The organism is Allohahella marinimesophila, assembly GCF_039538005.1.
GTDB lineage: Bacteria > Pseudomonadota > Gammaproteobacteria > Pseudomonadales > Oleiphilaceae > Allohahella > Allohahella marinimesophila.
In genome coordinates this window covers 457,338-544,779 of the sequence record NZ_BAABBO010000009.1, presented here as the reverse complement: position 1 = coordinate 544,779, position 87,442 = coordinate 457,338, and the positions used below count along the sequence as shown (strand labels likewise).

The 87,442-nt window shown below is 57.0% G+C and carries 77 protein-coding genes (1 of these 77 running past the window's edge); 34 read left to right on the top strand and 43 right to left on the bottom strand.

Annotated elements, in window-relative coordinates:
• Positions 1-120: 120 nt before the first annotated feature.
• The 9 genes from ABD735_RS11140 to gshB all read right to left on the bottom strand — a co-directional run bounded on the left by ABD735_RS11140 (position 121) and on the right by gshB (position 9,212).
• The gene (locus ABD735_RS11140; protein WP_344806329.1) at positions 121-2,250 is read right to left on the bottom strand and encodes a TRAP transporter large permease subunit; all 2,130 of its coding nucleotides are present in this window, start codon (positions 2,248-2,250) and stop codon (positions 121-123) included.
• Positions 2,251-2,274: 24 nt separating this feature from the next.
• Positions 2,275-3,315: a hypothetical protein gene (locus ABD735_RS11135; RefSeq protein WP_344806327.1), complete on the bottom strand. Its 1,041-nt coding sequence runs from the start codon at positions 3,313-3,315 to the stop codon at positions 2,275-2,277.
• Positions 3,316-3,459: 144 nt separating this feature from the next.
• Positions 3,460-3,846, bottom strand: coding sequence for a ComEA family DNA-binding protein (locus ABD735_RS11130; RefSeq protein ID WP_344806325.1), 387 nt, complete (start codon positions 3,844-3,846; stop codon positions 3,460-3,462).
• A gap of 82 nt (positions 3,847-3,928) precedes the next feature.
• The gene (locus ABD735_RS11125; RefSeq protein ID WP_344806323.1) at positions 3,929-5,266 is read right to left on the bottom strand and encodes a dihydroorotase; all 1,338 of its coding nucleotides are present in this window, start codon (positions 5,264-5,266) and stop codon (positions 3,929-3,931) included.
• Positions 5,259-6,266, bottom strand: coding sequence for an aspartate carbamoyltransferase catalytic subunit (locus tag ABD735_RS11120; protein WP_344806321.1), 1,008 nt, complete (start codon positions 6,264-6,266; stop codon positions 5,259-5,261). Before ABD735_RS11120 ends, ABD735_RS11125 begins: the two co-directional genes overlap by 8 nt.
• Positions 6,267-6,280: 14 nt before the next feature.
• Positions 6,281-6,889 carry a bifunctional pyr operon transcriptional regulator/uracil phosphoribosyltransferase PyrR gene (gene pyrR / locus ABD735_RS11115; RefSeq protein WP_344806319.1) on the bottom strand — a complete coding sequence of 203 codons (609 nt, stop codon included), beginning with the start codon at positions 6,887-6,889 and terminating at the stop codon, positions 6,281-6,283.
• Positions 6,890-6,921: 32 nt separating this feature from the next.
• Positions 6,922-7,332 carry a Holliday junction resolvase RuvX gene (gene ruvX, locus ABD735_RS11110; RefSeq protein WP_344806317.1) on the bottom strand — a complete coding sequence of 137 codons (411 nt, stop codon included), beginning with the start codon at positions 7,330-7,332 and terminating at the stop codon, positions 6,922-6,924.
• The gene (locus ABD735_RS11105) at positions 7,329-8,204 is read right to left on the bottom strand and encodes a TonB family protein (RefSeq protein ID WP_344806315.1); all 876 of its coding nucleotides are present in this window, start codon (positions 8,202-8,204) and stop codon (positions 7,329-7,331) included. The genes ruvX and ABD735_RS11105 overlap by 4 nt, the downstream gene beginning before the upstream one ends.
• 48 nt (positions 8,205-8,252) lie before the next feature.
• Positions 8,253-9,212 (bottom strand): glutathione synthase, encoded by a 960-nt coding sequence (gene gshB / locus ABD735_RS11100; protein ID WP_344806313.1) that lies wholly within the window; start codon positions 9,210-9,212, stop codon positions 8,253-8,255.
• Positions 9,213-9,658: 446 nt separating this feature from the next.
• Here gshB and pilG point away from each other — a divergent pair, with 446 nt between their 5' ends.
• The 10 genes from pilG to ABD735_RS11050 all read left to right on the top strand — a co-directional run bounded on the left by pilG (position 9,659) and on the right by ABD735_RS11050 (position 25,751).
• Positions 9,659-10,042, top strand: a complete 384-nt coding sequence (gene pilG / locus ABD735_RS11095; protein ID WP_344806311.1) for a twitching motility response regulator PilG — start codon at positions 9,659-9,661, stop codon at positions 10,040-10,042.
• An 85-nt stretch (positions 10,043-10,127) separates the two neighbouring features.
• A complete protein-coding gene (gene pilH / locus ABD735_RS11090) occupies positions 10,128-10,490 on the top strand; it encodes a twitching motility response regulator PilH (protein ID WP_344806309.1) in 363 nt (120 codons plus the stop codon).
• Positions 10,491-10,502: 12 nt separating this feature from the next.
• The gene (locus ABD735_RS11085; RefSeq protein ID WP_344806307.1) at positions 10,503-11,054 is read left to right on the top strand and encodes a chemotaxis protein CheW; all 552 of its coding nucleotides are present in this window, start codon (positions 10,503-10,505) and stop codon (positions 11,052-11,054) included.
• Positions 11,055-11,149: 95 nt separating this feature from the next.
• On the top strand, positions 11,150-13,258 hold the full coding sequence (locus tag ABD735_RS11080; RefSeq protein WP_344806305.1) for a methyl-accepting chemotaxis protein: 2,109 nt from the start codon (positions 11,150-11,152) through the stop codon (positions 13,256-13,258).
• Positions 13,259-13,326: 68 nt separating this feature from the next.
• On the top strand, positions 13,327-14,223 hold the full coding sequence (locus ABD735_RS11075; RefSeq protein ID WP_344806303.1) for a CheR family methyltransferase: 897 nt from the start codon (positions 13,327-13,329) through the stop codon (positions 14,221-14,223).
• Between the two features lie 18 nt (positions 14,224-14,241).
• Complete coding sequence (locus ABD735_RS11070; RefSeq protein ID WP_344806301.1) at positions 14,242-22,629, top strand: Hpt domain-containing protein; 8,388 nt, start codon at positions 14,242-14,244, stop codon at positions 22,627-22,629.
• A complete protein-coding gene (locus ABD735_RS11065) occupies positions 22,629-23,738 on the top strand; it encodes a chemotaxis protein CheB (RefSeq protein ID WP_344806299.1) in 1,110 nt (369 codons plus the stop codon). The genes ABD735_RS11070 and ABD735_RS11065 overlap by 1 nt, the downstream gene beginning before the upstream one ends.
• Positions 23,725-24,213 carry a chemotaxis protein CheW gene (locus ABD735_RS11060; RefSeq protein WP_344806297.1) on the top strand — a complete coding sequence of 163 codons (489 nt, stop codon included), beginning with the start codon at positions 23,725-23,727 and terminating at the stop codon, positions 24,211-24,213. Before ABD735_RS11065 ends, ABD735_RS11060 begins: the two co-directional genes overlap by 14 nt.
• Positions 24,214-24,975 carry an ATP-binding cassette domain-containing protein gene (locus ABD735_RS11055; RefSeq protein ID WP_344806295.1) on the top strand — a complete coding sequence of 254 codons (762 nt, stop codon included), beginning with the start codon at positions 24,214-24,216 and terminating at the stop codon, positions 24,973-24,975. It abuts the gene before it with no gap.
• Between the two features lie 8 nt (positions 24,976-24,983).
• Entirely contained in the window at positions 24,984-25,751 is a 768-nt protein-coding gene (locus ABD735_RS11050) for an iron chelate uptake ABC transporter family permease subunit (protein WP_344806293.1), read from the top strand.
• A gap of 2 nt (positions 25,752-25,753) precedes the next feature.
• On the opposite strand, the gene ABD735_RS11045 is transcribed toward ABD735_RS11050, so the two are convergent.
• Positions 25,754-26,818, bottom strand: coding sequence for an AraC family transcriptional regulator (locus ABD735_RS11045; RefSeq protein ID WP_344806291.1), 1,065 nt, complete (start codon positions 26,816-26,818; stop codon positions 25,754-25,756).
• A 144-nt stretch (positions 26,819-26,962) separates the two neighbouring features.
• On the opposite strand from ABD735_RS11045, the gene ABD735_RS11040 reads away from it, so the two are divergent.
• Positions 26,963-27,142, top strand: coding sequence for a hypothetical protein (locus ABD735_RS11040; RefSeq protein WP_344806289.1), 180 nt, complete (start codon positions 26,963-26,965; stop codon positions 27,140-27,142).
• 60 nt (positions 27,143-27,202) lie between these two features.
• On the opposite strand, the gene folE is transcribed toward ABD735_RS11040, so the two are convergent.
• From folE to ABD735_RS11000, 8 genes are all read right to left on the bottom strand, one after another.
• Entirely contained in the window at positions 27,203-27,763 is a 561-nt protein-coding gene (gene folE, locus ABD735_RS11035) for a GTP cyclohydrolase I FolE (protein WP_344806287.1), read from the bottom strand.
• Positions 27,764-27,839: 76 nt separating this feature from the next.
• Entirely contained in the window at positions 27,840-28,565 is a 726-nt protein-coding gene (gene folM / locus ABD735_RS11030; protein WP_344806285.1) for a dihydromonapterin reductase, read from the bottom strand.
• A gap of 10 nt (positions 28,566-28,575) precedes the next feature.
• The gene (locus tag ABD735_RS11025; protein ID WP_344806283.1) at positions 28,576-29,442 is read right to left on the bottom strand and encodes a 23S rRNA (adenine(2030)-N(6))-methyltransferase RlmJ; all 867 of its coding nucleotides are present in this window, start codon (positions 29,440-29,442) and stop codon (positions 28,576-28,578) included.
• On the bottom strand, positions 29,436-30,506 hold the full coding sequence (trhO, locus tag ABD735_RS11020) for an oxygen-dependent tRNA uridine(34) hydroxylase TrhO (protein WP_344806281.1): 1,071 nt from the start codon (positions 30,504-30,506) through the stop codon (positions 29,436-29,438). Before trhO ends, ABD735_RS11025 begins: the two co-directional genes overlap by 7 nt.
• 76 nt (positions 30,507-30,582) lie before the next feature.
• A complete protein-coding gene (locus ABD735_RS11015; protein ID WP_344806279.1) occupies positions 30,583-32,376 on the bottom strand; it encodes an ABCB family ABC transporter ATP-binding protein/permease in 1,794 nt (597 codons plus the stop codon).
• Between the two features lie 30 nt (positions 32,377-32,406).
• On the bottom strand, positions 32,407-33,261 hold the full coding sequence (locus ABD735_RS11010) for an SPFH domain-containing protein (protein WP_344806277.1): 855 nt from the start codon (positions 33,259-33,261) through the stop codon (positions 32,407-32,409).
• Positions 33,262-33,328: 67 nt separating this feature from the next.
• Positions 33,329-33,784 carry an NfeD family protein gene (locus ABD735_RS11005; RefSeq protein ID WP_344806275.1) on the bottom strand — a complete coding sequence of 152 codons (456 nt, stop codon included), beginning with the start codon at positions 33,782-33,784 and terminating at the stop codon, positions 33,329-33,331.
• Between the two features lie 16 nt (positions 33,785-33,800).
• Entirely contained in the window at positions 33,801-34,916 is a 1,116-nt protein-coding gene (locus ABD735_RS11000) for a GGDEF domain-containing protein (protein WP_344806273.1), read from the bottom strand.
• A 239-nt stretch (positions 34,917-35,155) separates the two neighbouring features.
• Here ABD735_RS11000 and xdp1 point away from each other — a divergent pair, with 239 nt between their 5' ends.
• The 4 genes from xdp1 (at position 35,156) to ABD735_RS10980 (ending at position 41,366) form a co-directional block, all read left to right on the top strand.
• Positions 35,156-35,935 carry an exosortase-dependent surface protein XDP1 gene (gene xdp1, locus ABD735_RS10995; RefSeq protein ID WP_344806271.1) on the top strand — a complete coding sequence of 260 codons (780 nt, stop codon included), beginning with the start codon at positions 35,156-35,158 and terminating at the stop codon, positions 35,933-35,935.
• Between the two features lie 119 nt (positions 35,936-36,054).
• Positions 36,055-36,948, top strand: a complete 894-nt coding sequence (locus ABD735_RS10990) for a methyl-accepting chemotaxis protein (RefSeq protein ID WP_344806270.1) — start codon at positions 36,055-36,057, stop codon at positions 36,946-36,948.
• A gap of 780 nt (positions 36,949-37,728) precedes the next feature.
• Positions 37,729-38,838 (top strand): 2-dehydropantoate 2-reductase, encoded by a 1,110-nt coding sequence (locus ABD735_RS10985; RefSeq protein ID WP_344806268.1) that lies wholly within the window; start codon positions 37,729-37,731, stop codon positions 38,836-38,838.
• Positions 38,839-38,873: 35 nt separating this feature from the next.
• Positions 38,874-41,366 carry an EAL domain-containing protein gene (locus ABD735_RS10980; RefSeq protein ID WP_344806266.1) on the top strand — a complete coding sequence of 831 codons (2,493 nt, stop codon included), beginning with the start codon at positions 38,874-38,876 and terminating at the stop codon, positions 41,364-41,366.
• Here the strand turns inward: ABD735_RS10980 and ABD735_RS10975 are convergent.
• Positions 41,289-43,661, bottom strand: coding sequence for an efflux RND transporter permease subunit (locus tag ABD735_RS10975; protein ID WP_344806264.1), 2,373 nt, complete (start codon positions 43,659-43,661; stop codon positions 41,289-41,291). The genes ABD735_RS10980 and ABD735_RS10975 overlap by 78 nt on opposite strands.
• Before the next feature lie 51 nt (positions 43,662-43,712).
• On the bottom strand, positions 43,713-44,183 hold the full coding sequence (locus ABD735_RS10970; protein WP_344806263.1) for a CC0125/CC1285 family lipoprotein: 471 nt from the start codon (positions 44,181-44,183) through the stop codon (positions 43,713-43,715).
• Between the two features lie 194 nt (positions 44,184-44,377).
• On the opposite strand from ABD735_RS10970, the gene ABD735_RS10965 reads away from it, so the two are divergent.
• Positions 44,378-44,767 carry a hypothetical protein gene (locus ABD735_RS10965; protein WP_344806261.1) on the top strand — a complete coding sequence of 130 codons (390 nt, stop codon included), beginning with the start codon at positions 44,378-44,380 and terminating at the stop codon, positions 44,765-44,767.
• 29 nt (positions 44,768-44,796) lie between these two features.
• Here the strand turns inward: ABD735_RS10965 and pgl are convergent, their stop codons facing one another.
• On the bottom strand, positions 44,797-45,537 hold the full coding sequence (gene pgl, locus ABD735_RS10960; RefSeq protein WP_344806259.1) for a 6-phosphogluconolactonase: 741 nt from the start codon (positions 45,535-45,537) through the stop codon (positions 44,797-44,799).
• A gap of 2 nt (positions 45,538-45,539) precedes the next feature.
• Positions 45,540-47,060, bottom strand: a complete 1,521-nt coding sequence (gene zwf / locus ABD735_RS10955) for a glucose-6-phosphate dehydrogenase (protein ID WP_344806257.1) — start codon at positions 47,058-47,060, stop codon at positions 45,540-45,542.
• Positions 47,061-47,256: 196 nt separating this feature from the next.
• Here zwf and ABD735_RS10950 point away from each other — a divergent pair, with 196 nt between their 5' ends.
• Positions 47,257-47,970, top strand: coding sequence for a response regulator transcription factor (locus ABD735_RS10950; protein WP_344806255.1), 714 nt, complete (start codon positions 47,257-47,259; stop codon positions 47,968-47,970).
• Here the strand turns inward: ABD735_RS10950 and ABD735_RS10945 are convergent, their stop codons facing one another.
• The 7 genes from ABD735_RS10945 to ABD735_RS10915 are packed head-to-tail and all read right to left on the bottom strand — an operon-like array spanning position 47,971 to position 55,664.
• On the bottom strand, positions 47,971-49,407 hold the full coding sequence (locus ABD735_RS10945; RefSeq protein WP_344806253.1) for a sensor histidine kinase: 1,437 nt from the start codon (positions 49,405-49,407) through the stop codon (positions 47,971-47,973).
• 9 nt (positions 49,408-49,416) lie between these two features.
• Positions 49,417-50,448, bottom strand: coding sequence for an SAM-dependent methyltransferase (locus ABD735_RS10940; RefSeq protein WP_344806251.1), 1,032 nt, complete (start codon positions 50,446-50,448; stop codon positions 49,417-49,419).
• Entirely contained in the window at positions 50,445-51,233 is a 789-nt protein-coding gene (locus tag ABD735_RS10935; protein WP_344806249.1) for a DUF1295 domain-containing protein, read from the bottom strand. Before ABD735_RS10935 ends, ABD735_RS10940 begins: the two co-directional genes overlap by 4 nt.
• Positions 51,230-52,489 (bottom strand): class I SAM-dependent methyltransferase, encoded by a 1,260-nt coding sequence (locus ABD735_RS10930; protein ID WP_344806247.1) that lies wholly within the window; start codon positions 52,487-52,489, stop codon positions 51,230-51,232. The genes ABD735_RS10935 and ABD735_RS10930 overlap by 4 nt, the downstream gene beginning before the upstream one ends.
• Complete coding sequence (locus ABD735_RS10925) at positions 52,482-53,384, bottom strand: DUF1365 domain-containing protein (RefSeq protein ID WP_344806245.1); 903 nt, start codon at positions 53,382-53,384, stop codon at positions 52,482-52,484. Before ABD735_RS10925 ends, ABD735_RS10930 begins: the two co-directional genes overlap by 8 nt.
• Positions 53,374-54,729: an NAD(P)/FAD-dependent oxidoreductase gene (locus ABD735_RS10920; protein ID WP_344806243.1), complete on the bottom strand. Its 1,356-nt coding sequence runs from the start codon at positions 54,727-54,729 to the stop codon at positions 53,374-53,376. The genes ABD735_RS10925 and ABD735_RS10920 overlap by 11 nt, the downstream gene beginning before the upstream one ends.
• Positions 54,726-55,664, bottom strand: a complete 939-nt coding sequence (locus tag ABD735_RS10915; protein WP_344806241.1) for an acyl-CoA desaturase — start codon at positions 55,662-55,664, stop codon at positions 54,726-54,728. The genes ABD735_RS10920 and ABD735_RS10915 overlap by 4 nt, the downstream gene beginning before the upstream one ends.
• A 214-nt stretch (positions 55,665-55,878) precedes the next feature.
• Here ABD735_RS10915 and ABD735_RS10910 point away from each other — a divergent pair, with 214 nt between their 5' ends.
• The 6 genes from ABD735_RS10910 (at position 55,879) to ABD735_RS10885 (ending at position 61,599) form a co-directional block, all read left to right on the top strand.
• Positions 55,879-56,421, top strand: a complete 543-nt coding sequence (locus ABD735_RS10910; protein ID WP_344806239.1) for a nuclear transport factor 2 family protein — start codon at positions 55,879-55,881, stop codon at positions 56,419-56,421.
• Between the two features lie 2 nt (positions 56,422-56,423).
• Positions 56,424-57,005: a chalcone isomerase family protein gene (locus ABD735_RS10905; protein WP_344806237.1), complete on the top strand. Its 582-nt coding sequence runs from the start codon at positions 56,424-56,426 to the stop codon at positions 57,003-57,005.
• Positions 57,006-57,108: 103 nt separating this feature from the next.
• Positions 57,109-58,890: a putative bifunctional diguanylate cyclase/phosphodiesterase gene (locus ABD735_RS10900; protein WP_344806235.1), complete on the top strand. Its 1,782-nt coding sequence runs from the start codon at positions 57,109-57,111 to the stop codon at positions 58,888-58,890.
• A gap of 45 nt (positions 58,891-58,935) precedes the next feature.
• The gene (locus ABD735_RS10895; RefSeq protein ID WP_344806233.1) at positions 58,936-59,961 is read left to right on the top strand and encodes a calcium/sodium antiporter; all 1,026 of its coding nucleotides are present in this window, start codon (positions 58,936-58,938) and stop codon (positions 59,959-59,961) included.
• A gap of 84 nt (positions 59,962-60,045) precedes the next feature.
• The gene (locus tag ABD735_RS10890; RefSeq protein WP_344806231.1) at positions 60,046-60,642 is read left to right on the top strand and encodes a hypothetical protein; all 597 of its coding nucleotides are present in this window, start codon (positions 60,046-60,048) and stop codon (positions 60,640-60,642) included.
• A 63-nt stretch (positions 60,643-60,705) separates the two neighbouring features.
• Positions 60,706-61,599 (top strand): haloalkane dehalogenase, encoded by an 894-nt coding sequence (locus ABD735_RS10885; protein ID WP_344806229.1) that lies wholly within the window; start codon positions 60,706-60,708, stop codon positions 61,597-61,599.
• Here the strand turns inward: ABD735_RS10885 and ABD735_RS10880 are convergent.
• On the bottom strand, positions 61,596-62,459 hold the full coding sequence (locus ABD735_RS10880) for a DUF2971 domain-containing protein (protein ID WP_344806227.1): 864 nt from the start codon (positions 62,457-62,459) through the stop codon (positions 61,596-61,598). The two genes, ABD735_RS10885 and ABD735_RS10880, sit on opposite strands and share 4 nt — an antisense overlap.
• A 30-nt stretch (positions 62,460-62,489) precedes the next feature.
• Between ABD735_RS10880 and ABD735_RS10875 the strand changes: the two genes are divergently transcribed.
• Positions 62,490-62,942: a tellurite resistance TerB family protein gene (locus ABD735_RS10875; protein WP_344806225.1), complete on the top strand. Its 453-nt coding sequence runs from the start codon at positions 62,490-62,492 to the stop codon at positions 62,940-62,942.
• A gap of 1 nt (position 62,943) precedes the next feature.
• Here the strand turns inward: ABD735_RS10875 and ggt are convergent, their stop codons facing one another.
• On the bottom strand, positions 62,944-64,671 hold the full coding sequence (gene ggt, locus ABD735_RS10870) for a gamma-glutamyltransferase (RefSeq protein WP_344806359.1): 1,728 nt from the start codon (positions 64,669-64,671) through the stop codon (positions 62,944-62,946).
• Between the two features lie 311 nt (positions 64,672-64,982).
• Between ggt and cobT the strand changes: the two genes are divergently transcribed.
• From cobT to cobC, 3 genes are read left to right on the top strand one after another with little or no spacing between them, the layout of a single operon-like run.
• Positions 64,983-66,110, top strand: a complete 1,128-nt coding sequence (cobT, locus tag ABD735_RS10865; protein ID WP_344806223.1) for a nicotinate-nucleotide--dimethylbenzimidazole phosphoribosyltransferase — start codon at positions 64,983-64,985, stop codon at positions 66,108-66,110.
• On the top strand, positions 66,107-66,925 hold the full coding sequence (locus ABD735_RS10860) for an adenosylcobinamide-GDP ribazoletransferase (RefSeq protein ID WP_344806221.1): 819 nt from the start codon (positions 66,107-66,109) through the stop codon (positions 66,923-66,925). The genes cobT and ABD735_RS10860 overlap by 4 nt, the downstream gene beginning before the upstream one ends.
• The gene (cobC, locus tag ABD735_RS10855) at positions 66,922-67,539 is read left to right on the top strand and encodes an alpha-ribazole phosphatase family protein (protein ID WP_344806219.1); all 618 of its coding nucleotides are present in this window, start codon (positions 66,922-66,924) and stop codon (positions 67,537-67,539) included. The genes ABD735_RS10860 and cobC overlap by 4 nt, the downstream gene beginning before the upstream one ends.
• Positions 67,540-67,543: 4 nt before the next feature.
• On the opposite strand, the gene ABD735_RS10850 is transcribed toward cobC, so the two are convergent.
• Entirely contained in the window at positions 67,544-68,563 is a 1,020-nt protein-coding gene (locus ABD735_RS10850; protein ID WP_344806217.1) for a putative solute-binding protein, read from the bottom strand.
• Positions 68,564-68,804: 241 nt separating this feature from the next.
• Between ABD735_RS10850 and ABD735_RS10845 the strand changes: the two genes are divergently transcribed.
• Entirely contained in the window at positions 68,805-70,943 is a 2,139-nt protein-coding gene (locus ABD735_RS10845) for an RNB domain-containing ribonuclease (RefSeq protein WP_344806215.1), read from the top strand.
• A gap of 20 nt (positions 70,944-70,963) precedes the next feature.
• Here the strand turns inward: ABD735_RS10845 and ABD735_RS10840 are convergent, their stop codons facing one another.
• Complete coding sequence (locus tag ABD735_RS10840) at positions 70,964-72,853, bottom strand: protein kinase domain-containing protein (RefSeq protein WP_344806213.1); 1,890 nt, start codon at positions 72,851-72,853, stop codon at positions 70,964-70,966.
• Positions 72,853-73,620, bottom strand: coding sequence for a PP2C family protein-serine/threonine phosphatase (locus ABD735_RS10835; protein ID WP_344806211.1), 768 nt, complete (start codon positions 73,618-73,620; stop codon positions 72,853-72,855). The genes ABD735_RS10840 and ABD735_RS10835 overlap by 1 nt, the downstream gene beginning before the upstream one ends.
• Before the next feature lie 129 nt (positions 73,621-73,749).
• Here ABD735_RS10835 and ABD735_RS10830 point away from each other — a divergent pair, with 129 nt between their 5' ends.
• The gene (locus ABD735_RS10830; RefSeq protein ID WP_344806209.1) at positions 73,750-74,817 is read left to right on the top strand and encodes an FHA domain-containing protein; all 1,068 of its coding nucleotides are present in this window, start codon (positions 73,750-73,752) and stop codon (positions 74,815-74,817) included.
• Here the strand turns inward: ABD735_RS10830 and ABD735_RS10825 are convergent.
• Together ABD735_RS10825 and ABD735_RS10820 are read right to left on the bottom strand one after the other, a co-directional pair.
• Positions 74,754-75,464 (bottom strand): flavin reductase family protein, encoded by a 711-nt coding sequence (locus ABD735_RS10825; RefSeq protein ID WP_344806207.1) that lies wholly within the window; start codon positions 75,462-75,464, stop codon positions 74,754-74,756. The genes ABD735_RS10830 and ABD735_RS10825 overlap by 64 nt on opposite strands.
• Positions 75,465-75,484: 20 nt before the next feature.
• Positions 75,485-76,249 (bottom strand): glutathione S-transferase N-terminal domain-containing protein, encoded by a 765-nt coding sequence (locus ABD735_RS10820; RefSeq protein WP_344806205.1) that lies wholly within the window; start codon positions 76,247-76,249, stop codon positions 75,485-75,487.
• Between the two features lie 23 nt (positions 76,250-76,272).
• Between ABD735_RS10820 and ABD735_RS10815 the strand changes: the two genes are divergently transcribed.
• On the top strand, positions 76,273-76,920 hold the full coding sequence (locus ABD735_RS10815; protein WP_344806203.1) for a glutathione peroxidase: 648 nt from the start codon (positions 76,273-76,275) through the stop codon (positions 76,918-76,920).
• Here the strand turns inward: ABD735_RS10815 and ABD735_RS10810 are convergent.
• On the bottom strand, positions 76,909-78,033 hold the full coding sequence (locus ABD735_RS10810; protein ID WP_344806201.1) for a succinylglutamate desuccinylase/aspartoacylase family protein: 1,125 nt from the start codon (positions 78,031-78,033) through the stop codon (positions 76,909-76,911). The genes ABD735_RS10815 and ABD735_RS10810 overlap by 12 nt on opposite strands.
• A gap of 251 nt (positions 78,034-78,284) precedes the next feature.
• Between ABD735_RS10810 and ABD735_RS10805 the strand changes: the two genes are divergently transcribed.
• Positions 78,285-80,576 (top strand): hypothetical protein, encoded by a 2,292-nt coding sequence (locus tag ABD735_RS10805; RefSeq protein ID WP_344806199.1) that lies wholly within the window; start codon positions 78,285-78,287, stop codon positions 80,574-80,576.
• Between the two features lie 21 nt (positions 80,577-80,597).
• Here the strand turns inward: ABD735_RS10805 and ABD735_RS10800 are convergent, their stop codons facing one another.
• Positions 80,598-80,810, bottom strand: a complete 213-nt coding sequence (locus ABD735_RS10800; protein WP_344806197.1) for a hypothetical protein — start codon at positions 80,808-80,810, stop codon at positions 80,598-80,600.
• Between the two features lie 72 nt (positions 80,811-80,882).
• Here ABD735_RS10800 and ABD735_RS10795 point away from each other — a divergent pair, with 72 nt between their 5' ends.
• Entirely contained in the window at positions 80,883-81,971 is a 1,089-nt protein-coding gene (locus ABD735_RS10795) for an SMP-30/gluconolactonase/LRE family protein (protein WP_344806194.1), read from the top strand.
• Between the two features lie 78 nt (positions 81,972-82,049).
• A complete protein-coding gene (locus ABD735_RS10790) occupies positions 82,050-82,406 on the top strand; it encodes a hypothetical protein (RefSeq protein ID WP_344806192.1) in 357 nt (118 codons plus the stop codon).
• Positions 82,407-82,438: 32 nt separating this feature from the next.
• On the opposite strand, the gene ABD735_RS10785 is transcribed toward ABD735_RS10790, so the two are convergent.
• From ABD735_RS10785 to ABD735_RS10765, 5 genes are read right to left on the bottom strand one after another with little or no spacing between them, the layout of a single operon-like run.
• Positions 82,439-83,782 carry a serine hydrolase domain-containing protein gene (locus ABD735_RS10785; RefSeq protein ID WP_344806190.1) on the bottom strand — a complete coding sequence of 448 codons (1,344 nt, stop codon included), beginning with the start codon at positions 83,780-83,782 and terminating at the stop codon, positions 82,439-82,441.
• Positions 83,766-84,716, bottom strand: coding sequence for a heme o synthase (gene cyoE, locus ABD735_RS10780; protein WP_344806188.1), 951 nt, complete (start codon positions 84,714-84,716; stop codon positions 83,766-83,768). The genes ABD735_RS10785 and cyoE overlap by 17 nt, the downstream gene beginning before the upstream one ends.
• Complete coding sequence (locus ABD735_RS10775) at positions 84,713-85,810, bottom strand: COX15/CtaA family protein (protein WP_344806186.1); 1,098 nt, start codon at positions 85,808-85,810, stop codon at positions 84,713-84,715. Before ABD735_RS10775 ends, cyoE begins: the two co-directional genes overlap by 4 nt.
• Positions 85,811-85,845: 35 nt before the next feature.
• Complete coding sequence (locus ABD735_RS10770; protein ID WP_344806184.1) at positions 85,846-86,517, bottom strand: hypothetical protein; 672 nt, start codon at positions 86,515-86,517, stop codon at positions 85,846-85,848.
• A complete protein-coding gene (locus tag ABD735_RS10765; protein ID WP_344806182.1) occupies positions 86,507-87,319 on the bottom strand; it encodes an SURF1 family protein in 813 nt (270 codons plus the stop codon). The genes ABD735_RS10770 and ABD735_RS10765 overlap by 11 nt, the downstream gene beginning before the upstream one ends.
• Positions 87,320-87,436: 117 nt before the next feature.
• Here ABD735_RS10765 and ABD735_RS10760 point away from each other — a divergent pair, with 117 nt between their 5' ends.
• On the top strand, positions 87,437-87,442 hold the beginning of the coding sequence (locus ABD735_RS10760) for a DUF2909 domain-containing protein (protein ID WP_344806180.1). 195 nt of this gene lie beyond the right edge of the window; 6 of the gene's 201 nt are visible here — the first part of the coding sequence; it begins with the start codon at positions 87,437-87,439; its stop codon lies off the right edge, out of view.

Sequence of the window (87,442 nt, the reverse complement as noted above, 5' to 3'; positions counted from 1 at the left end):
TGGGCTTAACTGACTGGCATTAGATCTGATGATCGGCTTTTTTTTGGCTGGTAGAACCAGAAGAGCTTGAACCGTGGCCATCAGCCTGCCATCTGTCTCAATGGCAGGCTGATGACTGCGCTAGTAGTAGTCGAACACCAACGGTCCGAAGGCTACGATAATCAGCGCCGTTCCCATCACCACCAGCGGCATGAGGATTCGCTCATGCCGCTGGTAGAAGGTATGGCCTTCCTGCGACGCCAGGCGGACCTCAGCCTCACCGACCACCTGCCTCGTCAACAGGTGGTTCAAGGCCACAGGCGGACTCAGATAGCCGAGCTCGAAGGCCACCAGCGTCACCATCCAGAAGTGAATCGGGTCGATGCCATTCTGGTAGGCAACATTGGAGATTGTCACACTCACGAGAATGACAGCACCGTACGGATCCATCACCATGCCGATGATGACCAGTATACCGACCAGCAGAAGCATGACTGTCCATGGGCTGGCGAAATCAGTCGGGAACATGTCCATCAGATGCGACCGCTCGATCACACCACCGATACTCACCGACAGGCCCATCAGGAACAGCAGGGCACCAATGTGCACCGTCGTCTCGTTGGTTGCCCAGCGAAGTGAACGTTCGAACCCGGGTTTGTTCCTTTCCTCATAGGAGGACAGACCTGCAGGATGTGCAGCTGCCATCTCACGTCGCTCGCGTCTCGCCACGGTAAAGTGCTCGTAGACCAGGATGGCCAACATCATGACCGGCAATATTCTTGGCGCCGAGAACTCATCCAGCTGAACATCCAGTACCAGTGCGTAGAAATAGACCGTACCAACGACCAACAAGGCGTAAGGAATTATTGGCTTCAGATTACGCATCATCGCAGGGAAGGCTTTGCGAGGTGACTCGATGCTCAGTTTGCTTTGACGATTGAGTGTCAGTGACGCCAGGGCAAACAGCACCAGCGTGAGGAAGAAGACTTTCACGCCCTCGCCAAACAACTGGTCAGTCGTCACCTCACGGTTGAGGTAGGCAATGATGACCACCAGCAGACATGGCCTCAGTACCACACCGAGGCTGCCCGACATGGCGGTGGCTGCAAGCGCCAGTTGCCGTCTTGCACCCGCTTTCCGCAACTCCAGGTAGATGACCGAACCGGCTGCGATGACGAAGATACCAGACGCACCGGTATAGGCAGTCGGGATCGCGGCAACACCGATGGCCACGACAGCCAGCAGCTCGGGAGGCATCTTCCACGGATGAAACACGTTGAAGACCAGTGCCGCCAGCTTGGTTTCCTTCAGCATCATACCGATCCAGACGTACAGACCGACGTTGAGGAACATATCGGACAGATCCATCATCTTGTCGAGATAGATACCGACACCAGCCGCATGACCACCCAGAAGGAAGTACGTGCCCGAAATCAGACACATCGTGGTGTACAGCGGCACCGACAGCATGGCATGACCAAAATTTCCGCCAGGCTCAGCATCTGCAGGTATACGGAAGATCTGAATACCACTGATGACTACCAGAACGGCGAAACCAATGATCCACGTGAGGTGGATGATCTCCTTCGCCATCGCCACGTTCGCATTGTTGCCATGGACGAGATCGCGGAAAGACCAGGCAGACAACAGCAGCATGCAGTTGGCTGCAAACTGGAGTATCGAAGATACCCGATGATCCAGTCGCGACTCCATGGGACGCATCGAAATGTGATGCCGTCTGAAGGTCGCTGTAGCCGCACAGATCACCACCAGAAAGGCGAGGATGAAGCGCTGGGACGTCAATCCAAAGGCAATGAGATCGCCAATGAAGAGCTCCACAGAGCGGAAGGCTCTCACACCAGGGGTGATGCGATCTTTGGTCGCTTCGTAGCGCTCATGCTTGAATTGACAGGCCTCTACCGAGTTGACGACAGAGGCGCGGATAACTTCCGGATCGACAGGCTCGGCTTCGAAGAGCACCAGATCGTCCGCGTCATCTATCGCCCGCTCGGCAACAATACGATCGACTTCCGCATCGATATCCCGGTCAACACTACAGGTTGGCGCTACGGGATCCGAGCGCAACTCGTAGTAACCGTCCCAGGTACTTTGACCAATTCGAAGGATCTGATTATGAATGTCACTACTGGTCGTGAAGATCACGACCAGCAACAACATCAGGCAGGCCGGCAGTGACGAGATCCACTCAGTGGGGCTGCGATGCGCGATCTGCGGTGAGGTACCACTCAGGGTACTGCTTGACTCATTCATCTTGATTGCAATCCGTTGCTAAAGCTAAAGAATGTCATCGAGGTTGATGACTTCACCGGCCGGTTCGGCTTTCTCGTCCCAGAAGGTTCCCAGTCCACCAATCGGTGTGCGGTGACCCGTCGCCTGAGTCCAGAGCTTGTCAGACAGCGCTGTCAGCATGGTCGTGGAGAGTTCGTCAAGGAACAGATACTGTTCATTCGACTCGCGACGCTCTTTCGATTTCACATGCTGCTTGATGACTTCACGCACGAGCTCATCCTTGCCCTTGCCGTAAGCCGCAGTCGCCTGGAGAACGTGTGCAACGCGAACGCCGCCTTTCTCACCTTTCTTCACCGCGATTTCAAGCCGCTTGAACGCATCCTCGCCTTCCGGCTGTGCGCCAGGCAGCAGTGCCCAGACAGTTGCCTGCAGTGCCGATGGAATGCCGAACCACTTGTCATCGTCCAGACAGGTGGCCGAGCGGCCGACCTTGGCTGCAATATTCTTGGGAATACCGAGACCTGAGGTAGAAGCGATCTCGTTATTGAGCGACAGCAGACCTGCCAACAGACCATTCATGTAAACGATCTCGTCGATCTCGTTGTCGAGATCAGGACATTCCCCACCGGTCTCACCGTATTCTTTGACCAGATACTGGTAAGCCAGATAGCTTCGCTTTGCGGCAACGATATTCAGACGCTTCTGGGTGATCATGGCGTCTTCGGCTTCCATGGCGTTCTGGTTCTTGATCGCCCGGATATAACGAAGCTCCTGATCAAGCGCTGCGCCTTCGGCACAAACACCGGCAGCACCGTAGACCATGACCGCCATCTTGTTTGGCTCGTCCCGCACACGACCGAAAGAGAGCAGTAGCGGCGCCAGCGCTTCGGATGAGGCGCAGTTCATGCCAACGTCGTCAGTACCGAGGATAAACGGAACCTGATGCTCTTCGGCGAAATTCACCATGACATCGCCAGTGGTTTTATACATGGCATTACGGACGACGCCGCAGCCAATCATTGAAACAGCCAGTATGGCGAGCACGCCGATACGAACTGCTGAGCACAGGTATTGTGAAGTACCCACGGTAGATCCCCCTAAGGTCGTTGCATATGTTTTTTATGGCGATTCTTATTGTTTGAGACGTCGTGACGACGCCCCGCGGACGATGCCGCCGCACAGTATGCAGTAAACAGTTACCCTAGGCTGAGATCAGGAGCACAAAAGCACTCAGACTGTGATGCGCCCCCCAAGTTCGGCAAGAAGTTCACCAGTGATGCCTGGCACTCTTGTCAGCTCCGAGGTGGACGCGTAGGGGCGCATCTCCAGAATTTTCTGCGCTGTAGCCTTGCCCACCTTGGGCAGCGATCGTAGCTCTTCTATTGTGGAACTATTGAGATTGATCACCGAGTCGTGGCTGGCGGCTACGTTCGATGGAATGGCCCGCTCTGGCTGTGCAGCCTGCAGCAGTGACGACAGGTCGTCGAGGCGCTTTTCTATGGCCACGATTTCATATTGCAGCGCCGTCTGCTTGTCCAGTGCATCGGTCGTGTTTCTGCAGATGTTCCAGAGCAGCCAGGTAATGATTGCCAGAAGTATGAAGCTGAAAAATCCCACGGTTGTTTCTCCAAGAGTGAATGATATTAAAAATGTCAGAATTAAGGTGGCAGTATTGTCGGGTCACGTTGGTAACAGGCGTTCAGACACCGTCAAGCTGATACAGGATACGGCCATCGACGATGGTGGCGATGACCCGACCAGACAGGGCCTGGCCGAGCCAGGGGCAGTTCTTTCCCTTCGAATATAGTTCGCCAGCCTGCGGTCTCCATTCTGCATCAGTATCCACCAATACGAGGTCAGGCGGAACGGCGGCATTCGTCGACGCATCGCCGAGCACACGGCGGGGACCACTGCTGAGGGCTGCTATCCACGTCTCGGGTCGTAATTCGCCTGCAGCGCTCAGCCCCATCAGGAGCGGAACGGCCACCTCCAGCAGTGACATTCCAGGCTGGGCCTCGGCGAAGGGGGCCAGCTTGGAAGCCTCGTCGACTGGCTCGTGATGCGTAGTGATCGCGTCGATAACACCGTCTTCCAGGCCCTTGAGTAAAGCAAGACGATCGGCTTCCGACCGCAGCGGCGGCTGCACGCGAAACACCGGGTTGAAGCTGGCGACACAGCGGTCGTTGAGCAGAAGATTGGCCAGCGCCACGTCTGCGGTGACGGCCAATCCGCGCTGCTTCGCGGCGGCGATCATCTCGACCGAACGGCCACAGGAAATCTGGCTCAGGTGCAGGCGGACACCGGTATCCTCGGCGAGAATGAGCAGGCTGGAGACAGCGAGAGTCTCTGCCACTTCAGGTACACCGGGCAAACCGATCTTGCTACTGAGATCGCTTTCGCTGGCCACGCCATAGGCGCCCAGCGCTGCATCTTCCGGCACGGCCAACACACAGATGTCGTGAGAGCGGGCGTATTCGAAACAACGGCGGAGTACCAGACTGTTCTTCACCGGCGCCCGCAGATTCGTCACGGCCACGCAGCCGGCCTGCTTGAGTGCGCACATGTCAGCGAGCACATCGCCGCCAAGCCCTGCAGTCATGGCGGCTATCGGCAGCACCTTGATGAGGCCCGCCAGTCCTGCCTGTTCGAGAATGAGCCTGGTCACGGCCGGGCTGTCATTGACCGGATCCGTACTCGGCGGACAACACACCGTAGTGAAGCCACCTGCCAGCGCCGCTCGACTTTCGCTGTCAATCGTCCCCTGGTGCTCGAAACCAGGCTCACGAAAGGCAGAACTGAGATCAATCAGGCCCGGCAGTAGCCAGTATTCATGCTGGCTGTCTTCTGTCAGTCCGAACGCAGGCGCTTCGAGCAGTTCCGGTACATGCAGTGACGCGATTTCGGCCAGATGATCATCGTGCCAGACCCTGACACGCTGCAGCTGCAGCCCGGTCTCGATGCTCGCTGCTCTGATGCTGTCCGGGGCCGAACGAACTACGGCATCGCTGCCACGCTTTCTGAAAATTGCCTTATTCACCGGATGCCACTCTCCTCGCGTTGATCTGCCCACTCATGACCATCGACAGGACCGCCATTCGTACGGCAATGCCGTTGGTCACCTGCTCGAGTATCACCGAGCGGCTAGAGTCCGCCACGGCAGACTCGATCTCGACGCCACGGTTGATAGGGCCAGGATGCATGATGATCGCGTCGTCTTTCGCAGTCTCCAGCTTGTCCGTCGTGAGGCCATACAGCGAATAGAATTCGTGCTCGCTCGGCAGCAAAGAGCCAGACATTCGTTCTTTCTGAAGCCGAAGCGTGATGATGACATCGGCGCCGTCGAGGCCTTCTGACATTCTATTGCAGCGTCTGACGCCAAACGATTCGACCGCCATGGGCAGCAGTGTGTCGGGCCCTACCACACGAATATCTTTCACACCCAGTGCCTTGAGCGCTGCTATCTCGGAGCGCGCCACGCGTGAGTGAAGAATGTCGCCGATGATCGCTACAGACAGTGAAGGAAAATCCGGTTTGTACTGACGAATGGTCAGCATGTCGAGCAGTGCCTGTGTTGGATGGGCATGCTGACCATCGCCTGCATTGACGATCGCGACTTCGGGCGTGACTTCTCGCGCTATAAAATGGGCCGCGCCACTGCTGGCATGCCGCACCACGAACATATCGATAGCCATCGCTTCGAGATTGCGCAGCATGTCGCTGAGTGATTCACCCTTACTGGTGGCTGAACTGCTGATATTGATATTGAGCACGTCCGCCGAAAGCCGCTTGGCAGCGAGTTCGAACGTCGTTCGGGTTCTGGTGCTGGGCTCGAAGAACAAGGTGGCTACTGTCTTGCCGCGCAGAAGCGGTACTTTCTTGATCGAACGTGATCCCACTTCTATAAAGCTTTCGGCAGTATCGAGCACCTGGCTGATCAGTTCGCCGCTCAAACCATCCAGCGTCAGAAGATGCTTGAGTTCGCCAGCATCATTCAGCTGCAGGCGCTCGTAATGGGCAGCTTCGGCTTCTGCAAACAAGGGCGGTCTCCTGACTATTTGTTTCGGGACGGGGCGGTCTCTGTAGCACTGTCGGAATGTGGACCGACAATTTCGAGACGCAGATTCGGGTCTTTTCGCAGCTTGACCCGACGGCTGTCTGGAAGCTGCACACGCATCGCGGCGAGATCCGGCTGCACCGGTAATTCCCGCTGACCAGCGTCGCACAAGCATACCAGCGTTATACTGGCCGGTCTGCCGAAATCGAACAGCTCGTTCATCGCTGCGCGAATCGTTCTGCCACTGCGAATGACGTCGTCGACGAGTAGTATGTGGCGCTCATCGATCGAAAAGGACAGCGAGGAAGGCGAGACCTTCGGGTGCAGGCCAATGCGCGTGAAATCGTCGCGGTAGAAGGCTATGTTCAGTGCGCCGATGGCGGCATCGGCCAGTTCGGAACTGAGTCTCCCCTGAGCCCCCAGCGCTTCGGCCACCCATAGGCCACCGGTGCGAATGCCGACCAGCAGCGTGTCGGCCAGTGCGATATTTCTGTCAGCCAGCAGCTGGCGTACGCCAGCATCCAGTCTGCTGATGCCGTCCGCAACATCGTAGCTGGCAACGTGGTCCGGCTCGATAAAGACCGGCTCTGGAATCCTTTGGCTCATGGCAGTCGCTTCTAGTGGAAGTGGCTGCCATATTAATGGCTCGCGACCTGCGCTGCCAGCCAGTTTTCGATCAGGAGAGCAGCAACAGCAGAATCAACGAGCTCACTGCGGCCAGCACCAGCAGACTGACGCACATCGAAGCTGGACAATCGCTCGTCCACCATGTGCACGGGGAGATTGAATCTGTGCTGAATTCTCCGGGCGAACTTACGCGCGCGAAGGCACATTTCGCTGACGCTGCCATCCATATTCAGGGGGTCGCCGACTACGATCACATCAGGCTGCCACTCTTCGATCAGCTTCGTGACAAGATTCCAGTCGGGGATTCCATCACGGGCCGCCAGTTCAGGCAGAGCCTGCGCCTGGCCAGTGACGCTCTGGCCGCTTGCCACGCCGATATGCCGGGTACCGAAATCAAAACCGATTACCCTGAGCTGGCTCAACTCGAACTGATCTCTTCCCGGAAGTCGAAGGTCCGGATGATTTCCAGGATGTCAGTTTCCTGTCGCATGGCTTCACTGAATGGCGCAAAGGGCGACGCCATCTTCACGATGCGCAGAACTGTATCGTCCAGCACCTTGTGCCCTGAAGATTCGAGAATTTCCACGGCGAGCAGTTCGCCATCAGCCTGTATCGATGTCAGTACACGCACCCTGCCCTCGAGATTGCGACGCCGCGCTTCGGCCGGATAGTTCAGATTGCCGAGGCGCTCCAGCTTCCGCCGCCAGGCGTCCATATAAAAGGCGCTCGGACTCTGGCGCGTGGAAGCAGAGGTAATCCGGGTGACCCTCGGACGCTTCGCATAGGCATTCTGCTGCTCTGCCAACTTGGCTTCGAGACTGGCTATTTCACGGCTGCGCCGGAGCAGGTCGCTCGTATTCAGCCGCGGCTCAGGCTCAGCTTCAGTTTGCTCTGGCTCTTCGGGCACTGGTGGTGCCGGAGTATCGGACCGGGTGCTGGTGACCAGCTGTGTAGTCTCCACTGCTGGCTGCGTCTCTTCGGCGGGGGGCTGCGCCGCGACATCGACCTCACGCAGCTCTTCGGCGCGAACCTCTGGTGGCCTGGTCGTGGTCAGTTCGCGCTTTTCCTCGAGCGTTCCGCTCCCCTGCTGATTGGCCTGTGCGAGAAAATCGGCTTCCTCCGGGGGCGTGGCACTGTCGTCGAACTGAGCCAGCGTGACTTCAACCGTCTTCGGGATTGGCAGGCGCTTGTGTGCATCGAAGGAGACCAGCAGAACCACAGCGGCATGCAGGATCACGACGATGAACAGACAGAAGCTCAGTCTGTCCGCCGGTTTTACATTTCCGTTTCGCAAAGCCTTGTCTGCTCCTCATAACCGGCCACTACAGCGTGGCAGGCTACTCTAGCTGCCGGTGCCTCGCAGGCACCCCAGCAGAAATTCAATATAGTCACCTGCGATATCAGAACCCGTTGCCCGGTCGATTTCTCGAACACAGGTTGGGCTCGTCACGTTTATTTCGGTCAATGACTCGCCGATGACGTCGATACCCACGAAGTGTAGTTGCTTTTCCTTCAACGTTGGCCCTACTCGACGACAGATCTCCAGATCACGCTCGGTGAGCGGCCTGACTTCACCCGAGCCGCCCGCAGCCAGATTGCCACGATGTTCACCTTTTACCGGAATTCTGGCCAGTCCATGCGCGACGGGTTCGCCGTTGATCAGCAGGATTCGCTTGTCACCCTGGGCGATCTCAGGAAGATAACGCTGGGCCATGACGGCCGTCTGCCCCTGCGCCGTCATGAGCTCCAGTATCACGCCGATGTTCTCGCCATCCTTGCGTACCCGGAAAATCGACCGCCCACCCATGCCATCGAGCGGCTTGATGATAATGTCGTGATGTTCGGCATGAAAGCTTCGGATCTGCTCAGCCGAACTCGATACCAGCGTGGGCGGGCAGAGATCCGGAAACTCGACGGCAAACAGTTTCTCGTTACAATCGCGCACACTCTGTTGCCGATTCGATACAAGAACACCCTGCTGCTCTGCAAGACTCAGGAGATGGCTTGCTGTAAGGTAGCCGACGTCTACAGGGGGGTCGATCCGGTTGAGAATGAGGTCGAAATGCGAAGCCTCGTTAGACTCGATTTCGCCCAGATCGTACCAGTGCCGCGCGTCATCGTATACTGTGACCGGCCGGCTGCTGATGAGAGGCTTGCCCGAGTCGACCGACAGGTCCTGCTGCCGAATATAGTGAACCTGCAGGCCGCGCTTCTGGGCAGCGAGCATCATGGCCAGGGTCGTATCCTTGGCCGGCTTGATCCCTTGGATGGGATCCATGAGAACACCTAGACGAATTGTCATTTCTATTGCCACCACGCCTTATCAGGTTTTGTACTATGCTTTCAGGCACAGGCTCCAGGAGAGCGGAGGACTTTGCCGGAAGATGGCAGAATCCTGCTGCGGAGTCAGGGCTGCCAGAGTACAACCAAACAGCCCCCGGTGCCATGCGAAAACGACGGCTGCCTCCTGATGCAGGAGACAGTCGAGACGCCGCAAACACGTGATCGGCTTCACAAGGCAGCATCGGTTTACAGGCTAGGGTGTTATATCTGGTCTTGCCAGATAACGTGGTCTATAACTAGTAGCGACGGGGTTTTACGGCGTTACCTTGAGTTACCATTGTAATCGCATGTTACAAAACACTATTATCGGTTCAAGTAGGCGTATACCGGGCCTGCTTGGCAGCGCATCCGGATGGCCCGGCTTGGCGCAGCAATTCGTTCGGCTAACAGCACAGGCTGATTAAGATGGAAGACAATTTCGAGAATCTTAAAATCATGGTCATTGATGACAGCAAGACCATTCGCAGGACAGCCGAAACCCTGCTGAAGAAGGTGGGCTGCGAAGTCATTACTGCCATCGACGGATTCGATGCACTGGCCAAGATTGCCGACACCAAGCCTGACATCATTTTTGTGGACATCATGATGCCACGCCTCGATGGGTACCAGACCTGCGCGCTTATAAAGAACAACAGCGCTTTCAAGTCGACGCCTGTCATCATGCTGTCGAGCAAGGATGGTCTCTTTGATAAAGCAAAGGGCCGTATCGTCGGTTCCGACCAGTACCTCACAAAGCCATTCAGTAAAGACGAATTGCTCGGCACCATTCGCGAATATGTCAAGGCCTGATCGGATGGTTCAACCCCTCCGAATAGAACACTTTATTTTTCTTCAGCTCATCAGCTGGAATTGATTGCCTCACAAGGGGGAAAGCATGGCTCGCATTCTGATCGTAGATGATTCTCCAACCGAAGTCCGCAAGATTTCAAGCATTCTGGAGCGTCATAATCATCAGGTATTGAAAGCAGACAACGGCGCCGAAGGCGTGGCAGTTGCACGGGCCGAAAAGCCAGACCTGGTACTGATGGATGTCGTCATGCCCGGACTCAACGGTTTCCAGGCAACACGGCAACTGACACGAGGTGACGAAACCAAGAATATTCCAGTGGTTATCGTAACGACCAAAGACCAGGAAACAGACCGCGTCTGGGGCACCAGACAGGGCGCCCGTGGTTATCTCGTCAAGCCGGTGAATGAGGATGACCTCATCAATACCATCAACCAGTTGATCAAGTAGCGATTGCTGGCGATGACTACCATGGACACCATTGCGCCATTCGAGCTGCTTCGGAAGCTCGAATCCCGCAGCAAGCAGACCGCCATTGGTCTACCCGAACAGGCCGAGGCCGTTCAACTCTGGAACGGCGTCGGCTTTTCGCTGGCAGGCCTGCGTTTCGTGGTGGCCATGGGCGAAGTGGTCGAGATACTTCATTTGCCCAAGGCGACCCAGGTTCCCGGTGTAAAAAGCTGGATGCATGGTGTGGCCAACGTTCGCGGACGTCTTCTGCCCGTCATGGACCTGGGACAATTCTTCAAGCTACCCGCTCAATCGCGGGCGATGCGGGAGAAGCGGGTACTGATCATCGAGCAGGACGACTTTTTCAGTGGCCTGATCGTCGACGGTGTACTCGGCATGCAGTACTTTCCGGTGACGAGCCATACCACTGCAACATCCGGACTCACCGATAGCGTGCAGCGTTGTGTTTCGGGCAGCTATGTCCGCGACGACACGCACTGGCACGTTTTCGAAACTTCCGCTCTGCTCGCTGACTCATCCTTCGTCGAGATCGCTTCTGGCTAGACAGATGCGGAAGCGCTCTTTGATTACAGACAGTTTTGAACATCGATTACACACACTGATATTACACACTGAACAGGCACGGCTGGGGAACTGACATGATTGCAATCGCCGGAAAGACAACGGGGCAAGGCTCCAATCCATTGCTTTTGCTGATGTACGGCGTGGTCATCGCAGCCGTTATCGCACTGGTATACGTTCTGATCACGCTCAACAAGAACGCGGTCAACGACAAGACCTATATCGCCTACGCGTCGGAGTTGCGGGTACTGTCGCAGGAGATTGCGAAAAACGCCTCTGAAGCAGCGGACGGCAAGGCGGAAGCCTTCCAGTTGCTCGGCCGCTCACGTGACGATTTCCAGCAACTCTGGGACTACCTGGTCCAGGGCAATCCTGAAATTGAACTGCCTCCGGTTGATGATGAGCAGATGAATCAGGTGGGTCAGCTGTGGACCAGCGTTCGTAACGACGCCGACGTCATTCTGGCATCGGAAGAAGTCGTTCTGCTGCTGCACAATGTTGCACTCACGCTGAACGACACTATCCCCCAGCTGCAGGTTGAATACGACGACGTCGTTCAGATCCTGCTCGAGACTGATGCACCTGCCGAGCAGATCGCCGTGGCCACGCGCCAGTCCTTGCTGGCAGAGCGTATCGTGCGAAGCGTCAACCGAGTACTTGAAGGTGGTGTCGACGCTGTCACGGCTGCGGACCGCTTCGGGCGCGACGTGAACCTCTTCGGTCGTGTACTGAACGGCATGGTTGAAGGCAACCCGATCATGGGTATCACGGCGGTAGAAGACGAAGATGCCATCTTCGGTCTTGAAGCCATCGCCGAGCTCTTCGAGTTCGTCAACGAGAACGTTGATACCATCCTCGAAACCTCACCTGAATTGTTCCGCGTTCGTGAAGCTGCCAACAACATCTTCCAGAACTCACAGGCATTGCTGAACGAAACATCTGAGCTGAACCAGGTGTTCCAGACCCAGGCTGATACCCGCTTCATCAGTGACGAGCTCGGCTACATCCTGCTGCTCGCCATCATCGGTGCGATGTTCGTTATCTTCTACATCGGTAACCAGGAGAACAAACGACGCTATGACAAAGAGTTCCGTCAGAACGAACAGAACCAGAATGCGATCATGCGACTGCTGGACGAACTGGCTGACCTCGCTGACGGTGACCTGACCACAGAGGCGACGGTAACCGAGGACTTCACGGGTGCGATCGCCGACTCCATCAACTTCGCGATCGACCAGATGCGCCAGCTGGTAGCGGCCATCAACGAAACAGCGGTTCGGGTTGCCGGTGCTGCCGAAGAGACACAGTCTACTGCGATGCACCTGGCCGACGCTTCCGAGCACCAGGCACAGGAAATCGCCGGTGCGTCTGCTGCGATCAACGAGATGGCGGTGTCCATCGACCAGGTATCTTCGAACGCTGCTGAATCAGCTGCGGTTGCGGAGCGGTCGGTTGCGATCGCCAAGAAGGGTGCTGAAATCGTACAGTCGACGATCCGCGGCATGGATAACATCCGTGAGCAGATCCAGGAGACTTCAAAGCGTATCAAGCGCCTGGGTGAATCATCACAGGAAATCGGTGACATCGTATCGCTGATCAACGACATCGCGGACCAGACCAACATCCTCTCGTTGAACGCTGCCATCCAGGCCTCCATGGCCGGTGACGCAGGACGAGGCTTCGCGGTTGTTGCGGACGAAGTACAGCGACTGGCCGAGCGTTCATCTGCGGCAACAAAGCAGATCGAAGCCCTGGTAAAGACAATCCAGAGCGACACCAACGAAGCCGTTATCTCGATGGAAACCACGACTTCGGAAGTGGTACGAGGCGCGCGCTTCGCACAGGACGCCGGTGTGGCACTGGAAGAGATCGAGAACGTATCGAAGTCGCTCTCCGACCTCATCCAGAACATCTCCAACGCGGCCCGTCAGCAGTCTTCATCTGCAGGCCACATCTCCAACACGATGAACGTTATCCAGGAGATCACCTCGCAGACATCTGCCGGTACCAACGCAACAGCCAAGTCGATCGGCAAGCTGGCCGAACTGGCCAACCAGCTGCGGAATTCGGTTGCGGGCTTCAAGCTGCCTGATCAGATTGGTGGTGGCGATCTCATGCCCGGTAGCGATATCGAGCTCGACGACGAGTCGGACGAACGTATGGACGAAACCGGCTCGTTTGCCTGATAGGCAAGGGTCTGCCCGCTCCGGCGGGCAGCACTGGAACCGATTGACGCATGTGCGGTTATCAAGCTGTGACTGAAAAGAAAAAAGACCAGCCGCCACGCATCGTCGAGAGCTGGAGCCTGGCCTCACTACCCCCTGTTTCGGAAACGATGCTGCAGCAATGGCGGCAGCTTATCGAAGCCAGAACAGGCATGGTGGTAGAGCCGAACAGGACAACATTTCTGCAGACCAACCTGGCCTCGCGCATGCGCGAGCTGGGGCTGAGCGATTACGCTGCCTATTACAGGCGTATTACCGAAGCACCTGACTGGATGGTCGAATGGAGCGTTCTTGTAGACAGGCTTACGGTCCAGGAGACCCGGTTCTTCCGCGATATTGATGCGCTGAGGACCGTGGAACAGTACATAGCGGAGCTGCCGCGACAGCAGTTGAGTCAGACGCCGCTAGAGGCCTGGAGCGTTGGCTGTGCCACCGGCGAAGAGGTGTACACATTGTGCATCCTCATCAACGAAGCATTGACCCAGCGTGGGCTCAAGCCGAAGTTCGGCGTGACCGGCACTGATATCAGCACACCGGCGCTGAACAAGGCGCGAACTGGCATTTATCCGGAACGACGACTGGTCGAAGTCAGGCCTGAGATACAGCAGCGCTATTTCGAACTGGTCAGACCGGGCCAATATCAGTTTGATCGGGCACTGATGAAGAAGGCGTGTTTTGTCAGGGAGAACCTGGCGGAACTGCAGAATGCCCTGCATTTCAGGATGCAGATCATTTACTGCCAGAATGTACTGATCTATTTCAAGAAGTGGCGCAGACGGGAAATACTCAGGCATCTGACTGAGCGTCTTGCACCGGGCGGCCTGCTGGTACTGGGGCTGGGTGAGCTGACCAATTGGCAGCACCCGGACCTGGAGCGGCTGTCAACAGAACACACTTTGGCTTACCGCAAGAAAAGCGGAGCCTGATGAGTATGCGGAGATCGTATGGCTGGTAACCACGATTATGTGGCACTGGATTGGGTTAAAGGCGAAATAGAAGCGACCCTGCAACAGGCTCAGCAAATGCTTGAGGACTATGTTGCGAATCCGGAAGATACGACATCCTTGCGTTTCTGCGTGAACTACATCCATCAGGTGCACGGCACCCTGCAGATGGTTGAGTTCTACGGTGCAGCACTGCTTGCCGAAGAAATGGAAAAACTGGGTGAAGCACTGCAGGAAGGCAAGGTCAGCCAGGGCGACGATGCACTAGAAGCGCTCTCGAAGGCCATTCTTCAGCTGCCAAATTATCTCGAGCGACTGCAGCGCAGCAAGCGGGATCTGCCGCTCGTGCTGATGCCCCTGCTCAACGATTTGCGCGCGGCCAGAGGCGAGCGCCTGTTGAGTGATACTGCGCTGTTCAGTCCGGATCTGTCGATGCTGAAAAAGCCTAACGACAGTAATGTCGTGGCACAGCTGCAGGATCCCCGCTCCACCGCACAACTGCGCAAACTGCGTCAGATGTATCAGTTCACCCTGGTCAGCATCGTTCGCGAAAGCGAGCTCGACGCCAATCTGGCCTATCTCCACAAGGTGTTGTCCAAGCTCCGGCAGATGTGCCGCGGCACGACACATGCCGAATTGTGGCGTCTGGGCTGTGGCCTGGTTGAAGCCATGCAGTACGGTGGTCTGGAGCTGTCTTCAGCCGTAAAGACCCTGCTGCGCCTGCTCGATGGCCGAATCAAGCGGCTAGTAGAGCAACCTGCCCAGGCGCTTGACGAAAAACTGCCGGAAGACCTCTTCAAGCACCTGCTCTTCTACTGTGCTCAGTCCACTGCAGACACCAAGCTGACCAAACAAATCAAGGTCGATTACTCGCTGGACCTGGCGCTGCCAGGCAATGAGGAGCTTGACCGTGAACGCCAGCAGGTCGAGGGCCCGAACAGAAGCACTCTGAGCTCGGTAGCCGCTGTCTTGTGCGAAGAGCTGAGCAATCTGAAAGATCAGCTCGACCTGTTTGTCCGGGGCGAGTTCAAATCAGCCAGCGAGCTGGGCGATCTGCTGCCCGGTCTGCATCAGGTCTCCAATACGATGGCGGTGCTTGGCCTTGGCCTGCCCCGAAAGGTTATCGATGAGCAGATTCAGCGTATCGAAACCATGGCAGAAGGTCTCAAGCGTCCGGATGACGACGAACTGCTCGATATTGCTGGCGCCCTGCTGTATGTCGAAGCCTCCCTCGGCAGCATGGTCGACCAGGGCACTAATGCACCGGATACGGCTGCGCCGGTGACCGGTATCGTGCCGCGTGAGCACGTCGATAGCGCACACAAGGCGCTGATCACCGAGTCCAGAAACTCACTTGAAACGGCCAAGACAGCCATTTCAGAATACGTGACCAGTGACTGGCAGCGTACCGAACTGAATCATGCGCCTCGTCTTCTGCGGGAAGTCGCCGGCAGCCTGAGCATCATACCGCTCAGTGAAGCGAGTGCCCTGCTGCAGCGCTGCGCCCGCTATATTGAATCCGAACTACTCAGTAGCGACAGCAAGCCAGACTGGACCAAGCTCGAAGCGCTGGCCGATGCGATCACCAGCATCGACTACTACCTTGAGCGCATTGCCGAGCGCTCGGGCCAGTACGAAAAAATCCTGCTCGTCGCCGCTCAAAGCCTAGAGAAGCTCGATGGCACACCTGCTCCACAACTTGAATCTGCCGAGCACAGAGCCATTGAAAGCCCTGGCTCCGATGTTCCGGTTCTCGACCAGCCAGTAGAGGAGCAGCCCGGCGCTGCGCCGGTCATGGCCGCCGACAAGGTGGCAGATGTCGAGATTATCGATGACGAGATCCGTGAGGTTTTCGCCGAAGAAGTCGCCGACGTGATTGAGACCATTCGTCAGTACCGGCCAGTCTTCCAGGACTCTCCTCAGGACAAGCATGCGCTTTCTGAGCTGCGACGTGCCTATCACACACTCAAGGGCAGTGGCCGCCTGGTTGGTGCCAAGACTCTGGCTGAACTGGCCTGGAGCATCGAGGGCCTGCTGAACCGCACACTCGAAAATCTGGTCACGCCATCATTAGCACTATTTGAATTGTTGAAAGACGTCGAAGACCAGCTGCCCACTCTGACAGCCGCCTTCGCCGCCGCCACCGACAACAGCCTGGACATCCTGAATACCACCACCGGCCTGATTCATCGTGCTGATGAGATTCTACTGGATGCCCGGGCTTCGCGTGCCGCGACCGCCCAGGAAGAACAGGAACACGCCGAAGCGCAGCGTCAGGCTGAGGAAGCCACGGCTGCCGAAGCCCTGTCTGCGGAAGACGATACCGACGAAGCCGACAGCGATAGCCAACTCGCCGATGATGACGATCTCGTCGAAGCAGAGCCTGCTGACGCCGTCTCTCCTGCAGGGGCAGACGAGGCCATCGAGCTCAGCGATGCCGACATGATCGACGATGAAATCATCGAAATCTTCGCCGAGGAAGCCGAAGAAGTTCTCGAGACGATCAATACCTATCTGCCGAAATTTACCGCGAACTACGCTAATACCGAAGCGCGCACAGAGCTTCGCCGTGCCTTCCACACCCTCAAGGGCAGTGGGCGTCTGGTCGGCGCCATGAGAAGCGGCGAGCTGGCATGGTCGGTCGAAAATCTCATGAACCGCATCATCGAAGGCGCGATTGCCATGTCGCCAGAGATCGAGCGTCTCATCATCAAGGTGGTCGAGCTGCTACCCACGATGGTCAGTGATTTCACCGAGCGCAGGCCACCATCATTCAATGTCGATGCTCTGCAAGCCTACGCTCATGAGCTGGCCGCGGGTAAAACGCCGGAAGACGTGCCGGCCATGCTTGGTGGTAAACCACCTGTAGCAATACCCGCCGCTGAACCAAAGCCTGACAAGTCTGTCCGGCAGGAGGAAGGTGCCTCAGGCATCGACCCGGTTTTGCTGGATATCTTCCTCAGCGAAACCCGCGGGCACTTGCAAACGATCGAAGATTTCGTCGAGCATCAGAATCGCCTGGCGGATCCATCGCCACTGTCAGATGACATCTCGCGTGCACTGCATACGCTGAAGGGCAGTGCCAACACGGCTGGCAGCAAGCGGATCGCGAGTATCGTGATTCCGCTCGAGCGCTTCTACAAGGAACTCAACGTCCGCGCCATCCCGGCTACAAGACCGATCACCGACGCTCTGAGTCAGGCTGTCGATCTCATCAATGCCGAACTACTGGCTATCGAAGACAGCCCTGAAGATGGCCTGAGTCCAGCAGCTTCCGTCACCTCTGCCGAAATTCAGGCTTTTGCCGATGAGCTTGAAGCCGTCGTTGAAGAAGTGATCGAACACCGGGCGATGCCGGATATCAATCCTGCCTCGGTCAATCACAGTGAAGTGCTGGATATATTCCTGCGCGACAGCATCGACATCCTGCTGGATGCCGAACGCATCATCAACGACTGGAGCACGGCCCCAGACAACCGTGATGAACTCGAAGCGCTGGTGGAAGAGCTCACCACACTGGCCACTGGTGCAAAGGCAGCTGGACTGCCGGCGATGCATGAACTGTGCGCCTCGCTGGAGTTGCTGTACGAAACTGTCGAAGCCGGCTTCGATGGGCTCGATCGAGAATTTTTCAACGCGGCCAAGCGTGGTCATGATGTCCTGATCGGCATGATGGATCAGCTCGCTGCAGGCCTTTCACCACAGGCTGACGAAATGGTACTTGTCGCCATCCGTGGGGCAAGAGAGCGGCTTCTGGCCGAAAACTTTGACGCCAGCGACGCGGATGTCGAAGCGGTGCCCCTTCTGGGCGATGTTCCGCAGGATGAAGAGCTTATGGAAGAGATACCCGAAGGGTCTGGTGCTGCAGATCCCGCCCAGGATAGTCATCTCGATCCGGAGATGATCGAGATATTCCTCGAAGAAGCCACCGAGCTTCTCGAAAGTTCAGGACAAAGCCTGCGGGACTGGCAGATTGACCCGTCAAACCAGAGCCTCGTGCAGTCCCTGCAGCGAGACGCCCACACCCTGAAGGGTGGTGCGCGCATGGCGGAACTGACGGCTGTTGGCGATCTGTGTCATGAACTCGAAAATCTGTTTGAGCGCATCGCTGAAAATCGTATGTCGGTCACTCCACAGGCGATTCAGCTGAGTCTCGCGGCGCACGATGCACTGGCAGGTATGATTGAAGCCACTGCACAGGGCCGCGTGCCACAGCCAGCTGATCGACTGCAACAGCAACTGGTGAGCCTGCTCTCTGGAGAAACGCCCGAGGCTTTCGAGCCTCTGGACGGTATACCCGTGCTGGAAGCCGAGCCTGAGCTGGGCGACGCGTCCATCGACGACAGCAAGGAGCAGTCGCTGGCTGATCCTTACGACGCGCTGACTTCAAGTGACGACTCGAGAGTGCTCGAGCAGGCAGCCCATGAGCTGGCCAGTGAAGGTCATTCCGAAGAAGAGACACTTGAAGCGCAGGTACCGCTCGAAGCGGCTGCCGAATATGCTCATCAGGCTGATGATCTCCCAGCCTCTGTAGAAGCAGACTACGCGGAAGGTGCTGGTGTGCTCGACCCTGAAATGGCTGCGATCTTCCTTGAAGAAGCCCAGGACATCATTCTCAGCACCTCGGACACCATACATCATTGGAGCCTTGCGCCAACTGAACATGCCCTCGTCGCGCATCTGCAGCGTGATCTGCATACGCTGAAGGGCGGCGCACGCATGGCCGAAATTCCGGCCATTGGTGATCTTGCGCACGAACTTGAAACCCTGTTCGAAGCCATGGCAGAGCGCGGTCATCGACCGGCGCCTGAAGACGAGCGTAAGCTGATTTCACTGGTCGAAGCCTGCCACGATCGATTGTCTGTGATGGTCGACGAAGTGGCCGAGTCGCGCCCTGTTCGCCCAGCGCCAGAACTGATCAGGGACATGCAGCGTTTCATAGACGCCGTCGCAGGTGACGAAACGGCGACTGCCGAAGATATTGACGGTGTCGACGTCAATATGGTCGGACTTGAGGAAGACCATGTCGACGAGGCGGTGAGCGAAGCATTTGATCTGGCGCCGAACACTGCAACGCCAGCGGTTCGCACCGTATCTCCCGAACTCCGTCAGGGTGTGCCTGTCGACTTTACCCATCTCGACGAAGAAATCATTGACCTCTTCCTCGAGGAAGCGCGCGAACTCGTGGATGAAACCGGCGAGAACCTGCGTCGTTGGCTCGATGATCATTCATTGATGACCGAACTGCATACGCTGCAGCGAACCATGCATACGCTCAAGGGTGGTGCCCGCCTGGCTGAAGTCAGCGCCATTGGCGACCTCGCCCATGAGTTCGAAACACTGGTGGAAGGCATCGTCGAAGATACGCTGCATATCGATCCATCACTGAACGACTTACTGCTGAGCGTCCACGACCGTCTGTCTTCAATGGTTGATGCACTGGCGGCACGTGAAACCTTCCGTTCGGCTCCGGAGCTGATCAAGGCCGTGCGACAGTACGCAGCCGACCACAGCCTTGGCGACGATCCACTGCGTGCAATTGCCCTCGAACAGGCCCAGTTGCTCGAATCCGGTGCCACCCAGGATGAATTGCGCGCCGTGTTCGTGGACGAGTCGGACGAAATGTTGCAGGTCGCGCTGGATGCCATGGACTCCTGGAAGCAGCATCCTGAAGCCTTCCAGCACCTTCCGGACATTTTCCGCCGTCTGCGCGCGCTGGCGGCTGGTGCCGGTCTCGCGGGCCTGACACCTGTTCAGAGCCTGGCAGACACCCATGCGCTCATGCTCGAAACCATCAACGAGCGCGTCTCGGCAGATAGCTTCCCCTTGCAGGACGAAGTCATCGAGCTCAGCGATCGGGCACTGCATATGCTGGCGGAACAGATTCGTCATGTGGTCAGCCAGACCCAGGCAAATCCCGGTCAGGCCATCGAGCTTGATCAGAACAGCATGCAGGGTGTTTCAGTGGAACTGAGTTCCCTGCAGCGCAGGCTCATGAGTGGCGGCGATAGTGCCACCAGTCCGCTGCCGAAAGAGAAGGCGGCGCTGGCAGGACTGGATCCGGAAATCATCGAGATCTTCATAGAGGAAGCGGCCGAACTGGAGCGCAACTTCAAGCAGTACCTGAGCGACTGGAAACGTGAGCCTGCCGAAGCGAATCATGCCCGACAGATTCAGAATGCCCTGCACACCCTCAAGGGCGGCGCCCGTCTTGCCGGACTGGCCGCGGTTGGCGATCTCGCGCAATCGATCGAAGACAAGATTGGGCGTTGCGTCAGAGCCGACAGTTCGCTCGACGACCAGCTGATCCAGCAGATCGATACCGAAGCCAAGTGGCTGAGTACTGCCATCGAAGGCGTACGTGAGCAGTTCAGACGGATGGGCGCTGCAGATGCCGCGGCTGGCAACCGGGTACAGGCTGATCGCAGCCCGCGCTCGTTGAGCGATGCAGACTCCCGCGCAGAGCAGCTGGTGCAAATGCAACGCAGCCAGCAGAGTGGTGGTGCCGCTGCACCTAAAGCGGCGCCTCGCAAGGCGGCAGAAACAGCCAAGCAACAGCAGGCGGCAGAGACCATCCGTGTCAGCGCGCAACTGCTCGACAACCTGGTCAACCTGGCCGGCGAAACGAGTATTACCCGTGGCCGTCTCGAGACGCAGATCTCCGACTTCTCGCACACGCTTGAAGAAATGCAGGCGACCATTGACCGCTTGCGTGAACAGCTCAGACGTATGGATATCGAAACCGAGGCCCAGGTCCTGTTCCGCATGGAAAAGGAAGGCGGCGGACCGGTATACGAAGATTTCGACCCGCTCGAGATGGACCGCTACTCTTCCATTCAACAGCTGTCGCGAGCACTCAATGAGTCTGCCAGTGACCTGACCGACCTGCGCGAAACCTTGCTGGACAAGGCCAAGGATGCCGAGACGCTGCTGCTGCAACAGTCGCGCATCAATACCGAACTGCAGGAAGGCCTGATGGAGACGCGGATGATTCCGTTCACCTCCATCGTACCGAGGCTGCGTCGAATCGTTCGCCAGGTCACCGGCGAGCTCGGCAAGAAAGCAGATTTCGAGGTATACAATCCGGAAGGCGAGCTGGACCGCAACGTACTCGACCGTATGGTGGCGCCACTCGAACACATGCTGCGTAACGCCCTCGATCACGGTGTTGAAATGCCCGACGTGAGGGCGAAAGCGGGCAAACCTGAAACTGGCCGGATTACGCTCTCGGTTGGGCGTGAGGGCAGCGATGTCGTACTGACGCTGCAAGACGATGGCAACGGTATCAACACCGAAGCCGTGCGCAAGAAAGCGATCAAGCAGGGCCTGCTGTCGAAATCAACCGACATCGCCGATAGCGAAATATTGCAGTTCATCTTCCACGCTGGTTTCAGTACCGCCGAGAAGGTAACGCAGCTGTCAGGTCGAGGGGTTGGTATGGATGTCGTTTCCAGTGAGATCAAGCAACTGGGCGGCCGGGTCACCATCGAGTCGGAAAGCGGCAAGGGAACAACCTTCACGATCCGACTGCCGTTCACAGTGTCGGTGAACCGCGCCTTGATGGTGTCTACAGGCGACGATTACTATGCCATCCCGCTCAATACCATCGAAGGTATCGTTCGGGTCAGCACCTTCGAGCTGGAAGAATACTATCAACCAGATGCGCCGCTGTATGAATACGCTGGCCAAAAGTATCAGCTGCAGTACCTGGGCAACCTGCTTCGCAGTGAACATCAACCTAAGCTGCAGGGTCAGCCGCTGCCGCTGCCGGTCATCCTGGTACGTGGTGGCGATCATCCATTGGCGCTGCAGGTAGACAGTCTGCTGGGCTCACGGGAAATCGTGGTCAAGGGTCTCGGCCCGCAGTTCACCGGCGTTCGTGGCGTCTCGGGTGGCACGATACTGGGTGACGGCAGCGTCGTTGTCATTCTGGACCTGCCTGCCCTCATGCGTAGCGACCTGGCCAGAGCCATGGCGCACGACCTGAGCATGGAGGAGAAAGAGGTTGCGCCGAAGCATAGCGGGCCGGCTACCATCATGGTCGTCGACGACTCGGTCACGGTACGAAAGGTCACCAGTCGTCTGCTCGAGCGGCAGGGCATGCGCGTCATCACCGCAAAGGATGGTGTGGATGCGATAGCCATCCTGCAGGATCAGAAGCCCGATGTGATGCTGCTCGACATCGAGATGCCTCGCATGGATGGCTTTGAAGTCGCGAGCTTTGTGCGCCACGACGAGCGCCTGCGTGATGTGCCGATCATCATGATTACCTCCCGGACCGGTCAGAAACACCGGGATCGAGCCCTGTCGATTGGCGTCAACGAATACCTTGGCAAGCCTTTCCAAGAGTCGATCCTGCTTGAAACGATCGAACGACTGCTTGGTTGATGGCAGCGCGTCCTGTGACCAGCGACGGATCGGTGCCGCTCATCGGGGTCGTATCGGACACACCGCTGCAACGTCACCTCATCGAGCATGCCCTGCGTAATAAGGGCTACTCGATTGCCGTCAATATTGACAGTAACAAGCTGTCGCAGGATCGGCTGAAGAACTACCAGCATGTCGCAGCCTGGGTGGTCATCATCGAAGATGAGACCCAAGGCGATCCGCTGCTCGAACAGATGATGGATACATTCGATGCGCCGGTACTGTATGGTCTGGACGCTGCACCATCCCGCCAGCATGAGGAATATCCCCGCTGGGAAAGACGGCTGCTGCAAAAGCTTCATGATGCTGTAGGCCCCCTGCCCACCGTTCCGGAAGTAGCACCATCGCAAGTGGCCACATTGGCGGGCAGTCGCTTTACTATTGGCACAGAAGGTCGTCCGGCGGCTAACAGCAGCAGTATTCCGCTGTCGCATCATGTTCCGCCGGCTGCACCAGGCGACCCTCTCACCAGGATTTATCTGCTGGTGGCCTCCCTTGGGGGCCCTGACGCGGTCAAGCGCTTTCTGGACCTGTTGCCGGCTGCTTTGCCAGTGGCCTTTCTGTATGCCCAGCACATCGATCCCGAGGCGGCAGAAGTACTCCTGCGGGTATTGGGCCGACACGCTCGACTGCCACTGAAACGCGCGCAAGTGGGTGCGCGACTGCAGCACGGCGAAGTCATTTTTGTCCCGCCGGATCAGGAACTGGACTTCGACGATGATGGCGCCATCACCTTGTCTGGCAAACCCTGGCCTGGACCATATGGGCCGTCCATCGATAGAGTGATGATGAATACGGCGAATAGATTTCAGGATGCTGTCAACGTGATAGTATTCAGCGGCATGGGCTGCGACGGCGCAGTGGCTGCACCAATTTTGAAAGCTTATGGCAGTCATGTCTGGGCCCAGGACTCAGCCGGTTGTGCCAGTAGCGCCATGCCAGATGCCATTGCCGAACGTGGCGTGGTGAGCTTTAGGGGCTCGCCGGAGGCACTGGCGAAGAAGCTACTGCAGACCATAGAGCTTGAGGAAATTACCAAACGGAGAACGCAAAACCATGCGCAGCCATGACAGCTCGAGCGCACAGATATCCTGCCTGCTGCTACCGATGAAGCATACTGATTTTCTGCTTCCGAATACCAGCGTTGCAGAAATCATCGAATTTACCGAGCCGAACCCAGTCCCCGACTCGCCAGTCTGGCTAGCCGGTCATATACAGTGGCGCGGGCAGCAGGTACCTCTGGTTCAGGCAGAAGCCATGGATGGAAACGAGAATAACCTCATTCGTGAGGGCGGCCGAATTGCGGTCACCAACGGTGTCAGCGAACATCATCAGTCGCAGCCCTTCATCGCCTTCGTGACGCGTGGACTGCCGCGTCTGGTCAAGGTGAAGAGCGAGGAGATCACGCCTTCTGACAGCGCAGGAGAAGACAAGCCAGGCGATCCGGTGATCAGCATGTACGTCACATTCAGCGGCGAAGAAGTCATCATTCCCGATCTGGATTATATGGAGCAGCGCGTCTTCGAGGCTGTCAAGACCACTTAAATGCTGCTTTCGATGGACGATGTCAACGTCAGGATCGGCGGACAGACTATTCTGAGCAACATCAGCCTGACCCTGGAGGCCGACCGGATTACCACCGTGATCGGGCCCAACGGCGCCGGCAAGACCACCCTGTGCAAGGTCGCGCTTGGCATTCTTCAGCCGACGTCCGGGCGCGTCCAGAAGGCACCCGGCCTGCGCATCAGCTATGTACCGCAGCGCTTTCATATCGACTCATCGATGCCGCTGACCGTGAGGGATTTCCTCTCGGTCTCACTGCCCTTCGCGCGCAAGCGCCGGCTGCTTGGCATAGCAGAAGCCCTCGAGCTCACCGAAGTCGAGCACTGCATCGACAAGAATCTGCATCAACTCAGTGGCGGCGAAACGCAACGCGTGCTGCTGGCCAGGGCCATCACCCAGCAGGCGGACCTCATCGTGCTGGACGAGCCGGCACAGGGCGTGGACGTCAATGGCCAGGAGTTACTCTACAAGCTCATCAGCCGTATCAGGGACATCCGCCACTGCGGGATCCTCCTCATCTCACACGATCTGCACCTCGTCATGGCCGACACCGACAATGTGCTCTGTCTGAACGGTCATATCTGCTGCGCCGGCCATCCCGAAAGCATTTCCAACGACCCGGCTTTCGTGAGTCTCTTCGGCCGCCGGGCCGCTGATACGCTGGCCATTTACCATCACCACCACGACCATCATCATCATGCGGATGGTACTGTCGCGGAGGGCGACCACTGCTCGAACTCCTAGCTGCTCCGATGCTCGCCGGTATAGCCCTTGCGCTGATCACCGGTCCGCTCGGCTGTTTCATCGTCTGGCGCAGAATGGCGTATTTCGGCGATACCCTGGCGCATGCTGCCCTGCTTGGTATCGCCCTCGGCATTCTGCTCGATATTCCGAATGGTTTTGCGGTAATTGCTGCCTGCCTGCTCGTTGGTCTCCTCATGCTCGTGCTGCAGCGGCAACAGCACTTCGCCAGCGACACCGTGCTCGGCATTCTCGCCCACAGCTCCCTCTCGGTTGGCTTGATAGCCATCGCGCTGCTGGACTCGCCCTCGGTCGATCTGATGGGCTATCTCTTTGGTGATATTCTCACCACAGGCTGGTCTGAGACCGGTTTCATTGCCGTGCTCACCGTGGTGTCGCTACTTGTACTCATTTTCTACTGGCGACGCCTCATTCTGATTACATTGCATGAGGACCTCGCCAGAGTGGAAGGCGTCAATCCAATGCTCTCCCAGATCGTGCTGATCAGCATCATCGCCTTCGTCATCGCCATGGCTATGAAGGTTGTCGGGCTGCTGTTGGTGACGTCCATGCTGATCATACCGGCAGCTGCCGCACGGCCCCTGTCCCGGTCACCGGGGATGATGGCTATCCTGGCGGGCATCATCGGTGCCGTATCGGTGATTGCTGGCCTGTTCGGGGCCTGGTGGATCGACGCACCCTCAGGCCCATCTATCGTACTGGCCTCCTTCCTCTGCTTCCTTGCCACCTTCATCGGCGGACGCTTCATCAGCAGATAATTTCAGTGCTTGGCGGGGCCTGAGCCATTGCTGCGCCGGTAACTGGCAGGGCTCTGTCCTGTCCAGCGCTTGAACGCCCGGCTGAATGCGCTCAGCTCGGAGAATCCCAGAAGAAAGGCGATTTCACTCAGCGCATATTTGTTCTTTCGCAAGTAGGCCACGGCCTTGTCACGCCTGGCACTCTCAATGATATCGTGAAAGGAGTTGCCCTCGGCCTTCAGGCGGCGATATAGAGTGTGGCGAGATATGCAGAGTTCACTGGCGATAGCCTCGGCATCGAAATCGCCCTGGCTTAGCCGACCGCTGATGAGATGACGCACTCGGGCACTCAGGCTGCGATGCTGACGCAGACGACCCAACAGACTTTCTACCTGGCGAGACAGGGCCTGATGCAAGTAGGGATTGCGCTGCGGCAGCTCAAAATCCAGAAACTTGTGATCAAAGGCTATGTACGAGCGCGGCTCAGAGAAATTCAGGGGACAGTCGAAATATTCATCGTAGGGCAATCGGCTTGCTGGCTCCTCGTGGTGAAAGCCGACCCTGGTCATAAAGACCTGCTCACTGACGTATTTCTTGGCACGGGCCACTGTCTGCACCAGCATTCTGTCGATATTGACTGCGTGATACAGCGCCGGCTGTATATATTCGAAGGACACTATGGCTTCGCCATCGTCCACTTCCAGCTCGATGGCCAGACCCTCGTTGACCAGTGCAGCGAGACGAACATACTGAGTAAGCGCCTCTCCGAGCGTTCGGTTGTTGAAGAGAATATGGCCGATGACCCCCATGCTCGAGGTGCTGATCTCAGCACCGATCAGCAAACCGACACAGGGATTTTTCGTCACGGACACCGCGTAATCGAGCACATCATGCAGCACAGTGAGCTGAAAACGGCCATCTGGCGCCATGACTTCTTCACGCGAGAGGCCATGACTGGCTCGCCACTCATCAAGACTGTAGTTTTGCGACTCCAGATAGACGCAAACGCTCTGGATAGACGCCGCTGCTACCGAGGGTACAGCGCGCTTTGAGCTGACCGGTTTCTGTCGAGACCCTTTATCTGTCACCTGTTACTGTCACGCTCCTGTTCTGCCATCACCTAGTTCTCGTAATCTGCATCTTGCAACAAATTGTCAAAACACAGCAACCGTTCGTCAAGCCGATACCGCAAAGACCGCATAGTATGGAGACTCAATTAATGGAGGTGCTTTATGGCTAGTACACATACACAGCAGGCGTCACTGCCGTCAGATAAGCGTAAAGCGCGCATGGACAGTGGCAGCAAACGCCAGGGCAACCAGAAGGGTGGAGTCTGCGTCCCACAATGCCCGGATGACCAGAAAAACATTGCCGAGTTGGTGAACTACCTCGGAAGCATGTATTACCGCTAGTGTTCAGGTCAAAACCAGTCAAACAGGTGTTAGGGCGCTCAGCGCCCTTTTTTTCGCCTGCTATTTGTTCATCTTTACCAATGTCAGAAATTCGGTTCTCGTGGCTGGATTGGTTCGAATCGAGCCAAGCATGACCGACGACATCATGGAACTGTTCTGTTTCTCGACACCGCGAGCCATCATGCACAGATGCTTTGCCTCGATAATGACCCCTACGCCGTACGCACCTGTGACCTGCTCAACCGCTTCAGCGATCTCCTTGGTCAGATTTTCCTGTATCTGTGCCCGTCGCGCGAACATGTCGACTATCCTGGCGAACTTCGACAGGCCGAGCACCTTGCCGTTAGGAATGTAGGCAATATGACAGCGTCCGATGAATGGCAGCAGATGGTGCTCGCACAGCGAATACAGCTCGATGTCCTTCACTACCACCATTTCTTCGGTATCCGACTCGAAGATCGCGTTGTTGACGATCTCAGCCAGGCTGTCGCCGTAACCCTTGCAGAGGTACTGCATGGCCTTCGCTGCTCTTGCAGGCGTGTCGCGCAGGCCTTCACGTGAGGTGTCCTCACCGATGAGTTCGAGAATACTCTTGTAATGTCCTGCAAGCGTGTCGCTCATTCTAGGCTCCTGGTTCAGGTCACTGCCTATGCAGCGGGTAGTGTACTAATGATGCATCGCGGCCGGAAAGCCGGGCTCAGCGTATGTTTCGACCGCCGTCGAGTGCGATCACCCGGCCTGTCATGTAATCGTTGTTCAACAAGAAAAGCAGGGCATCGACTACGACCTGAGGCCCAGGCTCTACGCCCAGCGCCGATTTGGCCAGCGTCTTTCTCCGGTACTCCAGATCATCATCGGCCTGGAACATAAGCAGTGATGGCGCGATGCTGTTGACCTTGATGTGCGGTGCGAAGCGCTTGGCAAAACTTCTGGTCATGCCGTCCAGCGCAGCCTTGCTGGCCGCGTAGGCAATGTGGTGGTCGCTGCCTTTCTCAATGACATAATCGGTGATATGCACGATATCGCTGAGCGGGTTGCCGCCAAGTCGCAAACGCTCTGCGGCAGCCATATTCATCAGATAGGGCGCCTCGCAGTGAATCCGGTTCATTCTACGGATCGTGGTCTGGAAATCGGTCGATGGCTCGGAGTCGGGCAGCCAGAGCGAGGCATTATGCACCAGCGCACGCAAGGGCGGAGCCTCTTTTCGAAGATATTCCAGCCAGGCATCGAAATTGTCTTCATCCTCGAAGTCGACCCTGTGGCAGACCACGCCCTCGGCCCGCAGGACATCTATTTCTGCATGCTCGCTGCGATAGGTGATATGCACCTGGCAACCCAGGCGCTGAAGTGTGCGGGTACAGTGCAGCCCAACACGACGGGCGCCGCCGGTGATCACCACGACCGCTTGTTCCAGATTCGTCACAGTGACAACCTCAGTTCAGAACCTCGATATGCTGAACGATCGAAAGATGCTCGTTCAACCAGTCTTTTATACCAGCCAGCTCGTCCGCCAGGGTCCACGGCGCATTGGTGATGACCATGCCGCTGCCAGACATACCAGGCGTCCTGTCGCCGCGCATTCCGGCTGCGCCAGTCGTCAGCCACTCGACCGTCAAGCGAATACCCGATGCCGCAGGCAACGCCGCTTTCATGCCGGCAAGGATCTCGGCCTGCCCCGCTTTGGCCAGCATGGGATACCATTGCATGACCACGGCTCCGCGCCATTTCTGCAGCAAGGTATCGGTCCACTGCGGGATGGTGTCGTAGTCAGACTTGATTTCGTAGCTTGGGTCGATGAGCACGACGCCACGCCCGCCTGCAGGTGGGCTGAGGGCAGCGACACCTTCGAAACCATCGCGCTGGTGAACGGCGATCCGAGCACCCTGATGGCGGCGCGCTGTCCCCGCCCAGCCTCGCAGCGCCTCGAAGGCAGCAGGATGCAGCTCACACAGCACTTGGGCGTCCTGCTCGCGGGCCATGCCCAGCGCGATGCCTGGGGACCCGGGATAGCGTTGCTGCTCGAGCTGGGCGCGTACGATGTCGAGATAGGTCTGCATCATCTCGGGCAACGGGCCTGCACTGACGCGCTCGCTCAGCAGCCGCTTGATTCCGGCATCTGCCTCGCCTGTCTTGAGCGCCTCCGCGCTCGAGAGGTCATACATGCCATCGCCGGCATGCGTCTCGTAGCAGGTCCAGCCAGCCGGCTTCTGATTGAGATAAGCGAGCACCCGCGTCAGCAGAAGGTGCTTGTGTACATCCGCAAAGTTGCCGGCATGGTAGGCATGCTGATAGCTCAGCACCCGGCGCGGTTCCCGTCACCGGCATCGGCCTGCTCAACCTGCAAGGCTTTCTCCCGGGCCTGTCTGCGCTTTTCAGCCTGCTTCTTCGCCAGCGTGTCCGCAGCATCGAGCCCGATATGCGCTTCGCCACGACTGCTGGCGAGTCGCATCTGCTTCTCTCGTTCCTCGAAGCGCTTGCGACGCTCTGGCGCTATGCTGTCGAAACAGTGTGGGCAGCTGATGCCTGGCTGGAAGCGCTCGTCCTGCTGTTCTTCCGCTGTCACCGGCATACGGCAGGCATGACACTGGTCGTAGGAACCCTGTTTCAGCTGATGATCAACCGTTACCCGATTGTCGAAGACAAAACACTCCCCGCGCCACAGGCTTTCAGCTTCCGGCACCTCCTCGAGATAGCGCAGGATGCCACCTTCGAGGTGATAGACCTCTTCGAAACCCTGTTGCTTGAGATAGGCTGTGCTCTTTTCGCAGCGAATGCCACCAGTGCAGTACATGGCAACTTTCCGGTGAACCTGCTTATCCAGGTTGGCTTCGACATACGCCGGAAACGCGCGGAATGAATCGGTGCCCGGATCGACGGCGCCTTCGAATTTGCCCACTCGGGTTTCATAAGTGTTACGCGTATCGATCAGAAGCACATCCGGATCGCTGATCAGATCGTTCCAGTCCTTCGGTTTGACGTAGGTGCCAACTACTTCCTTTGGATCGACAGTGTCCACGCCCATAGTCACGATTTCACGCTTGAGTTTGACCTTGGAGCGATAGAAAGGCGGCTCGGCACAATAGGAACGCTTCACCGTCATTGCTGCGAAGGGCGCCTGAGCCTGAAGACACTTGAGAAAGGCATCCATGCTGGCATGGGCGGCGGCAACGGTGCCGTTAATGCCTTCCGCAGCCAGCAGCAGCGTCCCACGGACCTCGTGAACGCGCATGGCTTCCAGCAGGGGCTCACGCAGGCTTTCAAAATCGGGCAGATCGATAAAACGATAGAGCGCCGCTACGGTAATTGGCAGCGCTTCGGCAGGTTCATTGGACAGAACCGTACCGTGGACACTTTCATCGGACATGATGGGCAATCTCACTTGGTGTTCAGCAGGCCGGACCGCAAATCCGGTGCATGCAAAACGAACAGTTTACCACGCCTTACTGCGCTCTGGCAGCATCCTGCGTGCGCCAGAGCTCACTGTAGACCCCGTCTGTGGACAATAGCGTGGCATGGGTGCCCCGCTCTACGATGCGTCCGTTCCTCATCACCAGGATGACATCCGCATCGACGATGGTCGACAGGCGGTGTGCAATCACGATAGTCGTGCGACCGGTAGCCATGGCATTGAGCGCATCGACGATGGAACGCTCAACCTTTGAGTCAAGCGACGAGGTCGCTTCATCGAACACAAGGATGCCCGGATTCTTCAGCAGAGTCCGCGCAATGGCGACTCGCTGCTTTTCTCCACCACTGAGCTTGAGGCCGCGCTCGCCCACCAGCGTATCCAGCCCCTCAGGCAGCGCCTTGATGAAAATGTCGAGATGCGCCATGGCGATGACCTCAGCAATTTCCTCGTCCGTCGCATCAGTGCGTCCATAGCGAATATTCTCGCCAAGCGTCGTATTGAACAGCACCGTGTCCTGCGGAACGATACCGATGTTCGCTCTGACCGAAGCCTGTGTGCATTGGCGGATGTCCTGACCATCGATGAGAATCTGTCCACTCGTCGGGTCATAGAATCGGTACAGTAGTTTCACCAGCGTCGACTTGCCCGCACCACTATCTCCCACGACTGCCAACTTGGTGCCCGCTTCCACCGTAAAATTCAACTGTTTCAAAATCGGCCGATCAGGGCGATAGCCGAAATCCAGATCCCTAAATTCAATGCGACCAGCACTCAGTTTCAGCACCTCGGCATCTTCGACATCGCTGATGCCAGGTTTGATCTCCAGCAGGCGAAACATCTGCTCCATACTCGCCAATGACCCCTTCATCTCTCGATACACGAAGCCAAGAAAGTTCAAGGGCATGAACAGCTGCACGGTGAAGGCATTGACCAGCACGAAGTCCCCCAGCGTCATGTTGCCGGCGACAACTTCGCTGGCCGCCAGTATGAGCATGGCAGTCATGGCACAGCCGATGATCAGCGCCTGGCCACCGTTGAGTGCAAACAGTGACAGCCGGTTCTTGCGACGGGCACTTTCCCAGGCCTCCAGATCGGTGTCGTAGTGACGGGCTTCGAAGGCTTCATTATTGAAGTATTTCACCGTTTCGTAGTTGATCAGACTATCGATAGCTCTGGTATTGCTCTGCGAGTCTGCCCGATTGGCCTCGCGGATATACTCGGTGCGCCATTCGGTCACCTTGATTGAATAGGTCACGTACACCACCACCGCAATCAGCATGATGAGCGCAAACCAGGGGTTGTAGCGCATCAGCAGCAGACCAATGACCAGGGCCACTTCCAGGATGGTGGGAATGATGTTGAAGACCATGAAACGGAGTATGAAACCGACGCCACTGACTCCGCGCTCTATATCCCGGGCGACTCCGCCGGTATTGCGATTGAGGTGGTAATTCAGTTCCAGTGCATGAAGATGGCTGAAGACCCGTAGCCCGATATGACGCATGGCTCGCTCGGTCACGCGCCCAAACAGGGTATCGCGTAACTCACTGAACAAGGTATTTGCGAAGCGCAGAACGCCGTAGGCGATCAGTAACGCCAGCGGGAGTATCAGCACAGCGTCTTCGACCTGGCTGGGGTCGAGATCATCGACGACGCCTTTCAGCACGAAAGGCAGAGCCACCGTCGCCAGTTTCGCCGCGACGAGGCAAAGCAATGCGATGATTATTCGGCCACGGAAGTCGGCCAGGAAAGGCAGCAGCGACTTCAGTGTCCTGAAGCTCAGCTCACCGGCGGGACTGTCGTCGTGTTGCCCATAGCCCCTCATCCAGAGGCTCCGGGCTTACGCGCTGTGAACTCAGCTTCGATTGATGAACCCCTTGAGCGCAGCAGGCAGATCAGCCGGCAGCACGACCGTTTTGGCATTGTCCGAAGTGGACAGCTCGGCCAGGGCCGCAATGTACTTTTCGCCCAACAGATAGGTGATGGGCAGATCCTGGTTGCCTATTGCCTTGGCCACACGTTCGAGCGCCTCACCACTGGCCTCGGCCAGCACCACCTGCGCAGCACCATCGCGTCGCGACGCTTCGAGGCGACCGTCGGCTTCGAGTATCGCGGCCTGCTTCTGCCCTTCGGCACGGGTGACCGTCGCCCGTCGTTGACGCTCAGCTGCGGCCTGTTCTTCCATGGCCAGCTGCATGGTGGTCGAAGGATTGATGTCCTGGATCTCGACAGTTTTCAAGTTGATGCCCCAGTCAGCAATGTCATCTGAAATCGACTCTCTCAACCGCAGCTTGATCTTGTCCCGTGAGGACAACGCTTCGTCCAGCGTCTGCTCACCGATGATCGAGCGCAGCGCCGTCTGCACCAGGTTTCTGATGGCCATCTCGTATTCTTCGACGCCATAGACTGCCTTCTCAGGAGCAACGATATTGATGTAGGCGACCGCGTTTGCCTTGATGGTGACGTTGTCCTGCGTGATGACTTCCTGGGACGGGATATCAAGCACGATGTCCTTGGTGGTGATCTTGTACGGCACCTGGTCGACATAGGGAATGATGAGATTGAGACCGGGGTTCAATGTGCGCTGATACTTGCCCAGCCGCTGCACGATGTGTTTGTAGCCCTGCGGCACGATACGCACACCCATGGCAATGGTGACCCCGACGAGCACCACAAAGACGACGACGACTATTAACGATTCCTGACCCATGATCTCATCTCCTGATTAACCGAAAAGCAAAATATGTATGACGGACAGCAACCCGTCAGCTGGCGTTTCAGCCGACCTTTTCGATCACCAGCGTATTGCCGGAAATATCGACCACACGGGCGCGGTCACCGACGCTAAAGGTCGTATGGGACAGGAAACGCCACTCGTCGTCGCCAAGAATTGGCACTGCGAACCTGAGTTTGCCACGGCTGGGATCCAGTTCAACTTCATAGACCTGTCCAACCTGCCCCTTGAGCGCCTCGCTGGCCATGCCAGAGCGCGTGCGGTCTTTCCAGCGCGGCCGCAACAGGATATTCCAGAGCACGACCAGACCGAGCGAAGTAACGCCCCAGATCAGTAACTGAATTTCAAGCGTAGGCTGCGAAAACAGCAGAAGAACGGCCATGACGAAGGCCGCAATGCCAAACCAGAAGAATATGAAGCTGGCGATGAAGACTTCGGCAATGACGAGAATCATGCCCAGCAGCAGCCAGTGCCAGTAAACGAGTTCGAAAGCCGACATGCTGTAGATGTTCCTGTCAGGCGGGTGCGGAGGAGGCCTCGATATCGAGCTCTGTCCTGGTCTGATTGCGGCCTCTGTTCTTGGCAGCGTATAGCGCAGTGTCCGCCCGGGCAATAGTCTGCTCAAAGTTTTCATTGCAGTCGTACTGGGCAACGCCAATCGAAATCGTGATGGTCAGACCCTGTTCGATCGAATCAAAACGCATACCTTCCACGGCCTGTCGTAAACGCTCTGCCTTCATTACGGCGCCTTCAAGCGCGGTTTGCGGCAGCACCAGCAGGAATTCTTCGCCACCAAAGCGGCCAACACAATCAATCTTGCGCAAACAATCCTTCATCATCTGGGCCAGTTCCCTGAGCACTTGATCACCGGCGTGATGGCCGAAGGTATCGTTGATTCGCTTGAAAAAATCCACATCAATGAGGCAGACGCTGAAGCCAGGACCACCACGCGTACAGCGACTGAACTCCTGTTCAATCTTTTCCATCAGGGCACGTCTGTTGCTCAGCCCCGTCAGCTCATCAGTACTCGCCATTTCCTGAATGGTTTCGAGCGCCTCCTCCAGCTGAATATTGTTCTTTTTCAACCTGTTGCGAAGCTCACTGATGTAGCCGCCTATCAGGATCAACTGCCCGATCACGACCAAGAGCGCCGTGAGCTGAACGGCTTCGATACGTAAATCGACATAGGCTGGCCGGAGCCACCACAGACTGCCGATCAGGAGGATACAGAAGAGGAAATTCAGGATGCCGATTCGTATGAACTGCTGGCGTCTCAGCCCCAGAATCCCATACACCAGCGGAATGAAGATGATGAGCAGAATGCTGCTTCGGGCCTGGGGATTCTCGAGAAAGAACAGCGCGTACAGGGGCGGGATCAGCGATAGCGCCATTTGCTCGGCGGTGAGGTCTTTATCCCTGAACCGCAGGTTGAGCTTCAGGCGAAACACCAGCCAGAAGCCAATGCTCACGAACGCGGTCATCAGTAACAAAATGGCCAGGTGCTTGCCAGGAAAGACCCCGACCGCCCAGGCAACGGCAAAGGTGAGCCAGGTCAGCATGTAAGACACTGAGGTGGAGAGCGCGACTCTTTCTCTTCGCCGCTGCGATTTTCGCTCGCGATCTGACAGCATGCTCACCTCTCCTCCCGACGCGACAGTCACCTGGAAACGTGTCTATTTTTTATACACACATGCGTCAATATAGTTTACACAAAAATTTTAACATATTGATTCCAATAATAAATTCAGATATGGCCCTTTTAATGCATATCTCGAGGCATGTTCGCTGTATCCAGTGGGCCAATGAAGAGAATCGTTGTTCATTCAATGGTTCTGCTGTCTCAAATATAGGTCATGAAGGGGAAGTTTCAATGAAAGGTATACTCATCGCATCAGGTATCGCTGCCGCCATTTCTTGCGCAAGCGTTCAGGCCGCCGCCATCAGCTTCGACTTGCTGCAAGGCACTACTTACGGCAAGTACTACAGCAGCCTTTCATATGAAGTCTCTGGCCTTGACCTGACTGTAACAGCTTTTTCTGATACTGGCGGCCTGTTCGACAACAGAATCCGTACTGCGGGCATTGGCGCCTGGAATGGTCTCGGCGTCTGTAACCGGGATGAAGTCGTCGGCTCGTCCTGCTACAGCCCGGCGCATAGCATCGACAACTCGGCCGATTCCTTCTTAGGCTGGGCCGACTATGACATGCTTCTGCTCTCATTCAGCAGTGAAGTCAGCTTGAGCGGTATTTCTTTGGGCTGGATCGGCACGGATTCGGATATGTCTGTTCTGGGCTTCAATGGTGGCCAGTTCTCGGGCTTCAGCAGTGCAGACACTTATAGCGACCTCGGCGCGTCAGGCTGGTCACTCGTTGGTCAATACGCCAATGTTTCGAATACTGCTATCAACGCACAGAATTTCGTGGCCTCAACCTGGTTGATCGGTGCCTATAACCCTGCTTTCGGTAGCGCTGGCTTCAGCACCGGAAACGACCAGTTCAAGATTGATGGACTACAGGTAACAGTGGCCGACACCGGTGAAGAGCCGAATCCTGTTCCAGTGTCCGGCACACTTGCGCTGTTCAGTATCGGTATGGCTGCGCTGGGCATGAGACGTCTCTTCGGTCGCGGCAAATCCGCTCAACAAATTTAAACAATCCAGAGCTTCGCACGCAGTACGACTATTGGAATGATTGTCTACACTATGCTCAAACAGGCGTACTGGACTTTCTTTTCGCAGCGGTGCTGCGGCTGCGTGCGGAGCAATGTGACATGTTTGGATTTGGCAAGGTCAAGGTAGGTACACACGAAAAGGTTGTCGAGCTGGCACAACTCAACCTGCTCGAGAAGAAAGCGCAGCAGTTCGATAGCCTTATGGCGACACAGCCTGGCAAAGCGGCGTCCGAACTTTTGCAGCTTCTCGAGCCTGTCAGCAAGCTCCAAGCGGATAATGCTGCAGCCATCGATTCGCTTCAGGGCGATCTGAATGCGGCCGTTAGTCATGCTGGTCATCTCAGTGACAGTGCAGAACATGCCAGCACCAATGCTTCAGCGACCGTTGACACCGCGCGACAGAGTATCGCCGACATCAAGCAGCTGTCCTCCAATATTGAAGTCTCATCGCGCTATATCTCCGAGTTCACACAATTGCTGCTCTCGCTCGAGAACAGTAACAAGACCATTAATCAGCTCGTGGAATCCATCAAGGCCATCGCCGATCAGACCAACCTGCTGGCACTCAATGCCGCTATTGAGGCAGCCAGAGCCGGTGAACATGGTCGTGGCTTCGCGGTGGTGGCTGACGAAGTGCGACAGCTGGCCAACACGGCGAACGAATCGGCTGAAGAAATCCAGAGCGAAATCAAGAAAATCACCGACATTTCTGGTCAGGTGATTCAGAAGCAGCAGGAAGTCTCTGAAGTCATCAGCAGCAGCGTCACCATAGCTGGTGAAACTGTACGCACGATCAATGATCTGATGGGGTCTGCTCACAGCACAGCCGAGGCAACGAAGGCTGTCGGCAAGGACTGCCATGGTTTCAGGCAAAGTCTGGATCGCGCCTCCGATGATCTCGGCACGCTCTCGGCAAAGGCTCGCGAAACGTCAGATGGCCTTACAAGGTCGGTCGATTTAGGCCGCTCCCTTAAAGGGACGCTCCCCAACTGATAGTCCGACTCGTCACGCCAAGCTGAAGAAGCGCCCTCGGGCGCTTTTTTTTGCCTGAACACTTGCTGCGTGGTCAGACCACTACTATTGTCTTGCCAACTTTGTCACAGCAACGCTGCCAATAGTACCTACATAGTACAAAAGGCTGATCTTCTGGCAGGCTCGTTGCTTGATATATCGGCAAGAGGAAGTCAGCGCCGCAAAGCGCCAAATATTTGACTTCCGCACAGACGCAGAAATCAGGAAAAATGATCGTGAGCCGAGGGCATACAGCGATGAACCAGGAAAAGAACTGTCAGTACAACAAGTTACAGAAATTGTACGAAGCCAAGCTTGCTCAGATTGAACGTCGAGGCAGCAAAGGTTCTACTTTGCGAGAGCTGGTATTGATGGCAGAAGCGGACGCAATCAGCCAGGTAATGTCTGGCGGGTCATCTAACGTGTCAGATCTCTGAACACCATCAAATCTACAATCCAGTTCTATATATTACATTCGTGACAGGAAGGCAGGTCCGTCAGAGCATTGTGATCTAACACATCGCCTTCGACGGCCATGAGACCGGACAGAATGCGTCCGCAGGCTATTCGCCCCCCCAAGAAAAGTCTCTTGATATTCAACTATCTGCCAGCGTCGGAATATTTTATCACTGTCCACATTCTATTATTTGCCCTATCCCTTCACGTTAAACTTGATTCGCCCGCCCCATTTTGATTAAGTAGTTCCCGAGGTCGCAAAATCAAACACTTGCTCGCGCTATCTCACAAGCTCGACAGGTCACTATGGCAATTTGTATTCTCGGAGCTGGGTCAATAGGCTGCTTCACCGGCCTCAGCCTGGCGAAGGCCGCTGGACAACAGTATCCGGCCGATCACGTAGCCTCCCGCGACCATGACATTGTCTTCGTAGGACGGCAGCGGCTTCAGTCGCGATTCGTCGACGCTGGCTTCAGCATCCAGGCCAATGCGGCCTCTCAGCCGGACCGCCCGCTGTCAGCATCGGATACACTTCGATTCACTTCCAGCCACGAGGCCTTGCAGACGGCCAGCCTGGTGTTGGTCTGTGTCAAATCTGGCGATACTGTGGCCAGCGGCGAACTCATTCGCCAACACTGTCCTGAAGACGCGTTGATCGTAAGCCTCCAGAATGGCGTGGATAACGCTGCCATATTGCGAGCGCAGTGCAGCCAAACTGTGCTAGGCGGAATGGTGCCCTTCAATGTGGCCCAGATCGAGCAAGCCGATGGGAGCCTTCTGTTTCAGCAGACAACAGGAGGCAATATTGTGGTGGAAGATCCTCGAAGCCAAGCCTGCTCGCCACGGCAGATTCATGCACTGACGCAAGTGCTGAAAAGCTCGCAGGCCATCTATGACACGGAGCGCTGGCGCATCACCCTGACGAACAACATAGAGGGGGTGCAGTGGAGTAAGCTGCTGATGAACCTCAATAACGCAGTGAATGCCCTGTCGGGACGTCCATTGAAAGCGATGTTGCTACAACGCGACTATCGCCGCGCTGTCGCGATGGCCGTCGAGGAAGCGCTGGGAGTGGTCAGGCAGCGAAAGGTCCGGCTGGCAAGAATCGGCCTCGTCTACCCTCCCACGCTGCCCTGTCTACTACGATTGCCAACGCCGCTGTTTCGGCTGGTCGCCAAAAGTAGCCTGAACATTCGTGATACTGCGTCTTCTTCGATGCAGGATGACCTGAAGATGGGTAGAGCAACTGAAGTGGACTATATTAATGGAAAGATCGTCGCTTTGGCACAGGAGATGAATATGGACGCCCCCATCAATCAGACGCTGGTGTCACTCATCAGATCCGCGGAGCGTGATCCGACCAGGCCGGCCATGAGCGCCAGCACTTTACTACAATGCCTGGCCTCCGAAAACTGAGTGGCCGACTTGTTCAACTTCAAGCAGCAGACAACATGACCTCATCCGGACCCGCACGGCAGCGACTGGCCTGGAAACTGACGAAAACCATACTGATACTTTCAATCGTACTCGGCATGCTGTTGAGTGTCGTGCAGATTGCGATGGATTATCGGCAGCACAGTAGTGCACTTGACGAACTCTTCGCACGGATCGCCAGCACAGCCGTCCCTCCTGCGAGGCGCGCCCTGCAAACGCTCGACCCTCAGCTGGCCAAAGAGGTCGTCGAAGGCCTGATTCTGCACGAGTCGATTATTGCTGCCCATGTGATAGACGAGTTCGGTCAACCCCTGGCTGGTATGGAAAAACCTGCCACGGCGTCCGCTGCGACCTTGGTCACACGCCTGCTGAACGAGCCACAGCGGCTCATCGCTGCGCCTCTCTCAGCAGCCAACCTCGACAATGTAAACGTTTCTGGCGAGCTGAGACTGGTGTTCGACATGAACCAGGCCTACATGCCCTTTTTCAGTCGGGCTGGGCGCATGTTGATTTCGGGGCTGATCAAGGGCCTCGTACTCGGCTTGATTCTGGTCTATGCATTGAGGCGGCTGCTGACATCGCCCTTGCACAGAATGACGCGAACCATCCGAGCGGTCGACCCGGACAACATCGGTCACGCGCCAGTGACGGTCGACTCGCGCCATGCCAATGACGAGCTTGGTGAGCTAGCCGACACATTCAATGCCTTCGCTATTCGCACGAAGGAGCTGCTGGCATCCCACGCTATCGCCGAGCGCAACGTCAAGGACAGCTCATCCCAGCTCAAGCTCATCATGGATACGGTGCCGCACATGATTTTCGCACGTGCTGCAGACGACACGATTCTGCAGTGCAACCGAGCATTTGCTGAATTTTATGGCAGCAACATGGATGTCCTTATCGGCAAGCGCCATAGCGAGTTGCAAAGACCAATCAATGAGGCCGAGGCTGAACAACTCGCGGCCCGCTACGATCATTATCGGCAGAAACTGAAAGATGCCCGAAGCGAGAACAAGCGGCTGCCGCGGCAGTATGAAAAGATGCTGTTATCGAATGCCATCGGGGATAGCCGCTGGATAGAGTCGATGCAGCTGCCGATGGAATCGCTTGGCCACGACTGTACACTCGTGATCGCGCACGATGTCACCGATCGCATACAGGCTCAGGACAAGATCGATCAGCTGGCTTTCGAGGATCTACTGACCGGCATGCCCAACCGCCGCCTGACTCTGGACAGGTTGGGCTTCGACATTACCCGGAGCCGAAACAACGTCTCCTTTGGCGCTTTCATGATTCTTGACCTCGACAGCTTCAAAACCATCAATGACTCCTTCGGACATTCAGCGGGTGACGAACTGCTGGTGCAGGTCGCGCGGCATCTGCGACAGGTGCTGCATGAAGAGATCACGATCGGACGCATTGGCGGAGACGAATTCGGCATACTGGCACCTGATCTCGGCAAGCAGCCTTCTGACGCAGCCACTGGGGCAGAATTTATCGCACAGAGCGTCCTGCGTGAGCTCAAGCGGGCGTTTTCGCTTCAGGCCGGAGAATTTCACATCAACAGTAGCATCGGCATCGCGCTGTATCCCGATGCGGACAGCTCGGCTGAATCGGTGTTGCGCTCTGCCGATACTGCGCTTTTTCAGGCCAAGCAGCAGGGCGGCTCTGTCTTCAGGATGTTTACCGAGTCGATGAAACTGGCGGTACGTCAGCAACTCGACCTCGAGCTGGACCTGCGACGAGCCCTGAAAGACAGCGAATTCTGTCTGCACTTTCAGCCGCTGGTGCGGGTATCCGACAACACCATCATTGGCGCTGAATGTTTACTGCGCTGGCATCATCCCACCAAGGGCATGGTATATCCGGATGTCTTCATCACTGCGCTCGAGCAGAGTGGTTTCATGCTGGAAGCCGGTGATGCCGTGATCGATCTGGCTTTCGGACAGTTGCAGCATTGGCAGCGTGAAGGCGTCTGGCCACAGGATGCCAGACTGTCGGTCAATATCAGTCCGTCACAGTTTTTCGACGAAAACTTCGTCGAGAAGATCATTCAGCGGCTTCGTGTGTATGACGTTCAACCCACCAGTATCGAGCTGGAGATCACCGAGTCGACGGTCATGCAGGACATTCGTGGCACGATGCAGAAGATCGAAGCGCTGCGCAGCATGGGTGTACGCTTTGCACTCGATGACTTCGGCACCGGATACTCGTCACTGAGCTACCTGAAACTGCTACCGGTCGACGTACTCAAGATTGACCGCAGCTTCGTCAAGGACGCTATTGACGCTACCAGCAACGATGCCGCCATTCTCCAGACCATCATCAGGCTAGCACGCCACCTGAAACTCGAGGTCGTCGCAGAGGGCGTGGAAACGCAGCCCCATCTTGATCTGCTCAGAGATAACGGCTGCGACAACTACCAGGGTTACCTATACAGTCGCCCGATTGACGCCGAGGCTTTCAGGACGCTCCTGCTCAGCCACCGGGGTGCGCTGACTACGGTCTAGTTTGACCAGCAATATCGGCAGGAAGATGAAGTCCCAGATCAGCGCGATGATGATGGTCATCGCGACCATGAGGCCCATGGACGAGTTGACCGCAAAGCTCGATTGACTCAGCACGAAGAAGCCCGCCGCCAGCACCACCGTCGTAATGATCAGTGCCTTGCCAACGATATCGAAGGCGTAGCCGACCGCCTGCTCTGCATTCATAAGATGCTCGCGGATGCCCCGCAGATATTTGGTTATGAAATGCACGGTATCATCGACAACGATGCCAAGGGTGATGGCGAAGATGACAGCTACAGCCAGGTTCACCTCCCCGACAAAAATGCCCCAGATACCAAAGGCGATCGCTGCAGGAAAGGCGTTCGGTAGCAGACTGATCAAACCGTATTTGATCGACTTCAAGGCCAGCATCAGCGTCAGTGTCACCAGCACGAGCGCCATCAGTGAGCCGATGAGCATGCTGTTGATATTTCGTTGCCCGATGTGTGCAAACATGATGGAGATAGAGGCGCCCGGCGTCTGCAGCTCCGGCGCGTTTTCACTAAGCCAGGCCTGGGCCCGCTCTTCGATATTGATCAGCTCCTGGGCCTTCTGATCCTTTATCCGCACGGTCATTTTCAAGGCTGACTTGTCAACGTTGATCTGGTTATTCAGATCAAGCCCGTATGGCAGCGACATCTCGTACAGCAGCAGATATTGCGACGCCAGTTCCTTCGATTCGGGGAGTCGGTAATAGGCCTCATCATCCGCGTGCAGATTCTTGTTCAGGCGCTTGATGATGTCGGTGTAGACACTCACATGCACCACTTCCGGCTGCGCCAGGTACCAGTCGGCAAAGGCGTCGACCTTGGCCTGAAACGCTGGATCACTGACACCACTCTCGCTACCACTATCGAGTGAATAGCTGATGGTGTCGAAGCCGGTGAGGTTTGCCTGTGTGAAATCCGCAGCCTGGCGAAAAGGCACCTCTTCATGAAAGTAGGCAATAGTGTCGTCATTGAGTTCGTTCTTGAACAGAAAGGCGATGAGTATGGCTGCAACGGCGAGCGAGCCGTAGAAATACAGATTTTCGAAGCGCAGCAGATTGGGCACGAAACGCGAGAGCTTGAAGCGGCCCTCGGTGCGTGCCGCCTTGCCGACCGGCAGCATGACCATAAGGGCTGGAAACAGTGTGAGGCTAAGAATACAGGCTGCCATAACGCCAATGGCCGCGATATTGCCGAGCTCGCGGAAGGGTGGCGAATCACTGAAATTCATGCTCGCAAAGCCTACGGCCGTAGTCACACTGGTGAGAATGACCGGCTTCAGGTTGACTCGCAGACTTTCCTTCATCGCAGCCAGCTTTCGATCACCTTCAGCCAACTGGTGAAAATAGGTATTGAGAATATGCACGCAGTCACACACCGCGAGCGTCAGAATGATGATCGGGCTGGCGACGTTGACCTGGTTCAGTGAGTAGCCGATCCAGCCGGTGACACCTTGAGTGAAGACCACACTACTGATGATGACGACCAGTGTCGCCAGGGTCCCCATGACGGATTTCAGCAGAAGCACCAGAAAACCTATGATGACCAGCAGCATGATCGGAATCAGTACCATCGAGTCGTAGGAGGACATTTCCACAAAGGTGGCGTTGACGATGGTCTGGCCAATCATGTGTACCTTGAGACCATCGTAGGCAGCCTCGTATTTAACGGCAAGTTCGCGCGCGTGCGCCACGACCTCAGCGGTCGCGTCGTCGGCTTCAATCTGCAGGTCGGGCAATTGCAGGGTAACAAGCACGGCCGTTGTATGCGCCTTGTCAGACACCAGGTTATGCACCAGCTGGGGCTCGGCCAGGGCCAGGGCCTGTTTGCTTGCCAGCGCTGCTTCGCGGTTTTCGCCCGGTTCCAGCACCTCTTCCGTGATGAAGTCTTCCACGATGAGATCGTCGGCTTCACCGCGTGAGTACTGATAATTCGTCAGTGAGTCTACCCGCAGCGAATAGGGCATCTGCCAGGCTTCGTCGGTGAAGTCCCTGATCATCGACAGAGTGCCTGCAGTAAAGACTTCAGCGTCGGGCAGTTCGAAGACGAACATGACACTATCGTCTTTCGTATAGGTGCGCTCTAGCATTTCCTGCGCAATCAGCTGAGGATTATCGGGGCTGAAAAAGATCTTGTAGCTGCTTTCGAACTGCAGCTTTGGCAGGCCTAGAGCGGCGAGCAAAATGACCAGAAAGCTGGCAATTGCCAGCGCCCAGCGCTTTTCAGTCAGCACGCGAGCTGTACTGTTGAAGGAATGATCGTGATTCACTTGAGCCTGCTATTTCTTGTTATCGATGAGAGGGGTGATGGTGGTGCCGGCTTATTCGTCGGCACCGAGCAGTCTGACGGCTAGCCGACAGCTTCTGAGCATGATGACCATGGTGTGCTGCGGCATCATGGTACCAGCAGTCGGTTGCAGCTGTGACAGACTGGATTCCATCGCAGGCATGTCGCGCTGAACCTCCAATTCGCCGCATTCCCGAGCGAGCACATCGAGGTTGCTTGCGCCCTTGGCCACGGCGAGCTCCCCCGCCCGTTCCAGGGCATAAGCTTCTACCTGTTCGAATGAAAGCCTACGGTCGGACTGGAAGCCGACTTCAAACAGGTCCTTGCCGGTGCGAGCGGAGAAGTATCCCGTGGGATCCTGTCCTTCGAGGGGCTGGTAGACCGGCAACTCATTCACTTCGTCGAGCGCAGAGCAGGCGCTCATCATGGCCACTGCGGCACCCAGTACGAGGGCTTTGAGAACCAGGAACCATTTTTGAGTCTGGAGAAGCGATATTCTATTCAAACCATACCTCTGGCGAAGCCGGGTGCAGACCTGAAACCGCTTGGCTGCGTTCAGGGTTGGCGGATTCTACAATGTCTGAATTGATTTTAATATGCTGCGCTCGGCACCTTGCAAACCCAGCTGATATACTTTTGAAACGCTGGGCCCGGCGCCCACCCCTCTCCTGAGACCACTACCGCTGACAGGACTTATCCATGCAAACGACCGATAAATTTCCAGGCAGACTGACGCTGATTGCCGTCATTTTCGCCATCATCAACTGCATCTTCCAGGGCTTCTCCGGGGCCAGCGTTCTGCTGCTGCTGGTGTTCACTCTCAGTGTCTACTGCTGTGCCAAACTGATGGTGTCAATGCAGAAACTGGCCGATGTCGCACCGCTTGAAACCGCGAGCCTGCGTTTTTTCCTGACGGTACTGGGACTGATTTTCGTTGCCATAGCCACCTTCAGCTACAGCTATCTCTTCGGCGTTTATTTTGCGCTGATCGCGGCCTTGTACGTCATTTCACCACAGGATCGCGACTGGCTGTCTGGCCGCGCTCGCATCGTGATGCACGATAACCGGGTGGAATACCGTTCGGTCTGACCCGATGCCGTGAGGAGGACCTCCCCTGCTCACGGGTTCCAGAATATACTCAAGGGCCTGTTGAGCACATAGCGCACCGGCATCAATTCTGGCTGTGCCATGTCTTCCAGGGCCTTGCGCAGGGTATCAAGCTTGGCATCGCCTGCAATATGCAGAATCAGGGCGGTCGCAGCGCGAATTCGTGGTAATGTCAGGGTGATCCGGGCATGTGGTGCGCCAGTGGGTTCGGCCATGCAGCAGTAGCGTGTAGTCGTGTCACTGCAAGCCGAAGCCAGTTGCGGCGAGCCAGGAAACAGCGAGGCTGTATGGCCGTCATTCCCCATTCCCAGCACACAGCAATCCAGTGGCCAGTGTAGTGTTGCGTAGCGACTGTTTGTCGCCTCGGCTGCGGCCTCTGCATCTGGCGCGTCCACCGCGACTTCGATCAGCTTGGCCTGCCTGGCAAGATTCTTCAGCAAACTTCGCTTCACCAGACGGGTATTCGATGCGTCGTCAGACGTCGCTACAAAGCGCTCGTCGACGAGAAGGACCTGAACCTTGTCCCACTGCAGCGGCGTCTGACTGAGGGCTTCGAAGAATGGAATCGGTGTAGACCCGCCTGAGACCGCCAGCGTGGCCGAACCATTGGCCTGTATGGCCGCATTCAGTACCTTCGCCACTTTTGCCGCGAGGGCAGCAGCCAGCCCCTGAGCGTCGGGGAACTCCCTGAAATTCGTGGTTTCAGGTACTTCGATTTTACCGTTGGCGAGTGTTTCGATGCGTTGGGTCATGGCTATGCGTCCTCGTACCAGGTCAGTCCATCCATTGCGATCATGGCAATCGAGGCCACCGGCCCCCAGCTGCCTGCGCTGTAGCGCTTGGGTTTCACATTGGCGTGTGCGAGGGTTTCCACCAGGCTGTCGACCCAGCGCCAGGCGTTGGCCACCTCATCTCGACGAACGAAGAGGTACTGCTCCCCCTTGATGATTTCCCACAGCAATCGTTCATAAGCGCTTTGCGTACGCTGTGACTGAAATACTTCAGAGAAGGTCAGCTCCAGCACGCCTTCATGCAGGCGCATGCCCTTGTCGAGGCCCTGATCCTTTGTGAGCATTCGTAAGGAAATGCCTTCATCCGGCTGCAGCCGGATGATGAGTTTGTTGCCGAGCATGTGCTTCTGATCAGGATCGAAAATGTAATGCGGGGCTGGCTTGAAGTGGATGACGATCTCCGAAGACTTCAAAGGCATTCGCTTGCCAGTGCGCATGTAGAATGGCACACCTGCCCAGCGCCAGTTATCGATCTCGACTTTCAGTGCAATGAAGGTTTCAGTATTGCTGTGGGTGTTGGCGTCGTCCTCTTCGAGATAACCCGGAACGTGTGCGCCGTCGACCGTGCCTGCAGTATACTGGCCGGTCACGATATGGGTGCCAATCTGATTTGGCGTAATCGGTCTCAGCGCCTTCAGTACTTTGAGCTTTTCATCGCGAATGCAATCAGCACTGAGTTCCGCTGGCGGGTCCATGGCAATGAGACAGAGCACCTGAAGCAGGTGGTTCTGAACCATGTCCTTGAGCTGGCCAGCCTTGTCGAAGTAACCCCAGCGGCCTTCGATACCGACCTTTTCAGCCACCGTGATTTCAACGTGGCTGATCTGCTCATGGTTCCATTGACTGGCGAAGAGATTGTTGGCGAAGCGCAGGGCGATAAGATTCTGCACGGTCTCCTTGCCGAGGTAATGGTCGATGCGAAAGATCTGGCGTTCGTCAAAAAATGTCGCCAGCTGTTCATTAATTTCGCAGGAGCTCTCGAGATCGTGACCTATCGGTTTTTCCACCACAATTCTGCTGCGTTCAGAGATACAGCCAGCCCTGTCGAGCTGGCAGCAGATGTCTCCATACACTGATGGCGGAGTCGCCAGGTAATAGACCTGTGGCACTGGTTTATCACCGACCTCACCATTCGTCGAAGCTGGCCTGGCCTGAAGCCAATCGACGATAGCCTCGTAACCGGCTGGCGTCTGGAAATCCAGCGAACTGTATTGCACCTTGCTGAAGAAGACCTCCAGTGCGTCGTGATCGTTGCGCTGCTCATCGGTGAGCGATGTGGCCATGCCTTGCCAGCGCTTCAGCGTATGCGCCTTGTAAGCCTCGGTGGTCATGGTCTTGCGTGCCATCACCAGTATCCGTGCGCTGCTGTGAAGGAGGCCGAACTGATCGAGCTGAAACAGCGCGGGAATCAGCTTGCGCTGCGCCAGATCCCCTAGTCCGCCGAAAAGCACGATATCGCAGGGCAGGGCGGGAGAATTCTGCATGTCTGGATCCTTGATAGGTCAGTGTCGGGGCATCCACATGTCGCCGTGGAGGAAATTGCGTCACCAGCTCGATCTGGTATATCTTCTGTCAAGTATGCCGCATAGCTGAAGACCTTGCCTACGCCTGGGTCTTTTTGCAGTTACGCCCCCGAAGCGCGCCCCCCTGGCGCAGCCCAAGTACAGGTGACCGCTCGCCATGCCGTCTATTGGACCAGGATCACGAAGCGCGCCAAGCGTACTGCTGGTGGAAGATCACCTTGCGCTCGCCCAGACAGTCTGTCTGTTTCTGGAAAATGCGGGATTCATTGTCGACTACGCGTCTGAAGGCGCTACCGGTCTTCATCTGGCCAACACTAACCGCTATGACGTGATCATCCTGGACGTCATGCTGCCTGGCCTGAGTGGCCTCGATGTGTGTGAGCGTCTCCGCAGGGATGTTGGTGTGACGGTGCCGATACTGATGCTCACAGCCAGGGATGCGCTGGAAGACAAGCTGAAAGGTTTCGAAGCTGGGGCAGACGATTATCTGGTCAAGCCTTTTGACCTGCCTGAGCTACAGGCCCGACTCCTGGCCATGACCAGACGCCAGTCAGGAGCGCTGGAACAGAAGCCGCTTGAAGTTGGTGACCTGCGTATCGATGTGCGAGCTCAAAGCGTGACCCGTGCCGGCACCGGACTGAAGCTGACGCCTACTGGCTATCGCATCCTGCTGGCTCTGGCGCGCCAGAGCCCGGGCTATATTGCCAAGGAAAATCTCGAGCAGGAAATATGGGGAGATGCCCTCCCCGATAGCGATACGCTGCGCAGCCATCTCTATCAGCTTCGCCAGGTCGTGGACAAACCCTTCGCAACAGCGATGATCGAAAGTCGTCAGGGCTTCGGGATACGCCTGCTCGGGCAGACCGGGTAATCAGCTGAAGTGAATCGTCATCGTGGTGCCCTCGCCTTCGGCACTCTGGGCCTCAACCCGATAGCCGAAGCGCGCACAAAGTCCTGAGACAATCGACAAACCAAGCCCGTAGCCTGTCGCCAGCCCTTCCGATGAGCGCTGATCGTTGGCGCGATAATATGGCTCGAAAGCCCGCTTCATCTGGGCCTCGCTCATTCCGACGCCATTGTCTTCGATGATGACCCGATCATGCAGAATGGTCACCTTTACTTCACAACTACCTGAAGGCGTGGCAGTAGAATACGTCAGCGCGTTTTTCAGTAGATTGCCAAAAATGATGCGCAGCGCTGTTTCTTCGGCCATCAGAGTCAATGGCGCCTGCCCTTCCACACAGACTTCGATGTGCTCAGCCTTGAGCGCCTTCTGTGTCTGCTGCAGCACTGAGCGGACGAGGGCACTGACATCAACCAGGGATTGCTCACCCTTGATACCGTCTCCGCGAATCGCATCCGACTCGCGCGCGAGCCGCAGCAGGGTTTCGATGATCTCCTCCATTTGCAGGGTGGTATCACGAATCCGCTGAATCAGCTCAGGTTGACGTTCAGGGCTAGCCCCCGGTTGTTGCAATACATCGACACAGGCCTTGATCACGCTCAGCGGCGTGCGCAATTCATGCGAAGCGTCCCGGGTGAAGTTCCGCTCTCGGGCAATGAAACCGGCGATGCGTTCGGAATAGTGGGTCAGGGCCTCGACGAGACTATCGATATCGGCATTTTCTCCACGACAGGCCTGGATGACATCGCCTAGCGATCCAGCATCGTCGCGGGTGGAATCCTCTACTAGCCGTGCCAGATTGCTGACTGGTGAAATGACCCGCTGTGATTGCCTGAACGTGAACCATGAAGCGGTATAAATCAGGATGAGCACAAGGGTGAGCGGCGCAACGCCGAAAAAGAAGGCGAGCTTCGAAATCTGGTCCTCCCTGAACACCAGATAGAGCCTCTGATTGCCGTCATCGGTGACGAGTACCAGCGGTTCACGCCCGTGCAGCTCGACACGTCCATAGCCAGGCTGGAGCTTCAGTAACTCGGCTGGCACCTTGGCCTCCAGAGACTGGCCTGATGGCAAGGCCGCCAGTTCGCCGAAGGATGGTTCTGGCGTCAGCGTGTGTAGATAGACGCGCATATTCTTGGTATGGGGCAGCTGGAACTCCGGGTTCGCCTGCCGCATCTCGCGAAAGTGAGCGGCTTCGCCTTCGAGCGCCTGCCTGACGAGCACCTGCTCGGCGACGATGTAGGCGGTATAGACACCCAGCATCGTGGCCGCACTCACCAGTGCAGCCTGCAGGGCAAACACTCTGATGAGACGACGCTGTATCCCCTCCTGGGCCGACTTTGCAGTCAGACGGGCCGGCCGTCTCACAGCAGAAACGACCCTGGCCACACGGAGGGACTGCACAGGCCTGACTCAGCTTCGCTTACAGAACAGGTAATGACCAACCAGCCATTCATTGCCATCGTTATATCCAAATAGTTCGGCACAGGCCATGAAGAACATTCGCCAGCGCTGTATCCATACTGTAGCCTCTTTCTCGCCCAGTGTGGCGCGAAATGCCGACTCTATCTGCGTCCGGTTGCGATCGAGATTCTCCAGCCAGCGCTCAGCGGTCAGGGCGTAATTCGTGCCATTGACCAGCCACTGCTGTTCGATCAGCAGATGGTCGTTGAAGTGACTGAAAGTATCCACGGCGGGCATCAGTCCACCGGTAAAGAAATGGCGACCCATCCAGTTGCTGCTGCCTTCGGCTTCGAAGGGATACATCAGTTCCTGATGACAGAAGATATGTGCGAAAAACAGACCATCATGGGTCAACCACTTGCTGATATTCTCGAACAGATTCTGATAATTCCTCACGTGCTCAAGCATTTCGACCGACACCACGCGATCGAACATGCCCTCATCGAGATCAAGTTGATTGACGTCGCAGGTGATGATGTCAAGGTTACGCAGACCCCGGAGACGAGCCTGCTCCATGATGTGGTCACGCTGCGAAGCGGAATTCGACACGCCCGTAATGTTCGACTCGGGGAAACGCGCGGCCATGAACAGACTCAACGAGCCCCAGCCACAACCGAGATCGAGAATCCGCTGACCGTTTTCGAGCGCCGCCCTGTCACAATACAGCGCCAGCATTGCCTGTTCTGCGTCGTCGAGCGAATCCTGCGGCGAGTTGAACAGGCAGGCACTGTATTTCAGGTGTTTGCCTAGCACATGCTCATAAAAGCTGGCTGGCACCTCGTAGTGCTGAGCGTTGGCCGCTTCGGTTTCAATGGCGATGGGACTTTCACGCAGGCTCTGCAATCGCTGTTGAAAATGATTATTGCTGTTTTTCAACAGGCGTTTTTCAGTCTTGAGCCGATCGACGCACAGACGTCGAATGCCGAAGCGGATCATCAAGTCGGGCAACCAGCCATCTTCTGCAAGTTTGATCACGTTCATGTTTTGGGTCTCCATGGAAAGAACATCGAGGTAGTGCGTTGGTACTGCCGATAGTCGTCACCACGGCTGCGAATAGCCTGCCTCTCGGTGAAGGGAATACCGGTGACGTAATACAGAAAAACGAAGACGATGAGGGGCGCGAGCCAGAGCAGGTCGCCATAAGCTGCCTGCAGACCCAGTAGCGGGTAGCCGAACCACTGCAGCCACTCAAAGAAATAGTTCGGATGCCGTGAGTAACGCCAGAGGCCCTTTCGACAGGTCTTGCCGCTGTTGCCGGACTCGCGTTTGAAGGCAGCCAGCTGCCGGTCGGCCAACGATTCACCGACCCAGGCGATCACAATGATCAGCAGGCCGACGATGAGCGCCCAGAAGGGTGGTAACGCGCCATTAGCCACCACTACTGCAGGCAGTGTGAAGATGCTCACCCAGCTGGCTTGCATGATGTAAAACAGCAGAAAGAGCCACGGCGCCTTGGCTCCGGCCCAATCGCGCATATGCGCATATCGGCCATCCTCATGCTCGTCACCGGCTACCCGAGTCAGCAGATGCCAACCCAGGCGGCCAAACCAGACCAGATAGATGGCCCCAATCAGCATTCTCAGCGCAGGATCGCCGCCACCGAGCACAGCGGCCAGCCCGCCGCAGACGGCAACGCCCAGGGCCCAGATAACATCGACCCAGCTGGCGTTCTTCTTTTTCAGTTGCACCAGCCAGCCAATGAGAAAGATGGGCAGCATCAGCAGGGGGATCACCCAAAGCGCGGTGTAATCTTCGACAATGCTCATGACGCGGGCTTCTCCCAGGTCAGGTGCGCTACTGAAATACTGCGCTCCCTGAATCCGCCCTCACAGTAGGCCAGGTAGAAGAACCACATGCGTATGAAGCGCTCGTCGAAACCCTGGCTTCGCACATCGTCCAGTGCGTTACGGAAGCGATAGGTCCAGGCCTGTATCGTAGCGGCGTAGCTGAGCCCAAAATCGTCGAAACGTTGCAGGCGCAAACCGGCGGCGGCAGCACTGTTGATCAGCACACTCGGACAGGGAATGAAGCTGCCAGGGAATATGTACCGCTTGATGAAGTCGACCGAGTGGACGGCCGCTTCGTAACGCCAGTCTTCTATCGTGATGGCCTGCAACACCGCCGTACCGCCGGGCTTGAGCAACTTTTCGATGCAGGCAAAGTAGCCATCGATAAACTGATGACCCACGGCCTCTACCATTTCTACCGACACCAGCTTGTTATAGCTGCCAGTGAGATCACGGTAGTCTTCACACAAGACGACCACGCGATCTTCGAGTCCCGCTTCGGCCACCAGGGCTTTTGCTGCCAGAAACTGCTCATTGGATATGGTGGTCGTGGTCACGCGGCATCCAAAATGTTTCGCGGCGTAGACCGCCATGCTGCCCCAGCCGGTGCCAATTTCGACCAGATGGTCGTTGGGCTTGAGGTCGAGCGCGCGGCAGATCTTATCAAGCTTGGCAGTGCTGGCTTCCGACAGCTTCGCGCTCGCTTCGGCATGACTCAGAGCCGGCTGTGCGAAAAAGGCCGAGGAATACATCAGGCGTTCGTCGAGAAATAACCTGAAAAAGTCGTTCCCAAGGTCGTAGTGCGCGCTGATGTTCTTGCGCGAACCCGAGAGCGTGTTCTTGCGCATGGCATGCCAGATCTCTGCAGACTTGCGACTGAACTTCGAGAACAGAGAATCCATACTGTCCATGGCAGTTCGGTTACGCAGCATCAGCTGCATGAGGGCGACAAGATCGTCTGTGGTCCAAAACCCGCTCATGAAGGCTTCGGCCGCGCCGTTGACCCCGCCGAGCATGATCATGCCGTAGCAGCGGTCGTCAAGAATGGTGAGCGTGACGGCCTCAGTCGATTGGTCCGTAGAGGCACCCACCACGGTCAGCTGTTCCTCACCGTCAGCCAGCCGCTCAACAACGCGAAGTTCACCGAAGCTGACCCGTTCGAGCAGCTTGAAGAAGAAATAACGGGCCAGGCTCGATGGCACAGCGGCCTGTGTGGTAACGATGGAATCAATCATGTGGTACTCCCTGATGCACGGCCTGTATACCTTCATTCTCAACGGCAGACTTGCGGGTGTGCGGATTGGAGAAGAAGGGAATTCGCTTGAGATACAGACGCAAGGCCTGCCAGTAAATCGCAAACACAAGGCCTGCGGTTTGAAGTGGATACACCAGCGGTTGTCGGATGGCGCGAGCTGCAGTGAGCGGTTCGAGTGCGAGCTGCATGGAGGCATCGAAAACCCGCTCGCTGCGCTCGACGTCTCCTTGCTGGTTGGTGTCGTCTTCCCACAGATTCATGTGTACGGCGAAAAGACTCTCGCTCACTGCGAAGCGCCACTCGTATCGCTGGTTCATCGGCATGAATGGCGAGACATGGAAAGCCTTGCTGAAGCTGAACCTCAGCCGCATCGGATGCTGGCCATCGACCCTGTGCAGATAGGCGTGTCGTTCGTTCCACGGCGTATTGGTAATTTCGGACACGATGGCGATGATCTGGCCATCGGCGTCATAACACATGAAGAACACGACTGGATTGAAGCAATACCCCCACTGCCGGAGTTGTCCGCAGAGGACCACCCGGGCAATGTCGAGATCAACACCGTCGGGATGTGCGGCTATCCACGCGAGCAGGCGCTGCTTGAGCGGCGTGGACCTGTCGGCAGGCTGACTGACCTCGTTCTCTGGCCAGAAATAATCAGTCTGTCGGAACTGCATCAGCGCAAGCCGCTGCCAAAGGGTTTGCCCGTCCGCCGACCAGAACGGTAGATGATTGAGCCGCTCGGTGTGGTCGAGATCGAGCCAGCAGAGGCACAGACGGTAGCTGAAGCTATGCGTCCGTGGTTTGAAGCGCCGGTGCATCATGCGCCCGCTGGCCATCATGCCGGCATGGCCTGGCGAGGTATCAGGCTGCATGGATACCAAACTCGACTTTCCGCGACTCCGGTCGGCTGGACTGCTGATGGGCGAGGCCATCGATAACATCGAGTGCGCTACGTACACCGTCTTCGTGGAAGCCCCAGCCCCAGTAGGCGCCTGCGTACCAGATGCCGTCGCTACCATTGATGTCGCCTCGGCGACGCTGGGCCGCTATAGTGCCCGCGTCATATATGGGGTGGCTGTAATGGCGTTCGGCAAGGATCTTCGAAGGATCGATTCGATCGGCCATATTGAGGCTGACGATGAACTGTGTATCGCTACGAATGTTCTGCAACAGGTTCATCCAGTAGCTGACCCGACAGTCATGCTCACTACTCTTGTCGATGCGGACATTCCAGCTCGACCAGGCACTTCGTCTGGCCGGCAGCACTGAAACGTCGGTATGCACCATAGCCTGATTCGGCTGATATCGAATGGCTCCGAGGACTTCGCGCTCTGCCTGGCTTGGCGCTTCAAGACAATCAAGCGCCTGATCACTGTGGCAGGCAAAGATGACCTGATCGAAAATCTCGACACTACCGTCTGCACGGCGAACCCGAAGTGTTTCATCATCCTGGCGCGAAACACTGGCGACCTTGCTGTTGCAGTGAAATGTCGCCCTGCACTGCGCACGTAGCGCCTTGACGTAAGCGGAAGACCCACCTTTCACCACGCGCCACTCGGGACGGGTGGTCAGGTTGAGCATCTGATGGTTGTTCATGAACGCGACGAAGTATCGGGCAGGGAAAGCCAGAATCGACTGTGAGCTCGCTGACCACAGGGCGCTGGCCATTGGCAGGATATGGTTCTCGATAAAGTCCTGGCTATAACGTTCCCGCTCCAGGTAGTCACCCAGCGACAGCTCGGCCTTCTCAGGTATTACCGCGTCGTCAAGGAGTCTTGGGGCTTCGCGATAGAAGCGCACGATATCCCTCAGCATTCGGTAAAAGCGCGGACTGAGCAGATTCCGCTTCTGTGCAAATAATCTCGCCAGGCCAGCCGCACCGTATTCAAGGCCGCTGCCCTCATTGACGACACTGAAGCTCATATCACTGGGCTCGCTTTCGACACCCAAGGCGTTCAGCAGCCGCGTAAAACCGGTGTAGTTATACTCGTTGAACACGATGAAGCCTGAGTCGACGGTGACTGCACGGCCATCGTCAAGAAGCTCATGGGTGTCCGTATGACCGCCCAGATAGGCATTGGCTTCGTAAACCGTGACTTCATTCTGTTCTGCCAGATAGAAGGCGCAGGTGAGGCCGGACACGCCTGCACCAACAATGGCAATTTTCTGACCAGATACTGATTGGCGGGCCATTGGGCCTGTGTAGATCGATCTCATCTGTTCTTCACTCCGGCGACCTGTTTATGAGCAAACTTCTTGCGGTCCGGAACGGGCTTGAGATTCCACACCAGCCCCGTCCAGGACAGCATCTTGAGAATCAGGTAACTGATATCCAGCTCCCACCAGAAAAAACCCTGCCGTGCGCTGCCTGCATAATGGTGATGGTTGTTGTGCCAGCCTTCGCCAAGCGTAATCAGCGCCAGCAGGAGATTGTTACGGGAGTCATCCCGCGTGTCATAACGGCGACGACCCCACCAGTGCGCCAGCGAATTGATGCTCAGTGTGGCGTGTATGAGCGCAACCGTGGAGATGAAATAGCCCCAGATGAGCAGTTGCCAGCCGCTGGTGCCGAGTTCCGGCACCAGCCAGGCCAAACCTTCTCCGAGCAACCATAAGCTGGTGCCGAATATGGCGGCCACGGCCATGTCGTAACGATCCAGCCATCTCAGTTCGGGGTAGCGGGCGAAATCCTTGATGAGCTCTTCGCGCGTGGCGAAATGAGCGCCACTGAGAAACCAGCCGCAGTGGCTGTACCAGAAACCCTTGAGCGGTGAGTGCGCGTCGGCATCGGTATCAGCAGTGCGATGGTGGGCACGATGATGCGCCGCCCACCAGAGCGGACCACGCTGGGTAGCTGCAGTGCCGAGGAAGGCAAAGATGAACTGAACCGGTCGGGACGTGCTGAAAGACTTGTGCGAGAAATAACGATGGAAGAAGGCAGTGATAGCGAACATCCGAATCAGATAGCTGCCAATGGCCACGCCGACGGCCACTGGAGACCAGCCAACCAGAATCACGCCGAAGCAGGCCAGGTGCAGAAATATAAAGGGCAGTATGCGATGCCAGTCGACGGAATGGTCGCTCTGATCGACCGACAGCAACTTGTGCTCATTGTCGAAATAATTGCAGAACGAAGTCAGTGCTCTATTCATGGCAAACGGCTTTCTCAAAGGTGTGTGAAGCTGATGCTGTCATCGGTTTCATCGTCGAATGAGTCTATCCGAGACGGCGTGAACGCGATGTGAAGACAAACTCCAGCCATCTTCACGCTGCATTCACAGGCACTGCGTTAGCCTGAGTCAACATCTTCCAGGACCGACCGTCATGCTGTATCGCCACTCACTCCATAGACTCGGAGTCATTCTCATGCTCACCACGATTATGTCCGCATGCACCACGAAAGTGCAGGAGAAACCTTACGCGCACTATATTGAAGCAAGCAGTGGAAGCCAGTCAGCCTTTACGCCCGTTGACGAGCTGCCGCGGCTCGAACCCTTCGTCACCATGATGCGTGAATTTTCTGCCGGCGAGATGGCTGACAACATCACGGCTGCCTATGCAGAGACCTTCTACTTCAACGACACCTTCCATACGCTGAAAGAACGTCAGGCCCTGATCAACTATTTCACTGAGCTGGCTGGCAAGGGCAAGACGGAGGTGACCTTCCTCGATGCGACGAATGCCGGCAACGATTTTTACGTTCGCTGGAAAATGCGCATGCAATTCAAGGCGCTCTGGCGAGACATCGATGTGACTTCGGTTGGCCTGACTCATCTTCGGCTGAACGAAGAAGGTCGGATCGTATTGCATCAGGATTTCTGGGACGGCGCTGAAGGTTTTTATGCCCATCTGCCCGTGATCGGTGGTCAGATCAAACGAATTCGCTCGCAGCTCGGCGAGGTAGACTAGCCATGAGTCGCGCTCGCAAGGTTACCCGTCCAGGCGCTGTATACCGTGGGCTGCTCGTGGGCGTAACGGCCATGATCGTCGCCATGCCAGGCCTCACAGCTGAGCGCTTCGATCGAACGCTCAGTCTGGGCGAAACAAGGCTGGAACAGTGTGGGACAGGGGAATTGGTCGCCTATCGTTTCTTTACCGTCGGCCATGCCGCGCTGTACAGGCAGGCTTGCGATCAGCCCTGGGCCCTGCCCGCAAAAGAAGCGGCTACGATATTATTTCGTTACGCCCGCGAAATACCGGCCCATGCCTTCCCTGAAGCGGCCGAGGAAATGCTCGCACGCAATATCCATGACTCGCAGCTCAAAGCGCAGATGCCCTCGCGCCTCGAAGCATTTCACGCTGCCTATGAGGCTGTGGATGAGGGTGATCTGTATCAGATCAGCTACCAGCAGGACCTTGGTCTATCGCTGATGCTGAACCAGAAACAGCTTGCAGTACTCGAAGATGGGCCTCTGGCTCGACTGTACTTTTCGATCTGGCTCGGCGACGACCCTTTTGACGAGGACCTGAAGGATGACCTGCTCGGTCAATAATGACGGCATTGCATTTTACAGCCCAGTTTCGGCGAACCCTGACTATACTATCGACTGGTTTAATATCCTTCAGTCGTCAGCTTCGGCGCCAACCAGGATCTGCATGTCGCATAATCTCCAGCTTCGCCTGGGCATATCGCTCGTAGCGCTGATACTGCTACCTTTTGTTTTGGCGGGCTATCTTCTGATGACCTACGCGCCGCCGGCGCTGCTGGAGACACTCGGCGAGCCCTGGGTCTGGGTCAGCATCGTGCTGGTGCTGGTCTCCACCAGTGCCGGACTGCTCTTCGCACTGATGTATCAACAGGTCTTTCGTCCTGTGGTGGCCGTCCAGGCCTGGATCAATGCGATAGCCAGTGATGATGGCATTCGAGTCGGGGTAAAACACAGACGTACCATCACACAGCTGCTCAAGCGGGACGACGAAGTTGGCAGTCTCGCCAATGCCACCCTGAACATGGAGCGGCAGCTCGTCGAGACCAAACGTAAATTGGCCAATATCGCCTATTACGATAGCCTCACCGGCCTGGCCAATCGTCATACCTTCACGCTGTTTCTGCAAAAATGCCTTGAAAGCGCGCGTCGCCATCACCACTCGGCCGCCTTGTTATATATCGACATCGACGGTTTCAAGGACGTAAACGACACGCTAGGGCACGGGGCGGGCGACCAGATTCTGAAACAGATCGCCGAACGGCTGAACACCGTACTTCGCGCCGAAGATTATATTGCCGACATGTCGGTGCATCACGACCCTATGCTGGTAGATGAGCGGCCTGAAGGGAGCAGCCATCACGGTGGGCCTCGAATTTCACGTATCGGTGGTGATGAATTTGCCGTGGTGATAAAACAGCTGGATGAAGTCCATCACGCGGTACTCATCTGCGAGCGCCTGCTGGCCGCTATGAAAGAGCGATTCACGGTTGAAGGCCAGCAGTTCACGCTTGGCGCTTCGATCGGCGTTTCACTCTATCCCGAAGACGGCGATACCAATGAGGACCTGCTGAAATGCGCTGATATTGCGATGTATCACAGCAAGAACAGCGGCCGAAACACATTCAATTTCTACAATGAAACCATGGAAGTGGTGGCACTGGAGATGCATCAGCTGATTGCTGATCTGCAGAACGCCGTCGAGAACGAAGAGTTCTATCTTCAGTACCAGCCACAGTTTTCCACGCTGACGGGTGAGCTGGTCAGTCTAGAAGCGCTGGTGCGATGGCAGCATCCGACGAAAGGCTTCATACCACCCAACGACTTCATCCCGCTGGCCGAAAGCTCAGGCATCATCGTCAAACTTGGCCGCTGGATACTGATGGAAGCGTGCCGGATGCTGGCGCGGCTGCACAAGGAGATGGGCGCCGAGATTCGTATTGCTGTGAACGTCTCCCCGGTCCAGTTTGCCGCGGATCACGGTTTTCTTGAAGCTGTGCGCGATGCCTTGCAGGAAACCGGTCTTGATGGGGCCTGTCTCGATCTGGAAATTACCGAGTCGGCGATCATGCAAAGCGGTCAGGTGGCCCTCGAGACGCTGCAATCCATGAAAGCCCTCAATGTCAACGTCTCCATGGACGACTTTGGTACCGGTTACTCATCACTCGCAGCCTTGCGGGATATGCCCATCGATCAGCTCAAGATCGACAAGGCCTTCATTGACCATATTCTGGGCGGCGGCCGCGAGCACAGTATCATCAAGGCCATGTTGGCATTGGCCAAAGAACTCGATATCGAAGTCGTTGCCGAGGGGGTCGAGACCAACGCTCAGCTGAAATTCCTCAAGCTCTTACGCTGCGATCTGGTTCAGGGTTACTTGATGAGCAAGCCGCTTTCAGAAGACAATCTTTTCGAATTCATCCGCCAGCACGCCGAAAGTCCGGTATTCTGACCGCTTTTGTCTGCCGCAATCTATTGAATCGAAAGGAACCTTTGCATGTTGTTAGCCATTATCGCGCTCATTGCCGGTCTCGCTGTACTTGTCTGGAGTGCCGACCGCTTCATTGATGGCGCTGTCGCCACAGCGGCATATGCCGGAATGCCACCTCTCCTGATCGGTATGGTCGTGATTGGCTTCGGCACCTCCGCCCCCGAAATGCTCGTTTCTGCCATAGCCGCCTATCAGGGCAACCCTGCTCTGGCACTCGGGAACGCGCTTGGCTCGAACATTGCTAATATCGGCCTGATACTCGGCATAACGGCACTTTTGAGTCCTATTTTGGTGCAGCGCTCAGTGCTGCGGAACGAAATGCCGCTTTTGCTGGGAATAACGGTCGTTTTTACGGCCCTTATCGTGGACGGCGACGTATCCAGTATGGATGCCTGGATAATGATTGCTGTGTTTGCAGCGACCATGACTTACTCAGTCGTTTCTGCGATGAAAAAAAGTCGGGAAGACAGCATTACACACAGCTCGGCTGTTGCGCAGGATGATATGGTCGTCGTCGATGGCAAGGCGATCAAGCTCTCCAGAAGAGCCGCGCTCTGGTGGCTGGTTCTTGGTCTCGTGTTGCTGACAGCCAGCTCGAGGGTACTAGTCTACGGCGCCGTTACCCTGGCAACGGCCTTCGGTGTGAGTGACGTCATCGTCGGTCTGACCGTCGTCGCAATTGGCACGTCATTGCCGGAGCTGGCAGCGGCCATAGCTGCGGTCAGGAAAAATGAACACGATCTGGCCCTTGGTAATGTTGTCGGCTCGAACATGTTCAACACCCTCTTGGTGGTCGGCATTGCCGGAGCCATAAAGCCCATGCAGGTGGCGGGTGAAGTGATCGTGCGTGACCTGCCAGTGATGATCGGCTTTACAGTCGTGCTTTTCCTGATGAGCATTTCGATGAAGCCGGCCAGTCATGGCACCGCCGGTCGAATTGGAAGGACAAAAGGTGGAGCCCTTGTGGGCTTCTGGGTTTTGTATACATGCTATCTCGTGTACGTCGCTTTTCTGCAGCCTTTGAGCCGCTGATAGGGATGTCGCACCCGCCCCAGGGAGCAGCATGGTTTAGTAAGGCCGGGGCAACACATTTTCAGTCTGCATCAGGAGGGCCCGATGGGCATCACCGTATTCAAAGACAAGGCTGACAGCAGCCGCAGTTATCTCAGAATTACCCGCGCGGTAGATGGTGAAGAGCAGCAGCATTATGTAAGGGTCAACGGCACTACCAAGAAAGCCATGCGCGAAGCCATGGCCGAAGCGGAAGCGCTCGATGCCGAGCTTGCCCGCTGGCAGGCCGACCGTAAGGCGGAAAAGGAGGCGACGGGAGAAAGCTTTATCCACGATCGCGGACATGTACTTGGCCTGCAGCTCCAGAAACGGGAGCGGGAAGGTCGCAAAGACGCCATCGAATTCAAGTTGCGTGTCAAACCGGAAGGTAGTCCACCCGTCTACAGCTCAGTCTCAGTCGACAAATATGGTTTTGAAGAAGCCTTCAAACGCTCGATAGACCGACTCTGCGAAGTTCGGGGAATCGACACCAAGAGTCCGGTGGCCAAAAAGCTCTCTGCCAGTCTACCAATATACCGGGAGCGCTACGAAGCCTTCGAGGCGGAATCGCTTGCCAAGGAAAACGTGGCAGAATCGAGCAGTGGCAGGCAGAATGGCATCCTTGGACAACTGCGGGGCTGGGTCAAGCGCAGAGCAACCTGAGCAGGCCATCATCAGCACGCCGCGTAGCGATAAAGCGACTGCACTGATCAGGAAATTCTGCCAATGGATATTGTAAGAACGCCGGAGGACCGTTTCAGACGTCTGCCGAATTACCCCTTCAAGCCCAACTATCTTGAAGTCGGCAGCGGACTGCGCATGCACTACGTCGACGAGGGAGACACCAGCAGCACGCATACCGTGTTGATGCTGCACGGAGAACCCACCTGGTCCTATCTTTACCGCTTCATGATTCCGATTTGTGCCGCTGCTGGCCATCGGGTCATTGCGCCTGACCTGGTTGGCTTCGGCAAGTCTGACAAGCCTGCTGATATCGACGACTATAGCTACGGCGGCCATTTCGAGTGGCTACGCGCTTTTGTGCTGGAGCTCGACCTCAGGAATATCGTGCTGGTTTGCCAGGATTGGGGCTCGCTGCTAGGACTGCGCCTGGCGGTGGCGCTCGACGATCGCTTTTCCGGCATCGTGCTGTCTAACGGTTTTCTGCCCACCGGTCAGCAAAGCATCCCGCTGGCATTCAAGGCCTGGCGAACTTTCGCCAGGTTCAGCCCTTGGTTCCCGATCTCCAGGATCGTCGAAGCGGGTACTTTCAAGAAGCTCAGTGCTGGCGAGCGACTTGCCTATGATGCGCCGTTTCCGAGCGGCCGCTACAAGGCGGGCACCCGAGCCTTTCCGAGACTGGTGCCAACCGAGCCGGACCTGCCGGACGCGCAGGAAAATGCGCGGGTGTGGAGTCAGCTCGAACAGTGGCATAAGCCCTTCATCACCGCCTTTACGAATGGCGACCCCATCATGCGCGGTGGTGATCGTTATTTTCAGGAACGTGTACCGGGCTGTCAGAACATGCCTCATCGTACGCTGACTGGCGGCCATTTCGTGCAGGAGGACTCGCCCTTCGAATTTGCCCAGACCGCCAACGAGCTTATCCGACTACTCTAACGTTGGCGGAAAGGGATCTGACAATAGTCTATGCCGTCGGCAGGCACGCAGTTGCGCTGACTCAGATAGAGTTGAAGGCTGTTCAGAGACAGCTCGTGGTTGGGGGTAGGGCCAACGAATATATGTTCGAAGGGTAGCCGCCCCTGTTCGTCACGGAGGTCGAGGAAGACGTAAGGCACCAGCATCGACGTCCCCTCCCGGAAACGAACCAAGCCGTCAGTCGGCTTGCGCATACCATGGGAGACTACCCGCCATTCGTCCTCCTCCTGGAAGGACGGATGCTTCAATACGGCGGCTATTCGCAGCAGGTCAGTTTCAAGTTCCTCGAATATGGCCTGGCGGCCTTCGGTATTACTGGGACCCGAGGCGCCTGCAGTCTGTTCGATGACAGCTTCCACAATGTCATGTATCAGCTCGCTCTGACGCACCGGATCATAAATACAGCGCCCCACCTGAAAGTTCTGCTGCTCGGCGCAGCGCCACACGTGGTCAGCTGAAAGCCCAACACTTACGCCCTTGCCGTGGAGGCTATAGCCGCGCCACTGACTCAGCAGATTGCCATGGGCTCTGAAAGACGTCGCAAACAGCATGTGGCCATTGGTAATACGGTGGACGACCCAATCGAGAAACTCATTGAGCACGTAAGGATGCGAACAACCATTGGCGATGCGCTCGCCAATATCCTTCCGGAGCAGATCGGCAGTGTGGCGGAGTTCGGCGGAGTCATTCATGTAACGAACGTCGCTTGCCCACATTGCCCTGGCGTCCACAATGCCCAGGAAGCCAGTGAACGACGTATAGTGGTAAAGCGTGGCGCGCGTTTCCTCGGAATAGAGGTTGCGGGTTATTTCCGTCAGCATTCATTCACCCAACTAGCGGGACTGATCGCTATGTTAACAAAATTTCTTGATGCATTGCGCGGTGCCAATCACGCCGATACGACCGAGCAGAAACATTCGCTTGAGGTGTTGACGGCTGCAATGCTCTATCAGGTGGCCAGAGTCGATATGGACATTGATGCCGCAGAACTTGCCCGCATTCGCAGCTTCGTGGACAACACTTTCTCACTGGGTGCCGGTGAACTCGAACAGTGCATGGATGAGGCCGCTTCGCTCGCCGATAACGCCACCTCACTCTTTGAACTCACCAGCGAGCTCAACGCAGCGCTGGAGGCTACAGATCGTTTCCGCATCATCGAGAACATGTGGCTGGTTGCGCTGGCAGATGGAGAAATCGACAAGTATGAAGAGCAGGTGATCCGCCGTTCGGCGGAACTGCTCTACGTGCATCATGGCGAATTCATTCGAGCCCGTCATGCTGCCGAGGCCAGGGCATCTACCTGAGCTAGGGCATGAGCACTGGAACATTCATGACGCCGAGCGCTTTCGAAGTCGAACGACGGGGATCCTCACCACCATAGTACACCCCATCAAGCAGCAGAATGCTCTGGCTGGCCCCCATGGCTTCCTGCTCACTGACGGTATGGCCGTATGACTCGAGCAATGCCTTGGTATCCGGGCTGATGCCTTCTTCGACCCGAATCTCATCCGGCAGCCATTGATGATGCACGCGCGGCGCATTGACTGCCGACTGGATATTCAGATGATGGTCGATAACATTCATGATGACACCCAGGGTGGTGGTGATAATCCGCGAGCCACCAGGCGAGCCGGTCACCAGGAAGTTCTTGCCACCTTTTTTCACAATGGTAGGGGACATCGAGCTCAGCATGCGCTTGCCGGGCTCGATCCGGTTCGCATCGCCACCTACGAGGCCGTAGGCATTCGGTACGCCGGGCTTCGCGCTGAAGTCGTCCATTTCGTTATTCAACAGGAAGCCTGCGCCTTCCACCGCAATGTGGGAGCCATAGCTGAAGTTGATCGTGTAGGTGTTGGAGACCACATTGCCGTAGCGATCCGCCACTGAAAAATGAGTCGTCTCGTTGCTCTCGTACACAGCCGGTTTGCCTTCGCGAACCGTACTGGACGGCGTGGCCTTGGTAGGCTGAACATCCTTCATTAGTGTCTTCGCGTAATCCTTGCTCAGCAGACCTTCAAGCGGAACATCGACGAAATCGACGTCACCCAGATAGGCTGCCCTGTCGGCATAGGCCCGTTTCATGGCCTCTACCATATGATGAATGCTCTGCGCGCCGTTGAGCCCCATCGCACCGATGTCCAGTGGTTCGAGCATGTTCAGTATCTGGATGATGTGCACGCCGCCGCTGCTCGGCGGCCCCATGGAGTAAACATCGTAGCCCCGATAGCTACCGTGGACCGGCTTGCGCTCCACGGCCTCGTAACTCTCTAGATCAGTATTGGTAATCAGACCATCACCACGGTTCATTTCCGCGACCAGCAACTGCGCGGTTCGCCCCTTATAGAAGCCATCCTTGCCTGAGATCGAAATCCGCCTGAGTGTTTCTGCCAGATCAGGCTGGCGAAACCGGTCGCCAACCTCGTAATAGCCACCGGTCTCCTTGAAGAACATGGCATTGGCACCGGGATTCTTGCGCAGACGCGCTTCGGCGCTGGCCACACCTTCGACAAAACGATCAGTCACTACGAAGCCCTGTTCAGCCAGGCGGATGGCAGGACCGAGCGCTTTCTCACGACTGATGGTGCCGTATTTTTCCAGCGCCATCAGCAAGCCTGCCACAGTGCCCGGCACGCCTGATGAGCGATGACTGAAGCGGCTGAGCTCGGCATCGACTTCGCCGGCTTCGCTCAGGAACATGTCCTTGCTGGCTGCGGCTGGCGCTGTCTCACGATAATCGATACTGGTGACCTCACCGCTCTCCTCAGATGAGATCAGCATGAAACCACCGCCCCCGATGTTGCCAGAGCGAGGCTGGGTCACCGCGAGCGTGAAGGCCGCAGTCACGGCTGCATCCACGGCATTGCCGCCACTTTCGAGCACTCTGGCAGCCTCTTCGCTGGCAAGATAGTGACTGGTGACGACCATGCCGCCGTCCGCCTTCACCGGGGTGGCGCGGTCGCCCTCGAGGATGGCCTGAGTAGTGGTTTCGCTCGGGCCACTCTGTTCTGGCTGAGCCGGATTCTCCTGGGCCATTGCTGTGGCTGCGGACATCAGCAGGCTAGACAGCACCCAGCTCAGAGGGCAGTGACGGGAAAAGCGTGATCTGTGGTTGTTCATTCTGCATCCTTCAGATGGTATTGATTCGGGCGCTCGGGCCCGGCTTCACATGTCGGCCATGCAGCGTGTAGTACGAACAGCGCAGCGCGGCAGTCCCCTGGTGGCTGTGGATTGGTCCGACCCGCCATGGAGGGGGTCTGACGAGTTGCTGACAGTATCCACCTTCAGTCGCTACAATCGAACCGGCCATACGCTCGGTATGGCCCTGTTGAAGAAGAAGAGGTGACATGCAGTATACCGGGACTTCGGAGCCACTCGCATTCGCGACGCTCGAAGCGATCATAGCCAACATTCATGATACAGCCGACGCGGCCTTCGAAGCGGCGCTGCAACGCAAGCTGGACCACCTGACGAAACCGCTGGGCGCACTTGGCCAGCTCGAAACTCTGGCCTTGCAGCTGGGACTCATCCAGAAGACCCTCTCACCCTACCTGCTCAAGCCTGCCATGCTCTTGTTCGCAGGCGACCACGGGATTACCGCCGCTGGCGTCAGCGCCTATCCAAAGGACGTGACCTGGCAGATGGTTGAAAACATTTGCAGTGGGGGTGCGGCCATCTCGGTGCTCTGTGTTCAGCATGACCTTGAGCTGACCGTGGTCGATGCCGGCGTCGATCACGATTTCGATGCCAAACGGCGCCGCCGCTTTCCCCTGCTCGACCGGAAGATGGGGCGAGGCACTGCCGACTTTTCGCAGCACCCGGCCATGACAACGGAGCAGTGCCTGGCGGCCATCGGCCTTGGCATGGCGGAGAGCGAAGTTCATCTGCAGGCCGGCGCCAATGTGCTGGGCTTCGGTGAAATGGGGATAGGCAACACATCCTCTGCGAGCATACTGAGCCACCTGTTTACGGGGCTCGACCTGGAACGCTGCACCGGACGCGGCACTGGGCTTAGCGATATCATGCTCGCGCACAAGCACTCAGTGCTGAAAGCGAGTCTCGAGCACCACGAAGGCTCTCACCCATTGGACGCAAACAGTGACCCTGCAACGGCCTTGCATCTGCTCCGATATTTCGGTGGTTTCGAAATAGCCGCCATGGTCGGCGCCATGCTCATGACGGCCCGCCATGGCGCGGTGATTCTGGTCGATGGCTTCATTGCGACAGCGGCTTTTCTGGTCGCGCAGCAGCTCGCGCCGGCACTGCGTGGGTATGCCGTTTTCTGCCACAGCTCGAATGAACAGGGTCATCAGCCAGTGCTTGACTGGCTGAATGTTCGACCGCTGTTGAGCCTGGACCTCCGACTTGGTGAAGGCACCGGCTGCGCACTTGCCATTCCACTGCTGCAAAGCGCCTGTGCCATCATGAATCAGATGGCCAGCTTCGATACCGCCAGCGTCTCTGGACCGGCGTGAATTCACCCCCGTCTTCGCAGCGGCAGGGATTGCGCTACGAACTGCACCTTTGTGCAGTGGCCTTCCAGTTCTATTCACGCGTGCCTGTTCGACTTCCACTGGCTTTTGATCACACCGACCTCAACGCCTGCACCCGGTATTTTCCTGTAGTGGGTGCAGGCGTGGGGCTGACCAGTGGGCTGGTATTTCTGCTGATATGCGCTGCGCTCGGTTCTCAGCAGGCTTTCGCCGCTGCAGTGCTGGCTGTCGCCTGCTCCGCCTTGCTGACTGGCGCCTTTCATGAGGACGGACTGGCGGACATGGCAGACGGCCTGGGCGGCGGACAGACTGTCCAGCAGCGCCTGACTATCATGAAAGACAGCCGCATCGGAACCTATGGCGCATTGGCACTGTTGCTGGCCACGCTCCTGCGGATTAGCCTCGTCAGCGCTCTGGCCACGCAATCAGCCGGTCTGGCGCTGGCTATCCTCGTCGCCGCAGCGGTCGCCAGCCGCAGTAATGCAGCCCTGCTGATCGGCATTCTGCCTTATGCCCGCGAAGACGCCAGCTCGAAAGTCCGCCCTGTGGCCCACAGCCTCAGCCCGCTGAACAGGAATTATCTTCTCACCCTTGGCCTCGCCAGCCTGTTGCTGCCTGCCTTTCTGGGACCTCTGGTCCTCATGGTTCTGCTCACCGTTTTCGCATTGGCCGTGCTGCTGATGTATTTCCGTCAGGCGCTGAGCAGCCGTCTGGGCGGTTACACCGGCGATTGCCTTGGGGGACTGCAGCAGCTGTCCGAACTCGCGATCCTGCTGATACTGGTGGCGGGCCTTTGATCGTTCTCGTTCGCCATACCCGCGTGGCGGTGCCGCCGGGCACAATCTACGGCCATAGCGACGTCGCACTGGCCGACAGTTTCGATAGCGAAGCAGAAGAGGTTTTACAGAGACTGGGGACTTTGCTGAACGAACAGGCTTGCAGCGACAGTGGTCTGCAGGTGCGTATTCATAGTAGCCCGCTGTCGCGATGTATGAGGCTCGCTCGGCATATTGAAGCAGGGCTGGGGCCGTCACATCGCCACATGCTGACAATACGGCGTCCGATCACTGTCGACACGCGACTGAGAGAAATGAACTTTGGAGACTGGGAGAAAAAGACCTGGACGGCCATTAGTGAGATCGGTGGAAAACTATGGGGAGAACGCTGGGAGACCCAGGCCACACCGAACGGCGAAGGCTTTCCCCAACTGTACGAGAGAGCACGGGCCTTCCATGAAGATCTGACCCTGGCGAAGGAAGGTGATGATCTGCCTTCAGTCGATATCGTGGTGACACACAGCGGGGTGATCCGCTGCCTGCATGCCCACGTGCAAGGTCTTCCAAGGCGGGAGGCCTTCAGCCTGAGTCCGGATTTCGGTTCCGTACGCCGGCTTCAGCCTCCTCAACACTGAGCGCTTATTCGCGCCCGTCTACACACTCGGCTTTGGTGGCTTCAGACTGGCAGCGAACCTTCTGCATCAGCTTCAGCATCTTAGGATGATAGACGCCTTCATCGCGCAAGGAGATACGGACGTCCTTGAGCATGCTGTCGAAGCCAGCAGCCTGATCATTGGTCGGCTGAACCCAGACGTTCGCAGGAATTTCAGCTTCGGCTTTCTTGACGATATCCATGAACTCGCCAAACCGGCTCTGATAGTACTCACGCATATTCTGCTTGAAGCTGTCGGAGAACTTGTCCGAGGTCACAACCAACTGGAAAGTCATCTGGGCGAAGTTGTAGTTGAATACTGAACCGTCCGGCTCGACACCCTTGTACAGCTCCATTGGTTGATAGGCGACCGCAGGCGCGTAGGCCACATCGACACTGCCATTGTTGAACTTGCCCGCAAAGCTCGAAGTCGTCGCGCTGACGACGCTGCCACCGACGTGACGAACCATGGCTACAGCCGCAGGATCGTAATCGAGCGTGGCGATTTTCTTGCCCTGAATCTTCTCGACGCTGTCGATGGCACGATCACGCAGCAGCACATAGATGGCGCCTGCAGGTGCAATACCTGCGATTTCATAGTTTTCCGACTTCATCAGCGGCGCCGCCTTGGGCGAGCTGAGTGTCTGCAGCAATGTAGACAGCTCGTCGTATCCTGGAATGGCACCAACGGCTACGAGTGTTCCGGTGAATCTGTTGAATTCACGGGCTCGGACGTCGGTCAGGAGGGCAGCATCACACTGTCCAGCCAGGAAATCGTCAGAGGCGATCTTTTCGTCGGTATAGGCGCGAAGTTCGAGATCATAGCCCAAGCCCAGTGCCTTGACCTTGGTCGCCTTGGTCAGGGTGAAGATCGGACCGGTTGCACCGAGTGGATCGAAGATACACAGGGACCGTTTTTCTGCGGCGCTGACTGCAGTTGTCAGCAAGCTCGCGCTCACGAGTACACAGGCAGCGGCTGCGGCCCGCACGCCAGTTGATAGTTGCATAAGGATTCTTCCTGTTTCCTGATTGAGATAACCGATTCTGGTCGACCGGTCTATCCGGACCCATAGTGTATAGGACCAGTTTGTAAAAACTTGTAACCGAGTCGACAAAACCGGGCGTTGGCCTGCTGATTTAGGGGTCGCGCCTGCAACGGGCGCCTGCAACGGCGCTTTTCATAGCCTTGCCTGCCTGAAAGGGGTACCATCGCTGGCGTTTTCATTCATCAATCACAGTACAGATTTCATGCTCGATATCTCAGCCCTCAGTCAGTTACGTGAACTCAAGAGCACCATTCGACAGTCGAACAACCAGTTCGAAGGCGTCGTTCGTGGCAGCAACGGGAGCTTCGGCTTTCTGACCATCAAGCCCGGCCAGGATACTGCAGAGCCGACTGCCAAGGGTGAGAAATCCACGAGCAAGCGACCCAAGGAAGCCTTCCTGAGTCCCGCAGAAATGCTGAAGATTCTGCCGGGAGACACCGTGCTCGCAGAGATCAGTCAGGATTCGAAGGGTCGAGATGTCGCTACGGTCATTTCTGTACTGCAGTCCTCTGCCCGTTATTTCACTGGCCGGTATGTGCAGAAAGGCAAGGGCCACTTCGTCGAGACCCAGATAGAAGGCACCGAGCGCCGGCTGTTCATTACCCCGAAGAAGCGCAAGACTGCCAAACCTGGTGACTACATCGTCGCACGCTTGCTCAAGCATCCCTTCCCGGACGGCCGTGCGCAAACTGAAGTCCTGAGAATACTGGGCAACGATCAGACCGCTGGCATAGAGACCAAACTGGCACAGGAAGTGTTCAACATCCGCCCGGGCAAGACACGGCCCGAGGCAGCGACCTGTGAAGCCCGCTTCGAGCAGAAATCAGCCGGTCGAGTCGACCTCACCGCCGAGCCTTTCTTCACCATTGATGGGGAAAGCACACAGGACATGGACGACGCGCTGTTCATCACCAAGACCGAGGATGGCCACTGGGTGCTGAAAGTGGCCATCACGGATGTGGCAGCCTGGATCGATCCTGGTTCGGACCTCGACAAAGAATCAGCAGAGCTGGCCAGCAGCTGGTATTTCCCGCACAAGACCGTCCCCATGCTTCCCGGCACGCTGTCACACCAGTGGTGTTCACTGCAGCATGGCCAGGCGCGCCTGGCCATGGTCGCTTCCATGTCCATCGGCAGCGATGGCGAACTAGTGGAAGGCACCAGCCTCAGCTTCGAACAGGCCATCATTCGCAGTCAGGCCAAGGTCAGCTACAACCAGCTCAATGAATGGCAACAAGCGCCAGAGAGCTTCCCTGCAGGCCTTCCTGACACCGTTACAGCGCAGTTCCAGGACGCGCTCGCGCTGGGCGACGTTTTGCGCCAATGGCGTCGTGATCATGCCTTGTTGATGGATCATCGACCTGACTACAGGACCACGCTCAATGATGACGGCAAGATTCTCTCTGTGCGCAAGGAAATACCTGGCCCAGCAGAACGGCTGGTCGAGGAGTGCATGGTACGAACGAATCTCGAAACAGCCCGACTGCTCGCAGCCGAAGCACCAGCCGCTATTTTTTCCGAGCATGCAGGCTTCAAGCCAGAGCGGCTGAAGCAGGTCAGACATATCATTCGAGAACAGCTACCTGAGCTGGCTGCCGCCGACCCTGCGCCAGACCCATCTACGCTCGAAGGCTACACCACCATCATGAAGGCAGCGCAGGCGCTTGAGTCAGAGCTGCCTGTCTTCGCCATCCTCAGCCGACTGCAGACGCGCAGCCGTTTGACCACCACGCCTGCACCACATCATTCGATGGGGCTCTCGCAGTACCTCACGGTCACCTCACCGCTGCGAAAATATGCCGACCTCTGCACCCAGCGGGTGTTGTGCGCGCTATCAGGCGAAGGCAGGGTTTCTGCAGCGAAGGTGGATATCGACGCGCTGAGCGCCAGCTTGCTCAACGGTCGTCGTGCCGTTGCATTGGCGGAGCAAAAGCTTCAGCAACACTTTGCTGCAGGGCTGTCCGGGCAGCGTTTTACTGCGACGATCGTTCAGGTGAATGGTTCCGGTTTCATCGCCAGGATCGAAGACAATGGTGTCGAAGGCTTCGTCGATCTCGGCGCCTTGCCCCAGGCAAAATTCCGCCTTGATAGCACTTACTTCCGCCAGGTTGGCCAGCAGATCAGCTTCATGCTGGACCAGTCGGTGGACATTATAGTGAAAGGTCTGGATAAGGAGAGCGGCCGCGTCCTGTTCGATCTTGCCGAAGACGTAGCGGCAGATACGCCGCAGGAGCAGGCTTCGGCCAAAGTGGCCAAGACAGATGAGTCCACAGCCGTTGAGGCGAAGTCTTCGCCAGCAGAGGCCACAGACGCAGGGACTTCCGGCGACTCGGCCGACTAAAAGCGCTATGGCGCTACGCGCTAGAGCAAGGGGGCAATGTACTGGCGCCAGACCTCGCTGGACTGTAATTCCTCAAGGTAGTGCTCGGCCACTGGGAGCGCCTCCTGGCTGAAATAGCCACGGTCCATCTCCAGCAAGGCAGCGGCACCGACCAGGCACAGCACAAGCGCCGGCAGAATGAATTTCTGCCGGCTTCGTACCCGACCCAAGCGCTCGGTTTTTCTGGCGACTTTCGCCGCTTCACGCTTGATCGCGTCTACCTTCACCTGCTTCTCCAGCAGGCGGGCTTCCTTGTTTGCGGTCGTCAGATCAATCGCGGCGGCCTCGATCGAAGGATAGGCTTCCCTGGGATCGTCGGACAGCAGACGGTCCAATACACGCTTCAATGATTCGGGCAAGCTGGCGATACCCTCAGGCAGGGCAGGCGCCCGCCCTCTGGCAGTCGTGAGCGTGCGCACGGTCTGACTGGTCTTTCCTGCTGGAGGAGCACCTTTCATCGAGGTCTCGGCTTGTAAGGGTGCGCCTGCGAGCGCCTGCCAGAGTATTGTCCCCACCGCCTTCAGGTCGGTCTGGGCAGCCACAGCATCCGAGCGGCCGCGCGACTGATCTGAGGCTATCGCCGCTTCCGGCCCGGGTATGCCGAAACCGCTGAGCTTCAGTACGGTTTCGTCATCCATGAAAATCGATTTTGCTCGCAGGTTACCGTGGAAGACTTTGTGCTGGTGTGCGAATTTCAGCCCCTGAGCTATGGCTGCCCCCCATTCAAAGGCTTTGGCAGGGACGACCTTGCTGCCGATATGATCGGCCAGTGTTCCGCTTGCCATATAGGCCATGATGATACTGGCCTTGTCGCCGTGATGGCTCACGCCATGGATGGTGACGATGTTCGGATGCGAGTGCCGGGCAAGAATCTTGTGCTCTCTGAGCCCGGCGGACTGCAGGCTCAGACGCTTGACGATGTACATGACTTCCCGCGTCTGATCTTCGTAGAGGAAGACGGCTGTGGCAGGCTCATCCTTCAATACATCAAGCACCGAGAAATGACTGTCGGGGTAAGTATCGGTCAGCGCCCTGATATTGCGATCGGCATCGACCCGCTGCCGGGGGCTCAAGTGCTGCCCCTGCGACAGATAGAGCAGATCTCTATGCACATCATCTGCTGACATCGGGCGATCTTCGATCTCCTCAGCCATGCAACTGGCGATCAGTTCCGAGAGACCAAGCTCGATAGCGGGCATGACGTCATGGGCTGCCGGGGCGTCTGGCGCAGGTACAATCCCGGTGAAGAGTTCATACATCATTACGCCGAGGGCATACAAATCGCTGCGCTCGCTGGCCTGGCCCGCCATCATCAGCTCAGGCGCCATGTAAGCTGAGGTACCCATGGTGAGTGAAGTGTCGGCTGAAGATGAGCGACTGCTGGCACCGGGCCGGGTCTGGGCCAGCGTGTCAGTGAAGAAATGGGCAATACCGAAATCAGCGATGCGTACTTCCCAGTCCTTGTCCAGCAGCACATTTGCAGGCTTGATATCCCGATGGATCACGCCATTCTTGTGTGCGTAGCTGAGCGCCTTGCACACCTGAACCAGCACTTCGAGCTTCTTGGCGCTGTCAAGCTTGTCCCGGTTGATGGCATCTTCAAGCGTCATGCCCTCGACAAACTCCATGACGAAGAAGGGCCGCCCTTCAGGTGTCAGCCCCTTGTCGATCACATGAATGATATGCGGATGATTCAGCTGGGCAATGATCATCGACTCGGCTTCGAAACGCTGGAGCACCTCCGGCTCGTCAGCCAGATTCGCCGCGAGCACCTTGATGGCAACGGGACGCTGGAGAGACTCCTGTACGCCACGGTAAACCGTAGCCATACCACCTTCGCCCAGCTTGCTGAGTCGTTTATAGCCCTGCATCATTCGCTCCGACCCATGCCGAGGCTCCACAGCCAATCCAGTGGAGATCTGGGGCGCGCGGGCTCGCTGTCACGGTGTGCATGCAATGGCGCCTCTTCATCTTCAGTACCGAGGACTGGAGGCGAGTCCTCCTCTTCCAGCACAATCAGCGTTATGTTATCCCCAGGGTCGGCATCCAGCGCGGCGCGCAGCAGCGATTCAGTAATTTGCCCTACGTCGAGGTCCGCCCCCAGTAATGCCGCCAGGTCTGCGGGTCCAAGCCCTCTGAACAAGCCGTCACTACAGATGAGCCAGCGTGTGCCGGGCGACGAAGCATGGTGTGCGGTATCGGAAGAGATAGAGGCCAGCGATGGGTGGCCCAGCGCCTGGGTCAGTGCGCCATCGGCATCGGCGTGATCGGCGGAGACCTGTTCGAAGTGGCCGTTCGAAAGCCGATAGATTCGGCTGTCGCCTGCCCAGATACTCAGGATGCCATGGCTGGTGTCGTGCAGCGCTGCGATCGTGGTCGCACAGTAGCTTTCGACCCCACTCTCGGTACCGAAGTCGACCAGGGCCTCATGAGCCGTCTGCACGGCCTGCTCGAGATCGGCGCCGCGACGGCAGACTTCGTAGCGAAATATGCCTGCGGCCAGGGCGCTTGCCAGCTCACCGCTGTCGCCACCACCAACGCCATCCAGCACCGCATAGAGTCCTTGCCTCATATCCACGACAGCGTTGTCCTGGTTGGCTCTTCGGTCGCCCTGATCACTGACAAATGCTACGAGCACGTTTGTTCCGTATCTATGACTGAGACGAATCAGTATAGCCAATCATGTCAGCAGCGCTGCAAAACTGGCAGCTGATTCTATACTCTTGACTAGGCGTCCAATTTTGACGACATGACACAGGACCAAGGCATGTTGAAACTGCACTTTACTGATGGAAGCAGACCCCCGGTGTGGCTGGTGAATGCTCACATGACGATCGGCTCGGATGAGCAGAATTCGATTCGCCTGCGCCAGGAGAGCGTGCAGCCTTTTCATGCTGAGATGAGACTGAAAGACGGCAACGTCTACCTCATCAATAAACATCCTGAATACCGGACCGGTCTGAATGGCAAGAAAGTGCGCAAGGCCGTCATCGTCAAACCTGATGACGTCATCGTGATCGGGACAGTCAAGATCAAACTGCTTCGCGCAGCCGATGCCGGCAGTGATGCCAAACCATTTAGCAGCGCCGAAGCCACCTCGCCCAATCTGCAAAAGCAGAGCGGGCAGTCGGTCAGACAGGGTCAGGCCCTATGGGGCCTGCGCACGAATGCGAGTTGGGCCAAGCAGCCACTCTACCCGATTCACGGTGTTGCGATCGTCGGCCGGGATGAGGCCGCTGATATCGCCGTACCGGTATCTCATCTTTCACGCCAGCATGCCCAGCTTCAGGTCGCCGGTCAGTTTCTACTGGTCAAGGATCTCGGTTCGACCAATGGCACGTTCCTGAACGGCGAGCGCATAACACAGGGTCGGGCACGCCCAGGCGACAAGCTCAAATTCGATGTAGTGACCTTTGTAGTCGAAGGGCCTGATGACGATCATGGCAAGACCGTGATTCGCCCGATACCGGCGGTAGTGAGCAATCTGTCGAAGGAAAAGTCGAGGAGTGCTTCTGCCTCGACGCCACGTGAGGAAGCTGGTCAACAGCCGTCGAATGCGTCTGCACATCCTGTACCGCCGGCCGCCGAGCGGCCACACGACATCAATTTCGATGCTGTGGTCAGTGATCGTGAACCCATTGCGGACCTGGCGCCCGAGAAGAAGCGCTCACCAGCGCTCTTCATCGCCATCATCATGTTGACGCTGGCCGTCATTGCCACGGTGCTGTTGTTTACGGATGCGGTCGATATTGAACAGCTTGGCGCCTTGTCTCAGTCTTTTGAGGCGCTGGTGGGAACATCAACGGTGGACAGCGGGCGGTCCGTTTTGGCGTAACTATAGCGCTGCAGCCGTTCGCCCCGATGATAGCTGTCCAGCCCCGTCACCGCAGCTGTGCCAGCGGCTTCAATATCCAGAAAGCCATCCGGGTTGACCACGCCGCGAGGCACGACGATGTGGCAGATCTGTCCGATGATGAACTCGGTACCGTTGATTTCAAGCGGGATGTGCTGCCTGAACCTGACGCCGAACTTGATTCGTGATTCGGCGACGAAGGGCGCGGTGAAGCCTTCGACCCATTCCTCGGTCAGACCAGTCGCTGCAAACTCAGACACAGTCTTATCGTAGCGTGCTGAAGTCTGATGAGCGGCCTCGATCATCTCGACGTGAACATGGTTAATGGTGTAATAGCCAGTGCTCAGAAGGTTTTCCAGTGAATGCCGATCGACCGAATGCGGCCTGATCACCAGGCCGATCAATGCCGGGTCGGCGCCCAGGTGCACACAGGAGCTGACGATCGAAACATTGGTCTGACCATCAGCGTCTACCGTGCCGATCAGGTTCGCACTCTTGTAGCCACTGATCGAATTGATCATGGCAACCCGGTAGCGATGATCCATCTGTTGCAACATCGCTTCGTCCACCTGGTGGGCGTCACCCGCCGCCAGCGTGCTGTCATCGAGCTTCAATGCATTCTCCGTCATCACACTGTCTCTCTGCCTGGCTAGGCACGACCATACTGGTCGTTCAGGTATTGCAGGATTTTCGTTGACTCGAACAGTGACACCCCCGTGTTCGGGTCTTCAAGATAAGGCACCTGCACCCGACCATGCTTGCGCAGAAAAGCTTCTCGCTTGCTGCCAGGCAGCGGTTCATATTTACCAAGGTGCAAGCGCTGGGTAGCAGGACCGAGATCAGCAATCTGTTGCTTGCTCAGGTTGATCAAGGTGTAGCCCAGCTCCAGCTCTGTCAGGCGCTCACGAACCAGGCGCGAATATGGGCTGGACTCGAAGCTGTACAGGGTGAGCGGCTTTTCGGCCGGTCGCGAAGGCGTGGCCTTGACCCCGCGATTACCCCGAATGACTGTAGCAGCGTGAGACATCCAGCGGCTGATCAGCCCCTCCCTGAGCGGCAGTGGCACATTGCGACGCGAATAGGTATCGAAGAGAAAATTCACAATCTCGCTCGCGCCGGCGTAACCCTTGTCTGTCTGGGGGTTGAACAGGAACGGCACGCGAGTACTACCCGAGTGCGCCTTGAGCGCCTCAAGATAGCGTTGTCCGCGCTCTGGAAAGGGGAAGATCTGCGCATCGAGATTCAGCTCCGAAAGCGCCTCACGGACCAGCCGGCATTCGATACAGCCTTCACGGTCGAACAGATGCAGCTCCGGCTTTTCACCTCGCGGCCTGGGGGAAGCCATGGTGCCGCGCCAGAGTCTGGCAGTCGAAGCCAAAACGGAAGAGGCGACATCAAAAGTCTGGGGGTTCATACTGGCTCCGAAGCAACTCATTCATGAGTGACGAGGCCGAACTGTATTACAGCGCGGCGATGATGGCTAGTTTCTGGGAGTATACGATGCGTGCGATCACAATGCTGTCAGCCCTCTCGACAGGATTTCTGCTTTTTCAGTCACTTGTGCACGCACAGACAGACCTGGACAGCCCGCCAGTCGTCGAATGCAAGCCTCATCTGCAGCAAACCTTCCAGCAACTCCATAGCGACCAGATCATTGATCTGTGTGAGCGCGCAGCCGGCAAGGCGCTCGTGGTGGTGAATACCGCGAGCTTCTGTGGGTTCACCCCGCAATTCAAAGCGCTGGAGGCGCTGTACGAGGCCCGCAAGGGAGAGGGGCTCGAGATTATCGGTATTCCTTCCGACGACTTCAATCAGGAGTCGGCCGACCAGGCCGAGACGGCTACGATCTGCTTCAAAAATTATGGCGTGAGTTTCATGATGACGGAACCCGCGCATGTCACCGGCCCGAAGGCGAACCCGCTGCATCGCTGGCTCATCGAGACGACTGGCGAGGCGCCGCGCTGGAATTTCCACAAATACGTCATCGCACGAGACGGACGCGTGGTGGCTACTTTTCCGAGCAAAACCAGCCCGGACGCCGCCAGTTTCACCAGCGCCGTAGACCAGGCCCTATCAGATCTGTAGCAGCGATCCGGGTCGGCGATGAGCCAGTGCAGCGGAGCCCGCCACCTTGGCAATCTGGTCCCCGGGCCTGACCAGGCGACGATGGCTCAGGCCCATCAGGATGCCATCCGTGCGCGCGCGCAACTGCAGCCGGTTATCTGGCGGTAGCTGATCAATTCTCACGATATCCGCATAGTGTTCACCAGTCTTCAGCCGTTCACCGAGCTGTCTTCTGAACACGAGCAAGCCGGTTTCAGGGGCATACACCGTGTCGACTGCCTGCAGCGGCGAAATCTCGACGTCGCAGGTTCTCGAGTCAGCGGGAGCCTCGTCCACTACCCCAAAATGGCCAAGCACGCTCATGAGTCGCTCGGCATCATCCTCTGCCAGCACATCATCGACATCGATCTGACCACGATACTCCAGCGTCATCGTCAGGGGCATTTCAGCTTCGAGCTGTGTGTTACCAGTGGCCGACAGCAGATCGTACCAGGGCTTGAGGGCACTGCCGTCGAAAGCGATGACGCCCTCGAGCGGCTCAGTGAACAGATGGGTGAAGCCAAGCATGCCAGCCACCTCGGCAGCCTGAGTCTGCTGAAAATCGGCGCAATACGCATGGGCGGCTGTGTAGTCGTCGCAATGAAGATCGAACACGTAGTCAGCTTCGAGGGCCAGGCCCAGCAGGAGCTGTTTCAGATAATCAGTCTCATTGTCAGGGGATCGTGCACGCAGCGACTGTTGCAGGAAATTCCGGAAGCCTGGCCCCAGGTCATCAGGCAAGGTATCAATCTCAAACTCACCGACATTGAAGGTGGGGAAATTCCGATTGAAGTTACCCCGTCCGGTCAGGTCGAAGCGCCCTGTGACGTAACCGAAAATGTTCTGCGCCATGCCGACAGGATTGGCAAAGGGCACCAGGATCACCCGCCCCTTGAGCCGTCCATCGGCCTCTGCCGATGCGAGCAATGGGATAAGATGCTGTAGCACGAGCAGACCTGGCCATTCGTCAGCGTGCAGACCGGCCTGAAGATAGACCACTGGGCCCTTCGAACCGATTTCACCAAAGCGGTAAACCTGCAGTTCCCGGCGCGTACCCGGTGCCGGAGACCAGAGAGGAATGGTTTCAGTCTGCATGTTGAACTCCGAATCGTGGAATAAACGAGTGTTTGGCTGAATAGATGATCAATACGTTAACCCGATCATAGACAGGCGTCATGCTCTGTTGATAGCGTTGACAGCTATACAGATTTTACGAAACCAGCGACTGATGCGGCTGACTATCCTCTGATTCAGCATAGCCGACTGCGTTTATTCTGCTGGCCCGGCCAGGGCAGCTGGCTTATCCCATGACTCCATTTTACTGCACCATTCCAGAGCCTCAGTTCATGACAATCACCGAACAGCCGATGTTCCGCTCAGCCCTGTCTTATAGTCGTCCGGTGCGACTTATCCTGCTGGCACTTGCTGTCACCACAGTCCTTGCGGGCTGCAGCGATGACAGCAAGAAGGGCGGCTCAGCGACACTTGACCCAGAAGATGAACTGCCAGAAGGCAACATCTTCGACGGTCGTGTCATCGATGGCTATCTTCGAAATGCCTTCGTCTGGATGGACCTGAACGGGAATAATGATTACGAGGTGAACGAACCCTCGGCCGAGACCGGCAAGTTCGGTCTGTTTTCCTTCACCGAGGCGCAGCTGGCGGGCATCGAAAATCCAGCGGCGTATCCGCTGCTGGCCTTCGTCGAATCTGGCAAGGTCGTCGATGAAGATCTTATCGCTTTCAATGCTGCGACGCCGGAAGAGGAGGCACCGGGTCTTGTGCTGCGCTCCTACACCTTGAAGGCGCCGCCGGGCGTGCGCTTCATCACGCCTTTCAGCACGCTGACGGCTGCGTATATCAACCAGCAGGCGGAGGCCAATGCCGCAGACCCCGCCTATGTGCCACTTGATTTTCGGACGGCAGGCACAGCTGTCAGCGCCCTGCTCGAGCTCAATACCAACCTCTTGCGGGACTACGTAGCGGAATCGGAGTGGCGCCTGCATGGTTACTCGAAAGCCATAACAAAGGCGCTTCAGGCAGAGACCGAAAAGCTGGTCGAGGCAGCCGGCAGTCCCACAAAAGGCAGTCGGGACGTCATCGACAGGATACCGCCGGAAATAGTCCGCGACAGTCATCTGGCGCTGCTGGCGGATGTTGCCCTCTGGCTCCCTGTAGCCAATCGCTATGCCGAAGAAGTTCGAACGCCAGGCAATCTGCTGGGCATGCCGCTTCGACGTATCGAACGACACATGCGCATGGTGCTTGGCGTCGACACTCCCCTCGCCATCAGCAAAATCCAGTGGTTTGCCGGCAATTTGGCCGCTAGCTCGAGTCGCAACGACCTGGAAAGCAACACAGTGAGCCTGTCTTCAATTTCTGCAGGCGGCGTTAATATGATCGAGACCTGTGAGGATACTGCCAACCTGGCCTGCGAGCGCTTTGCCGAAACCGATTTCACCTATGGTGTATTTGGACGGGTGCTTCAGCAGAATGTCTTCGGTGCCATCGAGTTGCAGTTTCTGCCTCACCCCATATTCGGCTTTCAGCCGCATACAACCTTCCGACCAGAATCTACTGAGGTAGCTCGCCCGGCACCGGACCCTGAAGTAGCCGTCAGCTACCTGGAACCGAAACCGGCCGTGGAATCGGCTGTGTCCGGCGCGCGGGTGTCAGTCAACACGAGAGACTTCGCAAATCGCCTGTTTGAAGGATATTCCGACCTTGGCCAGCGCCCTGACGACCCCAACACCTGGGAGGTGCGCCTCGGGAGTGAGGGCGAGACCTGCGCCGCCTACAGCACTTACTATGTCGAAGCCGAGGAGACGAGTCGCAATCCATCTGGAGCTACGACGGGCTGCCTCGACTATCTATGGCGATTCAGCTTCGACGTCGCTGGCCGAATCATTAACGAAAGCGTTATTCAGCTGTCACCGTTCAGGGTGTATCGGGTCACGCGCGCTTACGAAGCTGTCGATGGCGATGAGCCGACCTCACTGAAGCTGCTGAGTATCAGCATGCAGGCAGATCGCAGTGTATCGCTGGCGAACCCTTCGGTGCGCAGCGAGCTCTTGGGCGGCCCAGCCACCAGCGATGCGCCACTTGAAAAGCTCGAAGACCTCACTGTTTCAGCCCGCAAGGTGGAAGCGGCCATTCCGGAGGAGGAGCCAGCCGGTGCCGCCGAACGCTTTCAACGTATCGTCGAGACACCAACCCTCGACGCCGAAAGCGTGCAAGCAGGCCTCAACCAGCTGGCACCGCAGTTCAGCGATCTGTTCGGCTTCAATCCTATCGGCATCATCTTCAGTGACACCGAGGAAGCCTGCAGCTTGTTGCCCGCTGGCGCTGAGGCCGTGGCCCCGGTTGAGCTGGCAAGTTTCAACTATAGTGGCGATCGATTGACCTCGGTCTGCCGGCCAAACCTCGGCTGCCCGATCAATACTGACGAGAGCCGGCTGACAGCGTCCTGGTGCTGGCACCTCGAGTATGAGAGTCAGCGGCCGGTCACGGCGTATCTGGAGCAAATCCCGGCGAATACACCGCCTCAGGGCCCGTCCAGTAATAACATCGTGATGCTTCAGCGCTTTCAGTACGAGCCACTCGTGGACCTGCTGGACGATAGCGCGAAAAACAACTGAAGCCGAGACATCTTCCGAATCTCAGGCCCTTGCCAGCAAGGCAAAGGTCTCTGATTCGGCATCGAAGCTGACGATGGTATGGCCGGCGCGAATGTCCCGCTCCAGTCGGGCACAGTCCTTGTCCAGATCGCCCCCATAGGCGTCAGCCTCACTGGTTCTGAGCACCATGTCCTGAAGGAAGCTGGCTTTCGCCTCGTCATCCAGTTTATTCAGAAAGTCTGGTGGAAGTTCCATGGACGCTACCTCTTTGCTTGAACAATGTTTACCATTCCGCGATTCATCCTGCCATTGAAGGAAAGTAGTGTCATGCGTTCTGTTGCTTTATTCGTGCTCGCCATCGTGCTGTGTGCGCTGGTGTTCCTGACAACCCTGTGGCTGAACGCGCCCATCAATGCCTTGGCTTGGCACCCTGAGTCACCACAACAGGCGCCTCAGACCGAGAGCCTGCAACAGATTCCAGTTCTGGCCAGCGGTAAGTTGGCTGGTGCTGAGGATGTGCATCCTGTGCGTGAGGCCGATCGTGAACAATGGCTGGTGTATACCGGCATGGCCAATGGCGAAATCATAAGAATTGCCAAGGACGAACGCATTGAAGTCCTGGCCGATACCGGTGGCCATCCACTCGGCCTGGCGCTGGACACGGAGGATCGACTCGTCATCGCCGACGCTGAACGTGGGCTTTTGAGACTGGATCTCGACACGCTGGCACTTGAAACCCTCGCGCCGAGAGGCGGACCGATGCAGCTCAATTTCGTCGACGATGTCGATATTGCGGCCAATGGCGTCATCTACTTCTCGGATGCCTCCTCAGGCCGTGACATGGACGAGCTACAACTGGAAATACTCGAGGCCCGTCCTCGCGGACGGCTGTTCGCTTATGATCCCGCTGCCGCCGAGGGTGAGCGACTTTCGCTATTGCTGGATAAGCTGTACTTTGCGAACGGCGTAGCCGTGACAGCGGATCAGCAGTCGGTCCTGGTCAACGAAACATTCCGTTACCGGGTAACCCGATACTGGCTCGATGGCCCGAAAAAAGGCGAATCAGAGGTCTTCGCCGACCGCTTGCCGGGTTTCCCCGATGGCATATCCCGTGGGAGTGACGGTCGCTACTGGGTAGCGCTGTTCGCGCCCCGAAACAGCGCGCTGGACAATGCTCACCCTTATCCTGTCCTCAAGGAACTGATGGCTGCGCTACCCGAGAGTCTGCAGCCCGAGGCCGCTCGCCATGGCGCGGTGCTCGGCCTGAATGAGGAGGGGGACATCATTGCCAGCCTGCAGGATCCGAGCGGTGAACATGTCTGGGAAATCACTTCTGTCGAGGAAGCTGATGACGGTACGCTATATCTTGGGACCTTGACCGGCGACAGGATTGGCGCTTTGCCAGCCATCGACTGAGGCCAGACGGCCTCGCGGATCGTAAACTTTGCTATGCTTTAAACAGCCTGTTCCAGTCACGATCACCCAGAGGTCTGTATGTCTGCGTCACCTGCCCGAATCACTGATGCGAGTCTCGAGTTTCAGTCCCTGATCGATGTGCTCGACGATGCTTACTGGGAGGCCTCGACACTCGAGAGCAAAGACATCATCTACGATATCCTCACCGTTTTTCACCGCGAGCTGAATGAGCTGAACAAGCTGAGCATTCAGGATCATCACTATCCTTACGAGATGATCACCGATGTCATTCGTCAGGTCAGCCCAAAGCTACATCGACTGCTCGCTAATGTGAACAAGCTTGTGGAGCGGACGCACACGCAAGTGCGGCTGAACAGAACACTCCGCAATGCCATCGCGATCGTGGATCAACAGAGCGGTAGCTGGGGCCAGTAACGTCTCGTGCCATCGACATGGCACCGTGAACATCAGCGCTGGTCGTTTCGCTCGCACACCGAGTTGATGCGTTTGAGAATAAGACCCAGTGGCAGAAGATGGTGACTCACCAGACTGAGGCCGGTCGTCAGCAGTGATACTGAGATATTGCGCTGGGGATCGGCCCAACAGAACTTGTTGATCAGGCCGATGTGTCCGAAGGCCTGCTTCGAAAACGGACCAAAGAGCCCAACAGGGTCAGCGCCAAGCATGAGGCCTGCGCTGTAGCGCATCGGAATGAGCATGGTGCGATCGATACTGCAGGTACCCACCTCCTCAGTCAGCCGCTGTACAGAGCGTTCTGACAACACCTGCTGTCCATTCCAACGCCCACCCTGAAGCAGCATCTGGAAGAAGCGTGAAGTCTCCTCTGCTGTCGAGTAGATATTTCCTGCGGGCACGACCGCGTTATGCCAGGGCTCGCCATTGGAGATTCTGGCAGCTTCCTTGAAACTTGCGCCAAGTGCTCGCTTGACCACGAGGGATAATGGAAAGGGCGTCGATGGTCCCGCGGCCACGTTGACGGCGCCCTTGTCCCTGAACTCTTCAGCCAGTCCGTACTGAAAATACTTCATGCCCAAGGGCTTGCGAAGATGTGTGTCGAGGTAGTTCTGTATCGAATTACCGGTCACCTTTTCGAGAACCTTGGCCAGCACGAATCCGCCGGTGATGGCATGGTAGGCCAGCTTGCCACCGTCGACAGCAATTGGTTTCGCCTCACAGAGCAGGCGCCATACCCGCTCATCATCATACAGCGTCTCGACCGGCTCGTGGGCCGGGAGGCCAGGTATGCCGCCACGATGCGACAGAATTTGATGAATGGTGATATCACCCTTGCCGCGTTCAGCGAATTCAGGACGATAGAAACTCACTGGATCACTGAGGCTTATCTCTCCGTCTTCCACCAGTTTGTGGATGAGCGCCCCGGTGACGGCCTTGCTGGCCGAGAAGATGCACACCGGCGTGTCGAGGCGGATTCGACTGCCCGCGGTCGCCGCGGACTCGGCATCGCCTGATTCCGGCAATGCTGCGTGACCGATGGCCCGATGCATCAACAGCTTGCCCTGCTTGCGGATGCAGAGGGTGACGGCCGGCTGGGTACCACTCTGGTACAGCGCTGTAGTGGCCTCCCAGATGCTCTCAACGCCGTCCCGGCTAATGCCAAGCGTCTCGGGATCAACCTCGTTCGGGTCAATGTCGGTGATATTTGCAAGCCCAGCCGCATTCGCCGGAGCTTCCAGTAAATTGAGCTGCCTTCTCAGGAAGCCGTTGGAGCTGCGGGCCAGGCCCTGGCTGACGCTGGAGTAAAGCTGCAGAGGATCAGTATAAGAAGGCATCGAATATATAGCGGTCCATGAGGAGTGCCACGAAAAGCAGCATCAGGTAAGTGATTGAAAATCTGAATGTGAGTATGGCAGCGCGCGGCTTGCTGTCTCTCAGCAGCCAGACAGCCCATTGTATGAAACGCCCACCCAGCACCAGGGCGCATACCCAGTAGAACCAGCCGCTCATGCCGGTGATGAAAGGCAGCATGGAAATGGCCAGCAGGATGAAGGTGTACAGCAGAATATGCAGTCTGGTGTAGGCATCGCCATGAGTAACCGGCAGCATGGGAATTTCAGCCTGGGCGTACTCAGCCTTGCGGTGCACAGCCAGCGCCCAGAAGTGCGGTGGCGTCCAGGCGAATATGATCAGCACCAGCAGCAGTGCATGGCCGGACACCTCACCTGTAACTGCGGTCCAGCCCAGCAGGGGTGGCGCGGCGCCTGCGAGGCCGCCCAGCACGATATTCTGTGGCGTCGCCCGCTTCAGGAACATGGTGTAGACCACGGCATAGCCAATGAGCGAAGCGAAGGTCAACCAGGCAGTGATACTGTTCACGAAGCCCATGAGGATGGCGAAGCCAGCGCCACTGATGAGGACCGCAAAAGTCACTGCTCGATTGACCGGAATCTTGCCCTGGGCCACAGGTCTCATGCGCGTTCGCGCCATGATCGAGTCGATTCGGTGGTCGACGACGTGGTTGATGACCGCCGCACCTCCCGCCATCAGCGCGATTCCCAGATTACCCAGGATCATGGCGGTCCATGGGAATGCCTCAAAGGGAGCGAGAAGGACACCCACGACGGATGTCAGCAACATGAGTGCTACGACGCGAGGTTTGCAGAGCTCGAGATAATCTTTCCAGACCGCACGCGCAGGCGCCGCGCCAACCCCTTCAGGTCGCTGTAGCGTGTCGTCTATGAGTTCTGAACTGGCGTGCACTGTCATGAAGAATATGTCCCGCTTTGGTTTGGCATATTGTCTTTGTTATGGTCCAGCGACGCTGAAGGCTGGAGTACCGTCTGAACATAAAGAATCGAAAACAGGCAGACCAGCAGCAGCGCTGCCACGGCATTATGAAGCACCGCACTCCAAAGTGGAACGAACGCGAGCACATTGGTGATGCCCAAGGCCACTTGAATGGTCAGAAGCACCCCGGCAACGAGCGCCAGCCGCTGGAGTATCGGCTGACCATTTCGATAAACACCGACAATCAGCCACAACAACACAAGCGTCGTCACAATCGCGCCGACCCGATGAGTGAAATGGATGGCCACTCGAGCCTCGCTATCCAGCATGCCACCCAAATAGTTTGGACCCACATGCTGGGTAAAATCGAAGCCACGACTGAAGTTCATGGCGGGCCAATAGCTGCCGTGACAGGTCGGCAGGTCCACACAGGCCAGAGCAGCATAGTTCGCGCTCATCCACCCTCCAAGAGCGATCTGAACGACGAGCACGACGATGGCCAGTACGATCAGCGGTCGCAGTCGACGAGCTGCAGCCAACTGATTGTGGGCAGCAGTGATGGTCGGCACCCATATACGCCATGACATCAATGCCAGCAGACTCAAGGTCGCAAATCCTCCGAGCAGGTGTGCCGTGACCACCTGCGGCCAGAGCTTCAGCGTCACTGTCCACATCCCGAAGAGCCCTTGCAGTATCACCATGGCCAGCAGCGCTGACGCATGAAGCGAGATATTTGGCACGCCCCCCTTCATACCCGGTCGCTGCTGCTTCAGCGAAAGCCCGGCCATGATCAGAATGAACAGGCCCAGCGTGGCGGCAATGTAGCGGTGGATCATTTCCGGCCAGCCTTTGTCTGCCTCTACTGGCGAGTCAGGATACAGCGCTTCGGCACGCTCAACGTCCTCTGTGGCTTGGGGCACGCCTAGCATGCCATAGCACCCCGGCCAGTCAGGGCAGCCAAGGCCAGCATCCACAAGCCGCGTATAAGCACCTTTCATGATCACCAGCATGGCGAAACACAGTGCGAACACACTGAGATAGCGAAGGACTCTGGAGTGTCGGGGCGATGTCATTGGACTACTCGTGTTGAATGATGACAGGAACGGCTTTAGCCGATTTTCGAGACTTTGAGCAAGCGCTTGAGATCTTCAAGAATGGCCTTGCCATCAGTCGCCTGTGGATAGTACATGATGAAATTGCCATTCGGGTCGGCAAGCACGAAGTCCCCAGGCTGCGGGTCGATCCCGGCGCCGCCGAGCCAGGTCTCAATGGCAATTTCCGCCTCGGCTCCCATGCTCACGAGCTGAATTTTCGAGTACTCGGCCAGCGCCTCACCGCGGCTGGCTTCGGTCATACCCTGTTGCAGCCAGCCATACCCTATACGATCCTGATCCTTGCCTACGGCGACAGTGACCTGACGGGCGATGTAGAGGGCAGGCTGATCACGCTCCAGTGCCTCTGCTGGTCCCGCGGCCGAATCACCAATGACACTGAGCAGCCATTTGGGCTTGTCATCAGGCTGCTTCATCGAATCGCGTTGCCAGATTTCGGACAGCGCCGGCACCGTGTCCGCCTGCAAAGGTGGCAGCACAAGGGTGCCATTATTGGTGGAGGTCTCTGGCACGCCGACCTGGCCAAAATACATGAAGGCCGCCAGAAAGACGGGCGCCAGCGCGATACTGAACAAGGCCAGCAGCTTGAGCTGACCCAGACGTCGGTTCGGTGGGGCGCTGTGCTGGTTTTCGGCGGGATCCACTGAGGGGGTGTGACTATCGGTCATGTTTCTGTTCCAGGTTCTGAGGGTAAGTGTCGTCGTCCCCACGGCGGGCCAACTGCCAGACAGTCAGCGCCATCAGTGCGATGGCCATGGCGAACCACTGCAGGGCATAACCGGTATGCTTGGCGGCGGACATCACATTCGGCGTCCAGAATGGCTGCAGACCGCCTGGGGACTCCGGGGCCATACGCAGCACCCAGGGCAGTACTGATGGTGACGCTGGCCGATCTGCCAGGAACGCGCTGTCAGCGAAGCCCTCGAGCAGCGCTGGAGGATCGACCATCATCTGCACACGCCTCGGCCATTGGGCCTTGCGCGCATTCGCTTCAGTATTTTCCATGATCAGGGGCGCCGCCTGCAAAGTATCCGCCTGCCCCACGATCTCGACAAGACCCTCAGGTACCGACAGAGCTTCAGCCGAGGGCAATGTTGAACGACGGGCATCGCCAGGCACCCATCCTCGCTCCACTAAAAGGCAACTCTGCGTTTCAGGGTCGCAAAAGGGGGTGAAGACCCGGTATCCGAATGCGCCCTGGAAGATCTGGTTATCGTAGAGCACTTGCCGATCGGGCAGAAATTCGCCTTTGATGCGCAATCTGGTGAAGCCTTCGGGACGGTCTGAAGACTGCCAGTCGAACAGGCGTGGCTCAGCTTCACTACCCGCCTCCAATCGCGACATCAGGTCAGCCTTCTCATCGCTCCGCGACAATTGCCACAAGCCGAGATAGATGAACAAGGGCGTAAAGAATCCGGCGAATAGCAGTATCTTCCAGTGCTGACGCAGAATGCCGATCAACGGCGACATGGCGGATGAGCCCGCTCGATCCGATCCGACGATGCCTGTGCAGATGTCGAAAACATAAAAGTGTGGAGACGGCGCTGCAATTCGACCACACTGGCCGAAAAAAAGGTGGTCTGATACATGAAA

Excerpts from the sequence above, each read along its gene's own strand:
- ABD735_RS10980 (WP_344806266.1), top strand. The coding sequence starts at position 38,874 with ATGACCTCATCCGGACCCGCACGGCAGCGACTGGCCTGGAAACTGACG.
- ABD735_RS11055 (WP_344806295.1), top strand. The coding sequence starts at position 24,214 with ATGCTGCTTTCGATGGACGATGTCAACGTCAGGATCGGCGGACAGACT.
- ABD735_RS10785 (WP_344806190.1), bottom strand. The coding sequence starts at position 83,782 with ATGCCTTCTTATACTGATCCTCTGCAGCTTTACTCCAGCGTCAGCCAG.
- ABD735_RS11005 (WP_344806275.1), bottom strand. The coding sequence starts at position 33,784 with ATGTCGGCTTTCGAACTCGTTTACTGGCACTGGCTGCTGCTGGGCATG.
- ABD735_RS11065 (WP_344806299.1), top strand. The coding sequence starts at position 22,629 with ATGGCAGCGCGTCCTGTGACCAGCGACGGATCGGTGCCGCTCATCGGG.
- ABD735_RS10925 (WP_344806245.1), bottom strand. The coding sequence starts at position 53,384 with ATGCAGCCTGATACCTCGCCAGGCCATGCCGGCATGATGGCCAGCGGG.
- ABD735_RS10890 (WP_344806231.1), top strand. The coding sequence starts at position 60,046 with ATGGGCATCACCGTATTCAAAGACAAGGCTGACAGCAGCCGCAGTTAT.
- pgl (WP_344806259.1), bottom strand. The coding sequence starts at position 45,537 with ATGACCCAACGCATCGAAACACTCGCCAACGGTAAAATCGAAGTACCT.
- xdp1 (WP_344806271.1), top strand. The coding sequence starts at position 35,156 with ATGAAAGGTATACTCATCGCATCAGGTATCGCTGCCGCCATTTCTTGC.
- ABD735_RS10900 (WP_344806235.1), top strand. The coding sequence starts at position 57,109 with ATGTCGCATAATCTCCAGCTTCGCCTGGGCATATCGCTCGTAGCGCTG.
- ABD735_RS10765 (WP_344806182.1), bottom strand. The coding sequence starts at position 87,319 with ATGTCGCCGTTGATCGGCATTCTGCGTCAGCACTGGAAGATACTGCTA.
- folE (WP_344806287.1), bottom strand. The coding sequence starts at position 27,763 with ATGAGCGACACGCTTGCAGGACATTACAAGAGTATTCTCGAACTCATC.
- ABD735_RS10985 (WP_344806268.1), top strand. The coding sequence starts at position 37,729 with ATGGCAATTTGTATTCTCGGAGCTGGGTCAATAGGCTGCTTCACCGGC.
- ABD735_RS10825 (WP_344806207.1), bottom strand. The coding sequence starts at position 75,464 with ATGACGGAGAATGCATTGAAGCTCGATGACAGCACGCTGGCGGCGGGT.
- gshB (WP_344806313.1), bottom strand. The coding sequence starts at position 9,212 with ATGACAATTCGTCTAGGTGTTCTCATGGATCCCATCCAAGGGATCAAG.
- pyrR (WP_344806319.1), bottom strand. The coding sequence starts at position 6,889 with ATGAGCCAAAGGATTCCAGAGCCGGTCTTTATCGAGCCGGACCACGTT.
- ABD735_RS10940 (WP_344806251.1), bottom strand. The coding sequence starts at position 50,448 with ATGAACGTGATCAAACTTGCAGAAGATGGCTGGTTGCCCGACTTGATG.
- trhO (WP_344806281.1), bottom strand. The coding sequence starts at position 30,506 with ATGTCCGATGAAAGTGTCCACGGTACGGTTCTGTCCAATGAACCTGCC.
- ABD735_RS11080 (WP_344806305.1), top strand. The coding sequence starts at position 11,150 with ATGATTGCAATCGCCGGAAAGACAACGGGGCAAGGCTCCAATCCATTG.
- ABD735_RS10820 (WP_344806205.1), bottom strand. The coding sequence starts at position 76,249 with ATGAACCCCCAGACTTTTGATGTCGCCTCTTCCGTTTTGGCTTCGACT.
- zwf (WP_344806257.1), bottom strand. The coding sequence starts at position 47,060 with ATGCAGAATTCTCCCGCCCTGCCCTGCGATATCGTGCTTTTCGGCGGA.
- ABD735_RS10875 (WP_344806225.1), top strand. The coding sequence starts at position 62,490 with ATGTTAACAAAATTTCTTGATGCATTGCGCGGTGCCAATCACGCCGAT.
- cyoE (WP_344806188.1), bottom strand. The coding sequence starts at position 84,716 with ATGACAGTGCACGCCAGTTCAGAACTCATAGACGACACGCTACAGCGA.
- ABD735_RS10930 (WP_344806247.1), bottom strand. The coding sequence starts at position 52,489 with ATGATTGATTCCATCGTTACCACACAGGCCGCTGTGCCATCGAGCCTG.
- ABD735_RS10790 (WP_344806192.1), top strand. The coding sequence starts at position 82,050 with ATGTCTGCGTCACCTGCCCGAATCACTGATGCGAGTCTCGAGTTTCAG.
- ABD735_RS11085 (WP_344806307.1), top strand. The coding sequence starts at position 10,503 with ATGACTACCATGGACACCATTGCGCCATTCGAGCTGCTTCGGAAGCTC.
- ABD735_RS10895 (WP_344806233.1), top strand. The coding sequence starts at position 58,936 with ATGTTGTTAGCCATTATCGCGCTCATTGCCGGTCTCGCTGTACTTGTC.
- pilH (WP_344806309.1), top strand. The coding sequence starts at position 10,128 with ATGGCTCGCATTCTGATCGTAGATGATTCTCCAACCGAAGTCCGCAAG.
- ABD735_RS10815 (WP_344806203.1), top strand. The coding sequence starts at position 76,273 with ATGAGTGACGAGGCCGAACTGTATTACAGCGCGGCGATGATGGCTAGT.
- ABD735_RS10905 (WP_344806237.1), top strand. The coding sequence starts at position 56,424 with ATGAGTCGCGCTCGCAAGGTTACCCGTCCAGGCGCTGTATACCGTGGG.
- ABD735_RS10915 (WP_344806241.1), bottom strand. The coding sequence starts at position 55,664 with ATGAATAGAGCACTGACTTCGTTCTGCAATTATTTCGACAATGAGCAC.
- ABD735_RS10830 (WP_344806209.1), top strand. The coding sequence starts at position 73,750 with ATGTTGAAACTGCACTTTACTGATGGAAGCAGACCCCCGGTGTGGCTG.
- ABD735_RS10885 (WP_344806229.1), top strand. The coding sequence starts at position 60,706 with ATGGATATTGTAAGAACGCCGGAGGACCGTTTCAGACGTCTGCCGAAT.
- ABD735_RS10770 (WP_344806184.1), bottom strand. The coding sequence starts at position 86,517 with ATGACCGATAGTCACACCCCCTCAGTGGATCCCGCCGAAAACCAGCAC.
- ABD735_RS10810 (WP_344806201.1), bottom strand. The coding sequence starts at position 78,033 with ATGCAGACTGAAACCATTCCTCTCTGGTCTCCGGCACCGGGTACGCGC.
- ABD735_RS10840 (WP_344806213.1), bottom strand. The coding sequence starts at position 72,853 with ATGCAGGGCTATAAACGACTCAGCAAGCTGGGCGAAGGTGGTATGGCT.
- ABD735_RS10910 (WP_344806239.1), top strand. The coding sequence starts at position 55,879 with ATGCTCACCACGATTATGTCCGCATGCACCACGAAAGTGCAGGAGAAA.
- ABD735_RS10950 (WP_344806255.1), top strand. The coding sequence starts at position 47,257 with ATGCCGTCTATTGGACCAGGATCACGAAGCGCGCCAAGCGTACTGCTG.
- ABD735_RS11060 (WP_344806297.1), top strand. The coding sequence starts at position 23,725 with ATGCGCAGCCATGACAGCTCGAGCGCACAGATATCCTGCCTGCTGCTA.
- ABD735_RS11040 (WP_344806289.1), top strand. The coding sequence starts at position 26,963 with ATGGCTAGTACACATACACAGCAGGCGTCACTGCCGTCAGATAAGCGT.
- cobT (WP_344806223.1), top strand. The coding sequence starts at position 64,983 with ATGCAGTATACCGGGACTTCGGAGCCACTCGCATTCGCGACGCTCGAA.
- ABD735_RS10965 (WP_344806261.1), top strand. The coding sequence starts at position 44,378 with ATGCAAACGACCGATAAATTTCCAGGCAGACTGACGCTGATTGCCGTC.
- ABD735_RS11070 (WP_344806301.1), top strand. The coding sequence starts at position 14,242 with ATGGCTGGTAACCACGATTATGTGGCACTGGATTGGGTTAAAGGCGAA.
- ABD735_RS11015 (WP_344806279.1), bottom strand. The coding sequence starts at position 32,376 with ATGAGGGGCTATGGGCAACACGACGACAGTCCCGCCGGTGAGCTGAGC.
- pilG (WP_344806311.1), top strand. The coding sequence starts at position 9,659 with ATGGAAGACAATTTCGAGAATCTTAAAATCATGGTCATTGATGACAGC.
- ABD735_RS10805 (WP_344806199.1), top strand. The coding sequence starts at position 78,285 with ATGACAATCACCGAACAGCCGATGTTCCGCTCAGCCCTGTCTTATAGT.
- ABD735_RS11000 (WP_344806273.1), bottom strand. The coding sequence starts at position 34,916 with ATGCTGTCAGATCGCGAGCGAAAATCGCAGCGGCGAAGAGAAAGAGTC.
- ggt (WP_344806359.1), bottom strand. The coding sequence starts at position 64,671 with ATGGCCCAGGAGAATCCGGCTCAGCCAGAACAGAGTGGCCCGAGCGAA.
- ABD735_RS10795 (WP_344806194.1), top strand. The coding sequence starts at position 80,883 with ATGCGTTCTGTTGCTTTATTCGTGCTCGCCATCGTGCTGTGTGCGCTG.
- ABD735_RS11140 (WP_344806329.1), bottom strand. The coding sequence starts at position 2,250 with ATGAATGAGTCAAGCAGTACCCTGAGTGGTACCTCACCGCAGATCGCG.
- ABD735_RS10935 (WP_344806249.1), bottom strand. The coding sequence starts at position 51,233 with ATGAGCATTGTCGAAGATTACACCGCGCTTTGGGTGATCCCCCTGCTG.
- ABD735_RS11050 (WP_344806293.1), top strand. The coding sequence starts at position 24,984 with ATGCTCGCCGGTATAGCCCTTGCGCTGATCACCGGTCCGCTCGGCTGT.
- ABD735_RS10775 (WP_344806186.1), bottom strand. The coding sequence starts at position 85,810 with ATGACATCGCCCCGACACTCCAGAGTCCTTCGCTATCTCAGTGTGTTC.
- ABD735_RS10880 (WP_344806227.1), bottom strand. The coding sequence starts at position 62,459 with ATGCTGACGGAAATAACCCGCAACCTCTATTCCGAGGAAACGCGCGCC.
- ABD735_RS10845 (WP_344806215.1), top strand. The coding sequence starts at position 68,805 with ATGCTCGATATCTCAGCCCTCAGTCAGTTACGTGAACTCAAGAGCACC.
- ABD735_RS10800 (WP_344806197.1), bottom strand. The coding sequence starts at position 80,810 with ATGGAACTTCCACCAGACTTTCTGAATAAACTGGATGACGAGGCGAAA.
- ABD735_RS10920 (WP_344806243.1), bottom strand. The coding sequence starts at position 54,729 with ATGAGATCGATCTACACAGGCCCAATGGCCCGCCAATCAGTATCTGGT.
- ABD735_RS11010 (WP_344806277.1), bottom strand. The coding sequence starts at position 33,261 with ATGGGTCAGGAATCGTTAATAGTCGTCGTCGTCTTTGTGGTGCTCGTC.
- ABD735_RS10990 (WP_344806270.1), top strand. The coding sequence starts at position 36,055 with ATGTTTGGATTTGGCAAGGTCAAGGTAGGTACACACGAAAAGGTTGTC.
- ABD735_RS10850 (WP_344806217.1), bottom strand. The coding sequence starts at position 68,563 with ATGCAACTATCAACTGGCGTGCGGGCCGCAGCCGCTGCCTGTGTACTC.